We start from the raw sequence: 115,343 nt of genomic DNA on the forward strand, positions 1-115,343 counted from the left end.
TCACCCCATACACTGGGCGCTCCATCCATCGTATCGGGGTGCCCGGCGAACTTGGTTCGCTGGGGTGAATCGCGATGGGTGGGGCATCTCTTCCATATCCCAGTCGGTATTGGTAGAGAAGCAGATTTCTCCGCTCAGCTTTACCCCAGGCAGCAAAGCTGACTGGGGACCCCGATCGCTACGAAATGACAAAAAGATCGAGCTTCGCTCGAACTACACCTCCAGGGAAATGCTCTATCGTCCTCTCCTTACAGAGGCGTACGTCCTCCAGTCGCTCCGTAAACCTCACCAGACATATAGCTTGCGTCCTCTGATACCAGGAAAACGAATAGACGAGCCAGCTCTACCGGCTGCGCCGGGCGTTCGAATAAGGTATTGCCGCCGAAGTTCTTCACCTTCTCCGGACTCATCGTCGACGGAATCAATGGAGTCCATACCGGTCCGGGAGCGACCGCATTCACCCGCACACCATTTTTTGCCGCCAGCTTGGCCAGCCCTTTGGTGATATTCGCGATTGCAGCTTTGGTTGCGGCATAAGCAAGCAGTCCCTCGCTGGGTTCAAATGCCTGAATCGACGTCGTGTTCACGATGGATGACCCCGGCTTTAGCTTTGGCAAGGCTGCACGGGTCAAATAGAACAGGCCAAAGACGTTGGTTCGGAAGGTATGCTCAAACTCTTCCGGCGTTATTTCCTCTATCGACTCATGCGTCATCTGGTAAGCCGCGTTGTTGATGACGATGTCTAAACGCCCCAGCTTCTCGAATGCTGTCTCAACCAGCGATGCAGCATACTCCGGTGACCCGATATCGCCTGGCATTCGAATGGCGGTTCGACCGGCAGCCTCAATCATCGCCGCGGTCTCTTTCGCGTCCGCCTCTTCTTCCGGCAGATAGGACATCACGATGGATGCTCCCTCATGCGCGAATGCGATGGCGGTCGCGCGCCCAATACCGCTGTCCGCGCCGGTAATAATCGCGACCTTCTCCAGCAGTTTTCCAGTCCCTTTGTAGGAGCTTTCGCCGTGATCCGCAGGAGGATCGAGCTTCCGCACCGACCCGGGCGGGCCCTGCTGTTGTTCTGGAAAAGGCGGTTTCGGACCAAGATTGCGCGGATCATTTTCCTTTTCCTTCGTCATTGTTTGCCTCCATCGATATGGCCTTCGATCTCACATGGACGCAGAAAACTATTCACGGAGTTGGCACGATGGGATGCATTTCGCCAAAAAGAAAGATCGCGAGGCAACTCTCCCTAAATCAATACCGTCTGCTGTCCCGACTGGATTGATAAATCACTATAACGGACACGATTGGAGCAGCCTATGAAAGCCGTTATCTACCACGGCGTCGGCAACGTCGCTCTTGAAGATGTACCTGAACCAAAAATCCAGAAGCCCACGGATGCAATCGTCCGGGTTACCTCCAGCGCCATCTGCGGAACCGATCTCCATTTTGTGCGGGGCACCTTTCCTGGCATGAAAGAGGGCCGCATTCTGGGCCACGAAGCTGTTGGAATTGTCGAAGAGGTCGGCAAATCCGTCCGTAATCTTCGTAAGGGAGATCGAGTCGTTGTTCCTTCCACCGTTGGCTGCGGCAGTTGTGTCTATTGCCGCGCCGGATATCACTCACAGTGCAACGTCGCAAATCCCAACGGACCTTCCGCCGGAACAGTCTTCTTCGGAGGACCTGAGGCAGCCGGTGGATTGGATGGATTGCAGGCCGAGTTTGCGCGCATACCGTATGCCGGCGCGACTCTTGTGAGGCTTCCCGAAGAGATCACCGACGATCAGGCCGTACTGATGTCGGATATTCTTCCGACGTCCTACATGGCGGCCGTCATGGCCGAGATTACCCCATCCGACACGGTCGCCATCTTCGGCTGTGGCCCCGTCGGTCTCTTCGCTATCACCTATGCCCAGCATCTCGGGGCCGGCCGGGTCTTCGCCATTGATAATGTACCCTCGCGCCTGGAGATGGCACGCGAACGCGGCGCCGAGATCATTAACTTCGATCGGGAGGATCCCATCGCTGTGCTCAAGGACCTGACAGACGGCTCCGGTCCAGACAGAACGATCGATGCGGTCGGAGTGGACGCAGCTCCGGCGACGCGAGGGCCGGCATCCCGGAAAAACAACGTGCGGGAGCTGCAAAGCGAACTTCAGGCGACTACGCCACAGGGACTTCCGCAGGACGAAGCCTTTCAACCTGGCGGAGCGCCCTCTCAGGCTCTCAAATGGGCCATCGAATCGGTTGCAAAGGCGGGAACCGTTTCCGTTATCGGCGTCTATTCATCCGCAGTCCAGGGCTTCCCTATTGAACAAATCCTGGAGAAAAATCTGACTCTCCGTGCAGGAAACTGCAACCATCGGCGTTACATGCCGGACATGATTGAACTTGTTCGCAGCGGGGTGATTCGCCCAGAGCAGTTCCTCACCCAGAAAGCACCAATCCAGTCTGCTATCGACGCTTATCGTTCCTTTGTCCGCCATGAGCCGGGGTGGATCAAGGTCAAGCTCGAACCCTCGCTCAGCAAACAAAATGCGGCTTAGTCACCTTCACTGAAACCAAGGAGGATCTCCATGAAATTCTTTTCGGCAAACCTCGCCAATCTTCGCGAACTCTATATCAATCAACTTCAGATGTTGCTTTCCGCCGAGCGGCAGATCACAGAAGCGGTTCCCAAGATGATTGAGAAAGCCAGTGATCTTCAGCTCAAACAAGCCCTTCAATCTCACCTGCAGGAAACGGAGGTTCAGGTCACCCGTCTGGAGGAGATTCTGCAGCAGACAACCGGCGAAGTGGAGACAGTCAAATGCAAGGCTCTGGCGGCCTTAGTGGAAGAAGCGGAGGACATGATCAAAGACGCCTCGGACGAATCCGTCCGCGATGCCGCCATCATTGCAGCAGCCCAGCGCGTCGAACATTATGAAATTGCCACCTACGGCGCTGTTCGTCACTTCGCCCAGATTCTGGGCGAAAGCACTCCGGCACAACTCCTCGACCAAACCATCAAGGAAGAGGGACACGCCGATCATCTGCTGACCAGCATTGCCGATCGCGTCAATCCCTATGCCGAAAAAGCTGCATAGTTCCCCCTGCAGAACGGCCGGGCGCCCACTTCAGAGCGCCCGGCTTTTTTATCCACCAGAATTTCACTTCCCTCGGAAAGAGAATGACGACGACCGGCGTATCGTCGCCTTGGGTGTCGAAGAACAATCCGGCGATAGGTCCAGGTGACGCATATTGGCGTCATGCGCGGTTCAATCGCTATTGCCTACGGGCAACGTCGCCTAACGGTCATTGACCAGAAACAACCAGGAAGGGCTAGAATGTGACCCATGATTGAGGAGATGTGAAAACTATTTCGCACTCGAACAATCTGGTTACGACTGTTCCTCTGCTACCTCTCATCCTTGGCAAGCCCATTCGTAGCGGTTCTCCTATGCCGTTGAACTTCTTTTCGCTGCTTCTTTGTATTTGCAGGCAGCGCTCATCGAAAGAATCGAGGTGAAGCAGATGACGAATGAAAATCGTCCGCTTATCTTCGTTGTTGACGACGAACCAATGATCTCCAGGTCTCTTGCAACTATTCTCAAGCAGCAGGGCTTTTCCACCTGCGACTTCAACGATCCACGTCGCGCACTGGAAATGGCCCTGATCATGCCACCGGATCTCCTTCTCAGCGATGTGATGATGCCCTATCTCTCGGGCATAGAGCTCGCCATCGCGATGAAAAAGATCACTCCCTGCAAGGTGCTGCTCTTCTCTGGTCAAGCCGGCACCGTGGATCTCCTGGAGTCAGCTCGAAACCGGGGCTACGACTTCGAGCTGCTGCACAAACCAATCCACCCCGCGGAGCTGCTCCGCGAGATACGTCTCTCGCTGCCAGTAGAGGTTTGCAACTAGATCTCTATCGGCGATAGTGTCTCGCATCCATGACGGAAACGACGATGCCCCGCATCTGAGACTGCAGATGCGGGGCATCTCGTATTTACAGATAGATAAAACCCGCCATCTCCTCTTCTTGGACGATAGAACCATGCAGCAGTGGCTCTATTGCCAGTAGCGTATTCTGCAGCGCGTCGCAGCCTTCATAGGCACAGCTCATCGCCTGCGCCTTCTGGCGATAACTGCTCTCCGCCAGAACGGTGCGTACCGCATCGCGAATCTGCTCCGCGGTCGGTGTCCCTGTTTTCAGGTCGATGCCGCAGCCGCTCCAAGCTACCCGCGCCGAGACAAAGGGCTTATCCTCCGATGCTCCGGCGCTTACCAGAGGCACGCCCGCGCGCAAGGCCATCTGCACACCGTTGTAGCCTCCGTTGGTCACAAAGACGGCGGTCTTCGGCAAAATGGCAGCGTACGAAAGATAACTCTCCAGACGGGCATTCGCAGGCACGCGCACACCGCTGGCATCACCGCCGCCGGCCGTTGCTATTACCTGCACCGGCTCATGGGCGAGACCATCCAGGGCAGGCTGCAACAACTGGTTAAAGTCGTAGTTGGCAATCGTTCCCTGAGTTACGAAGACAACAGGCTTTGCCGGGTCAAGCGAGTCGATCCATGACGGAGTTTCGACGTCATCGTGTTTCGGAATCATCGGTCCAACAAAGACGACGTTCCCTGGCAGTTCCTTCGTCGGGAACTCAAAGGCCGAGGTGGTGAACTGCAGAAACAGATCCGGACGCGCATACAGCTCATCGAAGAGGAAGGTGTCCAGACGCCGGCCGCAGCAGGCTTCGATTCTGTCGCTCACATAATCGGTCGCAGGCTGCAGCGCCGCGGCGATCTGCGCGTTGTGCTCCGCATTGCGCAGCAGACCCTCGGGGGAGCTGTCCGGCCCGGTGAACGGCGAAACTTCCGGATTGCGACACATGAACGGCACAATGCCGCAGGAGACGACCGCCGGCCGCTCCGCCCGGGGCGCCATCACCAAGGGAAAGATTCCCATGAACAACAGGTCTGCCATGACGACGTCGACGTCCTCAGTATCGACCAGGTGCTTCAACGCAACGTACTGCTCGGGAATAGCGTCACCGAAGACGCGTTGCATGTCATAGGTAATCTGCGCCAGGCCGGGCTCGACGCTGCTGCGTTCCGGGAAGTAAATATCCTGATGGCGCATGTCATAGTTGGCGGCTCCGGTGAGTGGCACATAACCAAGACCGGCAGCCTCCACACGGTTCCGGTAGATCTCGCCGGTCAGTACGGTAATGCGATATCCATTCGCGGCCAGATGCTCGGCGACCGCCATCATGGGGTTGAAATGACCTGGGACGGGTGTAGCGGCAATCACAACGTGTTTCATCGAACAAAGAACTCCTGACAAGTAGAAATAGGGCGCAAACGCATGGCAGCCTGCACGTGGCAACATCACACGCGCATACTGCCTTGCAAGAGCGCCGGAAAACTGCAACCGAAAGGGGACGTAAGATCTTCTCGCGGGTCTCGAAGAAGCAGCACAGACAGACTGCCTTCCGACGGCGGAAGTACCTCCGGAATGAGCATACGCGCAAAGTATCTGAGTGGTTCCATGAAAATCGATCAAACTTTCAGAAAAACGGTTCTCGCTCCTCCATCACGTACCATGGTGGCGAATCATGTCCTCCAATAGCCATCCCATGCCGCGGCTCTATCAGCGGGTAGCAGAACAGATCTCCGCCTACATCCGCGAACATCGCCTTGAGCCGGGGCAGCGTCTCCCGTCGGAGAAAGATCTTGCCCGCCGCCTCCATGTCTCCCGGCCAACTATCCGGGAGGCAATGATAGCGCTGGAGATCGCCGGCCAGCTTGAGATCCGCGTTGGCTCCGGAGCCTATATCCGCCAGGCGCCACATCAGGTTCCGTTGCTGCTCGACGCCGGTCCGGGCCCCTTCGAGCTACTGCGGGCTCGTCTTTTGATCGAGGGCGAGATTGCCGCAGATGCCGCACTCAACGCCTCGGCCGAACAGCTCAAACAGATCGAGGCCACCATTCAGGAGATGAAGGCGCTCGATGCGGCCGGACAGAACGCCCAGATCACCGACCGCCACTTCCATGTCGCCATCGCCGAAGCAGCGCGCAACAACGTTCTCGCCAGTATTGTGGATAGCCTGTGGGCGGGCATCTTCTCGCCCATCTTCCACTCCCTCTCACATCTTGCCGGACTGCAGCATCATCAACGGATGACGCTGCGCGACCATCAGGCGATCTTCGCCGCCATCAAAGCGCGTGATCCGCAAGCGGCCCGCGCCGCCATGCGCAACCACCTTCGCCATGTGGAAGACATCCTCGCCGGTCAGCCGGAAAAGGCAACACGTCCTAAAAAATCGTCCCGAAAACCCAGATCTTCTCAACCTGTCTGACCAATTCTTGAAATTGGTCAGACAACTATGACATCCTTAAAATCATTGAGGCAGGCGCACCGCCGCCCCACAGGAGACGAAACAACCCATGCCGTGGTTTTCCATTGAGGGTGATGCCCTCACCGAAGCGCAGATCCAATCCGCCGTTGACCGCCTTCTCACCGAAGCCCGTACGCGCATCAACAAGGACCTGAAGCGCGTTCTGCTGCTTCCTCCGGATCTCACCCGCGCGCACTCCGGCGCCGGCAAGATCACGGAACTGCTCTACAAGGCGCTTCCCGACGCTCATGTGCTGGTGATTCCGACCCTCGGCCAGCATGTTCCTCATACAGAAGCCGAGAACAAGTGGATGTTCGGTGATATTCCGCACGAGCGCATTCTGCCTCATGACTGGCGCAATGGCGTCACACATATCGGCACCATCCCTGCCTCGCTGGTAAAGGAGACCACCCAGGGCGCCGCCGACTGGGAGATTCCCGTTGACCTGAACTCTGTGCTGATGGACCAGCAGTGGGACCTCATCATCAACATCGGCCACGTGGTGCCACACGAAGTGCTTGGCTTCGCCAACCACAACAAGAACTACTTCATCGGCCTTGGCGGTAAGGAAACCATCTGCGCTTCGCACATCGCGGCCGCCGTCTACGGCATTGAGAACAACCTGGGTTGCCTGATCACTCCACTGCGCGCCACCTATAACTGGGCGGAAGAGAACCTGCTGAAACATCTACCGGATGTCTATCTGCAGATCGTGATGCAGCGCGATGCGAACAACAAGCTGGTCACCAGCGGTATCTTCGTCGGCGACGATCTCGACACTTATCTGCAGGCCGCCCGCAAGAGCCGCGAGCAGAACATCACCGTTTTCGACAAGCCGATCAAGAAGGTCGTCGCCGTCATGCAGGCTGATGAGTTCCGCGCGACCTGGGTCGCCAACAAGGCTGTTTACCGCACCCGCATGGCGATCGCGGACGGTGGTGAGCTGCTGATCATCGCTCCTGGCGTTGAGCGCTTTGGCGAGCAGCCCGAGGTCGACGCCCTGATCCGCAAGTATGGTTATAAGGGAACACCGCGCACGCTCTCGCTTTACAAGACCGAAGCCGATATGCAGGAGATTCCGCACGGCGTGGCTCACCTGATCCATGGCTCCAGCGAAGACCGCTTCACCATCACCTACGCTCCCGGCCATCTCAGCAAAGAAGAGATCGAGCAGGTTGGCTACAACTACGCCGATTGTGCCGAGATGCAGAAGCGCTATGACCCTGCCATCATGAAGGAAGGCTGGAATACCATGCCCGACGGGGAAGAGGTCTTCTACATCAGCACACCCTCCGCGGGCCTGTGGGCAACCGCCGAGAAGCTGCATAATCCCAACCGGCTGGACTACGGCAAGAACCTGTAACGCAGTCACTGTATATGGACACACTCGCAGCAAAACGCGAAACCCTGCGCCGGGAGCTGGCCACGAGCGAACATCTCCTCGTGGCCTACTCCGGGGGCGTCGACTCCGCCTATCTGGCATGGGAGGCCTACCAGGTTCTCGGCGACCGCATGCAGGCCGTCATCGCGGACTCACCCAGCCTGCCGCGCAAGCATCTCTCAGCGGCGATCGACTTTGCAGAGCAGCACAGCATTCCTCTGCGTGTAATCAACACCCGCGAGATGGAGAAGCCGGACTACGTCCGCAACGACAGCCAGCGCTGCTTCCATTGCAAGGACGAGCTCTTCCATGCCATGGAAGAGCTTAGCCGGGAGCTTGGCATCGCCACCATCGCCTATGGCCGCAACCTCGATGACAACGGTGACTTCCGCCCGGGCCAGCGCGCTGCCGCAATGCACAGGGCAACGGCTCCGCTGGCGACCGCGCAACTCGGCAAGCAGGAGATTCGCACGTTGGCTCGCAACGCAAATCTCTCTGTATGGAATAAGCCTGCGTCAGCCTGCCTCTCGTCGCGGCTGGAGTATGGCCGTGAGGTCACGCCGCAGGCTCTGGCCCAGGTAGAAGCCGCAGAAGATGCGCTCAATGCCCTTGGCTTTTTGCAGGTTCGTGTACGGCATCACGGCACACTCGCCCGCATCGAGATCGCGCGTGAAGAACTTCCCCGCGCTTTGTCGATGGAAGCACTCGACAGCATCACCACCGCCGTCCGCACCGCCGGCTTCCAGTACGTGACGCTCGATACACAGGGCTATCGCAGCGGCAGCATGAATGCCATTCTTCCCATTGAGACTCTTACGGCGAACCTGACCGGCAATCGATAACGTCTTTGTTTACGATGCAGGTGCCCTATGCGCCGCAAATGTTAAGGCACCCTGGAAATACACATGCACCGCGAATCTCTGCTTCAACTTCTCGAACAGCTCCGCACCGGCGCCATCTCCTCCGAACAGGCCGCTGACACGCTGGCGCATCTTCCCTTCGAAGACACCGGCTTTGCCAAGATCGATCACCATCGCACCCTGCGCTCGGGCCTTCCCGAAGTGATCTATGCTGCCGGCAAGACTCCGGAACAGACGGCTGCAATCTTTCAGCGCATCGCCGCCTCGGGCGTGAATGTACTCGCGACCAAGGCAGACGCGACACATTTCGCCGCAGTGCAGACGCTGGTTCCGGCGGCCGAATATCACGCTCCCGCCCAGTGCATCACCCTGCGGCAGGCTCAGCAGCCACGGCATGACGGCACCATCGCTGTTGTCTGCGCCGGTACCAGCGATCTTCCGGTTGCGGAAGAGGCTGCCATCACCGCGGATCTCTTCGGCGGCAACGTTCTACGCATCACTGACGTCGGTGTCGCCGGCATCCACCGCCTGCTCGCGCAGCGTCCTCTGTTGCAGACAGCAGATGTAGTCATTGCCTGCGCCGGAATGGAAGGCGCCTTGCCCAGCGTTCTGGGCGGCATGGTGGGCGTGCCGGTTATCGCCGTTCCCACCAGCGTTGGTTATGGTGTTGCCTTTCATGGCATCACGGCTCTTCTCTCCATGTTGAACTCCTGCTCTCCGAACACGACCGTCGTCAACATCGATAACGGCTTCGGCGCTGCTTACACCGCGACCCTCATCTGCCGTGGACAGCAGAAATAGGTTGGCCCGCTTCGTCTGCGGGCCAGGTTGCAATCGATTGCCGGAAGAACGACCTTACGCTCGAAACAGCTCGGTAATATTTACCTGGCTCCACGGTGTTTTGGATGCATTCGCATAGATTGTCATGGAGACATTGTTCTCTCGACCGACATGCACCGATGAGTAGCCGCAAAAATCAGCGTACTCGTAGTGCCGAATAAATGGCTTCTCCTCTTTCAGGATCTGCTTTCTCAGTTCGAGCGTAGATGGCGTAAAGTCCGGCTCGAGTTCTACGAGTCTTTCCGAATACGCATCAAGGCCTTTTAGATGGCTTTTGACCGGCGCATCAAGGGAAGGAACCACACTGCCTAGACCGATCTGGACAAAGTTCCCCGAGGGAGTGTTACGCGTAACGATTGAGGTCTTATGCAGGTGGCCGCTCAGAACCACTGCTTTGTGTTCTCCCAGGAGATTCAGCAACTCCTCCCTCTCTGTAGCCTGGTTGGGATGAACATACACATGCCAATTGGAACGGGCATCATAAGGCACAACGGGAACATGAGTGCAGAAGAAGAGAACCTCTGACTTCTTATGTTCTTTGATCGCCTCTCGCAGCCACACCAGGCTCTCCTTTTCACTGAAGCAATCGAAGAGGATGAACCGGGCATTCTTATGCACGTACATATTGTTGGCAGTGGTCGCGGGACGATTGAGCTGGCGGCTCTGCCACGGGAGAACGATCTCCTGGTAGACCTCCTTGGCTCCCGTGCCGGTGATGTCATGGTTTCCCTTGATCGCCAGGAACGGCAGACCAAACTGCTGGCGATCCACCAGATCGATAAACTCGTTCACCTGGGTCGACGCCAACTCTTTCGAGCCGCAGAGGCCCTCGACAAAGTCTCCGATCTGTAGAAGAAAAGACGCATCCGTTTCTTTGGCGCATTCCCTGGAGACCTGCATCAGACTCGCCAGATTCTCCCTCGTGATCCGGGAGTAGTTTTCGATCTGATGGATGTCATTGGGGTACTTGTCTTTCAAATACCCCATGTCATGGTGCATCAGTTTGTCAAAGTGCAGGTCGCCCAGAAAGACAAAGCTGAACGCGTTGTCCGGCACTGCAGCGACACGCTTTGCCCATCCTGGTACAGGCAGCGTGGCGGTCGCCATCGAAAGATACTGCAAAAACCTTCTTCGGGTACTCCGTATTGACTGCATTTGAATCAATCCTTCTCATTGAGGTCCGTTCGTTATCGACGCCAGTCCTTAGAAGTCCAGGCGCACCGTGAACTGGGCAATGCGCATCTGCTTACTGATTCCGCTCACAATGCCGACGGTATTCGTGTTTGAGATGTTGGTGTCAGGATCTCCCCAATTCGGATGATTGAAGGCATTGAACAGCGACATCTCCGTTGAGAGCCGGCATGTTTCGCCTCCGAGTGCAAACGTCTTGCGCAAACTCATATCAGCCACGTTTGTACCCGGTCCGATAATGGTATTGCGGCCGGCATTGCCGAAACGCGGAAGGCCGGTAGCCGGATCAAGAAGCGGTGGCTGGGCAAAGGCTGCCGGGTTGAACCATTGGTTTCGGCTTCTCTGGCCGAACGGAAGATTCGGATTCACGCCGGGCACAACGTCCGGCCGGCTTGAGGAGAGACCGCCTTGCGACGTCATTGTTGCCGTGAGGTATCGTCCTGTCGTCCAGTGCCAGATTCCGCTGACAATCCATCCCCCTGTCACCGCATCAGCCCACGCCGGCATAGAACTACCGATTGCGCGGCCTCTGCCGATGGGCAGTTTATAGATGGCATTGACATTGATCGAGTGGCGACGGGCATAGTCGCTGTTCGCCCGGTCACGACCGGGGCTGAGGATGTCCAACGCTGCTGTCTGAACATTCGTTCCCACGTCGTCAATTGCCTTGGCTAACGTCCAGTTGGCCTGCAGATTCAGGTCTCGCGTGGCGCGTCTGCGGAATTCAAGGATCATCGCGTGATAGATGGAGTTACCGTCACTGTAGCGAACGGGAATCGACGATGTTCCGAAGTTTGTGGAGTACGGCTGCGTGATGACGCCATTCGAATTCACCTCTGCCTGGTTGACATTGTAGGAGCGGAAGAGATGGCTGCCTTTGTTGCCGACATAGGATGCCGTTACAACATTGTCGGCGCCCAGCTTCCGCTGTACGGTCAGATTCCATTGCTGGTTATTGGGCAACTGAAAATTTTTATTGATGCCAACCGGGCTAACACTGGGCTTACCGCCTGCGCCACCGTATGGGGCGTCCAAGGTCAGAGCAGCCTTTCCGCTGGTGATCTTCTGCGAGTAAGGAAAGAGTCCGGCGAACGGCGGGTTCACCAGCATCGTCTGCAGGAAGTACTGCACCGGGTAACGGGTATACACGATGCCATAGCCGCCATGAATGGAGTAAAGACCTTTGCCACTCGGGTCCCATGCAAAGCCGACCCGCGGCGCCCAGTTCTTTCCTCCGGTCGTCACGAGATTCTTCGCATTGAAGCCTACAGAACTGCCGCAGACCATCGGAAACACGAAGTTGCCATTTGCATCAGTCAGCTTGGCAACAACCGAAGGCAGGAAGGAGTCGCTGGGAAGCTTTCCGTTATCGCAGGCGACGACAAAGCCTCCGCCAGGAAGATCTCCATCGAACATGGCAAGCCTGTTCTTCACCTCGCTCGGGCTAGGCGAATACTCATAGCGCACACCAGCTTCCAGAACAAAGCGGGAGGTCAGGCGCCAACTATCCTGGCCGTAAGCAGCGTACTCGTTTTCCGTGAGCAGCGCCTTCGGCTTGATGGGCACTTGCTGAGACGACGAAGGCAAACCGATGAGAAAGTCGGCAAGTGAATAACCGGATGAATTTGCCGAGCTGGCAAAGCCGCTGAAGGTCAGCGCACCACGAGCATTGGTTTGCTGCAATACGTTGAAGTAGTCGCGACGGCCTTCAAACCCTGCCTTGAAGGTATGCCGCCCCTTTGTGACCAACAGCGAGTCTGCAATCGTAAAGATATTGGAGGTCATCGACAGGGCTGCTTCACCATAGCCATTTGTCGGGCCATACTTGATGGTCGTAAACGCATCGTTACCGGAGAAGGTGATGCGTGGCAGAGGCGGTATCGACAGATTCCCCTGCTCAAAACCCTGCATGCCAAGCGAACTGACTGTCGGCAGCGTGCCCGGAACATAGGTCACGATGTCGGAGTAGTTCATTCCGCCCAGGCGCAGCTCATTGATCATGTTGCGCCGAACAGGAGCAGTCCAGGTGACCTGACCGTTGCGGCTGTCTACCGGTTCACTCAAACCCACACCCGGTGTTCCTAACAGGTTCGGGGTAAAGCCACCGGTGTTGACGTAGCTGAAACGCACCATTAACGACTGGCTATGAGGCAGCATCTGATCGATGCGTGCGGTGTACTGGTCCATATTCGCCGACTCTGTGGGGAACTGGACGAGATTGTTAGCAAGACCCGGGAGATTGGGGCTGGGAAAGAACGTACGTAATGCCTGGGCAGTCTTGGTCATAAGCGAGCCGCCCTTATAGAGATCGAGCCGATTGCCAGGAATGGCCGGCCTGCTGGAGATAAATGGATCGCGCAACTGGATCTTTCTGCTGCTCAGAAGCGAGGAGAAGTCGCCGTTCCAGAAGTCTGCGGTTGGAACTGTATCGACGCGGGTCGCGGTGTCGGTCTGACGGCTGCCTTCGTAGTTGAAAAAGAAGAAGGTCTTATTGCGGCCGTCATAGTGCGGCAACCGCACTGGCCCGCCAATAGCGCCGCCAAATTGATTCCGCAGGAAGGTCTCATTGCCGGCAACTGTATCGAAGGGATTATTCGCCAGTAACTGATTTCCGCGATAGTACTCGTACAGCGCGCCGTGGAAGCCATTCGTTCCGCTCTTTGTGATGGAAGAGATGGCGGTCGCCGCGTGGCCGTACTCAGCCGTTGGAACACCCGAAACTACCTTGAACTCACCAATAGCATCTACCGCCAGGGGCAGCGCAGATTTTCCCTGGAACGGGTTGTTATTCGGAACGCCATCAATGATGTATTCGTTGGAAAATGCTCGATTGCCGTTCAAGGCGTAAGAGCCAAAATCAAGATTGACCGAGGTTGCCACGGTGTTGTCGGTCGCGCCTGCGGAGAGAAGCACCAACTGATTGAAGTCGCGTCCGTTCAGCGGCAAGGCATTGAGCTGTTCCTGAGTGACCACATTCTGAACGGAGATGTCCTGGGTTAACAACGGGACGGATGAGGTCGACACCGTCACAACCTCCGCAGAACTTCCTACCTTGAGGCGAAAGTCGCGCAATGCGCTGTCGTTCACGTCAAAGGAGAGCCCATGCAACGAGACACCTGCGAAGCCATCTTTGGCGACGGTGATGTCGTACTGACCCGGCTCAAGGGGAAACAGAACGTATTGCCCGTTGCGGTTAGTACGCGCACTCTGCGCTGCCCCGGTTCCCAGGTTGGTTGCCGTAACAACGGCATTGGTAACAATCGCACCGGAAGGGTCTGTAACCGTTCCCATCATGCGGGCGGCGACACTCTGCGCCACTGCGCTGCCGGCAAGGTAAAGCAACACGAGGAATAAGGCGGAGAACGGAACCCTCACAGGGCGTCGCGGCTTCTGGCGGAATATTGACTGCTGGGATGACATGATTTCTCCAGTTAGTTCAGTACGATCGGTTGATTTTTACGGCCTGGGTCTCTTGCTCAGGTGGCGAAGGTCTTACTTCTGTTGTGGATTCAGCAACACGGAAGCCTGTCACAGGGGAGATGGCAGCTTGATACCCGCACCTTAGCAAGCGGCATCTCCAGACCGCAGTCAATTCGCGGCAGCAGCTACGTTAAACGCCCGAAACCATATAGCAGATCAATGATTTACTTCGTTGTAACGGAGGACGTTAAACGTTTCCTGTCAGCCCGTATGAAGGGCGCAAGCGTTAATAACGCATTAATCTCGTCCGTTTACTTTCATGCATGATGTTTCCCACCGACGATGGTTACCGATAGTCCCCAGCTTGAAGAAGCGGCCCTCGAGGAGGATCCGAGGTGGAGACTTGTAGAACGGATCGTTGCGTCTTCATCCTTTGCGAAGTCTGATCGGCTGATTAGCTTTCTGCTCTACATCTGTGAGCGCTCGCTCACCGGACATAACGACGAGATCAATGAAGTCGGTATCGGCGCCCACCTCTTCAACCGTCCGAACTATGACCCCTCGATCGATGGACTGGTACGCTCCCATGCGAGCCGGCTGCGTCAGCGGCTGGAACAGTATTTCAATGAGGAAGGTGCGCAGGAATCTCTCCGGCTGACGATTCCGAAGGGCGGATACATTCCTGTCTTTCAGGAACAACAATTATCCCCGCCTTCTGCAGAGAACAATCCCACTAATATCCAGCAGGCAAACCACGAAGCTGTTGGGCCGAATCATGACCACCGCGCCGGGAAAAAGCCGAGAAGCCTCGCCATCTGGTTTCTCTCCACGGCTCTTCTACTGGCATGCGGTTTTATCGTCTATCTTCTGGCACATGCCCGTGCCGCGCATGTCGAGCCCCTTCCCGCACCTCAGCGGCACGCCTTCTGGAAGTTATTTCTAGGCGCCGATCAAAATACGATGATTGTTTGTTCCGACACGAGCCTTGCGACACTCGAGGACGTCACGGGACAAAAAGTCAGCCTTGCCGGCTACTTGAACGAAAACTACCGCATGCACCTGCCTCCCACTCAATCAACGCTTCCGGACGTTGTTCGAGATATTGGTACGCGCAGATATACGGCCATCGCCGATGTGGGAATCCTTACAAGGCTCTATCAGCTCGCTGGAGCGAACTCCAATCATCTTCAGTTTCGCTATGCGCGCGACGTCCGGCCGAACGACCTCAAAGAAGGCTCCATGATCCTGATCGGATCAACGTATAGCAATCCCTGGGTCGAGGTCTTCGACTCGAACATGAACTTCACCTTCCGGGACAACACCTCGCAGCGAGGCTCTTCCATCATCAACCGTTCTCCCCGGTCAGGAGAGCTTCGTCAGTACGATTTCAACAAGCTGGATGCCTCCCATACGGTCTACGGTGTTGTTGCCCTACGGCCCAACCTGAGAGGATCCGGTAAGGTTCTTCTACTTGAAGGAACCTCGATGGCCGGCACTGAGGCGGCAGCGGACTTTCTCTTCGACGATGCGCACCTGTTGCCATTTCTGGCGAAGATTCGTAACCGGGACGGATCGATTCCTTATTTTGAAGTTCTACTGCAGTCGAGCAGTATGAATGGCAGCGCCTCGCAGCTGGTGGTTCTGGCATACCGCACCTCTTCCAACTAGTACGGACAACTCTGTTGTCTCCTATCCGCGGTCGGAATGTGATTTTAGCCATCACGTGTGGTTTTCCCGCTATCGATCACCATCTGCGCTCCGGTTATATAGGAAAATTCATCGGACGCAAGCGCCAGGGCAAACGATGCGATCTCTTCGGGAGTCGCCATCCGTTTCATAGGAACATGAGATCTCGCCCACATGCCCGCAGCAGCATCGTCCAATGCGATCGCTACGACGGAGAAGCGTTCCGCCTACTCCGCGAGTAAGCGCGGACTCGTGGGCCTTGTTCAGTCCGCGGCACTTGACTGTGTAGAGCGCGGCATCCGCAACAACGCCCTCATTCCTGGAACCACCGATACCGCGTTGGTACGGCGAGTAGCTCACATGGAGAATGTCCGCGACGCAGAAAAAAGGCGGAAGCTATGGCGCAACACGCGCGTTGCCAGTGATCGGCTTCCGCCCGATGAACATCGAATGACCATGTTCCCAGGAGGGGAGCATCGGTGTACGCGGAGATCAGCCAAGCGGTCTTCAGCGCACTCCTGCTACTAGACTCGCGGCAATGAATGGTTCGCGCGGAGCGCGAATGCCCATATCTCGGCGTAGCCGAGATATGGGGCACCCGGCGCCCGGGCACCCTAGAGGAGCATCTGAACACCGCTACAGGCGGCAGAAAAAACTATTCCGAAGTTGTTACCAACCCTGACTACGAGCCCAGCTTCACGTTCATCTTGCGGGCGGTGTCACGCAGAATCTCGATCTCCCTCTCGCGGTAAGGATGACCATCAGGATAAAAGAGATCGTGGAACCAGACGGTAGGCTCACGCCCGACATATGGAACCTGCCAACTATCCCAGGGCAGGTTGGTCTGCATCTTGCCCTCAACCAGGCCCCAGTTGATCATGCCGACATGGTGCGCTGCCGCGATCGGCAGAATGGTGTCGATGGTGGAACCAGCGCCGCGAGCCATGTACTCCGTGCAGAGAAGGGGCCGGTGCAGCTTCTCCAAACCGGCAACTCTGCTCTCAAACTTTTCGGGCCAGGAGTAGTCATGGAACGAGATGATGTCGCTCTCTGTGAGCTGAATCTTTTCTGTAGCAGACCAGTTCGCCGGGTCATCCCACGCGTCGTGCGTCCAGACACCGCTTGTCAATGGCTGCTTTGGCCCCTGAGATCTGGCCCAGGCAAAGACCTGCGGCAGAAGAGCGTTCATCAACTGCGTCTTGTCTTTGAGATTATTCGCGTACCTGCCGCCGCCCGGATTGTCTGGCTCGTTCCAAACATCCCATGCCAGGATGCGATCGTCATTGGCAAACGCGCCCACGATTCCCTTCACATACGCCTCGAACCGGGGCTTATTTGCCGGATCGGCGAGCGCGATGCCAGGGCTTTGCACCCAGCCGGAATTATGAATTCCGGGGATGGGTGGATGCTGCGGTCCCAGCTTGGGATCTGGGTCCCAGCAAGAATCAAAGAGAACGAGCACCGGCTTAATATGATGCCTGGCTCCGATGGTGAGGAGATTATCGAGCCTCTGCTTGAAGCCTGCTGCGTCCTGCTGCCATAGAAGATCATGCAGGAAGATCCGCATCGTATTCATACCGGTCGATTCAGCCCAGCCGAACTCCTTGTCGATCTCGGCGGGGTTATATGTCTCACGCTGGAACATCTCCAGCTCATTGATCGCGTCGACAGGAAGAAAGTTACTTCCCACGGGCCAGGGGTTTGCCCGCATGTAGGCCCACGCCTGCTCTTCCGTCCAACGTTCGCGAGGGGAGTTCGCATGCAGGTACGTTGAACCGAAACAGAGCGCGAGCACAGCAGCCGCAAGAGATTTGCGAAGGATCACAATGATTTCCTTTCTCCGTATAGAGAAACCGATCGTAGCTTCCAGAAGACATCACCGGCAAACCGGAACGCTGCATCCATGGTTCGTCTCGTATCTTCAGGATTTCCGAGTCTTGGGCTTGCTCTTGCTCTCCAGGTTGAGCGCCACAGCAGCGAGGATGAGCTTCTTCAGGGCCGCCTCATTGATCTTGTCTCCTTCGTGGATATCGATGGCTCGCCTGACATTTCCATCAAGGCTGGAGTTGAACAGACCTGACGGATCATCCAGCGCAGCGCCCTTGGCAAAGGTCATCTTGACGATGTTTTTATAGGTCTCGCCGGTGCAGACAATACCGCCGTGAGACCAGACGGGAGTGCCTCTCCACTTCAGCTCTTCCACGATCTCCGGATCTGCCTTGTGAATAATCTCGCGCACCTTCGCGAGCGTCTTTCCACGCCAGTCACCAAGTTCCTTGATCTTCTCGTCGATAAGTGCAGCAGCAGATTCCACGGTGCCAGCTCCTTCCATTAGCGCATTTTCCCTGTTGCTGGGTACTCCGGAAGGGTGTGCAGCGGCGTTTTCATTGCGGAAAACGCCATAAATGCGGGATGCTCTGACTGCACCTACAGGGAAAATGCTCTACCGGCTTCAATTTCACTGCATCCGGAGCAAACCTGCAACATGGCAGCACACGATCGCAAAAAAAGGGGGCCGGGCGTGATGCCCAACCCCGCCAGGAAACCTATATCGATCTATTCCGGCTCTGCCTCAATATGCGATTGATGACGCGCCATCAGCGGCATGAGGAAGAGGATCGATAAGAGCGTCGTGACCATGCCGCCGACAACGACACGCGCCAGCGGCTGCTGAGCCTGAGCTCCAATCGCATTCATGACAGCGGCGGGCAACAAGCCAAGACCGGCTGCCATACACGCCATCACCACCGGGCGCAGCTCATCCAGACTGCCGTGCTTCAGGCCATGGTGAGGATCCTTCTCCTGTGCGCGGCGCAAGCCTGCCAGGAAGACGACGGCGCCCAGCGTGGTGACGCCGGTCAATGAGGTAAAGCCAACGGCCGCCGAGATACTGAAGGCCGTATGCGTCAGCATCAACGCCATGATGCCGCCGACGTAACTGAACGGAAGCACCGCCAGCACAATCAGAGCATCCAGCCAGGTCTGGAACTGCAGGTAGAGCAGCACCAGGACCACCAGCAGACTGACCGGAACAATCAGCACCAGGCGGCTTTGTTCCTTCTTCAGTGAGTCAAACTCGCCGGCCCAGGTGTATTCATAGCCCGGCGGAAGCGTGATCTTCTGCTTCAACTGCTGCTGCAGGTCCACAATGGTTGAGGCAAGGTCGCGCTCACGCACGCTGAACTTGATGGGGATGTATCGCCGCCCGCCTTCGCGATAGATGGTGAAGCTTCCCTGCCGTATTCCGATGTTCGCCACCTGTGCAAGCGGCACATGGTTTCCATCGGGAGTTGCCAGCATAATCTTCTCCACCGCATCGGGTGTCGAACGAAACTCCGCGGGATAACGGACCGTAAGGTCGAACCTGCGGTCTCCCTGGATCATCGTCGAAACCGGAGCTCCGCCCACGGCAGCCTGGATCGCGGCATTCACATCACCCGATGCCAGGCCATAACGGGCCGCCTTGGCGCGGTCCACTTCGATCACCAGGCTTGGCGCTCCGTTCACTTTGAAGATGCCGACATCCTGCACGCCGCGAACTCCGGTCATGACGCCCTGCACCTTCTCCGCGATCTCGGTCAGCGTTGCCAGGTCATCGCCGAAGATCTTCAGCGAGTTCTCACCCTTCACGCCGCTCATTGCCTCTTCTACGTTGTCCTGAATCGCCTGCGAGAAACCGAAGACCACACCTGGATACTTGCTGAGCTCGTGCTGCATCTGCTCGATCAGCTTGTCCTTCTCCCCGTGAACGTCCTTTGGCCACTCGCTCGCGGGCTTCAGGCTGACACCGAACTCCATATTGTTGAAGGTGGTCACGTCGGTACCGTCATCCGGACGCCCTACCTGACTGACGACCTGCGTCACCTCAGGGAACTTCCCGAGATCAGCACGCACCTGATCGGAGAGCTTCGTCGCCTGCTCAAAGGAGATGTCCTGCGGCAGAGTGCCGCGGATCCAGAGATTGCCTTCTTCCAGCGGAGGCATGAACTCGCCACCGACAAACACCAGGAAGCAGACCACCGCCGCCGCCAGTCCGAAGAAGGCAATCGCCCAGACCAGCTTCGCGTGCTCCAGCGTCCAATCGAAGGCACGGCCGTAGTACTTCTCCAGGAAGCGGTTCAGCCACGTGCCCTGGTGGCCCAGCTCTTCTTCGTCGTGCTCTTCCACCGAGTCCTTCACCGGAGCCGAGACAAAGCTCAGCACTGGTGCGAACACAAGAGCGAACAACAAAGCGCCCGTAAGCGCAAATCCGTAGGTCACGCTCATCGGCGCGAAGATCTTGCCCGGAACGCCCTGCATGGTAAACAGCGGAATGAACGCCACCAGGATGATGAGCGTCGAGAAGAGTACTGGCCTGGCTGCATCCTTCACACCAAGGACAATCATCTCCGCGCGTCCATGCCCAGGTTCACGCCGCGAGAAGCGGCGATAGATGCTCTCCAGCACGACGATCGATGCATCCACAAGGATGCCGAAGTCGATAGCGCCGATCGAGATCAGGTTGGCTGAACGTCCGGTAAGCGTCATCAGCGAGAACGCAAACAGCACAGCGAACGGAATCGTCGCCGCCGCAATCAGCGTAATGCGGAAGTCGCCCAACATCAGCAGCAGCACCAGCGTCACCAGGATCAAGCCGGTAATGATGACGTGCTTCACCGTCTCCGTCGTCAGCCCAATGAGCTTCGTGCGGTCATAGATGGTTTTGACCTGCATGCCCGGCGGCAGCAGGCCACCGGTATTCAGTTCGGCGAGCTTCTTCTTCAGGCCTTCCAGCGCCGGCAGGCTCTGCCCTTCCTTCTGCAACAGAACGATGCCTTCAACGATATCGCTCTGGTCGTTGCGGCCGATCTTGCCCAGGCGCGGCTGATAGCCTTCCTTCACATTGGCAACATCCCGCACCAGCACCGGCGTACCGTTCTTCTGCGCGATCACCACATTCCCGATGTCGGTCGTGTTCTTCAGCAGGCCCAGAGAACGCACATTCACGTTCTGGTCGCCGAGCGACAGATAGTTTCCGCCGGCGTTGGCGTTGCTGTTCTGTACTGCAGTAATCAGTTGCGACAGTGTTACACCGTAGCCGAGCAGCTTGTTGGGGTCGGGCTCGATCTGATACTGCCGCGTCGTACCGCCGAAGGTGGTGATGTCAATAATGCCCGGCACCTTCTTCAACTCGCGGCGTACCAGCCAGTCCTGCGTCGCCTTCAGCTCATTCAGGTCATATCCGGGACCCGCAAGCTGATAGCGATAGATCTCGCCGATGGGCGACCATGGTGACAGCTGCGGTTGCAATGCGTTGGGCAGCTGGATGGTCTGCAGACGATTCAGAATCTCCTGCTTGTCGCGGAAGTAGTCTGAATCGAAGCTGAAGTAAAGCTTCACATCGCTCAGGCCGAAGATACTGATTGACCGGATCTGCTCCAGGTGCGGTGTACCGTTCAGTGCTGTCTCGATCGGCGCGGTCACCTGCTGTTCCATCTCTTCGGCTGACCATGCCGGATTCTGCGTGATGACCTCCACCAGCGGTGGCGAAGGATCCGGATACGCTTCGATATCGAGTTGCAGAAACCCGAAGGTGCCCGCGACCAGCCCGGCCGCCAGCAGAATCAGCACAACCGCGCGATAGCGCAGCAGCGTCTTCAGAAAGGCTTCCATTGCTAGTCTCCTACCGGCGTACGCAGGAACGCCGCTCCCTGAGTCACGACCACATCGCCGTCGTTCAGGCCGCTGGCAATCTCGACCTTGTCTCCATGCGTCGCCCCTAACTTCACTGTGCGGGCGTCATACTTCTCGCCATTCTTCACATACACGCTGGCGATATCGCCGTCATGAATGACAGACGCCATCGGCACCAGGATCATCTGGCGCTGTCCCATGCCGATGCGGATGGAGCCGAACATCTGCGGCTTCAAGCGATGGCCCGGGTTGTTCAACACCACGCGCACCTTCAGCGCATGGGTCTGCGGATCGAAGACATCGCCGATATTGGCGACCGTGCCATGGAAGGTCTCGCCCGGATATGCCTGCAGCGTCACGTCCGCGGAGGAGTGCGACTTCACGACTGCCAGGTCATGCTCAAAGACATCGCCCACAACCCACACGGAATCGAGATTCGCTACCGTCGCGATGCCATTCGAGGTCTCCAGCGAACGCTGCATCTCACCCGTCGCTGTTCCAATCTCCAGCACCGATCCAGCAATTGGTGAAACCACGGCAGTGGTATCGGAGGTTCCGGTCTCGCTGAAGCCAAGCTCATGGATTCGCTGCCGCGCACGCTCCTGCTCGCTGTGTGCCGCATCGTCAGCAGCCTTCAGCTCATCGAAGTCAGCCTGGCTCAACACCTCGTGCGCCAGCAAGAGCTTGCCGCGCTCCAGAGCGCGATCAGCACGCAGTGCCTCGATCTTTGCTTTCTCAAAGTCGCTGCGCGCCGCGGCCACATCGCCGCTCTGCAGCATAGCCACGGTCTGCCCCTTGTGCACCTCCTGGCCTGGCTGTACTTGCAGGCTCAACAGGCGCCCGCTCAAGGGCGCATAGACGTGCACCATCTTGCTGGGGTCTACATCCACATGTGCGGGAATCTCCAACCCGTCGCTCACCGTCTGCTGATGAACAACCTCAGTCTTGAGATTGACCTTCGGCTTCGCCTCCGGCAGAGCTTTCTCATCACTCTTGCATCCGCTTAATACGCCAAGCGCTGCGCCCGTCATCACCAGCGTCATCACGCTTTTCTTCATGGCAGAATCTCCGTGTATGTCACATAACTCAGTTGGTGGATCGCAAGCTGCAACTGCGCATTCGCCGTCAGGCTCTGCAGGTTCACCGAGCGGTAGTCCTGCAATGCGCTCAGATAATCAAGCAGCGTTCCCTGTCCATTGCGATAGCTGAACTCCAGGTTGTCGCGTACCCGTCTGGCCTCGTCGAGATACTTATCGCGATAGCGTGCCGCCTGCGCCTGGGCCGTCTGATATGCCTGGTATGCCTGATCCACATCGGCGATGGCCTGATTGCGAGTGGCCGTCAGCGCCAGTTTGCTGGACTCAAGCTCGTACTTGGCGCGTTCTTTCTCGCCCTGGTTGCGATCGAAGAAGCGGAGCGGAATCTGCAGGCTGAAGCCTGCCGTATCGGCATGGCCGCTATGCTCGTACTCGCCACCCAATATCGGATCTGACGTCCCGTTGGCGTATGCCAGGCGAACGCTCGCTTGATTGACAGCGACCTGCTGCGACGCCGCCTTCACATCCGGGCGCGTGTCCAGCGCCTTCTGACGCAGATCGTCGAGCGTCAGCGCCGGAGCAGGAGTATCCAGCGAACCGGTCACGTCGAAGTCCGGCTTCGGGCGTTCAATGCCCATCAGGCTCTGCAACTGTGTCGAAGCCTGCTGTAACGCCAGTCGCGCATTGTCGGTATCACTCTCGAAGCCAGCAAGCTGCAGCTCGATGCGGGCAAAGTCGTTCCGGCTCATCTGTCCCGCATCCAGACGCACCTTCATCAGCTCGACCGTTCTGCGATAGCCGTTGAGATTGTCTTCACTGACGCGCAGCGCGTCCTTCGCAAACAGCATTCGCGTAAACGCCTGCTTGATGGCGAAGTCCATCTGCCGCTGCAGATCGACCCGCTGCGCATCGGTCAACGCTGTTGTCGCGCGCGCCAGATCAAGGCGGACGCCGCGCTTGTTGCCGCGCTCGAACAGCCGCTGCACACCTGCCGTATAAAAATCCGGTCCGTTCGGGTTATCAGGCCCCAGCGTCACCATCTGTCCACTACCCGTCAGCACCGGATTCTGTCGCAGACCCGCCGTAATCTCACCGGCCTTCACCGCTTCAACATGCTGCGCTGCCGACAGCAATGACGGATTCTGCTTATGCGCAAAATCCAACGCCTGCGGCAACGTCATCGGTGGCGAAGCACTCTGCTGCGCCCCGGCCCACGCTGCCTGCAGGAGAGGCAGCATCAGGCAATATGCCCAGCGCACCTTCATGGATGCACTCCTTCTCTATCTCGTAAAAATCTTATGGTTTTATAAAAGCCGCACAGACCTACGGCTCGACGCAGTTACAGAACTGCAACTGGCGGCGGACGAACGCCCAGCAGAAGTGCAAAATCTTCATTCAGGAACCGGCGCACGCGCGTGTCCGGACGAGCCAGTACCTGCAACCGGCGCAGCACAAACAGCAGTGCAATCGCCAGGCACAATATTTCCAGGCACAGCAGCTCAAATTCCAGCGTTACGGCCTCATAGTGGCGCCGTACTGTCAGATCCTCAGGCTCAGTCAACTTGCGAAGCACCTGCATATCGTCCGAGATGGAGATCACCGGTAACAGCAGGAAGGCCACCATCACGGTCGCCGTCAGAGCACGCCCCATAGGTGCGGTCAACTTACCGGTGAACACACCGATCCACACGCCGCTGACCATTGCAAACGCAATGGCGACCCATGCAAGGTTGAGGAAAGATTCCACTAAAGGCATTGTAGAGCAACTTCCGCAGGAAACGTGTCACTCACTGGAACACGCTTCTCCTCCATAAGACGCTTTCAGACCCGTTTCAGTACCGGCAATGTTGCGAGTACATTCATTTTGACCGGCGGCGAAAACAGATATCCCTGCGCCTCAGAACATCCATGCCGATCCAGGAAGCGGCGCTGTTCTTCGCGCTCCACTCCTTCAGCAACCGTGGGAATACCGAGATGTTCGCTCATGGCCAGCACGGCGCGTGTCAGGGCGCAATCCTTCTGACTCTCCGGGATATTCATGACGAAGCTGCGATCGATCTTCAAACGATCCACCGGAAAGCGTCGCAGATATCCGATGCTGGAGTAGCCCGTACCAAAATCATCCACGACGATCTTCACGCCCATCTCGCGCAAGGCATACATCTGTTGAATCGATCGTGGATCTTCGCGCAACAACGTGTTTTCGGTAATCTCGAACTCAACCTCGTCGAGATTGATGCCCGTCTCCCCCACGGCCGCTTCCACCACATCCAGCAATTGAGGATCAGCCAGTTGTGATGCAGTCACATTGACAGCCAGACGAAGACGCTCATGCCCTTCCAGAGTGGTCCATTGCCGACAGGCTTCACGGAAGACCCACCCACCGATCGCCGTCATCATGCCGGCATGCTCCGCAAGGGGGACAAATGTGCCAGGCATAATCAAACCACCATCCTCGGTACGCCAGCGTAACAGGGTCTCGGCGCCGGTCATGGCGCCGCTGTTCAAATGCACAATCGGCTGAAATTCGAGGTATAGACCGCCGGTGACCAGTACATTGCGCAGCTCGCGTTCCAACTCCGCCTGGCGCATCTCCGCCTCTTCCGCCGCGGAGTCATAGAGGAACAACCGCTCTCCCGTGGAGCGCCTGGCCATGCCCAGCGCCGCATCAGCGCGACGCATCAGATGCGTCACCGTTGGATTCGACTTCGGCAGCAGGCTCACTCCGATGCTCGCCGTCAGGCGCAGTTCGCCAGTTAACCCTACCGACACCGGCACCTTGAGGGTACGCAACAGGGCCTCGCCCACCTGGTTCACTTCTTCCCGGGTCGTCCGGCTCAGCAGAACCACCATCTCGTCCAGGCGGATACGCCCCGCAACGTGATCCGGCGGACAGACCTGACGCACCCGGCTCGCCAACTCATGGAGAAAGCCTTCCGCCTCACGTCCCGGGAGTGACGAACAGATTTCGTACAGGCGATGAATATCGATTAAAAACACGGCCACCTGCGCTCCGCTGGAGCGGCTTATATCGATCGCCTGCTGCACCCGCGCACGAAAGAGCTCGCGATCGCTCAACAGCGACTGCGAAGGAATGTCACAGATTCCCATAGTGATGGCTCTGAAAAGATTGCCACTTTATAGCAAGGTCGTGACAACCGCTCAAGTATTACCAAAATAACGCCTTAGGTAAGGTGCCATAAATACAACTTTTGGTTACTTTAGTGGAGGTAAACGGGATGTTTACCTGTTTTGGGAAATCAGATGTTGCCAGCCACCTGGGCGAAGACGCCGTTCATGGCCATTCTGAACCAGAGAAACCTTCTTCCCCTCTGTCACGATTCCGATCTTCGTGACCTCTACACCGCTGATTCTGCGCGGAACAGACCGTCTGCTGGTGAACAGCAACTCGTAGTCCTCGCCGCCATGGAGCGCCTGATCGAGTGTGCTGTGTGGAGCTAACGGTACCACATCCGCATGAATACGAGCCCCAACGCCCGAGGCCTCACAGAGATGGTGCAGATCGGTCGACAGGCCGTCGCTGACATCCATACATGCAGATGCCAGTCTTAGCAGACGGAGTCCCACGGCGATCCGCGGCTGCGGGAAGAGATGAGGATGCATGCCATCGGGCTTCGCCCGGCGAAACGCCTCCGGATTGGCAAGCAGGGCTTCGAATTCCGAGGCGGCCCCGCCCAGCCGTCCAGTGACGTAGATGCCGTCTCCCGGCCGTGCTCCACTCCTTAATAAGGCCTTCCCCCAGGGAACGGCCCCAACCACGATGATGTCCGCCACGGTGTGCTTGCCCGGAGCACCGGCAGTGTCGCCTCCAGCCAAAACGACACCGAACTGATCTGCAACCACATGCAGACCGCGCAGGAATTCCCGTGTTTTGGTTCGGTCCTCGGCCCATGCCGGCGAGAGAGCCAGGCTGAGGAATGCCGCCAGAGGACGGCCGCCCATCGCGGCGACGTCGCTGAGACCCCGTGCAAGGCAGCGATACCCGGCTGCAAACGGCGGGTGGAAGTCAGCGAAATGGACGTCTTCCAGGGAGAAATCGGTCGTAATGACCAGATCTTCCCCTTTCCGGGGACGTAGAACGGCCGCATCGTCGCCGATCCCAAATCGAACGAACTCACTGTTACGCAAGGACTTACGCCTGATTTCCCGGATAAGGTCAAGCTCCCCGTATGGCATATAAAAACCATATCCCCAAAGTTGCCATCACACACTCTGGACAATGGAGCATTTTCCCTATAGGAGTAACGTAGGCATTCCGCATCCATGGGCGTTTTCCGCAATGAAAACGCCGCTCACTCCTGGTCCGGGATACCCAGCAACAGGGAGAATGCTCTAAAATGAAACAAATCGCCCTGGAGACATCGGCAGACCCAAATGCGAATCGGCAATCTCGATTCGCCAAATGGCAATGCCGGGCCTCTGTGCCGCAGATACGCATTCGCGGCCGAAGACCGGGCATAAAGGCTGCGGGAGTCCATTGAAAAAGCGCTTTTACATCGTCTTCGTTTCGCGCGATGAGCAGGGAAATCTCAATAAGGTTCCCGTCCCTCTGCATTACGCCTATATCTTTGTCGCCGCCGCGGTGGTGGGTCTTTTTACCATTGTCGGCCTCGCGGGCTCCTACTCCCGCATGCTGATTAAGACGGCCCGCTTCAACCAGATGCGGCAGGATCGCGAATCGCTGCGGCAGGATTACGCCCGGCTGCAGAAGGCAAACCACGAGAAGGATGTTCAGGTCGCCTCGCTCGGCGCCCTGGCCAATGAGGTTTCTGCTCTGTACGGACTGACCGCCAGCAAGCTTGCCGGCGCTTCCTCGGCAAAGTTCCTCTCGTCCTCGTCCAAGAATGACCCCGCCCTGGCGCCTGTGGCTGACAACAGCTACTTCAAGTCGCTGGACACCTTCTACGCTCTGCGGAATTCGGCGACCTCCGGACTTACGGCACGCGTTCTCTCCCCGTCGTTGCAGTCTGCCCGGCTCGGCAGCTTGAACAGCCTCTCGGACTGGCAGGCCATCGCTGATGCGCCGTCGCTGTGGCCGGTGATGGGACCCATCACTTCGAGCTTCGGCCAGCGGGAAGATCCCATCCTGGGCAACGGAGAAGGTGAGTTCCATAAGGGCGTCGATATCTCGGCCCCATACGGCACCCCCATTCGCGCCACCGCTGACGGCACCGTTGAGTTTGCCGCCTTCGGCAACGGATACGGTCAAGAGATTGTTATTGACCATGGGCACGGACTGCAAACCGTCTACGCACATCTATCCGGCTTCAATGTCACTGCCGGCCAGCAGGTCACCCGCGGACAGATCATCGGCTATGCAGGCCGCACCGGCCGTTCGACCGGCTCTCACCTTCACTATGAGGTCCGCATCCGCAACACGCCGGTCAATCCGCACAAGTACCTGCGTGAGAGCTTCGCCGGTATGGTCAAGACAGCCGGCGACAGCTAGGCGGATCGATTGCTTTCATTGAAAGGCCCACGCCCAGTGCGTGGGCCTTTTACGTTGCGGCAATTCGAGCGCCTCCATTCAACGCAGTACACTAACAGGCACAGCACCAAAATTTGTTCCAGCAAGGATGTTTCGTGAAGACTCTCCGCCTGCTCGTGCCTGCTGTACTCGCCGTCTCTTCCGTCGTTCCGTCCCTCGCACAGACTGCGGGCCAGACCGGACCGATCGCGGAGAAATACAAGGCTGACGCCGACAAGATCATCGCTGCGGCGATGAAAGATACCGAAGGCTACGAGACATTGGCCTACCTGACCGACCACATCGGCAAGCGCCTTTCGGGTTCTGATTCTCTGCTGAAAGCGCTGAACTGGGGCGCGGAGACGATGAAGAAGGCCGGCTTCCAGAACGTCAGTATCCAGGAAGCGATGGTACCGCACTGGGTTCGCGGCCAGGAGGAAGCATCGATCGCTGCTCCCTTCTCGAAACCGCTGCATATGCTGGGCCTGGGTATGAGTGTGGGAACCCCGGCTGAGGGCATTACCGCTCCTATCATCTTTATTCCTGATCTGGCTGCCCTGGCGAACACCCCTGACGATCAGATCAAGGGCAAGATCGTAGTCTTCAATCCCGGCTGGCACGGCTATGGCATCGGTTCCCTGCACCGCACCACCGGTCCCTCGCGCGCTGCGGCTAAAGGAGCGGTGGCTGTTCTGGTGCGCTCTGCCACCGGCCTTGCCATGCAGACTCCGCACACCGGCACGCTGACCTACTTGCCCGGTATGCCGAAGGTTCCTGCTGCGGCGATTACAGTGGAAGACGCACTGCTGCTGGAGCGCCTCGCCAAAGAAGGCCCGGTCCAGGTCCATCTGAAGATGGAAGCTCACATGGAAGCCGATCAGAAAGCCGGAAACGTTGTGGGCGAGATCCCCGGAAGCGAGCATCCGGAGCAGGTGGTCGTGCTGGGCGGACACATCGATAGCTGGGACGTGGGTCAGGGCGCGATGGATGACGGCGGCGGCATCATCTCCTGCTTCGAGGCGGTCAATCTGATTCATAAGCTCGGCCTGAAGCCCAAGCGGACCATCCGCGTCGTCTTCTGGGTGAACGAGGAGAACGGCGGTGCCGGCGGCCGCGCCTATCGTGATGCCCTTGGAGACAAGGTCAGGAATCATGTCGCAGCTATCGAGTCCGACGGCGGTGTCGAGCGTCCCGTTGGCATTGGATACACCGTTATGGGCGGAGGTCCAGCTTCGGGATCGGCAGCTCGCCGCCAGGCTGGAGCAAGCGCTAATCCGGCAGCGGCAATGGCCGCAATGGCTGCCATGGGCGCCCCTCAGCGCGATCTGGATGAAAGCAAGCTGACGCCCGAGGAAAAGAAGTCCTGGGACACGATCAAGCAGATCGCCTCGCTGCTGCAGCCCATCGGTGCAGACTCAGTCTCACCGGCAGGCGGTGGATCGGACATCGGCCCTATCGTCGCTGCCGGCGTTCCTTCGCTCTCACCCCGTACGGTGGGTGAGCATTACTTCGACTGGCACCACACCGAAGCCGACACGCTGGACAAGGTCGATCCGGAAGAGTTTCGCAAGAACATCGCGCTGCTGGGCGTGCTCAGTTACGTGCTGGCGGATATGGACGGCCAGCTGGTCGGCCACACCTCGGCTGCTCCCGTGGAATAACGCTGTTTTCCAGTTCTGCGGATTAGAAAAGGCGCTCCTGCGGGAGCGCCTTTTCATTTGGGGACAAACCTTTGTCCGGAATTCAACACCATGAGACGCACAAGAAAGATAAAAGTCGCACTATCACTTGATTAAATTTCTTGACATATCGCCGGGGTGCTCGCAATCTGGTACCGGCTTTCCAGAAAAATTCAGCTTTGGTGCATGCTATTGAGTTCAATTTTTGTACACCAATATGTATACATTTTTCGGGGATGTCCGAACGCAATGAAGGCTGCCAGACACTCGATGAAGAAACGACTACATCGACTGCTGCGGCATACATAAACACGTACGGCGAGAGCCATGAGACTCCGCCGACTTTTTTTGTTTCGAGAGGTCCTATTGATGCGAAATACAGCCTCAACCCTCCGCCGCCTGGCGGTGGGTTTCTGCTTGTGCCTGTTCGCTCTGCTGGCGGTTCCTGCGGGTTTCGCGCAGGAGACCACAGCAGCGATTCAGGGTACAGTGACTGATCCGACCGGCGCGATCGTCGCAGATGCGATTGTCACAGCTACCGGCAATAATCTGCTTCAACCCGCCACTGTTAAAACCGATTCCCATGGTTATTACCGTCTGAGTGCACTTCCGCCTGGAACCTATACGGTTGCGGTAGAAGGTAGCGGTATGAAGGCTAAGGCAACGAACGTCGCCTTGAATGCTGGAGATCTACCAAACCTCAATCTCAAGATGACTGTCGGTGCGGAGACGATCATCGACGTGGCAGATAGCGTGGCCATGGTCGACACCACTCAGTCGAAGGTTGAAACCACCGTCACCAACGAAATCCTTCAATCGATCCCGAAGGGCCGTTCCTTTGCTTCTGTAATCCCGTTTGCTCCGGGCGCGCGCCAAGAGCCCCTTCAGAGCACCAGTTCTAACCGCAACGGAGGCTTCCAGATTGATGGCGCGTCTGACTCCGAAAATGTCTACTCATCCGACGGCGTGAATATCAGCTCCGTTAAGAGTGGCGGCGTTGGTACAAGCGTTCCGATGGAATTTGTGCAGGACGTTCAGGTCAAGAGCTCCAGCTTTGAAGCGGAGTACGGCGGCGCACTCGGTGGCGTCGTCAATGTAATTCAACCACGCGGCGGTTCGAATTGGCACGGATCCATCTTCGGTTACTACCGCTCAAGCGCACTGAATGCGAATGACCAATGCAATTTCCAGGGAGCCAACTACTACACCCTCTACAACACCGCATGCGGTCTTCGCGCGAATCCCGACCAACCGGTCAAAGGCCGCTTCGATGCTGGATATGAAAACTACATCGCGAAGCAAGACCACTATCGTTTAGTTGATCCCGGATTCACATTGAGCGGACCACTACTTAAAGATAAATTGGGCTTGTTTGTAAGCTACGTCCCGAACTTTACTCGCATTCGTCGTGACGCGAATTTTACAAGAACGAACCCCGGACCACGTACGTTTTATCAGAACACCGATACGCACTTTGCGATGGCACGCGTTGACTATAGCGCAACCAGCAAACTGCGCCTGTTTGCAAGCTGGACGAATGCACTTACCCGCTCCGTTGGTCAGCTTCCAAATCCTGAAAGCAAAATCGGGCAGACAAACTCTAGCTCTACGACAGATCCAACAACGTTTCGTCCTGATGCCGGCTGGATAGCACCAAGCGCGGTGTACAGTTTTGGAGCGGATTACACACTCAACTCCACCACGCTTGCTACGGTTCGCTACGGCTATTCATTCCAAAACAATGCAACCCGCGGAACATCGCAGGGTCTTCGTTATCTGTATAGCGGGACGGCAAGTGCAAGCAGCACCGTTCAGTCAAACACAGGAGAGGTCCTACCTGCCGCTTATTACAACCAGAACAACTACAACAACATCGGTCCTAACCAGCCAACACTTTATGACGCCTACAAGCGGAAGCAGTTTGGTGCGGATATCCAACACATCCAGAACGGCTGGGCCGGCACCCATACCTTCAAAGCGGGCTACTCGTGGATGCGGCAAGGGACAAACACTCGTCAGCTCTATGACTATGCTTACGTGACTGTCACCTACGGCGCCAACTACACGCTCAATACCAGCTCAACTGCCTGCGATGCAATTAAGGCAGGCAACCAGCAGGCATATCCTAACCAAACTGGAACTACCTACACTGGATGCCGTGGCAAATATGGATACTTCGTTGTCACAGACGGCAATAGCGTCCTGGGCCAAGCCTCTGGTGACAGCCAAGCTATCTATTTTCAAGACGCTTGGCAGGTCGGCCACTCCGGATTGACCATCAACGCAGGTGTCCGCTTCGATGAGGAGTACCTACCTCCTTACATCCCGTCCGCTCCGAGCATTAAGTTCGACTTCAACCAGAAAGTTGCTCCTCGTATCGGAGCGGCTTATGACGTCCTTCACAATGGCAAGCTCAAGGTCTACGGAAGCTACGGCAAGTTCTTTGACCTGATGAAGTTCGGCCTGCCGCAGGGTTCGTTCGGCGGCAACTACTGGCACACCTGCGCGTATACCCTCGATAATCCTAACTACAACCTCATTTTGCCCACCGCTCCGCTTGATGCTAATGGCGTTCGTCATAGCTGCCCGACGTCTGGATTAGCTCCGGGCGTAAATTCAAACGCTGCGAGTGATGCCACCGGAGCTGGTGGAAATCCAGGTCGGTTTATCGAAAACGTAGACTTCCGCGCCTTCAATAATTCGGCTGCTGATCCCGGCGTTGATCCAAACATCAAGCCGATGCAGCAGCATGAGTGGGTTGTGGGTACCGAATTCGCGATGACTCCGACCCTGACCTTCGCCGCACGCTATGCACGCAAACGTCTCGATTGGACCATCGAAGATATGGGTCTCAACGATAACTATGGCTTCTACATCGGCAATCCCGGAACGCCATATACCGATTTCGTGCACCGTTCTCTGCCGAACATCAATGCCAAAGCAATAGCCTTCAACCAACCGAATGCTGCTGCATTTTTGAATACGTCGGGCATCTGCCCAACCTGCCCTGCTCAACCGAAGGCTGTTCGCAACTACGATGGTTTTGAGGTCAGCGTTCAGAAGACGATGGGCAGCAAGTGGTTTGTGAAGGGTATTTATACCTACAGCCGCCTCTACGGCAACTACCCGGGTGAGACCAGCACCTTCGTTACCGACGGATCTGGTGGACGTCATTCACCCAGCAACAACCGCTCATTTGACGTGCCGACCATGCAGTTCGATGCTCATGGGCAGCCTCTCGGCGGTCCTCTACCGACTGATCGTCCGAATACCTTCCAGGCCTACGGTTCCTATCGTCAGAGCTGGCTCCTGGGAGATTCGCAGATTGGTCTCTCTCAATCGGCCTATCAAGGAACTCCAGTCTCAACAGCGGTCGGCACCATCGGTTCTACCTCGGCGGTCCAGTTTGTCGAGGGCCAGGGTAACTTCGTCAAAGTTCATACGGATAGCTCCGGGAACCTCGTCAGTGACGGAATTATCAACGGCTATAGGACTCCCGCCTTCACCCAAACGGATGCCAGCATTACCCACTACGTTCATATAAGCAAGGAACATGAAAACCGTAGGATCGGCGCTGAAATCAACTTTACCAACTTGCTCAACCAACATGCAGTCATGGCTTATGTTGAGGGTCTAACAAGCGCCGCGGTTAACTTAGGCGTGCCTGCGAGCTCGAATCCCAGCACCTTCGATTACCTTAAATATGAGACGGGTTGGGACTATATCGGTGCTGCAAACGGAAATGGCGCAGGTCTGCAGCAGACTCCAGCACAGGTCAACTTCTCTAACCAATACGGCAGACCGAATATCTTCCAGTCTGCTCGTCAGATCCGTATCAAGGTTGCTTACACCTTCTAACCCCTGGCCTGAGGATCAGGCTGAAAATGGGGAGCGCTTCGGCGCTCCCCATTTTGTTTTCTTCTTTTGCCTTCTCTACTCCGGTACGACCCGGCCTCGTTCGTCCTGCTTGAGGTAGGTCATCGGCAACTCATGGTCGTGCGGGAAGATCGTCAACCAGCGCTTCGGCAATGCCTGCGCGAAGTAGCGTTTGCGCTCTTCGATGGTACGGATCGGATCCAGGTCGAAGCCCATGGCCCAGCTCAGATCCAGGTGGTGACGGGTCGGGATCAGGTCGCTGACGAAGACGGCGTGCTCTCCCCTGCTCTCGATATGGACAGCCATCAACTGCTCTGTGTGGCCGGGATAGAGCTCAACCCAGATGCCATCGCAGATCTCCGGCGCGGTCATGCGTTCGTCGTCGATCAGCGTCATCTGGCCGGCCTGGATCAGCGGGTCGTAGTTCGCTGAGGCATAGCTGATGGCGTCGCGTTCATGCTGATGATGTCCGTGCAGCACCTCTCCACGGTGCGCGAAGTATCGTGCGTTTGGGAAGGTCGGCGTCACACTGCCGTCAGGGTGGAGCGTTGTATTCCAGCCGCAGTGATCCCAGTGCAGGTGAGTGTTGATGACGATATCGATCTCTTCCGGCGAGATACCCGCCGCGGCGAGCGACTCCGGCAGCAACTGCTGCGTCCCATAAATTTCGCGCAGCTTTGGTGAGAGCTTGTTGCCGAAGCCGGTCTCGATCAGCACATTATGTCTACCCGTCCGCACCAGCAGACAGTTCAGCCCGGTCGCAATGCGATTCTGCTCGTCGGACTGTATCTTCTTCGACCACAGCGTCTTCGGTACTACTCCGAACATGGCGCCACCGTCGAACAGAGCCCTACCGTCAGTACAGACAGTCAGGTGAAAATCGCCGAGGGCACGCTCGGCTCGAATCAATTCACTCATACCAACGCTCAATCTCCCTGCTTCTGTACGCTGCCGTCGATCTGCATCTCTACGACGCGGTGGTCCGCATTCACGGTCGCAACGCCGCGCAGCGGGTGCCGCATCCGTCCGTCCAAAAAAGTGGAGCTGTAGCGGAAGCGCAGGTCGTCAAACGTCACCTCGGTCTCGTCATCGCCTGGAGCCGCCGAGGCAGCATCCCGCGCCTGTTCTCTCACCATAGGCCAGCGGGCCCAGTCCAGATAGATCTCTCCCAGCCACGAACGCTTCGCAGCCAGCGTCGCCAGCGTTGTGGGCGGCTTGCGGATCAGATCGTTGCTGGGGTCGCTGGTCATCTCTTCCCGCAAGGTATCGATCACGCCCAGCCGAAAGTACTTCGGCGTCTCAATCACAACCTGCCATTTGAAGGGATTCACAGGATACGGGTTGGCTGCCACCCGCAGCACGGGCTCACCGGAGATCTCATTGGCCTCCGCCAGGCGCATCGCTTTGCCGTGCTCGAAGTCTCGCACCAGCCACAGGACGGCCGTGAAGACCAGAGCGGCAATCGCCAGGCCCTGCCCACGAAACGCCGAACGCCGCGCGCCAACCTCATTCGCCACCAGGCCGAAGATCGAAGGCAATAACAGTGCCCCCAATAGGAACAGCCACTGCAGCGGCTCCACGATAAATACAAGCGAGGCTTCATACCAGCGAGGATTCCAGGGAGCGAAAGGACGCACGCCATAGTTGTTGGTGTAATCCAGCAACAGGTGACTCAAAAGCGCAATCCAGGAAAACACAAAGAGCCGGCCCCAACGGACCGGCGCCGCCGGCGTGCTTCCCTTTGCCGACCGCCACCAGTGCACCAGCTTCACGATCCCAACGACGAAAGCAGCCTCCAGCGGCAGCGCCCAGAGGCTGTGCGTCCATCCGCGATGGTGCTGGAAGTAGGCCAACGGCCCGCCAAGGCGATAGACATAATCGATGTCCGGAAGCTCCGCGGCCAGGGTCATGGCCAGCGTGGCATAAGCGGCGTTGCGATTGAAACCGGCACGGCTCAACACCGCGCCCGTCATGAAGTGAGTGACTGGTTCCATTGCACCAGACTACAAGGTGATTGCAACCAGACTGGAGCATTTTCCCTGTAGGTATGGAGTAGGGCTTTCGCATCTATGGGCGTTTTCCGCAATGAAAACGCCGCCGCACGCCCCTTTCGGGATACCCAGCAACAGGGAAAATGCTCTACAAGGTGAGGTGAGAGGATAGAAACATGCACCCGCTTCCATCGACCCATGAAGAGATTGCGGCTTTCGTGTCGGCATTCGAAGCCGGGACTCTCCCGAAAGAACGTTGGACGCATGCCGCTCATATTCTGAGCGGTGCGTGGTATGTCCACGTACTCGGCCCTGAAGCGGCACTCACGGAGATGAGGCGGCATATCCGCGCCTATAACGAAGCTGTGGGCACGCAAAACACCGATAGCAGCGGGTATCACGAGACCATTACGGTCTTCTGGATCAGGATGCTGGAGCATTTTCACTGTTGCTGGGTATCCCGGAAAGAGCGTGCAGCGGCGTTTTCATTGCGGAAAACGCCCATAGATGTGGAAGCCCTGCACTACGCCTACAGTGAAAATGCTCTGGCAGCAGAACTCGCCCGATCTCCTGAGGTAACACGCGCGGCCTTTGTTACCGAGGCGGTCGAACACTTTGGTCCGCAACGCGATATTTTGACGCGTTACTACAGCTTCAACGTTGTGAAGTCGACCGAAGCCAGGCGCACGTGGATTGAGCCTGATTTGATGGCGATTGGAGCGAACGAATAGGTCGTATGGACAATTGAGATAGCCCATGCAGCGGGTGCCCCTGTGCATGGGCTGTCAGGGATGTATCGATATCCTCTACGGCAAGGCTGTTGCCAGGGAAGCCTTTGGCAGCCGTGATTTACCGGGCTTTTCCTTCGTCTTCGGCTCGGGCACGTAGTTCTTGTACACGCTGATGTGGAAGCAGGCCTGCTGGAACTCCTCTTCCACATCGATCTTGCCTTCCTGCACCAGGGGCAACAGATACGCACGCATCCATGCGATCTCAGTCATCGACAGACCATGCTTGGCCAGGTCAATGGCCTGCCCTGTCAGGTGGGGCGAGGCAGTATCTCCCTCCGCCGGAGCGGCGTTGCCATTGGTACGCAGCAGACGCTGCTGGAACTCCACGGTACGGACGGCTGAGTTCACCTGCAACGGACCGTGGAAGCGGTCATAGTGCGCGCGGCCAAGGTCATTCAAAAACTTCACCGCCCAAGGGCGGGCATACCGCCGGTCAGCGGACAGGCGATCATCCACCTGCATTGCCCTGTTATCCGGCAGAGCGACGAGCTGTTTGGCTTTGCGCAGACGCTCAAGATCCGCATCATCCTGCACGCGTTCCAGGCCGTAGCGGTCGGCGACGACATTCTGGCGCACCAGGATGGCGTGCGAACCCAGCAGCGGCGCGGGGACGACCAGACGTCCTCGCCGGAAGGTCAACTTCGGCTGGGGCAGCGATGCCGCCGGACTCTCCTCGACAAGCTCAGTACGCTTCACGGCCAGCACCGGCGGTGCGGGCAGCTCCGAAGCGGCTTTTTCTTCGATTGCAGGCTTCGCCAGGCGGGTGGATTCAGACTTCGCAGTGGTCAGTCTCGGACGTTCAGCAGGAATGGCCGCCGGCTCAGCGGGCTGCGACTCTTCCGCATCTTCGGTCTGCGAAACGTGCACCACCGGAGCGGGCGCCTCGGCTTTGGGAGGCAGGTGTGTGGTCTTTTCCGGCTCCGGAGTCTCCGTTTCCGCGGGCTGATGCTTCTGCTCCAGCGACTTTCGCTGCTCGGCTGCCTTCAGGAAATCTTCCGTTGTCGCCTTGTGTCCGTCATCCTTTGCCGGAGCGGCAGGCTGCTTCGCCGGGGTGGAAGCCGTTATCGCGACAGGTTTGTGGGAGGGGGCGGGCTTTGCAACCGGAGCCGGAGTTTCGTCCGCAACGACCTCATGGTGATCTCTCAGCCAGGCATGAACGCGTTCCGCCGCCGCGGCAGCAGCAGCGCGATTCCCGGCCTCGTCGACAGGAGAGTGGCCGGTGTGTGTCGCCGGGGCAACGGCCTTCGGTTTTGCAGTAGCGGATGCAGACGGACGGGTGGTCTGGCGTACTGCGGCAGATCCCGCAGCGGGCTTTTTTCCCGGCTTCCTACTCGTGGGCTGCGCCGGCAATTGACCGGCGACAACAGCCACGAGCAAAAACGCGCATCCAAGGCGACGCATACACAAAACAAAGAAGCCCGCGTCAGGGGCCAGAGCACTTTTAACCCTACCCCCGTCCCGGTAATGCAAAAAGTAACCAGAGGGATTCTGTGTAGGAATAAGTAAACACCGCCGCACGGAGAATTCGCCTTCCCTGGTGTCTCCGCTACGATGAAGAAGCATGCGCATTCGAGCATTTTCCCTGTTGCTGGGTGTTCCGCTCACCGTTGGCCTCAGCGGCTGCGAAAAACCAATGACTCCGGAAGACGTCACCTACAAAAACACCGGTGATTTCTATATCGACCGCGTGCAGCCCATCCTGCAGACCCGATGCTATCGCTGCCACGCCGGCCTGAACCGCGAGAGCGGCCTTCGGGTCGACAGCCGCGCTTACATGCTGAAAGGCGGCAAACACGGCACGGCGCTGGTACCCGGCGATCCGGAAAAGAGCCTGATGATCAAGCTGGTGCGGCACGAAGGCCCCAAGGACGACCCTATGCCTATGCCGAACCGCCGTGGCAAGCTTCCGGAACAAGAAATCCGCGATCTGGAACGCTGGGTCAAAGAAGGCGCTCCCGAATAGAGCGCTTCCCACCCATAGGCAAGGTGTTCCGGGGCAACAAAAGGGCTCCGCTGGAAACGAAAGGGCTCCGCTGGGGAGCCCCTTGTCAAAGATCAGATTTCTGGGATTACTGAATCTATGCCTGCGGGACCGGAGTCGGCTCGGCCGCGCCTTCCGGCTTGGGGGCGGCGGGCTTCTTGACCTCGGCCTTCTTGGTCGGAGCCAGAATGGCGTGCAGCGTAGTGCCTTCCATGCGCGGCATGAACTCGACCGTGCCGTTCTCGCCCACATCCTGAATCAGGCGGTGGATGATCTTGTAGCCAAGATCGCGGTGCGCCATCTGGCGGCCCTTGAAGCGCAGACTGGCCTTCACCTTGTCGCCATCCTGCAGGAAGCGGACAGCCTGGTTTTTCTTCGTCTGGTAGTCATGCTCGTCTACGGTGACGGAGAACTTCACTTCCTTGATGGTGATGACCTTCTGCTTCTTCTTCGCGGCGCGATCGCTCTTGTCCTTCTCGTAGAGAAACTTGCCGTAATCCTGAATACGGCACACCGGGGGAACGGCATTCGGCGAAATCTCCACCAGGTCCAGTCCGCGTTCGCGTGCGATCTTTAGGGCATCGAATGGCTGCATGATACCGACCTGCTCGCCATTCTCGTCAATCACACGCACCTCACGCGCGCGGATTCTTTCGTTGGTGCGGATGAAACTCTTTTGCGATCGCTTGTCGTTAAACGGTGGTGGAATAAGAAGCCTCCGGAATCTTTAGGTCTAGGAATTTGACGCGCCTGCAACGCCAAACGGCTCGGCACGCAGACGAAAGTATAGCAATTTCGCAGGATCATTGGCTGGATTCCTCCCTGCGATACGCGGAAAGACGCCCCTATGCCCCGAAACGGGCACAGTAGAGCGTCTCCCTGCTGCCAGATATTCCGGAAGGGGTGTGCGGCGGCATTTCATTCAGGAACGCCCATCGATGCGGAAGCCCTACACTACACCTACAGGGAAACTCTGTGGCCGATAAGCCAACCGAAGGGGGGTGCTTTCGCATCCCATCTCCCATCAGAACAACATTTTATGTTGCAATGTTGATTGCCCGGCATAGGGCATGTAAGGAGTTCTGCCTGAATGAAACGCCGCATTTTGCTCGTCGATGACGAAATTGCCGTCCTCCTCACCCTGAAAGCAGTTCTGGAAATCTCAGGCTTCGACGTCGACACCGCCACCTCCGGCCTGGAGGGTCGCCATAAACTCCGCGCCAAACAGTACGACATGGTCATCACGGACATGCGGATGGAACACGAACAGGCAGGCCGCGATGTGGTCGGCTTTGCCCGCGGACTGCCCAGTCCTCCGGCGATTGCTCTGCTGACCGCCTTCCCCGTCACCGATGATGACTGGCAACAAATGGGCGCCGACAAGATGTTGGTAAAACCCATGCAGACCCGCTCCCTGCTGGAACAGATTGAGGCGCTGCTCGATAAACATCTGGCACGCACCGGCCCCTCCGTGTCGTCCCCGGTGAAAGCAGGCAAGAAAACCGGCCAAAAGGCAGCCGCCAAAAGAGCAACAAAGAAAGCCGTGAAGAAAGCTGCAAAGAGGACAGTAAAAGCAGCCTTACCGGCAAAGAAGGTAACGAAGAAGTCAGGCGTAAAGAAGGCGGTCGCAAAACCAGCTAAAGTCGCGAAAAAGGTAGCCAGGAAAAAACCGGCGAAGAAGCGCTGACGCCATCAGCGAGAGGAAGGAGGGGGTTCCCTCCTTCTTGCTTTTCCATCACTGCGACATCTCGCGGCAGTCCGCGGCATACTCCCGAAGCCACACGGGCAGCGCATCGCCAACCTGCCTTCGGGATCTGTACCTCACACCCTGAATCGCACACCTCCGGACAACGCGTTAAACTGACCAGATGCGAACAGTCGTCTCAACCGTACTGTTAGTCGTGGCCATTCCATGTGTTTTGCTGGCAGGCATGTGGACATGGGCATATTTCTCGACACCTGCCGTGGTGACCCAGGCGTATAACCGCGAGCTTGCGCGGACCGCGCCAACCATACGCGCAGCACAGGTACCGGCAGCACTGCTGGAGCAGATCCGGAACGCGCGCCCCTTGCCTGAGGCGGTTGCGGAGGCCCTGTTCTTCTTCCCCGGCCAGTACCGCCCGAATCCGGTTCGCAATCTGCAACGCCGTGTCTTTGCCTCCGCGCTCGATCACCGCCTGAGTGCAGACGAGCAGCTGCAGCTCTACCTCAATCACGCCAACTTCGGCCCGCTGCATAGCGGTCCAACCCCGGATAAAGATATCGTCGGTTTCGCAGCTGCGGCCCAGGCTTATTTCGATAAACCGCTCACGAACCTGGCTCCGGAACAGTTGCAGGCTCTGCTCGACGCGCTGCAGCACAAATCCATACAATCTGCTTCATGAGTGCGGAGTTTACGTCGTTCGATCTTTCGACCATGACGCCCGGCGGTATCTATAAGCTGCTGGCGTCACTCGTCGTGCCTCGGCCCATCGCCTGGGTCGTTTCGCAGTCGACCACTGGCCATCTGAACGCAGCACCCTTCTCCTTCTTCAATCTGCTTGCTTCCGACCCGCCGGTTGTAGGTGTTGGCTTCGGCATGCACTCCTCCGGAGCGGACAAGGACACCTATACCAACATCATTGAGACCGAAGAATTCACGGTTCACATCGTGACCGAAGAGACTGCCGAGGCAATGAACATCACGGCGGTGGAAGCTCCTCACCATGTCAATGAGATTGAACTTGCCGGCCTGACCCTGGCTCCCAGCATGGCCGTAAAGACCCCGCGCATCCTGGAGTCCCCGGCTGCATTGGAGTGTCGTCTGCTGCAAACCATCCAGCCTGGCCGGACAAGCAAGATCATTCTTGGTGAAGTCGTCTACGCCCACGTCCTGACAAGCGCCTTCTCTGACCTGGAGAGGCTGAATATGGATGTCCACGCGATTCACCAGATCGGCCGCATGCAGGGAGGCCTGGGCGGCGGTTATACGCGCACGCGCGATACCTTCGATATCCCGCGTCCGGTGTGGAAAGAACGTTCCTAGGTTCTGTTGCTAGTTCCTGGTTGCTAGTTCCTGGTTGCTAGTTCCCGGTTAAGGTCTCTCGACAACCTTGGAATTGGGTGCCCCATCCATCGCAAACGGGGTCCCCAACGAACTTGGTTCGCTGGGGCGGGAAAGCGATGGCTGGGAGATTCGAGCGGAGCTCGAACCTGTCTTTGTCATTTCGTGGCAATCCAAGAAAACAGAGAAATCTGCTTCTTCCCCACTCTTCTGGCGACCAAGGAAGAAGCAATATGCTTCGCAAATTCCCACCATCGCTTTGCGATGGATGGGGCACCCCGGTGTATGGGCGGCCATCAAGTCTCCAACTGAGTTCTGAATTGGGAAGCGAAGCTGGTTTCCATGCCTGTTTTTTCGGGCGTTTCTGTTCTGTACCGCTACAGTACTGACAGCAACCATGCTTTCTCCCTCGCGTCCTGGCATCCGCACCAGCGGAATAACCTTTGCTGTGCTCACGACAGTGCTCCTGGCCGGATGCGGCAGTGGCGGTTCGCTGAGCCTGCTCTCTGGAACGACTTCATCCGGCTCCGGAACAACGGCATCGGGGTCGTCTTCTGGTACATCGAGCGGAACCGGTAGCTCGTCCTCGGGAAGTGGCAGTACAAGCTCTGGAAGTTCTTCAAGCTCCGGCAGCAGCTCTGGTTCAGGTACAGGGAGCTCATCTTCAGGCAGTGGCAGCACCGGTTCGGGAAGCTCTTCGGGTTCTGGCAGCAGCACAGGATCAGGAAGCGGAAGCTCCTCGTCCTCTGGCAGCAGCGTTCCCACCATCCTCCTCTCGCAGCCCTTCATAGGCCAAACTACCGGCCAGAACGTAACGTATGTCGCTACGGCTACTGCCAATGCTTGCAGCAAGGGCATCGCTTCGATGGGCGTTTACGTAGATGGCAAGTTCGTCTACGTCATTCAGGGTGGGTCTCTCAATACGACCCTGTCGTTTACTCCCGGCCCTCACGACACCGCGATAGAAGCGTCGGATCTTTGCGGCAGCTCGTCGAAGCTCTCGGTTCCCATCACAGTGACGCCTCAGACTCAGGTCTGGGTCAACTCCCCGAGCGCAGGTAAGTCGAGCACCCAGCCGGCCTTTGTAGCCTCCGCAACAACGACCTGTGCCTCCGGTATTGCAGCGATGGAGCTGTATGTCGACGACCAGCTAGTCGAGGCCGAACAAGGTAACACCCTCAACTACCAGGTGGCGCTGTCACCCGGCGCACACCATACTCTGGTGCAGTCCCGAGATAATTGCGGCAGCTCCGCCAAGACACCTATCGATCTTGTGGTTGTAGGAGCTTCGAATACCTTCACGAACCTGCAGGCAAGTCCCGCATGGAACATGTCAGGGCAGAAGGCCCCGTACTATGACAACTGCGTCGATCACACCGAGCCCGGCGCATGCGATGGAGTGACGTACTCTTATAACCGGAATATCGCGTCACCGTCGCTCACGGGTTCTGCGACACAGTTCAATCTTGGCGGTACTCTGCCCTACTCGGATGTGCTCTTCTGGAATCACCTCATCGGAGCGTTCTCTTCGCAGAACCTTCCGGACTACGACCATACGCTCATTACTACGACGAAGAACTTCACCTACGATGCCTACTTCTACGTCACCAGCTATGACGAGGTGCACACGCAGGCGCTCGAATTCGATATCAACTGGTTTCTCAACTCCACCGGCATGACGTGGGGAACCGAGTGCCGGCTTCGCGGCGGCCACGTGTGGGCGTTGTGGAACAACGTCGGCAAGCAGTGGGAGGTTACTGGCATCCCATGCACTCCGATAAAGGATGCATGGAATCACGTGACCATCAATGGAAAACGCAATGACGACAACACACTGACCTATCAGACCATCACGCTGAACGGAAAGTCGGTTGTATTGAATAAGACGATTGCTCCCTTCTGGGTGCCGGCCGACTGGTATGGAGTTACGGTGAATTACCAGATGGATGGCGATGAAAAACAGACCTCCATCAAGAGCTACGTCGACAAGTTCAGCTTTATGTTCTGGTAGACCCTGTAAGAGGGCTTGTCAAAAGTTCGTCATCCTGAACGAAAGTGAAGGATCTGCTTTTCTTGGGTCGGTAAAGGACGCTGCAGAGTTATAGAGCGGGCCTTCAGCCCTTTCACATCTTGTGGGCACCTAAACCTGGGGCGTTGCCCCAGGCTGGTATAGAGCGCGCCTTCATCGCTTACAGGCATAGCCCTTTTTGTCATTCCGGAGCGTTGCGGAGAAAATCTGCTTTTGATCATCTTCGCTGCCCGGGTGCCCCACCCTCGCAACGCTAGGGTGGGTTAGGAATACCCGCACCTCGACGCAATCGAATTTGTCGACACAATCAGCAACTACTCGACATTTCCCGTCAGATCCAAGCCAACGATCTGGCTGTTTGCGTCTAACGTGATCTCAAGGACAGTACCGTTCTGCCACTCCCAGTGCAGCAGCGTTGTCTGTGGGCGTTTTCCGGGGATGATGGTGACGCGAGAGCCGTATGCGGCAATCGCCTTCGATGCGGCATCGCCCATACCAACACCACGGAATGTCGCACAACTGCCAGGCTCGGGTTTACTGACCGCGGGCTGATCCTCCGGCCGGGTGACGGTCGCCGAGTAGGTCGTCCGCGGGCCGTTGGGGTTGGCGTACCTTGAGAGCACGCGCACATGGCAGGCCGGCGTATCCCACTCCACCGACTCGTCTCCGCCGCCCAAACCGTTGGCGTCGTTTTCCATCATCACGGCATTCTTGTGCAGATCAGCAGGCAATTTATACCGGCCCGCCTGGATATCAACGCCCGCAAGTCTGCGCTCCGCCAGCCCCGGGGTGGTGCTGGAGGCAGGTTTCTGCGCGAGGGCAGGGGTGACGTATAGCGGCAGCAACAGGGCGCCGAAGGTTCGCAAACCCACAGATTCTTTTACTCCTTCCTGGCAACCATATCGCAAGTGGAGTTGGATGCGGAATTTCGAGCGATACACTAAAGACAGGGATTCTCAGCTATGGTCTTCGTTCTGGATAACTACGACTCTTTCACCTACAACCTGGTGCAGTACATGGGCGAGCTGGGCGCGGAGCTGGTCATCCGCCGCAACGACGAGCTGTCGCCTGAGGAGATCGAAGCGCTGAAGCCTTCGCATATCGTCATCTCCCCCGGTCCCTGCACGCCGCAGGATGCGGGCGTCTCCATTGATCTGATCCGCCACTTTGCCGGGCCCGCCCGAAGTGCTGGTGTGCCGATCCTCGGCGTCTGTCTCGGCCATCAGGCCATCGGAGCAGCCTTTGGAGCCACCGTCACCCGCGCTGCCCGCCTGATGCACGGCAAAACCAGCGAGGTGGAGCACGATGGCAAAACCGTCTTTCACGGCATTCAGACGCCAATGACCTGCACCCGCTACCATTCACTGATCGTGACCGAGGAGTCGTTGCCGCCTGAGCTTGAAGTCTCCGCGCGCACGCAGGACCCGGCCGGAAGCACAGTGATGGGCCTGCGGCACAAGACTCTGCCGATTGAAGGCGTACAGTTTCATCCGGAGTCTGTTCTGACGGCAGACGGCAAAAAGCTGATCGCCAATTTTCTGAAGATGTAGATGAAAGATCCAGCACAGCACGGGTTGGGACCGGTCAAGCACGGCACATGTCTTGTCGCCGCCTTCGTGCTGCTGGCTGCCGTATCACCGGCACAACAGCCTATCGGCACCGTGGTCACCGAGAATGCATCTATCAGCGGTCTGGTCACGGTCTCAAACCAGAAGGCCACGATCGCCAATCAGGGATCCATCACTGCGGCGACCGATCGCACCGCAGAGCTGACACTGACCCGCGGCGGCGTGGTACGTGTGTGCTCTACTTCGTCCATCCACGTCTCGCAGGCGAACGCCACCGATCCTCCTCTGCTGCTCGCTCTGGATCGCGGAGCTTTGGAGGCCAGCTTCCCGGTAACCGCTTCCGACATGCTGATGACCCCCGACCTGCGTTTCCAGGCCAGCGCGGCCGGTGAGCTCAATCTCCATCTGCGGGTTACCCCGAATGGCGACACCTGCGTGGATAACCGCAGTAAAGCGGACGCTCCTCTGCTCCATGTCACCAGCGCCTTCGGCCCGGAAGGTTACTTCATCAAACCCGGACAACATCTGCTGTTTGTCGGCGGATCGCTGACACGAGTGATCGATACAGAGACTACCGCCTGCGGCTGCCCGCCGCCCCAGCCGGAGCCGGCGCCAGTTCCTGTCCAGGTTGCTGAGGGGAAGCCGGTCACGCCTACACAGGCAGCTGCCCAACATCCTTTCCCGGAAGCCCAGTCCGCCGGCTTGGCGCCTGGCCCCGTGACCGACCCGGTGCCCATTGGAGAAGTCCACACCCAGATCGCTACGACTCTCTCCGTGAATGGCAATGCGCCAAAGCCCATTCCACCACCTCCTCCCGCTCCGGAGCCCCAGCCACCCGCACAGCCGAAAAAGGCCGCCGAAAAGCCGGCGACGAAATCAAACGCCTTCCAGAAGATCGGACATTTTTTCAAACATATCTTCGGTGGCGGAAAACAGGTTGGAGTGTCGGGGAACTAGCCAATTGTTAACGCACGGGACTGTATCGGAATCCGATCGGTATTCAAAATCGATGGCTTCCTTATCCGCCCTAGCGTTGCGAGCGCTCACCCCGACGGCGGGGCACCCGATAAGGAAAGAATCGCCCTAACGATGAGCTTCGAAGAGCCAATGTAGCAACCACCCGAAGGGCGAATAGGGATTGTGTTCGCCGAAGTGGAATTCTCCGAGCGTCTCTTTTTCTCCAGGCCTCTCAAGCAACAGGAAGTGCGCGGAGTTCGCACCGGTGAGCCAGGAGCCGCGTGTGCGGAACTCCCGTTTTCCAGCATGGGTGCCGCGTCTTCTGCGAAACCCGGCTGCGAGCAGTGCCCTCTCCGCATCGAGAAGCGATCCTGGAAAGGTGAAGGTCCCAGCAGCGGTCTGACCGGCCTCAGTCTTCGAGTGGGTGATACGAAAGCAGAAATTGCCAAAACAATCCTGCCCATCATGCGTCACCGGCGGATGCCCGTTGCTCACCGTGACCGGGTGCAACCCACCATCGAGCTCGGCGTACAAACCACCCGGCAGGACGCGTAGACACGCTGCGAGGCTATGTCCTGCCGAGAGAATCTCTTGTGTGAAACGTGGCTTAGCCCGACGCGGCATGATCTCTCCTGAGGATGACATATCCTCCAGAGCTGCACTTTCCCCCCGGCCTGCGTCCAAGTAGACATAGGGTACGCCATCCAAGATGAGGGGCGTGCTATCTTCTGGCCAACGGGAGCTGGTATGCAGTTGCGGCGTATAACCCACGCGGGAATCGCACTGGTGCTGCTCGGCGTCGGGTATGCCCAGCGCGGTTTTCAGCATAACTTTCATGAGTATCCCTCTGTGGAGTATGGCCGGAATGTTCCTCTTCCCTCCGATTGGCAGAAACCGGGGGAGTGGACCTTCGCCCGCTTGATGTTTCCCGGAGGCCCACTTGACGGCTATCGCGGCCGCTTCGATGGGCCATGGCAGGAAGGGCTCTCCCTCTGGACGCAGGACTATCCCAAAGCCGATCGCGACTTTGCTGCCAGTCTCCGTCGCCTGACACGCGTCGATGCACGCAGTGTGGAACAGCCCGTAAATCTGGAAAACGGCGATGAGGTCTATGACTATCCCTGGGTCTATGCCGTGCAGGTCGGCGAGTGGGGACTTACTGAGAAACAAGGCGCCAAGCTGCGCGATTATCTGCTGCGCGGCGGCTTCTTCATGGCCGATGACTGTCACGGATCAGAAGAAGAAGCGTACTTCACCAGAACCATGAAGATGGTCTTTCCTGAACGCGACCTCGTCGATATTCCTGATAACGATCCCGCCTTTCACGTGCTCTTCGATCTGAACGACCGCATCCAGGTACCAGGAGCGGAGCACCTGAATACGGGCTACAAAAAAGATGGCCGTGTGGCGCACTGGAAGGGCATCTACGACGATAAAGGCAGGCTGATGGTGGCGTTCAGCCTCAACTCCGATATTGGCGACTCGTGGGAGTATTACGATTCGCCGTGGTATCCGCTGAAGTATTCTGAGATGGGCATCAAGCTCGGTGTGAACTACGTCATTTATGGGATGACGCACTAAAAATCTGCATCACATCCTGACGATCTTCTCGTAACAGAAAAATCGTAGTCCATGGCGAAAGCCGAGACCGATCTCGCCGGCGAAGGTGTAGCCGAGCTTTGGGAACAGCTTCTGCGTTGCGGCATTCTGCGAGTTGGTATCGACACGCAGGCGAGGGATTGCTCGCTCTCTGGCAATCGCTTCGGCCTGCTGCATCAGAGCCGTCGCGACTCCGCTGCCGCGAAACGCGGGATCGACCGCTAAACGATGCACCACAATTGCCGGATCTCCAATATCCCAGCCCACGTGAGCGTACTCGGGTTCCTGATCCATGGTGATAGCGGCAACACCGGCGATCTGTCCATCGATCTCGGCAATCCACAACTGGCTTAGCTGTATGTCGTTCCCGAAGACAGTGAGATTGGGATACTGATCGTCCCACTGAAGGTTCCCGCTCGCGCGCATCATGGGAACCACGCGGCGGACGAGTTGCATGATGTTGTCGAGGTCGTCGTTGGTGGCCAGTCGGAGGTGCATGGGACTGATTATCTCGTCTTCCAGGAGGCCGTGGACCTGGGGGTTCGAGCGAAGCGCGAACATCCCACCCATCGCTTTGCGATGGATGGGGCATCCAGTGTATGGGTTACTTCTTCTTCCTTCTTACGGCGCGGATGACGCCGCTGCGGCCGCCGCCGCAGAAGAACTGGTCACTGCCGTTCGACTCAAGGCCGGAGACGCCTGTGCCCTGCGGCATCTCGATCTGTTCCAGCACCTCTCCGGTCTTGGGATCGACGTGACGCAGCTCGCTCTCGTCGCCCTCCCAGGTGCCGTGCCACAGCTCTCCATCGACCCAGGTCACTCCGGTGACGAAGCGGTTGGATTCGATGACGCGAAGCACCTTGCCGGTCTCGGGATCGACCTGGTGGATCTTGCGGCTGCGGTATTGTCCTACCCAGAGCGAGCCCTCGGCCCAAGCCATGCCGGAGTCTCCACCAGCACCCGGAGCAGGTATGGTCGCGAGCACTTTCCCGGTGGTGGGGTCGATCTTGTGGATGCGGTCTTCGGCGATCTGGAAGAGATACTTGCCGTCGAAGGCGGTTCCGGCGTGTCCGGCGACGTCGAGGGTGCGCACCGTCTCTCCGCTGGATGGATCGATCGCATTGATGCTGCCGCCGGCGGCGAACCAGATGTTGCTGCCGTCGAAGGTCACTCCGTGGACTTGATCGACGCCCGGGAATGGGCCGTACTCCCGGACGATCTCTGCTTTGGTTCGGTTCATGGTTTGAATCCTAGTCACCAGGGATAGAAGTTGGGAGTAACAACGTCGTCGTGAATCCCGGCAAAGGCGGCGTCATCCAGCGGCGGGCGCGTCCATGTCCAAACCACTGTGTCTTGCCCGATGCCGCAAGTGAATCGAGCGCGCGCTGCACGGTGCGTTGGCTGGTTCCCATGGCCAGAGCCAGCGCGGAGCTGGACCACGATTCTCCGTCCGCCAGAAAGGCTAACACCGCGGCATGTTCTTCTTCGACCGGTCTGGCGAGCACGATAATTTCGCGCCTGGGTGAGGCCGTAAGGGCGAAGCCTTGCTTGGTCGCATGAATGCCGGCGATGGGACTAAGCATGCGGCGCAGCCTGCCGATCTCCACCCTCAGGCGGGCACGGTGCGACTCGTCGACGAACCTGGCTCCGAAGGCACGGGCCAGCAGCACATCGCGTGAGACATCGCCGGGCCACGCCTCTCCCAGAGCTTGCGCAAGCGCGAAGAGCACCGGCCGGCTGGTCAACGGGATGATGGTGCTGCCGCTGCGTACGGCGTAACGACAGGCGTCCACGACTACGGCCTTTGAAGCGAAGAGAGCCTCCACCTCTTCCAGCAGCAGCGGGCGCTCTTCGCCGCCGGAAATGCGGCGGGCGGCGGGTGTCTTCAGCGTGCTCCAGGCGTTTTCCACCTCGGCGAGCAGCATGGGATTGCGTGCCTCGCGAGCGGCCTTCTCCGCACGGGCGAGTGCGGTGCGAGCGGGCCTGGTCTGCAGGCGGCGGACTGCGATACCTGCGGCGGCCAGCTGGTGCACAGTTCGCAGGGCGGGCGGAAGAAGTTCAGGGTTGAGCGTGGAGAGCAGCTCCTCGGCGTTGTCGAGATGGCCGATCAGCAGCAGCCGGCGGACCTCGAGATAGCGCGCGTGGGCGGCGTTCAGGTGATCGCCGTGCGATTCCAGCACAGCCCGGGCGGCATCGAGCGTTTTTGCAGACCAGCCCAGGTCGCGTGAGGCCAGGGCGATCTCGGTCTCGGCGACAAGACAGCGGGCACGGGCAACAGCCTCCCTGGGACCGAAGGCGCGGGCAGCGTTGCGCAGCAACATCTTTGCCCGGGAGAGGTCACCGAGCTGAGCCATGGCGATACCCCGAAGGGCGAGGGCCGGCGGGTCGTCGCGGAGAGAGATGCGTTTCAGCGCCCCGAGCGGGTCACCGGCGGCGAGGGCACGCGCTGCGGCTGTGATCAATGAGTCCATCGGAATCCCGCCACAGTTGTCACTCCCACCCCGCGTTTGCCCTGCGCTAAATCTATCTCATCCTCGGTGCCGGATAGGCGCGCCGACGAGAGGGAGAAACCAATGCCGACATTAACGAAGCACAAGATAGGAACGCGGGAAGAGTGGCTGACGGAGCGGATCGCACTGCTGGAGGCCGAGAAGGCACTGACACAACGCAGCGATGAGCTGGCGCAGATGCGGCAAGAGCTGCCGTGGGTGCGCGTCGATAAGGAGTACCGGTTCGATACCGACGGCGGCACCGTCTCGCTGCCCGAGCTCTTTCAGGGGCGGTCGCAGCTCATGGTCTATCACTTCATGTTTGGGCCGAACTACGAAGCGGGCTGCCCCTCCTGCTCGATGATCGCGGACGGCTTCAATGGCTTCGTGCCGCACCTGGCGAACCACGATGTGACGTTGTGCGCCGTATCGCTGGCTCCCCTGGCGAAGCTGAATGCCTACAAGCAGCGGATGGGATGGAGCTTCCCGTGGGCCTCGTCGCACGACAGCAGCTTCAATCACGACTTCAACGTCTCCATCACGGAAGAGCAGCAGAGGCAGGGCGGCTTTGAATACAACTATCGCCGCAGCCGCCAGACGATGGATACGCTGCCGCCTCCGGTGGTGCAGTTCGCGACGATGTGCGGCACGGATGGACCGACGTATATCCGCGAGCGTCCGGGGATGAGCACCTTTGTGATGGAGGACGGTGTTGTGTATCACACCTACTCCACCTATGCCCGCGGTCTGGATGGTTTGTGGGGAGCGTATCAGTGGCTCGATCGCGCTCCGAAGGGACGGAATGAGAGTGGGATCTGGTGGAAGCGCCGGGATGAGTATGGGCGGGCTTGAGAAACCCAAACACTGGGTGCCCCATCCATTGCGTAGCAATGGGTGGGTTTCAGCCACAGACTTGAAATGAAAACCGGATCGAGCTTTCGCTTGATATCCCATATCTCGGCGTAGCCGAGATATGGGGCACTCTGAGTGGTGCGTATTGGATGTGAGGTAAAAGATGAATTGCTTACGGAGAAACGATCGGGCTTGCTGTCGTGTGGTCTCACAACCCGGCATGTTGCGGCGGTGGTGGAAGAACGCGGGCGCATCCGCCGGTTCCGGGGTGCTGCTGCTCCTGTTGCCGAAGTGTCCGTTCTGCATCGCCGCGTATCTTGCCGTATGGATGGGAGGCGGCGCGGCCATGTCGATTGCCACACAGGCGCGTCCGGTGCTGGAGCTGCTGTTTGCTGCTTCGCTGATCCTGCTGGCTGTACGCTTCTGGCGGCAGCCTCCCGGAGTAGTCTCCTGATCTACTTCTTGTCTTTATTCGGCGACCAATTGATGACGTGGTACTGAGCCGGAACCTTGCCGACGTTGCGGAACTGGTGCAGGCTGTTTGAGGCGTTGAAGATGATGTCGCCTTTGGTCACCTTGATCCATTTGCCGTCAGAGAGCGTCTCGCACTCGCCGCTGTCCATGATGATGAGCTCTTCGTTCACGTGACGATGTGCGGGGTGTGACGTCTGGCCCGGGTTCAGCGTGGTAATGTGCATCTCCAGTTGATCGACGGTCGCTGTCGGCTGCTTAACCACGGAGCGAACCTCGCCAGTGGCGTTCTTCGTTACCGGTAACTGGTCGAACTTGAAGACCGTGGGGCCGAGGATAGTGGTCTTATCGACCCCAACAGCCTCCGGATTGTTCTGCGCCAGGGCAGAGACTGCGGTCAGCAGAATTGCCGCCGCGATGCTGCGAATTTCAAGCTTCATCATGATGCTCCTTTTTGTGCCAGACCATCGTAGACCAGGAGGAAGATCGGTTGCGCTAAGGAGCGACACATATTTGGTGGTTCGATTCGACCCAGACACCTTTGTATCGGTGCGTGACGAATACCATATATTTCGTTCCCGATGACAGGTCATAAAACTCGCCTAGATCGATCTCGTCCATCGCGACTTTGTGAGGAGGGACAAACAGGGAGCCGCCGCCATGAATAACATACGCTCCACCCGGTGACCATCCCTTCGGGTAGATCCGGTGATCGGCCTCATCTGTAATCACGAGATAGGCCCCGAACGCCCCATACCGTAGACTCGGCCAGAAAAGAACTTCGTCCGTGTTATTGGAAATTGTGGTCCGTAGCCCTAAGGTCTGATGAACAGATGCCATATGCCTTCTGGTGCACTGTAAATCGATCGCTACCGGGGCCTGTTGCGCCTGGGTCCATGCGGACGTACTTAGCAGAACCGCCAGCATTCCATGCCAGACCCTCATCGTTTTGGCCCTCCGACCTTTCAGAGGTAAGACGAGGTGCATCGCAAAAGGCATCGGCATTTCTTCACCGAGGCCAGGTTTCAATCTACGGGCTTCCCTACCCCCGCTTGCCATGAATGAGATAATGAAGAGTGGCTCACAGATGCCGTTGCGTGGGTCAGGATATGGGGGCATTCGGAAGCTATGAGCAATCCACAGCATCCACTTCAGAAGATTCTGGAAAATCGGATCGCCATCATCGATGGAGCGATGGGTACCACAATTCGCACCTACGGGATGAAAGAAGCCGATATCCGTGGAGAGCGCTTCAAGAATGCCACCAAAGATCTGCTGAACAACGGCGACCTGTTCTCACTGACACAGCCGAAGATGATCGGCGACATTCACCGCCGCTTCCTCGAAGCCGGTGCGGACATCATTGAGACCAATACCTTTGGGGCCACCAGCATCGCGCAGAGCGAGTTCTTTGTTGATGATCCGCGTGAGCACGGCGGCCGCAAAGACCCGGAGTTCTATCAGAAGATTATCGACGATGCTTCGCTCAGCGCGCTTGCCTGGGAGATCAATGAGCAGTCGGCGCGGCAGTGCCGCGAGTGGGCCGACCGCGTCGGCAATGACACCGGCCGGCAGCGCTTTGTCGCCGGAGCCATCGGACCGCTGACCGTCTCGCTATCGAACTCGCCGGATGCGGACGATCCCGGCTTCCGTGTTGTGACCTTCGACCAGGTGAAGAAGGCTTACTCGGAAGAGGTGCGCGCCCTGATTGCCGGCGGAGTCGATCTGCTGCTGGTGGAGACCATCTTCGACTCACTGAATGCCAAGGCGGCACTGGTCGCCATTCAGGAGGTCTTTGAAGAGGACGGCAAGAAGCTGCCCATCATGATCTCGGCGGCGGTTGGCCGCGGCGGCGAGACGATGATCTCCGCGCAGACGGTTGAGGCCTTCTGGAATGCCGTGAAGCATGTGAAGCCGCTCTCGGTGGGCCTGAACTGCTCGCTTGGCCCAGACCTGATGTATCCGTTCCTGGAAGAGCTTTCCAGTAAGGCCGATGTCGCTATCTCGGCGTATCCGAATGCCGGTCTGCCGAATCCGCTTTCGCCCACGGGCTTCGATCTGGAGCCCGCCGATATGGGCCGTTATCTTGGCGACTTCGCTAAGGGTGGACTGATCAACATCGCCGGCGGATGCTGCGGCAATACGCCGGAGCACATCGCCGCCATCGCCAAGGCCCTGGCACACCAGGAACCCCGTAGGCTGGAACACCATCAGGAGCCGGAGGCTGTGGGAGCCCGGGGATGAGTATCGACACGACAGAATTTAGACCTCTTCGCCTCTCAGGATCGCAGCCCTTCACCCAACAGCCCGGCATTTTCATCATGATCGGCGAGCGCACCAACGTCGCCGGCTCGCCGAAGTTTGCCAAGCTGATCAAAGAGGGCAAGTACGAAGAGGCCGTCGGCGTCGCCCGCCAGCAGGTGGAGAACGGCGCCAATGTCATCGACATCTGCATGGACGAGGGCATGATCGACGGCGTCGCCGCCATGTCGCGCTTTCTGCAGTTGCTGGCCAGTGAACCCGAAGTTGCGAAGGTTCCGTTCATGGTGGACTCCTCCAAGTGGGAGGTCATCGTTGCCGGCCTGAAGTGCATGCAGGGCAAGGGCATCGTGAACTCCATCTCGCTGAAAGAGGGGGAGGAGAAGTTCCGCAAGAACGCCGCAACCGTGCTGCGCTATGGCGCAGCTGTCGTCGTGATGGCCTTTGATGAGCGGGGGCAGGCCGCTACCTACGAAGACAAGATCCGCATCTGCGAGCGTGCGTACCGCATCCTGGTAAACGAGGTCGGCTTCGCTCCTGAAGACATCATCTTCGATCCCAACATCCTGACGGTTGCCACCGGCATGGAGGAGCACAACAACTACGCGGTCGACTTCATCAACGCGACCCGCTGGATCAAGCAGAACCTGCCGCATGCCAAGGTAAGCGGCGGTGTCTCCAACATCTCATTCAGCTTCCGCGGCAACAACAAGGTCCGCGAGGCGATGCATGCTGCCTTCCTCTACCACGCCATTGCTGCCGGCATGGATATGGGCATCGTCAACGCCGGCATGCTTGAGGTGTACGAAGAGATTGAGCCGGAGCTGAAGGAGCTGGTTGAAGACGTCCTGCTGAATCGCAGGCCCGATGCCACGGAGCGGCTGGTGGAGTTCGGAGAGCAGTTGAAGGCCTCATCCACAGCTGAAGGCACGACGACCGAGAAGAAGACTGAAGAGTGGCGCAACGGCAGTGTCGAAGACCGGCTGGCGCATGCTCTGGTGAAAGGCATCGACACCTATATTGCTGTCGATACGGAAGAGGCACGTGCGAAGCTGGGCAGACCGCTGCTGGTGATTGAAGGTCCGCTGATGGCGGGCATGGGCATCGTTGGCGATCTGTTCGGCGCGGGCAAGATGTTTCTGCCGCAGGTGGTGAAGTCGGCTCGCGTGATGAAGAAGGCTGTCGCCTATCTGACGCCCTTCATGGAAGCCGAGAAGGAGGCGATGGCCGCTGCCGGCATTGAGGTAAAGACGCAGGGCAAGATTGTGCTGGCCACCGTCAAGGGCGACGTGCACGACATTGGCAAGAACATCGTCGGTGTGGTGCTGGCCTGCAACAACTACGAGGTTATCGATATGGGCGTGATGGTGCCCGCCGAAAAGATCCTCGAACGCGCCAAGGCCGAGAACGCTGACATCGTCGGCCTGAGCGGCCTGATTACTCCGTCGCTCGATGAGATGGTGCATGTCGCCCGCGAGATGGAGCGGCAGAACTTCCGGATTCCGCTGCTGATCGGCGGTGCAACCACCAGCCGTGCGCATACGGCGATCAAGATCGCTCCACACTACAGCGAGCCGGTAGTACATGTTCTGGACGCAAGCCGTGCTGTGCCGGTCACTACGAGCCTGTTGAGCGAAGAGAGCCGGCAGAGCTTCATCGACCAGCACCGCGCCGAGTATGAGGGCGTACGTAAGGCTCACGCTGCTCCGAAGCTGAAGGCTGTTCCGATTGATGAGGCGCGCGCGCGGCGTACACCGATCGAGTGGCGCGCGGAGGATATCTCGAAGCCGTCGTTTACCGGTGTTCGTGTGCTGGATAACTTCCCGCTGGAAACGCTGCGTGAGTTTATCGACTGGTCGCCGTTCTTCCATGCCTGGGGGTTGAAGGGGATCTATCCTCGCATTCTGGATGATGAAAAACAAGGAGCTCAAGCCCGGCAAATCTTCACCGAAGGCAATGCCCTGCTGGACAAGATCATTGAGGGTAAGCTGATTACGGCACGGGCGGTGTATGGCTTCTGGCCTGCCAACGCTGTCGGAGACGATGTTGAGCTGTATACCGATGAGACGCGCTCTACAGCTCTGGATCGCTTCCACTTCCTGCGCCAGCAGGTGAACCGCGAAGGCAAGGAGCCGTGCCGCTGCCTGTCAGACTTTGTTGCTCCGAAGGAAACGGAACTGCAGGACCACGTCGGCGCCTTTGCTGTCACCAGCGGCATTGGCCTGCGCGAGCTCTGCGACCGCTTCCGCGCAGAGCATGACGACTACAGCGCCATCATGGCGGAGGCTCTGGCCGATCGCTTGGCCGAGGCCTTTGCCGAGTGCCTGCACAAGCGTGTGCGTGCGGAGTGGGGTTATGGCTGCGAAGAGAATCTCACCAATGAAGAGCTGATCCAGGAAGAGTATCGCGGTATCCGTCCGGCTCCGGGATATCCCGCAAGTCCTGACCATACGGAGAAAGGCACGATCTGGAAGCTGCTGGATGTACAGGCGAAGACGGGCATCATGATCACGGAGTCGTACGCGATGTGGCCGGGTTCGAGCATCAGCGGCATTTATTTCGGGCATCCGGAGTCGCGGTATTTCAGTGTCGGTAAGATCGATCGCGATCAGACGCAGGATTACAGCCAGCGTAAGGGATGGACGCTGAGTGAAGTCGAGCGGTGGTTGGGGCCGAATCTGAACTACGATCCTGAGGGTTAGTGAGCTACACGAATTGGTGCCCCATCGATTGCGTAGCGATGGGTGGGATGTTCGAGCCGAGCTCGAATATGTTTTGACATTGGGGAAGTGAGAGAAGCAGATTTCTCCGCTACTCCTCACCCCAGGCAGCAAGCTGGCTGGAGACCCCGACGAAATGACAAACAAAAAAGACGGTTCGAGCTTCGCTCGAATCTCCCGCATCCCGGCATCGCCGAGATATGGGGCACCCGGTGTATGGGTATCAATCAGCCACACGAAAGTGTGGCTTCTTTTATGCCTCTCCGTGGGTGTACATGCGTCTGTTACCAGCGTTGAATGAAATCCGACCACGTACGTCCCTGAACAGTCAAACACCTCCAACCCGCTAACCAGAAATGGAGACGACCATGAAGACCATCACCGTGAAAGACGGCACCACAATCTACTTCAAAGACTGGGGCTCAGGACAACCGGTTGTGTTTTCGCACGGCTGGCCGTTGAACGCAGATGCGTGGGATGCGCAGATGCTCTTCCTCGGCGAGCGCGGATATCGCGTCATTGCGCATGACCGCCGCAGCCATGGACGGTCAGACCAGACGTGGGACGGCAACGAGATGGATACGTATGCCGACGATCTGGCGGCGCTGTTCGACGCGCTCGATCTGAAGAACGCCGTGCTTGTGGGCCACTCCACCGGCGGCGGTGAGGTGGCACGCTATTTGGGACGCCACGGCACCAGCCGCGTTGCTAAGGCGGTACTGATCGGCGCTGTTCCTCCGGTAATGCTGAAGAGCGAGAAGAATCCAGGCGGGCTGCCGGTCGATGCCTTCGATGCAATCCGCAACGGAGTGGTGAACGACCGCTCGCAGTACTACATGGATCTGACGCTTCCCTTCTATGGCTACAACCGTCCTGGTGCCGCAGTCTCAGAAGGTGTGCGCAAGAACTTCTGGTATCAGGGCATGCAGGGCGGCATCAAGGGGCAGTACGACTGCATCAAGGCCTTCTCTGAGACGGACTTTACCGAAGACCTGAAGAAGATCGACATTCCCACCCTGGTGATGCACGGCGATGATGACCAGATCGTTCCTTACCTTGACGCCGGTGTGCTGACAGCGAAGCTGGTGAAGAACAGCCAGTTGAAGATCTACCCGGGATACCCGCACGGCATGGCGCAGATTCATACCGACCAGATCAATGCGGATTTGCTGACGTTTATCCAGAGCTGAAGAGAAATTGAATCATGGAATGAATTGAATGATTGAAGATGGCCCATGTTCCTGGAGCATGGGCCATTTCTACGCGCCTTCGGCTACACTACGCGCACGATGGCTACACGGCTTACACTCGATCTCGACACGCTGCGCACCCTCACCATTGCAAACGACCTTGGCAGTCTGGCGCTGGCGGCAGAACGTCTGGGGCGCACGCCCTCGGCAGTAAGTCTGCAGATGAAGCGGCTGCAGGAGGAGCTGGGAGCTCCCGTCTTTCGGAAACGTGGCCGCGGTCTTGCCCTGACCGAAGAGGGAGTGGTGGCGCTCGCTTATGCACGCCGCATGCTGTCGCTCAACGACGAACTGCTGGATACGATGCAGGGCGCCAACATTGCCGGACACATTCGCATCGGCTGCACACAGGACTTTGTCGCGGCGCTGCCTTCCGCGCTGTCACACTTTGCCCTGCTGTATCCGCGTATGCAGGTCGAACTGCGCATCGAAGGCAACGCAGCGCTGGCCGATGCGGTAGAGGCAGCGCAGCTCGACCTTGCCGTGGTGATCGGACATGAGGCACGCGCGGCCGCCGAGGCCATCGGACAGCTTGAGATCGTCTGGATTGCTGCTTCCAACTTTGTGCCTCCCCAGCATCATCCTCTGCCGCTGGCTGCGCTTGGGCCACAGTGCGCCTTCCGCCGCCGCGCCATCGAACATCTGGAGACGGCCACAACGCCATATCGCGTCGCCGCCAGTAGTCCCAGCCTTGAAGGCCTGTGGGCTGCGCTGCTTGCAGGTCTCGGCATTACGGCGCGCACTGGGCTACGCCTTCCTGAGGGCCTGATCGCGGCAACGTCGCTCTTCGGCTTGCCTGCGCTCGGCGCACTGCCGGTTACGGTTCATCGCAATCCGCATTCCATGGGTGTTGCGGCCGATCGCATGAAGATCCTGCTGACGGAAGCTGTGCAGGCAGCGCTGGCCTCACAGACACAGACCGCGAAGAAGCATAAGCTGCGCTTACGTGTTGGGTGAAAACAATCAAATTGTTCTTGCAGTGGCGCGTTGTTAGAGTTGCCCCATGAAACGGCATCTGCTCCTGCTCACTGCACTTCTGCTTGCCCCGCTCTCAGGCATGGCACAGACATCTTCGATCGTAGGCACATGGATCCTCACCGCTGCGGATAAGCTAATGCCGGATGGGACGAGAGTCTCCGATTACGGGCCGGATCCCCATGGCCTGGTGATCTTTACCGCCGATGGACATTACTCCGTCCAGATCTATCGCAATGACCGTGTGAAGTTTGCCTCGGGCGACAGACTGAAAGGCACGCCGGAGGAGTATCGCGCGATTGCAACTGAGATGAGTGTTCACTTCGGCACCTATACCGTCGATACAGCAAAGCACACCATCAGCTTCCACATCGATCGTGCCTCGGTTCCGAACCAGGATGACACGACGCAGGTGCGGGCTTATGAGCTGCAGGGAGATGTTCTCTCGTGGAAGGTCGCGGCACGGCCGGATGGATCGATTCCGATTACGGTGTTGAAGCGGGTGAAATGAAGGGGTGTGGCTAATCTATTTGCCTGCCTAGGATTGGGTGGGAGGGGCGCGCTTCAGCCCGCCCATATGTAGCGTGTAAGAGATTGGGCTTTAGCTCCGGCCTTTCTTCATCTGCAAGAAAAGGCCCAGGGCTAAACCCTCATTCGTTTTTTGTGCGTATCTCAGCGGGCTGAAGCCCGCTGCTCCCACCAGATCGCGCTTCCCGCGAATCTCCCACTCACGTTCCGCATCACCACCCAGCGAACAAGTTCGTCGAGGCCGCACCTCTGCGCTTCTCCCAAAAGAAATTTCCTGCCTGCCTTGACACTCGCATCCATTACTCACACAATGTAGTACTAACAATGCTTGGAGAGTTTGAGTACCTGATCATTACGGCGGCAGCGGGGCTTGGCGAGCGGGCGTATGGCGCTACCATCCGCGAAGAGATTGAGGCCAGCGGCCGAAGCTGTTCGATTGGTGCGCTGTACACCACCATCGATCGGCTGGAGGCGAAAGGTCTGCTGAAGACCTGGATGAGCGATGCCACACCCGAACGCGGTGGCCGCGCCAAGCGCATGGTAAGCATTACACCCAGCGGTGTGAACGCGGCGAAAGAGTTCTATGAGACGGTGATGCGGATCAGCCGCGGAGCCTCATGGGTGGCAAACCAGAGCAGGAGTGTTCTATGACAGGCTGGACCATGGTGGAAGTCATCGCTTCACGTCTTCTGGAACGCAATGAGTGTGAGGCAGTGCTTGGCGATCTGGCGGAGACACGTGAAAGCACATGGTCAGCCATGCTGGATGTGATGGGTCTTGCGATTCGCCGTCACGCAACGCCGTGGCGCAATCTGGCGCCGTGGGTTGCTGCCTTCGGCCTGGCGCTGCCGTGCAGCCTGCTGTTGATGGGGCTGTCGGTCTCAATCAGCGCGACCTATCAACGGCTGTTCAATACCACGGTTCTGAAGAACACGGGCCTCGCACTTGGACCAGGCGTCGCCCTTTTGATCTGGAATGTAATTCTGCTGATCGGCTGGTCGTGGACCGGCGGCTTCGTGATGGGATCCATTTCACGCAAGACCGTTCGCATCAGTGTGCTGATGTCTTCGCTTCCCTGCGTCTTCTGCATGGCGCGTTTTCATGTGGAGTCACTCTCACGTTTCTGCCTACTGCTCTTTCTTCTTCCCGCAGCGTGGGGAGTCTATCGAGGTTTGCGGCTCACACGCATTTACTTTCCTGCGGCGCTGGTGCTTGCAGTCGGTATCACGCTACTGACGATTCCCATGTGGCGCAGTCCCGGCGCATGGCTTCCTAACTGGGCGCTGAGCTGGCCGGCGTGGTACCTGGCGCTGACTGCGTGGAGAAGCTCCAGGCACTCAGAGAGCGCACGGCCGCTGGCCACCTGACACACACTGGTATCAGGCCGCGTCCTGCGGCTGCACCCGCCGTCGCTGCGAACCGGTACGGAATTCCCTACGTTAAAATTCGCGATTTTTCTAAAAGCGCGGAACCAACGTCCCCAATGGAACGTATCAGCGGGCGTACGTCGCAATACCGCGCGGCAGTCTTAGCTCGAAATCAGGATCTATAGGCTTCACACCTTATCTCTGAGGAGCACTCCCATGTCGACTGCTCGCATAGCCCCTTGCGTCTTAAAGCATTTTCCCTGTAGGTACAGAGTAGGGCGTCCGCATCCATGGGCGTTTTCCGCAATGAAAACGCCGCTGCACGCCTTTTCCGGGATACCCAGCAACAGGAAAAATGCGATAAAACGCCTGGCGATGATCTGGCTCATCGTTGCGGCACTTCCTCTGCTCTTCTTTGATAGCGCTATCGCGTACGCACGTCCCGCGATGCAAGCGAGCCTCAGTACAGAACGTACCGCCAAACCTGTACCGGCGACGACGCAGCAGATGTATCGCAAGCTGATTCAGCAAGCCGAACAGCGAAATGATCCACCTGCGCGACAAGGCTATCTATGGGCGGTACTGGCCGCGTCCTATCACGACATCGGCGATATTGCCGGTTCACAACATGCCTATGAACGCGCATTGCCCTTGCTGGCACAATCGCCGCAGTCACGCGACAACTATGCCACAGCCCTCGATAATCTTGGGAGTATCTATCTCGAGCTCGGCAATATTGCCGACGCAGAGAAGGTGAGGACACAGGCCTTTCATCTTCGCGAAGAGATGGGCAATCCCATTGACCTTGCCCGTGGCCACGAACATCTCGCCGAGGTGCTGCTGGCGCGCCATCGTTTCAAAGAGGCAGAGCAGCATGCTCGTGCCGCCTACGACACGCTCTCTGTCAATCCGGAGCCCGATGATATGGATGCTCCTACGGCCGAGCACCCGCAGTACACGGCGAGGCACGGCAACACCATGCTCGCCGCATTGATCACGCTGGTCTTTGCAAAATGCAACCAATCGGAGCTCCAGGAGTGTCTGCAGGCAGCAAAGCAAGCCGACGAAGTTGCAAGGAAGGAGTTCCCTTCCGGATCGCTGGAACAGGCACACGCCGCTATGGCGTTAGGCTTTGCGCAGTGGAAGACAGGAGATGTCTCCACCGCTGATCAGACCTTGCGTAGCGGCATGGCCATGATGAAGTCAAGGCTCGGCGAAGGCCATCCGCTCGTACTTGATTCGATGTATGAATACCGGGAGTTCCTGCAGGCACAGCACCGCAAGGCGGACCTCTCATCGCTCGATCATCAGATCAGGGATGCGAAAGAACATCGTCCGGCGGCGGCGTGCGCGAATTGCACGATTAGTGTGTTTGCATTGCGGTAGGGAGAGATTCGAGCGAAGTTCATGAGAATTAGTGACCAAGCTTCGGTGCCTCAGCGGCTAAGCCGCGTGTTCTTCGCCTCTGTACGGGACGGCTCTAAGCCGCTGAGGGCATGTCAGCGGCAAGATCGGAGTGCTACGCGCGATACTGTTCTTCGCTGAAAGCGAAGAATGGTACCAAGCAGGTCGTTCGCTAAACACCCCATCCAGCAAGCTGGCTGGGAGGCTCCGTATGCTCAGGATGACAGGCCTGGAAGAATATGGGCTGTCGAGTTGCCGCCGCTCTGCCCCAAACAAAAAATAGCCGTGCCGCTTTCGCGGCACGGCACAGGGGGCGTGTACAACGTCTTAGAAGTTGATACGGGCAGCGAGCTGCAGCAGCCTGGGCTCGTTTACCTGGGTTGTGATCTGTCCCTGTTGCGCCGAGCCGATGGAGGTATTCGGCGCGCCGAACTGGACACGGTTGAACAGGTTGAACGACTCGACACGAAGCTGCAGGATCACTTGCTCGGAGATGTGCGTGTCCTTGAACAAAGCGAGATCGAAGTTCGCTATGCCTGGAGCACGCAGTGTGTTATCGGTACGGGATTCGTTGCCGAACTTGAAGTTGCCCGGAGCAACGAAGCATGAGGTATTGAAGTATCCGCTGTTGGAGAACTTATCTCCCAACCGCGACTGCACACTGCCTCCAATGGTCTTAGTGCAACCCTGGACCACATTCGGACGTGTCGTACCGCCAAGCGAGTAGGTGCTGACGGTGTTTGAGGCCATGGTGACGCCCAGGGGATATCCCTTCTGGAAGGTGGTGACGCCGTTGAAGCCCCAGCCGGAGACCAGTTTGTCCATCACGCCACTGACGCCGGCGGCAAAGTGCTGCCCGTAGCCGAATGGCAGTGAGTAGACGTAGCTGACGGTGAGACGCTGGCGCGAATCATAGCCGGAGAGCGCGTACTCTCCACCCAGGTCGTTGTTGTTTTGATAACCGGGAGCTCCGGTTGCCTCGAGCCACGAGGTGAGCGACTCGGCATTTGCCAGCAGCTTCGAGAAGGTATACGAGCCGAGCAGCACGCCGCCCGAGGTAAACCTCTTCTCCATCTTCATCTGCAGCGCGTTGTAGTTGCTGACGCCTACATAGTTACCCGTATTAGAGATGGCGCCGTATTGAGGGAACGGACGATAGAGCTGCGTGGAGTTGATGGTTGCATACTGCTGCGACCCCTGATTGAACAACGATCGGTTAAACGGATTCGCAACGGTTTTGGTGAGGAAGCAGGCGCTCGACAGGTTCGCGGTTGAACCCACGCAGTTGGGATCGCTTGCGGCCTGGTTCAGATACGAGGCTGCGACCTGGTTGATGCTGTGGCTGATCGGCAGGTGAGATCCGTGCAGACCTGCATAAGCCGCTTCCAGGGCAACACCGAGCGGAAGTTGGCGTTGGATGGCGAAGTTCCACTGGTAGGTGGCGCCGTTCTCTTCATACTTCTGCAGCGCATTGGCGGAGCCGCCAAGCAGCAGGTTCTGGTAATTAGCGCCCCGGCCGGGAGCGGGCGTAATGCCGCTGGGCAATGGGTTATCCAGCGTAGCGTTTGGAGTCTTGCCGGAGTCGAGCGTCGTTACAGGGTTATTGGTGATGTATGAGAGAGGCGACTGTACCGGCGATTCCGGGAACTGCAGGATTGCCGGAATCACGAACTTGCCCCACCCGGCGCGAATGACCGTCTTGTCATCAGGTCTCCATGCCAGGCCGAGCCGTCCCGAAAAGTTGGTGAAGTGCTCGTCGCGCGTCCCCTGTCCTGGAGAAACCAGATCATAGGCGCCAGTAATTGCACGGCCGTTGATCGTGATAGCACCGAGAACTGGATTTACCTCGTTGGGATTGAAGGTGGCGATCAGGTTGTTGGTTTCGCGGAAGGTTCCCGGAATCTCATAGCGCAGACCGACATTCAGAGTCAGCTTCGGCGTCAGGTTCCAGTTGTCCTGCACGTAGTAGCCCTGGTAGTAGATGGTGCTGAAGGTCGGCGGAGCGATCTGCACAACACTGGCAGAGGATGCCTGATCAACCATGTAACCCATCAAGAAGGAGGCGAAGGGATGTCCGCCTGCCGCGTTGTTTGCGAACGATGACATGAAGGGATTGAACTGGAACGATCCACCCGGGCTGTTGTTCTGGAAGTACTTCATCTCCATGCGGCGCAGATCGACACCGGCCTTGATGGTGTGGGCTCTGATGGTCTTCGTAATGGTCGGAGCAATGACGTAATTGTTATTGACCGAGAAGATGTAACCGGTGCCGATCCCGTTGACCGTCGGGTTGGACAGAGCAATCGCTGGAACAGTGGTCGAGCTCGGCACGTTGTTCAGACCGGAGATGGTTCCCATATACGACGGGAAGCCGAGTTTGGTTTCGTCATATCCCAACGTTCCGGGCGTACGGACGTAGTTCCAACGAGTGAAGGAGAGCCGCAGATCGCCCACCAGGGTCGGACTGAACATATAGGAGTCACCGATGACCGTTTGATAGGTCTTGAACGACTCGGGCGAGATGGGGTCACCGGAACGAAGCCCGTTCTTGTACGGCTCCGATGCGGCGTTGCTTGAGTTCCACTGCGTATAACGGCCGAAGAGATTCTGCTTATCGCTGATCTTGAAATCGACGCGGCCGTTGTACTGATCGTTCGTGCCGCCGGAGCCGGCATAGGCTACAAAGTTATTGGTCACTCCGGAACGTGTGGGCTGCGCGTAGTACGGGAAGGCGAGTAGGTTGGTGGCCACCTTGCTCCAGCGAGCCTGCGGAATGACGTTGTTCGCGTACGGCGTGCGCGGTCCGGTATAGCCGGCACACCCCTGGCCAGCCGATGCAGTACCACCGCATGGATCATAGATCTGTCCGGCGGTGGCTACGGAAGCGGGGCTGCCCGCTGCGTTGGCGCAATAACCGGTTGCGGAGTTGATGGTGCACAGCTCACTAAAATCGCCGGCGCGCATCTTCACTGTCGGCACAGTGTAGTTATAGAGACGCTTCTGCGCCTGCCGGTAACCCTGATAATCGAAGAAGCCGAAGACCCTATCTCTGAAGATCGGGAAGCCGACATTCCCACCGAACTGGTTCTGGTGGTAGGGGTTCTTGCCAAGGACGTTTGCCGGAACATCGGTATGCTTTGCGAAGTACGGGGTCGAGTTAAAGATCGTATTGCGGACGTACTCGTATACGGTTCCGTGGATCTTATTCGAACCTGACTTGCTGGCGATGTTGATAACGCCGCCGGTGTACATGCCGTACTCGGCCGTGTTGTTGCTGGTCTGAACGCGAAATTCCTGGACAGCGTCCTGCGACGGCACAAGAATCGTGGCGTTGCCATAGGAGACGTTCACCGGCGCGCCATCGTAGAGCGTGGAACTCTGATTGGCGCTGCCACCGCCGATCTGATAGTTACCGGCAGCGAATACGTTCTGGCCGGTCAGATTGCCCGATGAGCTGCCCTGCGGAACCACTCCGGGAACAAGGCCGACCAGTGCGAGAACGTTTCTTCCATTCAGCGGTATGTCGGTCACGGCTTTGCCCTGAACGACCTGACCAAGAGAGGCATTCTCCGATTGAATGATCGGCGCCTGCGAGGTGATGGTAACCTCTTCCGTTGTTTCACCAATCGCGAGCTCTACATTTTCACGAGTTGCCAGAGCGACCTGCACCTCAACAGGGTTGTGGGTGTAGCGTTTGAAACCGCTCCTCTCAACCGTGAGGGTGTACTCACCGGGAATCAAAGATAGGAACTGGAAGTCGCCGTTATCAGCGGTGGTAATGACCTTCTTGTCTCCAGTTGCATTGTTTGTCAGTGTTACCTGGGCGCCCGGCATTACCGATCCACTCGTGTCAGTGACCGTACCCACCACAGACCCGGCAGCGCTCTGTGCCCATGCGTGAGGAGCAATCCCCACCAGACACAGAAGGAGCATGCACAGGAGTGCTAATTTGATACCTTTCATTGCGTTCCTCCCAAATGGCCGTATCCGTTGCGGCCCCGGTTTGTTTTTTTCAACTGCCTGCGACAAAGCGCCGGCTGCTTAATTGCTCTTGCGGCTTCGCACCAGAAAATGAATCAATGATTCCGATCGCCGGTTATTGGCTGCCGGTCTTCTTCTGCTGTCTTGTGCTCCAGAAGATGTAAGTGCCACTCTTCGTGGAGGTGACAAGATCGATGTTTCCGTCCCCTTTCAGGTCGACCGCCAGAACATCCGATCCTCCACCGGAGAGGTTATGAACCAGCTCCGGCTCAAAGCGCGCGCCACCGGGGCTCTTCTTGTCGCGGACGGTGCGATACACGTACAGCACCGGAGGACCGTAGGGATCTGGATCGTAGTAGTCATCCAGATGGGACCAGTAGCGCTTGGCCACGACGAAGTCAGGGATGCCGTCTCCATCCACATCCGCGATCGTGGAAGCATGCGGCTCGGTGAAGACCACGCCGCCTGCACTCTCCGATGGAAGATGTCCCATGACCTGATGCGGGATAAAGGTGATCTCGCCGGAGGCGGACCGCTTCTGCTCGAACCAACTGATGCCCCATCCATGCGCCTGCATGGAGGTGATGACATCGGGGAGTCCGTCACCGTTGATGTCGTAGACACCGATCTTCGCGCCGCCGGCGGAGGTGCGTCCCCACTTCCCGAAAGGAGCGGGATGATAGGTCCACTTCGTTTCGGCGTCGTTCTGGGCAGGCTGTTCCCACCAACCGTACGCGCCGACGATGTCGATACGCCCATCGCCATTGACATCACCGGCGCCGACGCCATGCGCGGGCCAGGGACCATGCTCGCTGACCTTATGAACGATCCACTTGCCGGTAGGGTTCGAGGGGTCCGGCTTGGCGTAGCACATGTAGCCGCCGCCCATGTACACCAGCTCCGGCTTGCCATCCTTGTCGACATCGGCCAGCACCGTCTCTTCGCTGTCGATAGGAGCGACGACGGTGAACTTCTCCCAGCGCCGTGACTCTCCCTTTGGATTGACGTAGAGCACGGCTCCTGTCTGACCGCCACCCGCGTGGCTGGTAGTAATCACGTCAGGCCATCCGTCACCGGTGAAGTCTGCGGCGTGCTGCACCCAGTCCTCCATCGAGTAGTTGGTAGAGGCGTTCACGACCTGCGCGGGATAGATCTCGCGCGACTGAGTAAAGTCAGGCCCGAAGTAGATAAAAGGGCCGGAGACGATATCGAGCTTGCCGTCATGATTGAAATCGGCAGCCGCAGCCGACCAGCCGTAATAGAACTCGTTGATCCGCTGCATACGAAAGTTAGGGCTGACCTGCTCTCTGGGCAGAGTCTTGATCGCAATGTCCTTGTAGGCGATGGCGCGGAAGTGAACGGTCCCACTCCCGACGTAGAGCGCGAACGGACCATAGCCACTCATGTTTTCGGTCGCAACACTTACGGCATCTCCACCGTCGTTGAAGAATGCCCGCAGAATATCGGCATCGAGAAGCACCTCTACGTCGTTCCACTCACCGGCGCGTAAACCATGAACCGGACGCTGCAGAGGCGCCGTTACCCCCGCTGGCATCGGCACAGGCTCAGGAGGATTGAAACGACGGGCAGGTGTGCCAGGAGCGGGCGCAGGAGGCGCAAAGCGAATCTGGCCTCCGGCAAAGCGAAGCTGGGTATGGTCCGCCAGCTTGCCGGACTCATCGAAGGTGGCATGGTAGCCGGCCAGCTCCTGCGGCCGGATCGAGAGCAGATCTCCGCTCATACCGCTTGCGCTTTTGGCTGTGCGCATCATGATGCCCGCATTGCATTCGCCTTCGCAGCGGAACTGCAGATAAACGGCACTGTCCTGTGCAGGCTTGTTGAAGACCAGCAGCCCGCTGCCGGTACCGGTGATCTCGCCATTCGAGGCGGACCACTGCGCGCCGCCCACCTGCTGCCATCCAGACAGAGACGAGCCCGTAAAGATGCCATCAGGAGCAAAGCTTGGGGACTGCGCGACAAGCCCGGCAGACATGCTTACGGACAATGCGGAAGCTGCTAACAGGTACGACCGTCTCATTTATGTCGAGCCTCGAAGAATGTTGGCTGCTGTCGCATAAGCTGCAATTTAGATTGCGTATTATGCAAAAGCCATTTTTGAAACGGAGCCATCCTAGCACCGGGATGTGGCATTGTCGAGAGGCGAATTCATGCATTTTTTGCGGCTTGGAATTTCGCAAAAGAGCACGCCAGCGCGTGTATGCAGGGCGATGCCGTGGCGGTATGCGTGACAACGCACGACTTCTGCGAGTCATCGTTGGCTTGATTCCTTGACCTTAGTTGGGTGGGAGCAGCGGGCTTCAGCCCGCTGATAATGCACAAAACAGAATGGGCTTTAGCCCCGGGCCCTCTGCTGAAATTTGGAACCAAGCCCAGGGCTAAAAGCCCAATTTCTGATGACCCCGTAAACCGTGGGCTGAAGCCCACGGCTCCCACCGATTCGAGCTGCGCTCGAATAATTCATTCCAGCGAACAAGTTCGCTGGGGACCCCGAACCTTCAGGACGGCAACGTTACGACAAAAACTTCTGAGACCGCACACTAACCTGCATCTGGAAAGTCGACGTCTTCAAAGAAGGCATAGTTCTTGAGACTTGCCGGTGGAGCAAAGAAACACGCGACCTTCATCTCCACATCGGATAGGTTCTGCAGCATGTGGATCTCGCCCTGAGGAAAGAGAACGGCGGAGCCGGTCTGCACCTCCGCAACCTCGCCATTGACCAGCACGCGGCCGTGGCCGCTCAGGATGTAGATCACCTCTTCGCCATCGGGATGCGAGTGGGCGGGGCGTACCTTTTCTCCGGGAGCTACGCGGATGACCGCCATCGAACAGTACTTCGCGTCGCTGTTCTTTGGCGTGACCACCCAGCGCAGGTTTCTGCCGGGTAGATCGAGCTCTTCGACCGCGCTCTCATGAATTACTTTGACTGCCATAAGTCTCCCTTAGTCCCCCGCAACGGCCTGCTGTACCGCCGACGCGATCTTTGCAGGCGTCAGACCGAAGACCTCAACTAGCTCTTCATAAGTGGCGGAGTGGATGAACTGTTTGTTGCCGTCTGCATCCAGCGTGTTCACCGTGAAGACACGGTTGAGCGAATCGAGCCTGGCGGAATCGCGATGGCGATACAGCACTTTGAGGAAGTTCTGCCAGAGATATCCGTTGTTCTGTTCGGCGAAGAAGATGGGAAGGCCGGTCTCATACAACCGCAACAAGAGCTCGTCATCGACCGATGGCATATCCACAACCATCACATTCACACCCGCCTTCTCGCACAGATCAGCGGCTCCAAGAGCCTCATGCACTCCCCTGCCGGCGCTGATCACGATGGCGCGGTCACTTTCACTCTGCCGCAGAACGTAGCCCTTGCTGTACTCGAACTCGTAGTCACCGTCATAGAGCACTGCCGAGGGCGTACGCATCACCCTCACATACACCAGGCCCTTATTCCCTTCCATCACCCACTTCATGATTGAAAGCAGCTGCTGCGGACAGGAGACATCGATGATCTTCAGATGCGCGACCGCGTCGAAGGTCGTGGCGTCATCGTTGCCCATGTGGGTGGCGCCGTTGGTGCGGGTCTCAAAGTTAGCGGCGGTGGCCAGGAAGGTGATGTCGAGGCCGTGCCCCTCGCTCAGCCAGCCGTCCGCGGCCTCCATCGTCTCCAGACGTTCCTGGTGCCCGACTGCAATCCGGCGAAGCACCTGCCAGTTGAAGAATGGGCAGAAGGTGCTGCACCAGGCGTTATAGCCCAGCGCTCCGAATGCCTCGGACATCAGCATCATGTTCGCTTCGGCGACACCGGCGTTGAGAGCACGCGCCTGGTCAACTGCGGCGATACCGCTCTCCAGACCACTGGTCGAAGCCAGGTCGGAGTCAATCGACACGACACGTGGATCGCGGGCAAAGACCTTCATCCCCGCTGTCACCACTTCAGCGGCGCTGTAGCTCTTGTTACGGTCGAGCTTGGGAAGCGCGGCAGCGTCGTAGCGGATCTGCTTATCGCGCGGCGGAACTCGTTTTGTCAGAACCGGACTCATCACTTGCCCGAGGAAACCGACGCTGTCGTCGACTGCAAGATTCATGCCGGCAGCAGCCTGCAACAGCAGCTCGTGGACGGAGTCGTTTCCGGGAAGGCTGTCGAGCAGATCACGGAACTCGGCTGCCCGCGCCGCACGCTGCTTCTGCTGCATCTCCACTTCCTGCGCAAACAGGGCGTCGGGCACTGTGACCTTGTGCTTGTTCAGGAAGTCGGAGAACGCTCCAAAGCCTTTCTTGGAGTTGCAGACGATCACGGTCGGCCTTCCATTCCGCGGACCGTAGCGGAAGGCAGTCAATGCATCGAAGACTCCGTCAAAGCCGGTGGCGTCCACATTGAAGGCATTCCATCCGAACGACCGGAAGACATCGGCGAGCGGGGGCATGGGATAGAGCATGCGGTCATGAATATCGAGCTGGCCGTGGTTACGATCGACCAGAACACACAGATTCTCGAGGTTATGCTGCGAGGCATACATGATGACCTCCCAGCAGGAGCCCTCCTGCAGCTCTCCATCACCCACCATGCAGTAGGAATCGAAGCGCGGGCTGCGTTTGCCGGCAACAGCGAAGCCCTCCGCAACACCAATTCCCTGCCCCATGGGGCCAGTAGCAATATGGACTCCGGGCAGGACCGGGCCAGGGTGGCCGTTCAGCAGGCTGCTGTGTGAGCGGGAGTTCTTCAGCACGTCGGCGGAGAAGTAACCCAACTCCGCATAGATCGAGGCCATTGCCGCGACAGCATGTCCCTTGCTGAGGGTGAAGATGTCCTGTCCACGACGCGTGGGATCTTCGATGTCAAGGCGCAGAAACCCGCCGTAGAAGAGGGTCACCATGGGCAGAATAGCCGAGAAAGCGCCGCCAGAGTGCAGCCCCTTATCCACTGCATCGCGGCTCTGTTCCAGCGTAAGGATGCGGATGTCGGAGTCCTTAATGGCAAGCAGCTTCAGTATGCCCTCGCGATATACCGACTCGCGGTGCAGCGAGAGATCTCCTGAGACAGATCTGGAGACAGCAGTCGACAGTACAGGCATGCTCATCGCCGGGTCCTTCCATGCAAGAGTATTTGCATAATACGCAATATTAATTGCGTTATGTGGAGCAAAGTATATGGAGTGGTTCCTGCTATCGTCAAGCAGTCCGTAGTACCTGCAAAACGGAGACAATCGATCTATGCGCGTTGTGATCATCGGCGGTTCCGGCCACATTGGCAGCTATCTGACACCCAGGCTCGTACGCGCGGGACACGAGGTTTTCTGTGTCACCCGTGGCGTGAAGTCTCCCTATCGGCCCGATCAGGCGTGGAAGTACGTCCAGCACGTCGTGCTGGACCGTGATGCGGAGGAGGCTGCCGGCAACTTCGGCGAGCGCATCGTGGCGCTGAATGCGCAGGCCGTGATCGACTTGACCTGCTACACACCGGAGAGTGCCGCTCAGCTCGCCGAGGCGCTGTTGGGCCGGTTGGAGCACTTTCTGCACTGTGGCACCATCTGGATTCACGGCCATAGCTGCCAGGTGCCGACGGCCGAAGATGCTCCACGATCGCCATTTGGCGAATATGGCATCCGGAAAGCTGCCATCGAAGACTATCTGCTGCGGCTGGCACGAACCAAAGGCTTCCCCGCAACGCTGCTGCATCCCGGTCACCTGGTCGGCACCGGTTGGAATCCCATCAATCCGCAGGGCAACTTCAACCCAGATGTCTTCACCACGCTTGCACGGGGCGGTGCACTGCCTTTGCCGAACCTGGGCCTGGAGACCGTGCACCATGTACATGCTGACGATGTGGCGCAGGCATTTGTACAGGCGTTGGCGCACCGAAGCGTTGCGCTGGGAGAGAGTTTCCATGTGGTCTCTGCTGCAGCTTTGACCTTGCGAGGCTTCGCTGAGGGAATGTATCGCTGGTTCGGCCAGGAGCCGCGGCTGGAGTTCTATTCCTGGGAGACGTGGACGACGATGGTCAGCGAGAAAGATGCGCGCGCAACGTGGGATCACATCGCGCATTCTCCGAACTGCAGTATCGAAAAGGCGAAGACACTGCTCGGCTATCAGCCCCGTTACACCTCCTTCGAGGCAGTGCAGGAGGCAGTGACAGATATGCAGCGGCGCACAGTAATTGAATGATAGAAGAATTGAATGATTGAATAAGGGGTCCGAGCTTCGCTCGAATCTCATAACCGGCACATCAGTGTAGAAGGAAAATCAATTCAGTTCGCGCTATGCGCGAATGCCTTGCTTAAGGGGACGGCTTTCAGCCGTCCCGTACTGAGCCCAGAAGAGATGCGGCTTTAGCCGCTGAGGTCAGCTTGTCCATTTCTATCGAGTGTTCTCGGAACAAGCGAGAAACCCCGTACCTCAGCGGCTAAAGCCGCTGTTTTCGTGGAACCTGTACGGGACGGCTGAAGCCGTCCCCTTAAGCAAGGCATTCGCACCTTCGGTGCGAAGCGGATGCGCTGTGCACGAGCAAGGCCTTGTTCAATCCTTCAATCATTCCATCATTCACTTATTCAATCATTCAATTCCGTTCCATTATTCCAGTGCACCATGGGAAGTCCCGCAACCGGGCTTTGGAAGTACGGGATATTGTGTGCCCGCAGTGAACCGATATAGACGGTCTTCAGATCTGGACCGCCGAAGGTGACGCTGGCCATCCATGGAGCGATACCTCGGCCCGTGGCGAAGAGAACATCCTCTGTCACAGCGCCGGCCCGGAACTGGTCTTCGAGCGCCTTTACTTTGACCGGATCTCCCTCATCCAGCAGGACACGCAGATCGCCCTGCGGCGTAAGCACAAAGAGCTTGTCCGAGTAGACACAGGTGCCCCAAAGATTGCCGATGCTGTCAAAGGCAATGCCATCCGGCCAGGCGCCGGTCCCGAGGCTGCTGGGGCCGAAGATCTCGCGCTCGCCCAGCGTGCCGTCGTCGTGAACGCGAAGACGGCTGATGCAGCCACCCGTCGTCTCGACGACATACATATACTCTTCCTTCGCATCCATACGGATCTCGTTGGTGAAGTGGAAGCCCTCGGCCATGATGCGGAACTTGCCATCGATGTAGCGGGCGATGTAGCCATCGGGAAGATCGGGACGCAATGCGTGCATCCAGTTCTTGATCCTGGTGGAAACCGTGATCCAGATACGGCCCTTCGAGTCCCGCAGAACGAAATTGACCTTGCCGATTGCTTCTCCCTCGATGCTGTCGGCCAGCACTTTGGATTCTCCCGTGCGGGTCATAATCTCCAGGCGGTCGGTGCCGAAGTTCGAGATCAGGATGTCGCCGTTCTCGGCGAAGGCAAGACCGTTCGGCAGCGTTCCGGTCAGGTAGCGGGTCGCTTCGCTGTCGGCTTTCGCGAAGTACGATGAGATCTTTTGGGTAATGATCTGCTGACTGCCGTCATGCCGCAGACGAACAACACCCCCGCGCGAATCGGCCGACCACAGTGTCCCATCCTTCTCCGCCAGGATGCACTCCGGACGTTGCAGGCCTTCCCCGATGTACTGCAGCTTCGATGTATCGATCCCGAAATCCAGGATTGGATTCATTCTTCCTCCGTTGCTTATAACGCAATCAATATTGCGATATATACAGCAACCAAAGCAAGGCCGGAGCCACAGATTCCATGAAAAACGCGCCCTGCGACAGGGCGCGTTCGTGAATCAAAGATACCGAAGATCTATTCCTCCTCGTCGGAGGTCTCCTCGGTGATGCTGAGCCGTTCGCCGATCTTCTTCGCACACTGCACTACGCGTTTGGAGTGGGCGGCATAGTGCTCTTTCAGGAAGCGGGTTGCGGGCGCGGAGATGCCGATGGAACCGACGATGGATCCATCGTGCAGGCGGATAGGAGCAGCGATGCAGCGCATGCCTTCCATGTACTCGGCCTCGTCTGTCGCATATCCCCGCTGCCGGATCGACTGGCACTCCTTCAGCAACGCCGGAAACGAGGTGATGGTTGTCTTTGTGAACTTCTGCAGCGATGAGCCGAAGGTATCCTTTAACTCTTCATCATCGAAGTCCGCGAGAAGCGCCTTTCCGTGGGCGGTAGCATGCAGGGGAACCAGTTCACCGGTCTGTCCGGCGACGGCGATCACGCGGCGGGCGTGGACTGAATCAATGAAGAGCGCGTTCTTTCCTTCGCGAACGGCGAGGTGGGCGGTCTCATTCAGACCGCCGGCCAGGTCCTTGAGCTCCTGATGGGCCACGCGGACGAGCATCTTGCTCCAGTCATACTGGCGCGAGAGCGTCCAGATCGCGGAGCCAAGGATGTAGTCTTTTCGGCCCGCGGGCGTGGAGAGGAAGCCGCGGCGTCTGAGGGTTTGCGCCAGCCGGAATGCACTGCTACGGTCAACATCGAGCAACTCTGCGAGCTCGCCCAGATTTACCGGGTGTTTTGACATTGCCACGGCCTGCAGGATCGTCAGGCCGCGGTCGAGACTTTGAATGAATGGGACCTGTGCGGCTTTTTTCGCCATGTACCTACTGTACTCAAACCCTGAATCCAACTCCTATCGACTTCAGGTAGTCCCTGCTTTGCTGGGCCAGGGTAGCGGAAGGGGTCGAGGAGGGATTCTTAAAATCGTTATCTAACTCGACCATTACCATACCACTAATCTTTCTGCCGTCCATCAGCTTCAGGATGGCGGGCACATCGACCTTCCCCCGGCCGAGCGGGCAGTAGCCCAGCAGGTGGTCGTCGTTCCCGTCAAAGTCCTTCAGATGCATGTGCTGCACGATGGGGAGGAAGTCCTTGACGACCTTCACGGCGTCCTGGCCTCCCTTGGTCAACTGGCCCACATCGGGGCCGAATTTCAGGTGGCGGGTATCCACGGCCTCCAGCACGGCGTAGGTCTCGTCCCGGGACTCGATGCAGGTTCCGGTGTGCTGATGCAGGACCGGAGTGAGCCCCTCTTGCTCGACCGTCTTTGCCAGTTCGTTGAGCATGCTGACGATATCGCTCTTGGTGGCGGCAAAGTCGTAGGTATCCCGCTTCACCGGGTTGGGGCCGACGACGAAGATGCGGCCTCCACACTCCTTAATAAGACCGCACCACTCCTTCGCCTTTGTGAGCTGCTCTTCTTTCCGCGATGGGTCCGTCAGGTTCACGGTGCAATAGCCGGAGATCAGCGGAAGGTTTTTTGCCTTCAGCACTGGCGCCAGACCGCCCCGGGCCTTCCATTTCGACAACACATCACCAAATGTCTCAAAGCCGTAGAATCCCAACGAGGAGACGGAGTCAACGGCTTGCTCGATCTGGTCGTTCCTCCAGGTGATGCCTGTGTATCCCACATGGATCTGCAGCTTTTTGGCCGGTGCGGCAAAAACGGGTGGACACACGGCGGCAGCCGTGATGCCGGCTGCTCCAAACAACAGCTCACGGCGGGTAAAAGGGCGAGTCATGCAGGCCTCCCTGGCGAAGCTTTCGATTGCACATCACGCAATTTTATTTGCGCGGAACGCAACTACTCTGCCCTGCCGGAGATATGCCTGTCAAGGATTCCCTGGCCGGATAGATACGCGGCATGAAGTCTGCGTGAAGAAAATCGGTGCAAAATTTAGGCTTTGCGATATTGCACTATACGCAATATACTTCTCTCGTTACGCAACCGAATCAAAGCGATCGAAAGCGGATCCAAGGATGAAGTGCTGTAACTCTGCGGAAGGAGCCGCCTTGCCAGATTATTCAAGCTTTCAACTGACGGACAAAATCGCCGTTGTGACGGGCGCCTCTCAGGGAATTGGCCGGGCGATCGCGATCGGCCTTGCGCAGGCCGGCGCACACCTTGTACTGGCCAAGTATCCCGGCCCCCGCATGGAAGAGATCGAAGCGGTCAAACGTGAGATCGAAGGCCTGGGAAGAAGGGCGGAGATCGTCATCACCGACGTCAACAAGGTCGCGGACTGCGAGGCCCTCATTCAAAAGACCGTGGACCACTTTGGGCGTGTCGACATCCTGGTAAACAATGCAAGTTGGACCGGGACGGGCGACGCCGTGGATGTCACAGAAGAGGAGTACGACAAGACCTTCGACGCCACCGTCAAAAGCCTCTTCTTTGCGTCGCAGGCGGCGGGCAGGGTGATGCTGCAGCAGCCGGAAGGTGGGCGCATCATCCATATCGGTTCCAACTTCGGTGAGATTGCCTTCAAGAAACGCGCGGTCTATGCCGCGGCAAAGGCTGCGGTCCACCACATGGCCAAGGCGCTCTCACTGGAATGGGCCGGCAAGGGAGTGCTAGTGAACACCGTCGCACCCTGTATTACGGAGACCGAGTCGCGGAAGAACATCCTCGAGCGCCCTGGATATAAGGAGTGGGCGACGCAGGAGATGATTCCCCGCGGACGCTGGAACCAGCCGGAAGACCTCGTCGGCGCTGTACTCTTCCTCTCCAGCCCTTTTGCCGACATGATCGTCGGCCACACCTTGATGGTCGATGGCGGATGGACCATTCACTGAAACACAACCAGCAGATATCCCAGGCAGTAGAAGATTGGGAAGGGTCACTCATTATGAAGCTGCAAAAGAAGATCGCGATCGTTACCGGAGCGGGCCAGGGGATTGGACGCGGTATCGCAGAAACATTCGCCCGAGAAGGCGCTGATGTGGTCATCAATGATCTGCACATTGATTCGCGGACCGAAGAGGTGAAGCGATATGTCGAGTCCCAGGGGCGCCGATGCATCGTGGTCGCCGGCGATGTCTCGCAGCGCTGTCACGTGGAACGCCTCTTCGATGACACCTGGGCACAGCTCGGCCCTGCGGACATCCTGGTGAACAATGCGGGGATTGAGACTATTGTTCCCTTCACCGAACTCACCGACGAACAGTGGGATGCGGTGACGCAAACCAATCTGAAGAGCGAATGGATGTGCGCCCAGACGTTCTGCAAACGCCTGATCGCTGAAGGCCGCAAGGGCGCCATCATCAACATTGGTTCTATCCAGGCCGCGCGTGTACTGCCGGGACGTACGCACTACGCGCCCAGCAAGTTGGCGGTGGAGGCGCTGACCCGCAACATCTCCGCGGAGATGGGCGCTCACGGTATTCGGGTGAACTGTATCCATCCGGGATTGATTGATACACCGATGATTCGCTGGGTCTTGGAGAGTCCGGAGATTCTGCCGCAGGTGGTGGCACAGATCTCTCTTGGACGTCCAGGCAAACCCTGCGAGATCGGCTCCGTCGCGGCATTTCTGGCGTCGGATGAAGCAGCCTATGTCACCGGCCAGTCGCTGTATGTCGATGGCGGCTGGGTCGGCAAGTAAAGCTGCATCTATATCCTTTCGCCATTTTGCAGCGTTCGGGAGCCCCAGCGAACCTATTCGCTGGGGCGATGAGTGAAGGACCTGCTTTTTCAAAGCTTCGGATGCCACAGCTCTTCATGATTGATATCGGATCTTTAGATTCACCACGCCAAGGTGTATCGATAGGTTCGCCTTTTACTGAAGAATTATGGAGCGGGCCTTCAGCCCTTGGATTTCAATATGCCCGAAACCTGGGGCGTTGCCCCAGGCTGATATAGGACGCGCCTTCAGCGCTATTGCCGCATGCTCCACCTCTCCACCCTTCTTCCCATAGAAATCCGAGTGGTGTATTATTTCCTTCCAATAGAAGTTCGAGGGGAGAAGGGCTATGCCGGGAAAGACCCAACCACAGAGTGAGATGCTGAAGGGCACGTTGGACATGATGATCCTGCGGACACTTGTCAGCGGTGACGCCCATGGGCACACCATCGCGAAGGTCATTGAGCACACCTCGGAGAATCTTCTGGAGGTGGAGCAGGGCTCTCTCTATCCGGCGCTGCATCGGCTCGAAGACCGGAAATGGGTCTCGTCCTACTGGGGCGCGAGCGAAAACAATCGCAAAGCAAAGTTCTACCGGCTGACAGCGGAAGGCCGTAAGCAACTGGCTCGCGAGACCAGCCGCTGGCGCCAGATGACGCGAGCGATCGGTCTCGTGATGGGTGAAGAGGGAGGCGCGCAATGAGCTGGCTGAGATTCCTTCGCCGTAAACGCAAGGATGCCGAGTTGCAAGCCGAGATCGAGACCTATCTATCGGAAGAGATTGCCGGCAACCTGGCGCGGGGCATGTCCGAGGAGGAGGCACGCCGGCGGGCGCGGGTGAAGCTCGGCAACTCGCAGCAGGTGCGCGAGTCGCTATGGGTGCAGAACTCTCCCATGCCATTGACCAATCTCGGTCGCGACTTAAAGTACGCCTTCCGCACGCTGCGCCGCACGCCCGGATTCTCCGTCATTGCGGTTGCGGTCATGACCTTGTGCATGGGAGCCGCCATATCGCTTTTCACGATTGTGCGCTCGGTGCTGCTGAGGCCACTTCCTTTCAAGGACCCTGGCCGGCTGGTGGTTGTCTATGAACACCGCCGAGGAAACGCGCCGGCTAACAGCTACACGCAGGTTGCGCCTGCGGACTTTTACGATTGGCGAGCCAAAACTCATGGCTTTGAAGATATGGCCATCATTCGTTATGCCGGGTACAACCTGACTGGCGAACGGAATGAGCTGCCGGAGTCAGTCCGCGCCGCCGCAGGCTCATGGAACCTGTTTCAGCTTCTGGGAGTGACGCCGGCGTTTGGCCGAGCCTTCAGTGAGCCGGAGGACCGGCCGGGCAGTACCGCCGTCATGCTAAGCTGGAGCGTCTTTCAACGGCGCTTTGCCGGTGATCCCGCTATCGTCGGTCATCAGATTCATCTCGATGGCCGTCCCTTCACGGTAATTGGAGTGCTGCCTTCCTGGTTTGCCTATCCCGATGCCGGTATCCAGTTATGGCGTCCCTATCAAGCGGACGCCACGCCGGAGTTCTTACAGCATCACGATTTCCATCAGAGCCAGGTCATCGCGCGGCTGCGCCCCAGTGTAAGCCTTGCGAGCGCCCTGGAAGAGGTTGGTGCAGTTCAGTATCAGCTCCATCTGCAATATCCGCATGACCCCGTGGCGGAAGATGTCACTTCAGGTTCGCTCAACGAGGACCTTGCCGGAAATGTGAAGAAGCCTCTCAACCTGATGATGAGTGCTGTCGGCTGCATGCTGTTGATCGGCTGCCTCAACGTCTCCAATCTGCTGGTTGCGCGAGGTGCGGCACGGCAAAAAGAAGTGGCCATCCGCAGTGCTCTCGGAGCAAGGCGAGCCACGTTAATACGCGAGCAGTTGGCCGAGAGCGTGCTGATCTGCGGGGCCGGGTGCGTGGGTGGTATTTCCCTATCGGTACTTTCCACACGGTTGCTTGCGCAAGCGTGGAAAGATCTGCCTACCGCACAAGACATCTATATCGACGGACCTGTGATCGCATTTGCGAGCATTCTGATGATCACGGCGGCGCTGGTCGCCGGCCTGCTGCCCGCACTCTCGACAACGGGCAAGGCGATGATGAATGCTCTGCACGCCTCCGCGCGCACCGGAGCCGGCAGTGTTTCGCGTACAGTGCTGCGGAAGATATTGCTCACGGCTGAGATCGGAATCACGGTCGTCCTGCTGGTCTCCGCCGGCCTGCTGCTCAAAAGCTTTCTGCGGCTGCGTTCCGAGGATGTGGGCTGCATCACTCAAAATATGCTCACGCTGCAGTACAACCTTCCGGGGAAGAAATACGATACGCCGGAGAAACAAAACGCCTTCAATGAAGCGCTGTTGGAACGCGTGAGAAATATGCCGGGCGTACGCGGCGCCGCACTGGGAAACACCGTTCCGGGAGCGGGCTACTGGGGAGACTTTGTATTCACAGTGCAGGAGCACCCGCCGCGCAAGGCCGGCGAAGAACGGCCGGAGGGGCTGATGCGCTGGGCCGATCCAGGTTACTTCAACGCCCTTGGCATTCCGCTCGTGAGTGGCCGGTTCTTCACGAATGATGAACGCGGTACTCGCGCGTACAAGGTGATCGTGAACCGCCAGCTTGTACGAAAATACTTCGGCGAAGAGGATCCCATCGGCAAACATCTGAACGTTCCGGCGTATCCTCATGCCGGAACGCCCGGTATCGCCGATTACGAGATCGTTGGCGTTGTCGGCGATACGTTGTATCAGGTTGGAAAAGACCCGAAGGCAGCCCTGTACTTCCCGATGCTCGCAGGCACCAGCTCCCAGACGCTCGCGGTGCATACAGCATCCGCCCCGCTATCGTTCTCGGTTCCAGTACAAAGGCAGATTGCATCTCTCGACCCGGAGCTTCCGGTTTCGCGTGTGCGCACCATGGACGAGGTCATCGGTGCGTCGTTGGTGAACGCAAGCCTTAGCGCAAGACTGGTGCTTGCCTTCGCCATTCTCTCGTTACTTCTGGCTGCGGTGGGGCTATATGGAGTGCTGTCGTACCTGGCCGCACAGCGGACCACGGAACTCGGTATCCGCATGGCACTCGGCGCGCAACGCGATCAGCTTTTGCGATTGATGCTCGGCGATGGCATGCGTCCGGCGCTGCTCGGGTTAGGACTTGGCCTGGCGGTAAGCGTCGTAGCGACACGCCTCTTTCAATCGATGCTCTTCGGAACGAAGCCTTTGGATCCCGTGGTTCTCTCCTGCGTGGTTGGCACCTTGTTTGCGGTCGCCATTCTGGCCTGTCTCATTCCCGCATGGCGAGCTTCCCGGTTAGATCCAATGCAGGCGCTCCGGACCGATTAGAGCATTATCTCCTGGTCACAGGCAGAGCGAAGACGTAGTAGCCCTGCGTTGTCTTTCCTCCTGCAGGCTCGGCGCTTCCCTGGTTAGGCTCCGAAGGCTGCTGATCGCCTACGGGTATCCGTTCGGGGTTAGGACGAGCGCTGATCGCAATATATTCCCTGCCGGCAACCTCGTAGACCGTGGGAATACCCTCCGGGCCTGCAGGCACAGAGAGCTCGCCGAGCTGCTTGCCTGTGTCCTTGTCGTAGAAGTGCAGCTTACCGTCAGACTTGGTCGGCACGATGATCAGACCGCCTGCGGTGACCGTAGCTCCTCCGCGAGGCCAGAAGCTGCCGGTGCCGGTGATGCCTTTCTCGGCCAGCGCAGTCACGTCTCCGATGGGAATCTTCCATTTGATCTCGCCCTTGTTCATGTCGTAAGCCGTCAACGATGACCATGGCGGACTGATGGCCGGCAAGCCATCAGAAGAGTTCATGTAGCCGTAGCCGGTCCAGTACCGCATTCCTCCGGGGCCTAGCTTGCCGGTGGTCGCCGGCGGAGGAGCCATGAGCCGGGCCAGCACGTCTGGGGCGATCTTCGCCTTCTCAGGCGACTTCAGATAAGCGATCAGACGATCGATGTCGTTGTCGTCGAGATCGGTCAAGGCCGGCATCGGAGGCAGCCCCGTCTTAACCGCAGTGCGCACACGATCCGCTCCCGCGCGCTGGATCACGCCATCGAGCGAAGGAATCGCGGGCGGCTGTCCTTTGCGGTCTTCGCCATGGCAGGCACGGCAGTTCTGCAGATACGTCACCATACCGGCGTTCTCCGGCGGACCGGTCACAACGCGCTTCGGCGGCTTGGCCTCCAGATGCAGCAACGACGGAGCATCCTTCGACATGACGTAGAAGGTGGCGGTCGAGGCATCTACCGCTCCCGATCCCCAGTTGGCGCCGCCATTGTTCCCAGGCGTCTCCATCGTGGTGCCCAGGGTCGGTGGAGTATAGATACCCTCCTGGCGCGCCTCCGCGACCTGCTTACGGATCGCTTCCCGCTCCTTCGAGTCGGCGATGTAGGGGTTCACCATCTCTGGAGTGAACGCCTGCCGTGCGAATGGAGGAACATGTGTGGGAATGGGCTGAGTCGGCCAGGACTCCTCTCCCGGCACGTCAGACTTAGGCACAGGCCGCTCTTCAATCGGCCAGATCGGCCTACCGTTGGTTCGATCGAGAACGTAAACGAATCCGTTCTTGCCGGCCTGCACGACGACGTCCACACTCTTGCCATCGTGTTGGATGGTCAACAGCTTCGGCCCCGTCATCAGGTCGTAGTCCCAGAGATCGTGGTGCGTCGTCTGAAAGTGCCAGAGATATTTGCCGGTGCGTACATCGAGTGCCAGGATGCAGTCGGAGAAGAGGTTTGCACCCTTGCGGTCGGCGCCGTAGAAATCGTACGTCGGCGAGCCCAATGGGAAGTACGCAATTCCGCGTTTCTCGTCGATGGAGAACTCGCCCCAGTTATTCACGCCGCCAACGTACTTGTATGCATCCTTTGGCCAGGTGTCGTAGCCCATCTCGCCGGGATGCGGAACGGTGTGGAACTGCCATAGGAGCTTTCCGGTGACGACGTCGAAGGCGCGAAGATCGCCCGGCGGCGACTCGTACTCCTCCCCTGTCGCGGAGCCGGTGATGTAGAGGTTCTCAAAGACGCGTCCGGGCGTTCCGGACTCGATCTGGCGGATCGACTTCGGGTCGCGGCCCAGACCTTCGCGCAGATCCACAGCCCCGTTCTTCCCAAACATCGCGATCTCCTTACCGGTGCGTGTATCCAGCTCATGGATCTCGTTGTTCATGTGGAAGATCAGGCGCCGGTCTGAGCGGTCTTTGCTCTCCCAGTACGCCATGCCGCGATGCGAGATCAATCGCGGGTTATTGGTGTGATAGCACCAGATCTCGCTGCCGTTCGTAGCATCCAGTGCGGCAATGTCGTTGTCTTTCCCGTAGACAAACATCACGCCGTCTACCACCAGCGGATTGGAGCCATACCGGAAGCCGTTGTTCCCGGAGGGATAAAACCACACCTGCTGCAACTGCCCTACATTCGAACGATTGATCTGCTTCAGGCTGGAATACTGCGCATCGGCGTTGGAGCCGCCATAGGCGAGCCATGAGCTGGAAGCCGCAGATTGAGCCGGGCCGGAGGCAGTCGCCGCCTCAACCGCAGAGGTTGAGAGGCGTCCATACAGAAACCCAGCGCCTGCAACCAATACTCCGAAAACGGCGACATACTTTTCTTTCGGCAGAAATTGCATCGACATGCCTTCTTGTTACAGCTACAGACACATGGGAGGTGCGGACACCGCCGAAACGGCCGCCGCACTCGCGGGACGATTACGGATCTAATTTATTGCGTATTATGCAATTTATATTGCTTATTACGAGGTCGAATACTAGCAATCTGGCGTCAGAATCGTCAAGGAAAGAATCTGTCTTGCTTGCGTTCGCGGTAAGTGGCATTGCACCATGAGGATCGAGATCGATGGAGTACAACTTGACTGGGAAGCCACTGCAAGGAAGAACGGCACTAATCACTGGAGGGTCGCGCGGGATTGGCCGGGCCATTGGCCTGCGACTTGCGGAGGCAGGATGCGCTGTGGCGATTAACTACCTGCACGCAAAGGACGAAGCCGAGGAGGCAGTAAGCCTGATTACGGAACAGGGCGGAAGCGCCGTTGCCGTGCGGGCCGACGTCTCGCGGGAAGGCGAAGTGCAGCACCTGGTCTCGGCCAGCGAGGATGCTTTGGGGCCGATCGATATCCTGGTCAACAACGCGGGCATCCTGCATCGCGTACCTCTCCAGGAGCTGGACCTTGCGGAATGGAATTACACGATCCAGGTAAACCTCACCTCTTCGTTCCTGATGTCTCAGATGGTGCTTGGAGGTATGAGGAAGCGCAAGTGGGGACGCCTGATCTTCCTGTCGTCGATTGCGGCGCAGACCGGTGGCGTGGTCGGCCCGCACTATGCCGCCAGCAAAGCCGGCATGCTAGGACTGATGCACAGCTATGCCAGCCTGCTGGTGAAAGAAGGCATTACCTCGAATGCCATTGCGCCGGCTCTGATCGATACCGACATGATCCGCAAAGGGACCGCCGTCCAGCCGGACCTGATTCCTATGGGCCGCTTCGGCACCTCAGACGAGATTGCGCAGGCGGCCCTCTTCCTCGCCACCACCGAGTACATCACCGGCCAGACCATTAACCTCAACGGCGGCTGGTATCCCAGCTAGGTATTGCTACCATGGCCTATGAGCGAGACGGTAGTTCACTATCAGGGCGGCCTGCGCTGCCGGGCAGAACACGCGGAGTCCGGCACCGTCGTCATCACCGATGCGCCGAAGGACAACCACGGCAAGGGTGAGAGCTTCTCTCCCAGCGAGATGCTGGCCGTCTCCCTGGGAAGCTGTATTTTGAGCATCATGGCCATCGCCGCCCAGTCAATGGATCTCGATATTGCGGGCGCCACAGCCACAGTCGAAAAGGAGATGGCGAACGCTCCCCGGCGATTCTCGAGACTCGCCGTAACCGTGCATGTCCCCTATGCCCTCAACGAGGAGCAGGTCAGAAGGCTGGAGCGCGCCGCGCACGCCTGCCCGGTACACAACATCCTGAAACCTGAGATCGATGCCAGGATTACCTTCCGCTGGGGATAGCCTGCCCCCGGAAACCGACGTAACTGAAGCTTTTCATTGAGATAAGTCTCCACTGGCGTGAACTGGCAATCTGGCCGGAAGAAGACCATGGAATTTCTGATCGAGATGGAGTACTATCTCTGGTCTAAGAAAGTCTGTTTGCTTTCACGGGACTAAAGGTCACTGCGTCCCCAACCCAAGTAATCCATGATGGAAAGACGGGTGCAGCCATGATTCAACCATCGCTTTCTGCCGATAACCGTGTTTCTCCGGAGACGACGGCCTTCCTCAAAGAGCCACCTTCTCAAGAGCCGCCAGTCCCGTGCCGTTTCGGGCCTCGGAGAGTCCCTGTCGAGGAGTATGTGTTCTGGCATAGGCATCGCCTGGAAACGGTTCCGCCGCCCGACAAACGGGCAGCGTAAACGAGGTTCCGCATCGTAAGACTTCCCTTGTCGCTTTAGCGAATTTTCCCTGTTGCTGGGTATTCCGGAAGGGGCGTGAAGCGGCGTTTTCATTGCAGAAACGCCCATAGATACGGAAGTCCCGCTTTAGCGCGTCCGGAACGGTGATGCAGGCAGGCCTGCGCCGTTATAGAGACTGCATCTTGGGTTATCCAGCCAAGCATAACGCGCCTGCACCGGATGTGGGACATCAGAGGAACGAAGGATTAGCGTACCGTTCTCGATCGATGCCGTTGCCGCGTGAAAGACCTTGTCTGCGCCTGCAAGCTCAAAGGAAGATGCGTTTGCATCCTTGAGCAGGAGTCCCTCTCCGTGCTCGAACCATATCCTCACCTGATCGCCGGCAATGATGGAGTTACGATAGATCGGCCCTGAGGGCTCGATCTCCTCGCCATAAGCGACCTTGCGGGCTGCGCGCGACAGCCGATCCGCAACATCCTGCTTGTTGCGCGGATGAACATTGGCCGCCTCGCCGATATCGGCGGTCACGGCCATCCCCGTGTTCTTCAGCGTCAGTGTCTGCATCTGCGCCTCGCGGATCTCAGCCCACTTATTCGTCGGCGACGATGCCTTGACGTTCGCGATCTGCACAAAGAGAAATGGAAAATCCCCCTGTTTCCACTGCGCTCGCCAGTCTTCGATCATCGCCCGGAAGAGGGGAGCGTAATAAGCGTAGTTCCACTCCGCGGTATTTGCTTCGCCCTGATACCAGAGGACGCCTTTGATCGGAAGCGGCGTCAGTGGAGCGATCATGGCGTTGAAGAGGTAGGCAGGATGCCAGGCATTGAGGTCGCGCGGAGCGGGCACCGGCTTCTGCCCTGCCGCCGCATTCTTTTGCGATTGCGTAAACCGGAGCTCCTCCTCGGTGCGGCCATCCAGAATCCTCGCCCAGGCGGCAAAGACAGGCGCCAATTCCGGAGTAGCAGTAAGCGCACGCATGCTGGTCCAGGCCTCGGCGGGGGTTCCTCCCCAGGACGATTCGATGATCCCCACCGGCACATGTTGGCTGTCTTCAATCCTGCGGGCGAAGAGATACGCCACTGCCGAGAAGTTCAGGAGATTGTTCGCATCCGCCTTCGCCCAGGAGGCGCCCGCCTTCAGATTCGCAAGTGGAAACTCCGAATAGGCATGACCGACGTTGACGATGCGAATGTCGTACTCACCCGCCTTCCTGAGCTCAGCCTCTGCATTCGCTACGGTCTTCATGCCGAACTCCATGTTCGACTGGCCGGAGGCCACCCAGATATCGCCGATCATCACGTCCTGAAGACGAACCTCATTCCTGCCGCGCACCACGACTTCAAAAGGACCGCCGGCTTGTCGGGAGGGAAGATAGACGCTCCATCGCCCCAGGTCGTCCGCTACCGCGTCGGCGGAGGCATCCTGCAGTTGCGCATGGATCTGCTCGCCCGGGTCGGCCATTCCCCAGAGATGAATCGGAAGGTCACGCTGCAGCACCATGTGGTCGCTGAAGAGACGGGCAAGCTCGACCTCGGCGGGGCATTGCGGAACAACGGCACAGGCAGCCAAAACGGCCATCCCGGCGAACAGGGTTTTCTTTTTCGCGGAGGGAAAATACCTACGCGCTGCAGGTCTCATGAGCGTCGTCCCCTTGTGAGATCTTCGGCAAATTAATCGGTTAACTAAAGTCATGTCAAGATGTATTACCTATAAAACACAGTTTTTGCATATACACGAACTCCTCGACAAAACCCGGGTGAATCCCCTAATGTTGTTCCGTCTAGCGGAGGCCATATTTCCTGTTGCGAACGGTCGCCGGCATTCCACAACAAGGCTCAACCATGAGGATGATACCTATGAACTCTTTTGTCCTGCGCCTGGCGCTTGGCGCGTGTGTTCTCTCTTCCGTATCCGCATACGGCCAACTGGAAGGGCACACGATCGAATCGTCCGCCACTCCCCATTCCGTACCTGCCATCCAGGACAAGGAGACTCCGGCACAACATGATGCCCGCATGGCGTGGTGGCGTGAAGCAAGGTTCGGCATGTTCATCCATTGGGGACTGTATGCCGTTCCCGCGGGTGAGTGGCATGGTCAGCGCACCACTCACATTGGGGAATGGATCATGAACGATCTCTCCATCCCGGTCGCTGACTATAAACAGTTCGCGACCAACTTCAATCCCACCGGCTTCTCCGCCCATGACATCGTCGCACTGGCCAAGGATGCGGGCATGAAGTACATCGTGATTACCTCGAAGCATCACGATGGATTTGCGATGTTCGACTCCAAAACCGACCCATTCAACATCGTCGCCGCTACTCCGTTCAAGAAGGACCCTCTTCGCGAGCTCGCCGAAGAGTGCCATAAGGCAGGCATCCACCTCGGCTTCTACTATTCGCAGGCGCAGGACTGGACCGCTCCCGGTGGCGCGGCGGCGGTTCGCGGAAACCATAACAAGGAGACCGGTCACTGGGATGCGGCGCAGGATGGCAGCTTTGACGACTACCTGAAGAACAAGGCGATCCCTCAGATCAAAGAGCTGCTCTCGAACTACAAGACCGCTCCCGACATCATCTGGTTTGATACGCCGACCAGCAAGATGACCCCGGAGCGCGCTGCTGAAGTCGTAAAAGTACTGAACCAGTATCCCAAGCTGATCTGGAACAACCGCCTGGGCGGTGGATACAAGGGCGACACCGAGACTCCGGAGCAGTACATCCCGGCACAGGGGTATCCCGGCCGTGACTGGGAGTCGTGCATGACCATCAACGACACCTGGGGCTACAAGTCGTTCGATACTAACTTCAAGTCGACCGAGACGCTGTTGCACAACCTGATCGATATCACCAGCAAGGGTGGCAACTACCTGCTGAACATTGGACCGGATGCCCAGGGCAAGGTTCCTGAGCCCGAGGTCGAGCGCCTGCATGCCATGGGCAAGTGGCTGGCCGTCAATGGCGAGGCGATCTATGGAGCTAAGGCGACGCTTTTCGGACCGGAGGCAGGATCGTTTGCTCCGGCGGAAGGCAATGCCAAGCCGAAGTTTGTTCCCGCGTGGGAGTGGCGCTCGACCACCAAGGCCAACCGCATCTACATCCATCTCTTCGCCTGGCCCAAGGGCAGCTTCCACGTAGAAAAGGTTCCGCGTACGGTCACCAAGGCATACCTGTTGGCAGACCCGGGCCACAAGGCGCTGAAGTTTACGCAGAAAGAGGGAGTGCTCGATGTCTCCCTGCCGGAGAAGGCGCTTGATCCTATTGCGACGGTGCTGGTTCTGGAATCGAAGTAAGCAGTACGATGGCGCCGGAGGACCACTCCGGCACCATTTCGTCGAAGGGCCGAAAGCCTTCTACTTTTATGCCTTATCAGGGAGCTCGCTGTTCCCACCACGTGAGAACCGATAAACCAACTGCCCTAAGCCCCACAGAAAAATACCAAAGATCTCAATCCAAAACCAATGACCGAAACGCCTCGTGTCAGGAAACAGATCATGCCGAAACAAGAACGCAACCATAACGATCAGAGATCCTATTGCCGATAATCGTTTCCACCCCGTCCTTTCGGCAAATGATCTCCGCAGCAAGGCCGCTCCTGTTCGTAAACATTACGATGCGTTCTTAAAGGACGTTCACAAATAGTGGGTTTGTGGCTTCTGAACAGTTATTTCCCCTATCTTACTCAGGTTTGATCTTATTTTGCCGATGCAAATCAAGCGGGTACTGCTATGCCCAGCGACCAGTCTCGACGACTCAACAAACCGATTCAGGAACAGATCGACTACTTGCGGTCGCACAGACTCGCGCGCATGCGCTTTGTTCCGGAACTGGAAACACGGTTCGAGAAGAATGTCTCTCAGATGCGCTCCCGCCGTCTGTCGTATGCCATGCTTCTGATGGCGCTGCTCAATGCATTTCTGTTTCTGGATGACCTTCGGTCCATCCCCAGCCGCATTCGTACCTCCGGCTATCTTCGTCTGCTTCTCTTCCCGCTTCTTGCAGCGGCGGCTTCCTTGTTTCTGCGGCTCAATCCGCGCCGCCTCGTCCGCGGCATCACCGTGATTGCAGTAGCGGGTGTAGCGGCAGGGAGCTTCTTTTATCTCTATTCCGGTCCGGGAGAGACGCTGCTCGCCCACATGCAGGCAAGTCTGATGTTGCTGCTGCTCATCACCAATATCGTGATGCGCCTGCGCTGGAGCTATGCCCTGTTCTGTTCCGTGGCATACATCGTCACTTCCATCGTATTTCTTCGTATCAACTGGACCGCATCGTTCTTTGGAACCCTGGGGCTGGGCAGTATCTCCGCCTGTTGCGCCGGCATGATGTTGCTTGCCAACTACAGCCTGGAACGGGATGAACGCCTTTCCTATCTTCTTCAGCAGAGTAATGACCTGAAGAACACCGAGCTCAACCAACTGAATCTTGAGCTGGGACAATTGAATCGCGAGTTGGAGGTGCTGTCGCATCTGGACAGCCTGACGCAACTGGCCAACCGTGCGGCCTTTGACCGCCGCCTGCCAGAGCTGTGGCAGAGCTCGGCAGAGTCCGGACAACCACTATCGGCGGTGATGATCGACATCGATCATTTCAAACTGGTGAATGACACCCAGGGACACCTCTACGGCGATGCGGTGATTCGCCGCGTCGCCGCACTGGTGCAGCAGTCCATGCGTGGCCACGGCGACTTCGCCGCGCGTTACGGCGGCGAAGAGTTTGTGCTCCTGCTGCCCGGCGCCGATCTGATGACGGCGCTCTCTGTTGCGGAACGTGCCCGCATGATGGTGCACACCGCCGGAGCACCCGCCCCGAAACAGCCTGTCGCCCGGCCCGAGATCGGTTTGTGGACAACCGTGAGCTGTGGCGTGGCCACGGCTCTCCGGATGCCGGACACTGATTTCGTTCGCCTGCTGCACGCGGCCGATACTGCTCTATACCGCGCCAAAGCGGAAGGCCGGAATCGTGTATGCGCGGCAGCTTTGTTGGTCTAAATCAGGCTCAGAAGCAGAACTATTCGACCGCGCTTTCATCTCCAACTCTCTACGGTTTCCATCGGCCTTTTCCGAGCGAAAACAAAAGATAGTCGGTCGCAGCATCTGCCAAATCAGAGAATTGTCTGGTGCATTGGTATCCCTTCCCCAAGGAGTACCAGCCGACAGTGAAGCCGTCATTGTTCTCCGTTATGAATGAGGACGGACTAAACCGTTTGTCGCAAGACTCAAGGAGCAGATCGTTGGCGACTTCGGGGTGCAGACGGAAGTAAGCTGCAATGCCGGCCGGGGGGAGAGCAGAAATTGCTAAGGCTGACTCAAGCCGAATGTTCCTGGTGTGGAAATCGTTCGGATATGATTCGTCCCTCCACTCTTCACGTTGATCCGACATGGCATAATTGTCGCTCCGAACGAAGTCGAGAAATACAGCTTTTATCCAACGGGGCACTCTCCTATCCCCTGAAGTAGGGCGGGACACCTCCCCCGAAAGTAGCTGTGACACTGCTTTCCTCTCTGCCATCCTCAAAGCATCGGGACTGATACGGACCTGCAAGAACGATCCCCCTGGAGGATTTCCGTGACCACATCGACGTTGGCCCCTTTACAGCACAAAACCACTGCTCAGCAGAGAGCGACCCCGAAACTGCCGCAGGCTTCTTCCTCGCAGAGAACGATCGCGCAGCAGACAACCATCGACTCGGAAGAGCTCGTCGAGCTAAGCCGCAACGGAGATCTCTCGGCCTGGAGCGAGCTGATGAAGCGGCACAAAGGGATGGCATACAAAGCGGCAGTACGTATCCTGAAGAACTCTGAGGATGCTGAAGACGCCGTGCAGGACGCCATGCTCCGGGCCTTTCGCAAGCTTTCCACCTTCCGTGGTGAAGCCAGCTTCGCGACCTGGATCACACGCATCTCGATCAACTCCGCTCTGATGCAGCTCAGGAAAAAGAGACGCCACCCCACCCTCGCCCTGGAGGACCTGCTTGGCAATGAATCCAACCAACCGGTCCTGCACCTGGTAGCCAACTGCCCGACACCGGAAGAACATTATTTCGATCGGGAGGCGCGGAAGCGACTGCACAAAGCGATCGGCCAGCTCCCCATGATCCTCCAGGGCGTCGCCAAGGACAGAATTGTGAAGGAGCTTCCGGTCGAAGAACTGGCCGTCAAGCATGGCCTGTCGAACGCCGCCGCAAAGTCCCGCCTGATGCGCGCCCGCCGCATGATTGCTCATCGCCTGGCGCCAGTGGCCAGAGTCGAGCCTCAGGTCTATTGCTAAGCATGCTGAGAAAGGTGCCTTGCTTTTAAGCTCGAATTCGAGAATAATTTTCCTCGAAAGCGAGATAAAGTATGGCAACCGCCACAGCACTCGTTCTTCCCAGAATCGCGGGCTATGATTTTGACTCCGGCGCCGATCTCGGCAATCCATCTGAGCGTGCGGAGCTCTCCTCCGCGGCGATCAAGGCTTTTCTCAATCTCCGCAAAAAGTGGGATCTGAACGAGGAACAGTCGCGCGCTCTGCTGGGTGGAGTTGCCTCTTCCACCTTCCATGCCTGGAAGACCAACCCCAGGCGGACGCTCGACCAGGACACGCTCACCCGTATCTCGCTGTTGATTGGCATCTACAAAGCGCTCCACATCTACTTCGGCAAGCCGTGGGCAGATCGCTGGATCACGCTTGAAAATCGCGGATCGCTCTTCTCCGGCCGGACCCCGCTGGCCTATATGATCCAGCGCGGCATGCCCGGCATGCTGGACGTCCGTCGCATGCTCGACGCCTGGCGAGGCGGGCAGTGACCCCACCCCTCCGGCGGATCAACCAGAACGGCATGCATCGCTTGATCCCCTCCCGCTATAGCGACAGCGGCACCGTGCTCGGCGATCTTGCGGACGACGACGCGATGCTCGAAAAGCTCATCCGGCTCGACGGCGCCACGAATGATCGCATTCAGGGCGAACAATCCGGTCTTATCGGCATCAGCACCTATGAGCTCGTCTACGGCATCCCAAATGCCCATATCATCCGCGCCGCCTACCTTCATCCAAGTCCGACAGGATCGAGGTTTAACGACTCGACCCGCGGAGCCTGGTATGCCGCGGATAAGGTCGAAACCTCACTGGACGAGGTGGGCCATCACAAGGCGAAACGTCTGGCGGAGATCGTAGTTCCGGAGTCAGCCGATGGTGTGCCGCCCTATGAATCGTCCACCTATGACGATTGGCTCGCGGACTTTCACGCCGACTTTCACGCACTGGAGCCTGCGGCCGACCATAAGGATTGCCTCGCCGCTGAGCCTGTTCCAGAGTGCTATGCGGAATCACAGAAACTCGCAGTGCGACTTCTGAAGATGCAATCAAACGGTATTTATTACCCAAGCGTCAGACGCAAAGGTGGACGATGCCTGGCATGTTTCCGGCCGGCGCTTGTGTACCAGCCGCGACGGGATAAGCGCTATGAGATCTCGTTCCGCTGGGAGCGCCGGCGATATAAACGCGAAGTCCACGAAGTACCCATTGAATAGAGGCCTGAGTCGTTTCGACAAATTAGGTTGATCTGCACAGCCCAGAACATGGCTGACCCGGGTGGGAGACGCGGGGTTCAGCCCGCGTTTGTTGGCTCCCACCCCATTCGAGCTTTGCTCGAATGGTTCACCCCAGCGAACCAAAGGCCAAAACTAGACAGCCGCTACAACAGTCCTTCGCAGTCCATCACACCGTACGTGATGGACTGCGGATGGCCCGCTACTGCTCCACCGGCTCGAAAGCATTTCCCCTGTTGCTGGGTATCCCGGAAGGAGCGTGCAGCGGCGTTTTCATTGCGGAAAACGCCCATAGATGCGATGCGCTGGACTACACCTACAGGGAAAATGCTCTAGTCGCCAGCCTGGCTGAGACTGGCTGGAGCTGCCGATACGTCCAGTTCAATCTCTTCGTCCGGCAGAGCGAAAAAGGTCCGCGAGATCGCTCCGCCCAGAATCGCTCCGACGATAGGAGCCACCCAGAAGAGCCATAACTGACCGAGAGCCCAGCCTCCGACAAAGATCGCCGGGCCGGTGCTGCGCACGGGATTGACTGAGGTGTTGGTCACCGGAATGCTGATCAGATGGATCAGCGTCAGGCAGAGACCAATGGCGATCGGTGCAAGGCCCTTCGGCGCGCGTTCATCGGTAGAGCCCAGAATCACCAGCAGGAAGAAGGCCGTAAGCACCACTTCTGCAATCAGGCAGGCCAGCAGCGAGTAACCGCCCGGAGAGTGATCAGCATAACCATTCGACGCGAAGCCGCCAGCTAGGCTGAATCCCGGCTTGCCGCTGGCGATTAAGTAGAGCGTGCCCGAGGCAGCAATGGCGCCGAAAACCTGCGCGATGACATAGGCCGGAAGCTCGGAGATCTTGAAGCGGCCGCCAACAACCAATCCCACCGAAACCGCGGGATTAAGGTGACAGCCGGAGATATGACCGATGGCGAAGGCCATAGTGAGGACGGTTAATCCGAAGGCAAGAGCTACGCCAACGAAGCCAATGCCGAGAGACGGGAAAGCCGCAGCCAATACAGCGCTGCCGCACCCTCCGAAAACCAGCCAGAACGTTCCAAAAAACTCAGCAAGAGCTCGCTTGGTCAGGGGCACACCCATGAATCCCTCCACAGTACGGCAGCATGAGATCTACGGCGGGATCATCCTACCACGCGAGAAAAAACAGGAGATTTTTATTTGGTTGCTTCCTGGATGGGAGCAGCGGGCGTGACCCTAAATTCTCTTACTTCCGCTCCCTCCACGGCGTTCGGCGAATGGCGCGAATGTCTTGCTTAAGGGGACGGCTTGAAGCCGTGCCCTTAAGCAAGACAAAAGCTAAAACAAACAAATCGCAGAATCGAGATTTAGCGAAGTACTCCTACTGCACATGCTCTTTCACCCAATCCTGAATCTCCTTTTTCAGAATGATGTGTTCGCCCAGCCGGCGATAGCTTTCAAACTGCGACTCGCTAAAGAACTGATCGAGAGTCGTATCAAAGGGAAAGGCCGGATGCACACGGTGGTAGTTCAGGATGTCCGCCGGCTCATCACCCGTGAGAGTGCTCTTCAGATAGAGCAGCTTTCCGGAGGGCTCGCCCCTCTTGTCTTCGGGATAGTAGATATCTGCCTCCAACGCGTGAAACAGATTGCCTGGAAAATGTTTGAACTTGAGCAGACCTTCCGCCCCCGAAGGCTGGTGCTGGTCCGGAGGTGAGGGGGCGGTAGCATCGACAGTAGGCTCGACGATCTCAACCTGCAGCGGTTTACTCTCGTTTGGTTTTGCCGGCGCTTTATCGGCGGCTGCGCGTTCTCCTTCGGGCGCCGGATAATCCACCGTATTGGTGATGCGGATCTCGATGCCGAAGTCCAGGCGTACCTTGCGAATCGCCATGCCAATACCTTCAAACCGTAGTGCACCATCCGCCTCTGCATCGCAGACAATCACGGTCCGGCAGCGCCGGCGCAGCAACTCATAAAGCCCCATGTTCTCGAAGTGGCCACCGTCGGAGAGATACACATATCCTGCGGTATCGTTCGTCACTCCCCAAAGCTCTTTGACCAGTTGCGCCAGTCCATTACGCGGATAATCGGGAATTCCAGAGCGGCGCGGGTTCCTGATCCACCAGCCCAGGCGAACGTTGAAGACCGTCATCAGGAAGGCCATCGCTTTGCTGGAATGGAAGCCCATGTTGGGCGAAGCCGCTGCTCCGGAGATAGCGACGGCGCTTGCAACCGTAATGCCCTTGCCCCATTTGATGTGAGCGATGGTGGGGACAAAGCCGTTATATTGCAGCTTCTCGTCAGTACCGTCAGTCCAACCGGTCGAGTATCCGGAGTAGAGCGGCGTGATCGCAAAGCTGGCCGCCTTCCGCTCTTGATACGCCAGGTCGCGCCCGGTGGTGAGATTGAGGGCGGTACAGAAGATGGGGAATGGCCCCTGATAGGAGCCGGGCTGATTGTTGAGATCTACCCAGGAAGAAGGCACCAGATCTCTGACCCGCAGCCGGCCGTCTTCGACATCGAAACCCGTAAATCGATTCGGAACGCGGTTTGGGTTCGACGCTCCGGCATAGCAGCGCGCCAGGCGGTCACGGTAGAACGCGTTCATCGAGAACTCATTGATGTCGATGCGGCTGCTGAAGAAGAATGCTGTCGCCACCATCGCCAGAAGCAGCCATGCCCACCGGGAGGTCACCTCCATCACCACCTTTTGATCGCCACCTTCAAGTAACCAACTGATCAGCGTGGCCAACAGAATGAACAGGCCGGCAATGAAGATAGGCGGGGCGATTTTGACGACCAGCTCAGCGGGATTCCAGCTACCGCCCTGACCTGGAGCATCAGGATCGTCATTGGGCTTACCGCTCGTCAAACGGCTCTTGCCCAGCAGAACGCCCGAGATTGTACTGACAACCCATGTGCTCCAGACTGCATACTTCACAATCACCTGCTGTGCAATCAGTTCCGATACATAGCGTCCGAGCAACGAAACGCCAAACAAGGCGAACCATACCACGCCATATTGCACCGAGACGGCGCGCAGCCGTGCGACCCACTCCCGCTGCGCGCTGCCGAAGAGCGTGCCCATCAGACCGGTGCAGAGCTCCAGCGAGATGAAAGGAACCGCCAACAGCAACGAAGGAAGAACGGCGATGCCCAGCGAGGCAATCAGTTTCTGATGCACGAGGAAGGTTCCCACAAAGAACAGATACCCAATGCCGTAAAGCAGCACGATGCAGAAGATACCGCCAAAGAGTGGAAACAGAAGGGAGAGGGCCTTCCACCGAGCCGTGGCCGATTCCTTGTGCGCAGTCCAGATAGCTAAGCAGAAGAGGATGCACAACACCGGAAAGACGTCGTAGAGCCAGATCAAAGGAGACTCGTCCATCCGCGATGCCTCCGGCGTAATGAGGTGGCGATCCACGTACGCCTGATGGGTCGCCTCACACGGAATCCATTTAGCCTTGAGCACCGCTGGGACACTGCACTTGGGTTTGTAGTCAGACCAGGCGCGGGCAAGGCGCAGATCATTCTGTGATGGAGCAGGTTTGCAGCTATCCCCGCGGTCTTTACAGATGGTCCACTCGGCCTTGGTCGTATCGGAGTTCGTCTGGACGATCACCCGGTCTGAGGGCGACTGCGGTCTCGGCCACTGCGCATAAGCGCGATTGGCCCGCCTGCTGAACTGTGATCCGCCTGGCACCGAAAGCTTGTACACCACGGGTGCAACACAGACTGCGAGCAACAGCCAGCTAGTCACAATCGCATGCACGTGCCATGGGTGCGTGCGGTCACCGCAACAAGCCTTCCGCGTCTTCTTATCGGCCTCTGTAACGGCATCGCAGAACCGCGGGAAGGCATACCAGAGCACTCCGGCCGCCCAAAGTGCGGCGCCCGCAAGAAGCGCAAAGATCAGCACACGGACCGTGAGGCTGCCTACACTGCCGACACCAAGGTTGCGCACCACCCACTCCGTCACTGCGACATGGGGCAAGAGCAGAAGCACCATGATGGCGGAGATCAGAATCACGAGGTTGAGCAGCATGTTGCGAACCCAAACGGTAAAGATGGTCCACACATCGGCTCCGAAGAGACTGACGGAAGGCGATAGATAGTTCGAGTAACGGCGCAGCCAGCGGATAGGCTCCGGCGGAATCACGCGTCCGGAGCCCACGGCAGGAATGGGAACCATCTTCTGCTGCACACTTCCGAGTCCCTCGCGTTTGATCCACGACGCCAGAAACTGATGAATATAGCCGCCGCCGGAGACGCTGGAGAGGTAGGCAATCTCTCCCAGCTTCTGCAGTTGCGCCAGCCCCTGGAGAACGCCGAGATTGAACGTCGCACTGCGAATGCCTCCGCCCGAGAGACATACCCCGACGTCGCGCACCGTCTTCGCACGTTCGTACACATCGGTCGTCGTGTCCGCTTGATCAATCAGGCGTTTGCCTGGATCCTTTGGATCGAGCCGGGCCTTGAACTCCTGCTCGAGCAGCCATTTTCCGGGCGTGTATTGCGTGAGCAGAGCGATCCTCGATTGCAGATCGGGGTGACACTGGAAGTTGCGGATCAGTGCAGCTTCATCCAGGAACTCCCCGCGAAGGGCGTCTTCCGTGCCGGCATAGGTACCGCTTTCGAGAAGCTGGACGATCTCAGGGCAGCACGGGTGTTTGGCGTCTCCACAACACATCGCAATCGCGGTCTGCGCAAGCCGTTTGCGGTATTGCTGATCGGAATCGAGGGAAGGTGCATTCGGCTGGGAAGAATACGAATCTGACATGATGCTCTCTCTTGGACAAATAAGGACGACGACACAGCTCAAGGCTGCCGGGAATACAAGAGATCAGGGAGAAAGGGGAGGGCCCGTAGCGAAGCTGCCACAACACGGCGGCAACTTATATAGGTCTGTTTTGAACTCCACCCACTATGGCCCACCGGTCCGGCCTCGTCAAGTATTCACATAGCGCATGAAGACGAAGCCGGACGCGATGCTACACTGTCCGCGTTCACGGTATTCATCTGTTTGTAGCGGCCCGCTTGTATAGATGTGTCTGCCTGTCTTGAGGAGGAGTTGATGGCAGTCGTTACCGCAACCAAAGGTTCATTCTCTGTCAAAGCCTATATCGGCGATTCGAAAACTCTGCTGGCCTTTAACTTTGCAAGTGCCGCCGATGCCAAAAATCTGGCCGGTTTCAGCATCTACTGCCAGCCGCCCAGTGGCGCGAAGCCGTATTACCTCTCCAACAACCTGCGCTTCGCACTTCCTGCCAATCACGCGCAGGTTGCCAGTGAGCCCCCTACCTCGACAGCCAACGCTCCCGTCCAGAAGTACCGCTGGGTAGCGTTCCCTGGACTGATGCATGGCGGCACCCAACCTCCGGCGGGCGACTACCTTTATACGGTCACGCCCAGGTTCTTCGATGGCAACGGAACGATGCTTCCCATCGACTCCAGCCGTGCGGCCACGGTTAAGGTGCCCGTCGGCCCCTTCGCCAAAGGTGCGCTGACGATTGGTTTCACACGCGGCTACATGCAATCGCAGGCGTATGCCCACCACTTCGGTACAGCCACACGCATCGAACCCGCAAATCGCGGCCTGCAGTACAACACCTCCGCGCAGGCCGGAACCAATGCGCAGGGCACACCCTGCACCTATAACGACATCTATGCCTGGATGGGAGCCTCGGCCCGCAAGCTGGTCTTTGATCTGTTAAGCGATGTGGAAAATGATGACTCACTCACGCTCGATGTCTTTGCCTACGACCTCGATGAACCGGACATCGTCACCATCTTTCTGAAGCTGGCTGCCCAGGGTAAGGTCCGCATGATTCTGGACGATGCGACTCTGCACATTCAGCACACGGATTCGAAGACGCACAAGACGATCACGCCGCTGGAGGTGCCCTTCGCGCAACAGTTCCAGGCGATGGCCAAGGCGCCGGCGGCTCTGGTGCGCGGATGCTTCGATCGCTACTCGCACGACAAGATCTTCATCCTCTCGAAGAACGGCAGCCCGATTCGGGTGTTAACCGGCTCGACGAACTTCTCGGTCACCGGACTCTACGTCAACGCCAACCACGTGCTGGTCTTTGACGACCCAGGTGTGGCTCAGCATTACTCAGATGTCTTCGAGCAAAGCTGGACGCTGCTGCAGCAGTATCCGAATCAGTCGCAGGCTGCTGCTTCGACCTTTGCCGCCACGCCATTGGCAGAGCAGCCGTTTACTCCCACCGGCCGGCGTGTACCGCAGATGAGCGTCACCTTCTCGCCACATACGCTCGACACCACCCAGAGCCTGCTGAGCGCCATCTCTGACCGCATCACCAGCGAAGCGCAGGCAGACAAAGGAAACGTCATCTTCGCGGTGATGCAATTGACCGGCAGCAACACCCCGGTCTACAACACGCTGGACGCCATCCACAACACAAGCACGCTCTACAGCTACGGCATCTCCGATGCCCCCGAGGGCACGTACCTTTACAAACCGGGTTCTCCGAACGGTGTTCTGGTTACGGGCAGGCCAGGTAAGACAACGCTACCGCCTCCCTTCGACCAGGTGCCGACACCACCGGGACACGAGGTCCACGACAAGTTCGTTGTTTGCGGACTGAACGGAGACGATCCGGTGGTTTACTGCGGATCTTCCAATCTGGCCACAGGAGGCGAGCAGCAGAACGGCGACAACCTGCTGCAGATTCACGACGCCGATGTAGCCACTGCCTTTGCGATCGAGGCGCTGCTGCTGGTGGACCACTATAGCTTCCTCAATCGCTACGCCAATCCCAAGAAGCCGCACGCGGCGATGAAGACGACGATCAAAGCTGCCACGAAGAAAGCTGCAAAGAAGACGTCTAAGAAAGCTACCGTGAAAAAAACTGCGGTAAAGACGACAGCGAAGAAAGTGGCGAAGAAGGCCATCAAGAAAGCTGCAAAGAAAACAACCAGGAATGCTTCGGAGAAGACCCTAAAGTAGGTTGATAACCGGAAGGAGACCCGTATGGCACCGCGCAAACCGAAGACCGCCGCACCAGTATCGACGCCTCAACCCCAACCGCTGCTTGCGGCGCAGCCGCAATCTGCTCAAGCGGCAGCGGCGCAGAAGGGATTATTTCTCTACACCGATGATTCCTGGTCGCAGGACTACTTCAATAAGAACGACCTGCATTTTATTGAGCGGGAGTTGTTTGGGTAGAGCAAGCCGCAGAGCGCGGCTTACCCTACTCAATAGCGGGGACGTTCGCGCATGGAAGACGCAGTTCAGACAATGGTTGCAGGTTGACCGGTTCCGGGAAACGATCACGATCCATAAACATTAAGCCCGCTCTATCGATCCTCCTATAGAGCGGGCCTTCAGCCCTTCTCCTCATTTCTTATCTCAAACCTGGGCCTGCAGCCCAGGCTGGTATAGAGCGCGCCTTCAGCACTTTGAAGTCATAAAGGCCGTATCACCTCTCCTGCATGATGCGGTCGCGGCTCTCGCGCTTCGCTCGGTTCGACCATCCCAGACGCAGGCCGAGGTAGCCCGCAGCTAACAGAGCTGCGAAGAGCATGGCGATCAGGCGGTTGTAGTAGACCAAACTTGCGAGGCAGATGCCTGCTGCGATCAGAGTCCAGATGGGCAGCAGCGGGTAGAGCGGAGCGCGGAAGGGGCGTGCCATCGCAGGCTCGCTCTTTCGCAGGCGGAAGAGGGCGAGCATGCTGACGATGTACATCACCAGCGCTCCCAGCACCGACATGGTGACGATGTTGGCGGTCAGCGGCTGCCCGCCGAACTGGATCCAGTTGTCACTATAGATCGCCGCGATACCAACAACTCCGCCGGCGAGAATAGCGATATGCGGTGTGCGGAAGCGTGGATGGATCTTGCCGAGAAACGCCGGGAGATAGCCGGCTCGGGCCAGGGCGAAGATCTGGCGGGAGTAGCCGAAGACGATACCGTGCAGAGAAGCCACCAGACCGAAGAGCCCGAGCCAGACCAGCATGTGCAACCATCCGCTGCTGCCGCCGACGACGATCTTCATCGCCTGCGGTAGCGGATCATTGATATTGGCCAGCACGGTCCAGTCGCCGACTCCACCGGCGAAGACCATTACGCCTAAGGCAAGGATCAGAAGCGTGACGATGCCGCCGATGTAAGCGATGGGAATGGAGCGTGCCGGTCGCTTTACCTCTTCTGCCGCCATTGCTACACCTTCAATGGCAAGGAAGAACCAGATAGCGAACGGCACTGCGGCAAACATGCCGACGACCGTATGTGGTGTGAGGTGATCGTGACCGGCCCAGCCATGGGCGAGGAAGTTCGTCAGGTGGAAGCCGGGAGCAACCACAGCCATGAAGACCAGCAGCTCTATGATGGCGAGCACCGTCACCATCAGCTCAAAGCTGGCAGCGACGTGGACGCCGAGGATATTGATCGCCATGAAGAGCAGGTAGGCGAGTACAGCGGCGTGCTTGGGAGCGAGGCCGGGGAACTGCACATGAAGATAGGCTCCAATGGCCAGCGCGATGGCAGGCGGAGCGAAGACGAACTCCACCAGCGTGGCTGCAGCGGCGATGTAACCACCGGTGTCTCCGAAGGCGCGTTGTGCATAGGCAAATGGACCGCCGGCGTGTGGGATCGCCGTGGTGAGCTCGGTGAAGCTAAAGATGAAGGCTGCATACATGGTCGCGACCAGGACGGTGACCAGAAGAAAGCCAAGTGTACCGGCGCTGGCCCAGCCGTAGCTCCAGCCGAAGTATTCGCCGGAGATGACGAGGCCGACAGCAATTCCCCAGAGCTGCCAGGTGTTGAGCGTGGCTTTCAGATGCGAGTGATCTTCCAAGGTCGCCTCGTTGCGATGCGTATGATGTTTGAGCTTATCTGATTTGTCATCCCGTAGGTGTGAGTTGATTTCGGTATCTAATTGTTTTGGAAGAGGTTAAATAGCCACATTACGACTGTGCAGATACTGTGCAGGACATTTGTGCAGGTTTGGCTAATTTTTTAGTCCAAGAGCGATGTGGCGATGTGTATGTGCAACCGTAGAGCGAGGGCTGGAGAGCCGCATTCCAATGAAGCGAGCCTTCATTTCTTCGCCAACTGTTCCAGTGAGTCGCATTTGTCATTAGAAGGTAGCAGCGCATCGCCCAGCGATGCATCGGCTTTCTTACCTTCTCAACAGCAGTGGATCTGATTGATGACTGCCATAGCTGATTTTGCGACTGAGAATAAGCTTGTGCGATAGCCATGGGACTAGGGCCAACCACTTTTCCGTAGATGCGGCAACATGAACGGCGGGGGCGGAGATTCGTCCCGTGGGAATACCCGCGGAAGTTCCTGCTCTGGCTCTCATGGAATCTGGATCAATGCGGCGTCCCGAAGGAAGGATTAACGATGCTGATCAGAGGGGGCAAAAAGCATTTCCTTAGGATTGGCGGGATTGATCCTAACGACAACCGCTCGGTTTTCTGAGAAATTCAGAGCATAACTCTTGGCTGATCTACGCAGAAAGAACGGCACGTCGTCCTCTCCCTGCTGTGAGCCTCCATTGGCAACAATCTGATAGTGGACCTTCACGCTTGGACATCCTATGTCCGGGTCTATGACTGTCGAGTCCAAGACAGTGGCTGTGCTGCGGTTCCATCGCAAGCTCTTGAGGAACCGTATAGCGCGTAACACACTCTTGAAGAGAAACATCAGAGCAATATCGAGTACGAAGCCACCCATTCGATCAGCCCTCCTTATACCCTAAAACGTAGGTGGAAGATATGGTTGTAGACTCGGCGTGGAGTAAGCCGCACATGCTGCGTGGACTCCGACCTGTACGCCTGTTGAAACGGCAGCCACCGGAGCGACGACATCCGCCACCGCGTAGTGCATGATATCTGCCACTAAACCGCTCCCCAAGGCGGTGATGACCTGCGTGCTGTTATTTTCTAGATATCTGAGGCCCGTATAAGCACCATATTTCAGAGCACTTCCACCAACATCTCCTATGGCCGAATGGAGTCGCTCAGGTCCAAGGAGCGGGGATGCCAAGCTGAAGAAGTTTACAACCTTACCTACACTTGTCTGGTTGAATTTGTTTAGGCATGTGTTGTAAGCCTGCTTATTGAAGCCATTACTTGGGGCACCTCCGGTACCCATTCCATTTCCTCCGAGTGCGGTCGCACCTCCAAACCACATGCCACCTGTATCCGGAAGCGTATCCGGAGGTGCAGCCAGAGGACTATCCGTCGACGGATCCATATCGTAGGAAAATGTGCACTGTACCTCATAAGTAACAGGCCCAGGTGAGTTCGGATTTGGGCTAAAGCCAACTGGTTCACATCTCCAGGAAGTTTTCAACCCCAATGGGTCAACTGCTGCGAGGGGGTTGTTCCGTACATAGCTGTAACGATTGAAGCTCTGGGGATCGAAGATGTTGTAGCTGCCATCGTAGGGATCTGGACTCATCCAGCGCCCGTAGGAAGGAGCGTATTCGCGAAACACAGCATGTTCCAATGTGAAATTTCCCTGTCCCAAGTCATGATCGGTACCAGCAAAGTGAGGAAGGTTGGTATCTGCAGACGGTGTCGTATAGTTGTCCCCGAATTCAGCCGATTGGAATTGAGCTTCGGCGCCCGTTCCGGAATTGTTGGTCCGCACCCGCTCCGTGCCCACAAGATCCTGATGTTGATAGTGAATATGACCGTCCATCGCGAGCCAATACGCTATCGGGGAATCGCCTGCATAGTATTGCGACAGAGCGGTGGTGCCGTTATCGTACCAAATCGTAGCTAGTCGGGAGAACAGATCGAACCCGCACCGATAGATCCCCCTTACGTCCGCAAACTTTACCCGCTGATTGAATGCATCGTAGATGTACGATGCGGTTGCTCCGCCATCAACCGATAGCAGTTTTCCGTCATCATCATATTGATAGCTATGATTTGGGTCTTGGGTGAGATTTCCGGCAGCATCATAGACATAGCCGGAACTATTGATCTGATTGTTGGCAGTGTTGAAACTCAAAGCCGTGGTCAAACCACCGTTGTAAGAGGTCTGCTGCCAGCGATTGCCATAACGATCATAGGAATAGTCGGAGATGGATGTCCCTGACGAACTGCTGTGTTTCAAGCGTCCAAACTCATCATACGTGTAGTCGAGACAGTTGCCTTCGATGGTGTCGCATCTCCAATTTACTTGTGCCCCAACTGGGCCAGAGGAAAATCCATACAGCTCGCTGCTCCCTCCTGCGCAGTCAACGGAATAACTTCCAGCGCAGATGTATGTGCCGCTCACCCGGCCGCTTGATTCGAAGTGGTTGTTTCCCTTCAAACCATTGCCAAAATCGAACGTCGAAATTCCAAACGGATTTGCAGTAGCAGCGCTATAGATCAGGTCAGCATGCGTGGAGTCGTTCTGCCCCCCATTGACCGAAGTCAACTGGCCTGCGAGATTGTAGCCGTAGCGCACCGGGAAATAGCCGACTGAAGTTGTGTATGATTCCTGGGTCAGTCGCGACGCGAGGTCATACGAATAAGCCCGCCACACGTCGTGCGCTGAATTACCACACCAGTCAGGCAGGCATTGCCCGATGATACTTATACGGCTGGCGGAATCGTAGAGGAATTCGCTCTCCATCCATATCGCGCCGATGGAAGCATGTGCATTCGTCAACGTCCCTTTCGACGAACCTAGGTTCGTTCCGCCCCATCCTGTCGCTTGATCATAGCTATAGATCTTAGTGGGGGTCTTTCCGTCATCATAGATGAGCGAATTCAGGCGCCCTTGTGCGTCGTACTGCATCGTCGCCGTGGTCTTCACATTTGGATCCGTTTGATTCGCACGAGGGCGGGTACGAGTCACCGCTAAACCAGTTGAATTGTAGGAATAGCTGTAATCAGTGACTCCGCGCTCTGGTTCTTCCGTATGAATCACGCGGCCGGCGGCGTCGGTTTGGAAGACGCGTGTCTGGCTGCCCTGTGTGATCGTCTCTTTGTGGTTGACATCGTCATAGTCGTAGTGCGTGTTATAGCCTGTTCCCGCGATGTCGGTTGGACAGGCGGAGGGTGCGCCTGAGTTCGGGAAGGTTGTTCCGGTGAGTTCGCAGACCTCCTTAACACGCCCGATGAGATCGTATTGCGTGATGGTCCCTTTTCCGGGATTGAGTTGTCTTTGAACTGCGCGCGACCAGTAAGTATTTGATACCGAAGAACCATCCGCCCGAGAAGTGTGAGAACACGACCGAGGCCATCGTACGTGTAGCCGGTGCTGTTGGAGGTGCACTGCGAGCTTCCAGCATCGGAGGAGGAAGAGTAGGGCGCGCTCGTAGACTGCAGGTGGCCAGTGGCGTCGTAGCAGGAATCAGTCAGATACCAGTTTGACGAAGTACTGCTCACAGCGTTACGTACCGGTCGTCCGTAGCTGTCAAAGAAGGTCTCCTGCGTGGACCAGTCTGAACTGTTGAGCTTTGTTTGTACCGTAATTTTTCCTGGCGTATAGGTGTATAGAACCTCACCACCGCCTGGAGTCGTCACGTCCTTTGGACGCATCAGCGCGTCATATTGAACTATTTCCGTCGTCTGCCCGGAGTTGTACCCCGTAGACGTGAGCTGGGCAGCCGAAGATGCGTCGTAGGTGCTCGAAGTCGAAAGTGAGCTGACAGCCGAGTTGCCGGACGTCTGTGTACTCGTCCCAGTCACGAAAGCTTGGGTCGTGTCATAGGAGTAGTCCGTCTCCAGGCCATTGAAGGTAGTGGTTTTGCGAGCACCCGTGTCGTAATTGGTGTAGCTGGTATTGATGTAGGTTGAACCACCTGCCCATACGGAGGAGGATGTGAGATTTCCCGGAGTTGATTCTGCTGTCCCGCGCTGCGGGAGTCCAGATGTAGGGGTAGCCGACGTCTCGTCGTAGTGATAATCAGTTTCGGACAAGATGTTGCTTCCAGAAGAACTTGCTGCCCTTGTCATTCGGTTAGCCGATCCGTAACTGTAATTCCAGGTTTCTAGCATAACGCTGGGCGTGGCTGGGTCGAAACTAAACCAACTGGCGAGACTTACACTATCTGAACCATAGTTATAGTGCACGGAGACTTGGGAACCGCCGTTGTAGGACGTTGTCGTTACGCGCCGAAGCAATGGATTCCGGCTTGGCCCACCCAAAGAGAAACTTGTACTCATTTCCATCAAAGGTGTCGCCGAATTACTCGATCCGTCCCAGATGCGCCGCCGGGTTTCATATGGAAGATTGCCCTGGATATTCGCCGAGAACTCAAAGGAGCGGAGCTTATTGGCTTCGTCGACAACATCTGTGCTTGAAGTACCGGCTCCAGTTATAGCTCGCGTGAAAGTCTTCGATCCGGACGTGGTGGTTCTGGTGAGGACCACCGGATTGCCATCAGAGGAGATGCCGGTCCCATTGCAGCCGCCAGTGTAGGAGTAACTTATTGTTCCGCCGGTGGGCAGCGTGACGGACTTCAAGCGACCTGTCACCGCTCCTCCAACACCTGTTGTGTCTTCGTATTGAAAGGAGTACTTGTCGGCGGAAGAATCTGGATATTCAACGGTGTCAACAAGGTCAACGGTTGTCGGGCCATATTCACTGATTCCCGAACATTGGAAGTTCGTCTGAATGGTATAGGTGCGGTACGTGACCTTTACACTCGCGGACGTCGCGCTATTGGCCTGGCGGGTTATGGGGTAGGTGAAGTAACGAGGGCTTCCCGCATTGCCGCTTCCTGAAATGGTCAACGCTGTGACACCAAGGGTGTCAATGAATGTTCCGTCTCCATTCACCGAGATCGTATTGCCGTTGCTGTCCGTGATTGAACCCGAACCGCTCGCGCTCATCGGAACGTCGATCGTGGTTCCGGTGGGGGTATGAATCACGAAAGTATTGTCGATGGAGTATCCGGATCCATCGGTCGCCGTTCCGTCACCATCAACAATAGAGGCCGCGCCACCGCTGCACTGCTTCAGCTCGTAGTTAAATGGGTGAACGATGCCCTCCGGCTGGTGGTAAGCAAGATTCGTATAGTACGTTCCCGGATAGGTGCCTCCACCATATAAATCGCAGGACGCCGTCGAGGTTGAGTACGAGAGAAAACCGATGAAGCCGTCACCGACATTGCCGTGGAATCCCCATTGCTGGTCCGGCAGCCAGGCATTTCCCTGCGGAGACCAGATCAGACCGTCGTATGTGAGGGAATAGTTAAATGCAAGGCCGCGTCCCGGACGACTGACAATGGGAAGCTCGAAGTGGGTATTAAGATTGCCGATATTGACGGTGTCAAACCCCTTGCTGTCATAGGCGCCAAAGGGGTAGAGACCAACGCCAGTGTTTTGAGCAAATACCGATGTAACAAGGCAGAGGAACAGCGCAAGGCGAACGACGATCTTCATTTTTCTGGAGCAACCCTTCTTCGATTGCACACAGAGGAGGAGAAAAAGAGAAAAATCTTTCTTTTTGTAGCTGTAGAGCAAGCATCATCGCCGTTTGCTCACTTGTCAAGCATCCTTTTATGAAGACAACGGACGACGTCATTCCCAAGTCACCATCGGTGAAGAGTATGGATACTCGAATTCGTCGATACGCTCTAGCGGCTTTCAGAGGTGTAGCACACAGCACAAGTCGATTGACTTAGGGCAACCAACCGCCGCAAGTGGCCGGAAGAGGGTTCGGGAGAAACCCGCAGGGTGTCTTCCGGCTGCCGAAAAGGAAGCACGGGAGCGCTTTCGTCTCCCGTGCTTCGGTAGATTTGTGGTTTCCCTATAGACAGCTACCCAAGAATGCATTTGTCGGTGAAGACGGCGGCGAAGCCCTGGAAACGGAGATTGCTATCCCACGCGTGAGCAAAGCGAAGATGCTGCTCGTGCAACGCGGTGAGGCATAGGTAGTGATCGCGGACGATATTGCGGCTCCACTGCTCGATGCCGAGATAGTCCTGGCGGTAGTAGTACGGATCGAGGTTAGGACCGCCCACGAAGCCGATTTCGAAGCACATCTCCGGATCGCGCATCGAGTCCCCGTTTTGTTGACCATAATGAGCGACGGAGAGAGCCGGAAGCCCAAGAGGACCGGATTCATCTAGCCCTTCGATGACCAGCTCCAGATAGGGAGGATTCTCGATTTTGAGGTAGAGGCTGGGGCGCCAGCCGCCAGCCTTCTGAAGGATCTCGAGTATGGATTTCATGCCGCCACCGCCGTGAGTTCCGCTTCGGTGGCTGTTTCTTCTTCGTCTTCTGCCGGTGGTTCCAATGCTGCCAGAATCACGCTGGCCGTCTGCTGGATGACTTCCAGACTCTCCGCTAGCAGAGAAGCGTTGCCGTGATAGAGATGGATATAGTCAGCGGAAGCCGTACCTGTCTTCAGGCCAAGGGCTTTGCCGACCACGAACGCCACCGCTTCGGCCTCGGTTTCGCGTACTGCCTTCGTCGTTGCTGTGCGCCGCTCTGCTTTATGTAGCAGTTCATGCGCCGTTTCATGAATGAGCGTCGAGAACTCCTCGGCCTTTGACTGCCCCGGAAGGATGGCAATTCGTCCGCCGTAACTCACGCCAAGGGCGGGTGCAATCCCCTCGTTGTAGACAAGCTGAATGCCGCGTGAGCGGACAAAGGCAGCCAACCGGTCGATGTTCTCGCCAACGTCACCGGAGACACGTTCCATCTCGGGAAGGTCTACGCCTTCCGTCTGCGAGATATCGAAGACATAAGCGTTACGGAAACCCACCAGTACGCGGGTGTTCTGCGTGGTGATATCTTTCTCGGCCTCGTCATCCTTCTTGCGGCGGACGCCGACAATAGGAGCGAGAATCCGGATGCCCTTTTGTCCAGCCGTCACGGAACGTCCGAGGTTCTTCCATGTCCAGAATCCGGCAACACGGGTTGCTGTAGGCATCTGACGGGCGATCTCCAGCACGTTGCCAAAGCTGTAGTTGTGAAAACGGCTCATGGCGGTGAGGTAGTTGGTGAGGGCATCGGAGTGTCCGGCCTCTAACTGCTCAATCAGCAGCTTGATGTTGGCGGCGATGAGTTCCTGTTTCTGGGCAGGCTTCTTGCTGTCGATGGTGTTTGCGGTCTTCATTGTGTTTGCTCCTTTGGCTTTTGCACGTCCGCGTTGAAACGCGGCATGTACATGCCGAACGCCTCCTGGCGAAGGCGGGGCGGCAAAGCACAAGGGAGGGGTATCTCCCACCCGGAGCAAAGCGGAGGGCGGAAGCGCAGCGACGGTCTGCACAAGCGAAGCGCGGAAGACTGTTGGGAAACCCTTGTGCTGCGCCAGGGCAGCGCCCTCAGGGAAGGTTTGGTTTCCGTGTTCGTGCGTGTCAGCGCACAGGATTTATAGGGGCGGGCGTTGCGGGGCAGGAACAGGCCCCGCAGAGGTGGAAGCGGAGAACGCGCAGGCGGTCGAAGCGGGGAGGAAACCTCCTCCGCAAGAGCACGCAATCCCAGTGAACCGTACCGTTGCTAGGGTGGCGTTCGCGTCGACAGCGCGCGCAATTCCACGTCGATGCCGAGATTTAAAAGGCTCTCCAAGCAGAGATTGCATCATCAGACGCATCTGATCTCTTGCGGAATTCGGGCTTTCAGCTTTTCTCTTGCGGAATTCGGGCTTTCAGCTTTGCCTGGATGTCGGACCCTTTCTGTCTCCATCCCATTTGAGACAGGCAAAGTCTTCAGCCATTGGGGAGTTTGTAGGCAGATCGAATGTGGTCGAACCGTTGAACTCGACAACGACTCGACGCGGGCTCAGCCGAAGGGCTAGTTGAAATTGGGATTCAGAGGGGTGAACCTTGATTGAGAGCGTTTCAGTCTTTCCGAGTTTTCAGCGACGTCACCGTTCCGCACCACTGCTGAAGGAACGCGAGGAATATCTGACCCATTTGCTGCGGATTGGCCGAGATGCGAATCATGTTCGATCTGTCGCAGCTTACCTGATCCACATCGTCCACATCATGGAACTTACCAATTTGCGCCCCGTCAAACTCGCCGAGATTGAAGAAGCTGGGGCGCGCTGGGCCAGCGACAGAGGACCTGAACGGAGAGGCCACCGCCCAGAAACTTCTCCGAGGATTTTTACAAAGATTGCTCGGCAATGGATGCTCTTTAAAGGGTTCCTGGCGATTCCGGCCAAGTCATCGGGGCACTTCGATTCGCATCTCGCCGAATTCAGAAATGCACTTCAATTACGTGGACTGGCTTCTATCACTATAAAAACCTACGTACAACGAACGCAGATTTTCCTGCGATGGGCGTCGGAGCGCTTCAGAGACCTTCCATCCGTTTCTTTGAGAGACGTAGATGACTTTCTGGCTAGCAACCATAAGGCAGGATGGCGTCTCTCGACGCTGACAAGTCACTGCATCTCACTACGCGCCTTTTTTATCTTCGCCGAAGAGAGAGGTTTGTGCTCCCCAAGAATCTGGCGGGGTATTGTGGGCCCACCGATCCCTCAATACGTGGAAGTTCCCAAGGGCCCGAGTTGGGCGAACGTCCGCCGGCTCATTCGCTCAATCAAGGGGAGAACTTCCGCAGAATTGCGTTCACGGGCCCTGCTGCTTTTGTATTCGATTTACGGGCTCCGTGCCAGCGAAGTGGCGCGGTTACGCATAGGTGACTTCGATTGGCGGAATGAGACTTTCTGTGTTCACCGAGCCAAACGCGGCGGCATCCAACAATTCCCGATCCAGTATGAGGTTGGCGAAGCCATCCTCGACTATCTTCAACATGGGCGGCCGCAATGTGCCTGCAGATTTATTTTTCTCACATTGTTGCCCCCGTATCGCCCCTTGACGAGTGGAGCAATGTGGGACATCGTCAGCAAGCGGATCAAGAACCTAGGCATCCAGGCGGAACATCGCGGGCCTCATTCGCTCCGCCATGCATGCGCGACCTATCTACTAAAGAGAGGTAGCTCACTGAAGGAGATCGCTGATTTTCTTGGCCATCGAACTACCAAATCCGTGGCGATTTATGCGAAATACGACCAACGATCCTTACGCAAAGTGGCAGCCTTTAGTCTGGCAGGGATACTGTGAACTTTATTGAGGCCTTGGGCACTTATATAGATCGAAAGCGCTCAGAAGGGCTTTCCTATGGCTGGTCCGCTTGGTATCTTGTCGCCCTAGGTAAGCAGGTTGGAGATGTTCCCCTCCAATGCATCACCGTCCACGAAGTGATGGAGTTTCTGAATACCCCCAAGACTTCTGCAGGGACTTGGGACGCAAAGTATCGGCTGCTTCGACGGTTCTTCGATTACTGGCTCGCCCGCAGTGAGATCAGTGCCCCTCCGATGCCGGTCAAGAAAATAATCAAGCAGAAACCATTTAGCCCATATATCTACACTCAATCGGAAATCCGTGCCCTGTTGAAGACGACGCGAGGATGTCAGAAGGCCGCCCGATGTTGCATAGACCCCATCACGCTTCGCACCGTCTTGATCTTTATCTATGGAACAGGAGCTCTCATTGGGGAGGCCGTTCGGCTACTAGGCGAGGATATTGACTTTAAGAAGGGGGTAATCACGATCCGTCATGATCGCTTCAATCGCGTGCGGGCTATTCCGATCGGTCCGCATCTAAAGACCGTACTGGGAAAATATTCGGCCTCAAAGCGACGAAGAGGCGCAACCAACAAGCACTTTTTCCTGAACATGAGAGGGGAAGCCCTTAGCATTGCTACCGTCGAGCGTTCATTCAAGAGGCTGCGCCGAATTGCAGGGATTTGTCGGCGCGACGATGCTAGTTATCAACCGCGCATCTATGATTTGCGGCACACCTTCGCGGTACATCGGATTGCTGCGTGGATGAAGCATGGCGCTGACCTGAATCGCATGCTGCCGGCGCTCTCGGTCTATATGGGACTAGTGGGCCTCAGAACAACCGAAAAGTACTTGTCGCTCACACCGGAACGCTTTCATGCTCAGCTCATCAAGCTGAGTCCACAGCGTGGCATAAAGAGATGGCGCGATGACCCCGCGCTCATGAAATTCCTATCTCAATTGTCAGATGACTCCGGCCATAATCGCAGCCTCAATGCAGGTGCTTCTACCGCAAGTGACAAAGATCGCCTCTCCGGCGAGACGAAGCGCTCGAAGCAGCGAATGAGGAGGAAGAATGTTTGAGCAGATTTATCGAAGGCCCAGAGTCATTGAAAGGCATCGCCAGGCGCCGTTGCGCTTGGCGCGGGAGCAATATCTGAGGCATATGCTCGAAAAGGGTTACACCCACCGAGCATTGACCACCTCAGCAGCCTACATGCTCCAGCTTGTCCGCATTCTCGGACTGCATGAGCTTCGTGTGGTTTACGAAGATGAGATTAAACACGCTGCGGAAGTCTGGGCTGAATATCAGGGCCCATTTCGACATCCTGGACACTGCAACCATCGGTCCCCGCGATCTTTTATCAAGTTCGTCCGCGCGTGGCTTCGGTTCCATGGCAAATTGGCCCTTCCATCTGTTCCTCCCTTCCTCGAACAAACGCAAGCATTCTCGCACTCGCTACAAGTCAACTATGGTCTCGCCGAAGCAACCGTTCGGGGCTATTCCAATCGGGCTCAGGCATTCTTGACGTGGTTGGCAGCGCAGGGTGGAGACTTAGAAGCGGTGTCTGTGGCCGATATTGACAAGTTCATCCTTGCAAAGCGTGTTGAAGGATGGACCCCCCGAGGTATCGGCAACCAATGTCAGGCATTGCGAAGTTTCTTCCGTTTTGCCGAGACGCGCGGCTGGTCCGCACCGAATCTCGCGTTAGCCATCCGAATTCCGCGTATCCCGAAAGACAAACCGTATCCCGTTGGGCCCACTTGGCCGCAAGTTCGACAAATCATAAAGCTAGCAGAAGGATGCGAACCTGAGCATCTTCGAGCCAAGGCTCTTCTGCTGCTGTTCACCGTTTATGGGCTCCGCAGCGGCGAGGTCATTCACCTGCGTCTGGAGGACTTTGATTGGCGGAGCGAAGTATTCACAGTTCGGCGCTCCAAGCACGCCGGCACGCAACAATATCCGATTCAGTACGAAGTGGGAGAGGCGATTCTGAAATACCTTCAATATGCCCGACCACAAGTCGAGAACCGGCACGTCTTCCTTGGAGAACGACGCCCTTGGGGACCGCTTCTGCATACTACTGTTTGGAGGACCGTGGCGAAGCGGTTGCGGATACTTGGAATAGAGCTCGATCATCGTGGCCCTCACGCTTTACGTCACGCATGTGCAACCCGGCTGCTCAAGAAGGGCTCGTCCCTTAAAGAAATTGCTGACTTCCTAGGACATCGCGACACAAGATCTGTTGGCATCTATGCGAAATGCGATATCGCTGCTCTTCGGAAGGTTGCCGCATTCCGCCTTGCTGGGTTGCAATGAAACTCCAAGAGGGAATCAAAACCTATATCGAAGCCAGGCAAGCCGAAGGTACGCCCTGGGAGAAAGGCGCGCAGAGCCTGCGTTCCCTCTACCGTCACATTGGTGATGTGCCCTTGGCTCGAATCTGTGTCAACGATGTTGCTCCCTTTCTCGATGGCCCTATGACCGCCGCAGCTACCTGGTACAACAAGTATTGCGTACTGCGCCAGTTCTTCTGTTACTGGAAAGTACGCAATGAGATTTATGGGTTGCCGCTGCCTCCATCAAGGCGTTTTCCAGTACAGACGTTTGTCCCCCATGTCTTCTCGCGGACTGAACTACACCGACTGTTGATAGCGGCGGGATTCACTCAACGAGGAATGAACTCCGCAATCGGCGCTCACACCTTTCGCACCTTGCTTCTGTTTCTCTATGGAACCGGCGCGGGGCTCAGCGAAGCGGTTCAACTGGAACGCCGTGATGTGGACTTTCGCAGGAGGCGAGTCACCCTCCGCAGTAGCTTATGCCGTCGCGTGCGAGAGATTCCGATCGGTCCCGATCTCTATGACATTCTGCTGAGATACCGTCGAACGCATCACCTAAAGAATGCGATGAGAGCCCCGCAATTCTTTTTGACTAAAGATGGATCCCAGATTAAAGCGGGCACGGCGAACAAGACTTTCCGAAGGGTGCGCAAGAAGGCCGGCATTGCTCGTTGCGATGGAGCACAATACCAGCCACGAATACAGGACCTGCGATACACATTTGCTGTCCATAGGTTGACAGCATGGTTTAGACACGGAGCGGACATGGGGCGAATGATCCCTGCGCTTTCCGCTTACCTAGGGCAAAGCGACCTGAGCGTGGCGGAACGTTATCTACGTTTGACCCCAGAACGGTTTCGGGCTCAACTCAACAAGCTCAGTCCCAAACAAGGCAAGAGGAGATGGCGGGACGACGCCGCATTGATGAAGTTTCTTGACAGCCTGTGATGGGAGAGGACAGGTCTCTAAAGATTGCGCGCGTCTAGAGTTGGCCCCACATTTTTCTTGATCAGTTCAGGCCCGGCGGACAATTCCTCTAGGCCAGCTCGTCGCAGCGTTACTTTAAAGGTAAGAAATACCGATACGATCTCGTCGTGGCGGGGATCGTCGTCGAGCCCATCCCCTAGCCCGGACCAATAGGCCTTGTCGACATCAGAAAGACATGGCAAGACACACTCCAATATTTCTTCGCTGGAAGGGCCCTCAAACAGTTCGCTCAAATGCTCGCCCGTGATCCCTGAAAGGTCTGTTTCCAATGCCATGCGAGCGATACGTCGCAGCGTTGGCGGGGACGATGCAATTGCCTGTAGGAGAATTTTCTGCCTCATCGTGAATTCAGCCATCTCCTTCGGTTGAATTTGGATATCGAAGTCAGCGAAGAAGCGAAACGCTATCGGATCGGGAAAATGTGGTAAGGAAATCTCCATAAGGGGTCCTCAAAGACATCGCTGTATTCAGTACCACTCGGTATTAACCCGGTACGCCGTTCACCGGTCATCATCTCTTAACGGAACTTTCAGATGCAGATTTAAGGGTGATTAGGCTGTATCTGCAAGTCGGCCATCAGCAGGGGTTTGCCGGTAGGCTTGGTACTACCTCCTAGTGGCTCTGCCGTTACAAAAACTTTATTCAGATGGGCCAGGGTCTTCGTGTCGTTGAAACGCAGCACCCATCTTTTCTTCGTATCCTCCTGATAGAACAGGCCTAGGCTGACATTTTGCTGTTCGTCCACATTTCCCCAAGCCTGGAAAGCGACCGTTCGTTTGAGCCCTGGCTGTTTGTCCAAGTCGTACCCATAGAAAACTAGGGATTTATCTTTCGTATAGAAGATGCGTCCGAAAGGTCTGGAAGTCTTTCCGGTCTGCGTGACGTCCAAAATGTCGGCAATGTAAAGGTCCCGCGCGCCAATTAACTCGCGGATATCGCGATCACGCGCCAGCAGCTCTCTATCAAAAGCCAACGTCCTCTCCTTCTCTTCCAGCACCCCGGAAAGCTCATTGAGCCGGGCTTCGAGAATGGTGAGCCGTAATTGGTACTGTCTAGACTCGTTCGCGGTTGATGTGGTTTTTTCCCGGAGAGACTCTACTTGTTGAAGTGCGGCTGCGAGTTGCCGGTCCATTGCGTCTCTTTCGCCGCTGATTCTCTGTCTTTCCTTTTGCTCAACCTGCAGATGTTCGCGAATTTTAGTTAGGTGTCTATTCGCCTGATTACCCTCTTTGGTGGCATTGTCCAAGGCGGCACGCAGATCGGTGATCTCTTTCTGCGCCGTCTGAAGTTGAGGTCTTAGGTCCGGAGGAGTCGGTCTGATCACGGGAGACGCATCCTGCCGCACCGTCGCGACGTTCGTAGGAAACGTCGACGGGTGCTTCTCTGCCGCGAAATGAAATCCGAGCCATCCTATGCCCGCGATCCCAGCGGCGATCGCCAAAGACGACACCATCTTGAAGTATCTGGGAGGGACTCTCTTTGTTGAAGAAGATTGACACGTATCCAATGCACCCATCAATCGCTTTTCCGCAGCACTGAGCGCCTCAGACCATTCGCTCTCGTCCTCCGCAGCGGCCGCAGCCATCGCGGGTACAACCTCGTCTGCGATTTGCCGATATTCGGCAAAAAGCTCTTGGCAGGACTCACAATAGGCGAGGTGCACCTGTAATAGCGCCCACTCTTCCTCGGTAAGTTCACCAGACGGATAGAGGGCACAGAGGCCAACGAACTCGTCATGCCATTGGGTGTTCATCGGCTCTGCTCTCCGATGTGGCTATTGTCTACCAGTTCTCTCACTTTGCGGCGGCTTCCCTCGAAATATGTGATTGCGCAATCGTTGAATGCCCCGGTAATAGAGACTCCGAACATTGCCGTAATTTTGGCCAATATTCTCCGCGATCTCTCGGAACGAGTAGCCTTCAAAGAAATGAAGCTCTATCACCCGTACCTGTTCTGCAGTCAATTCGTCACGCAGTTTAGTCAATA

91 protein-coding genes (1 of these 91 only partly in view) are annotated in these 115,343 nt (G+C 57.5%); 49 read left to right on the forward strand and 42 right to left on the reverse strand.

Annotated features, from left to right (window positions below):
* Positions 1-248: 248 nt before the first annotated feature.
* Positions 249-1,136 (reverse strand): SDR family oxidoreductase, encoded by an 888-nt coding sequence (locus OHL21_RS13260; protein WP_263417758.1) that lies wholly within the window; start codon positions 1,134-1,136, stop codon positions 249-251.
* A gap of 183 nt (positions 1,137-1,319) precedes the next feature.
* Here OHL21_RS13260 and OHL21_RS13265 point away from each other — a divergent pair, with 183 nt between their 5' ends.
* From OHL21_RS13265 to OHL21_RS13275, 3 genes are all read left to right on the forward strand, one after another.
* Entirely contained in the window at positions 1,320-2,546 is a 1,227-nt protein-coding gene (locus tag OHL21_RS13265; protein ID WP_263417759.1) for a zinc-dependent alcohol dehydrogenase, read from the forward strand.
* A gap of 30 nt (positions 2,547-2,576) precedes the next feature.
* A complete protein-coding gene (locus OHL21_RS13270) occupies positions 2,577-3,086 on the forward strand; it encodes a ferritin-like domain-containing protein (protein ID WP_263417760.1) in 510 nt (169 codons plus the stop codon).
* A 427-nt stretch (positions 3,087-3,513) separates the two neighbouring features.
* On the forward strand, positions 3,514-3,903 hold the full coding sequence (locus tag OHL21_RS13275; RefSeq protein ID WP_263417761.1) for a response regulator: 390 nt from the start codon (positions 3,514-3,516) through the stop codon (positions 3,901-3,903).
* Positions 3,904-3,988: 85 nt separating this feature from the next.
* On the opposite strand, the gene OHL21_RS13280 is transcribed toward OHL21_RS13275, so the two are convergent.
* Positions 3,989-5,302 carry a glycosyltransferase gene (locus tag OHL21_RS13280; RefSeq protein ID WP_263417762.1) on the reverse strand — a complete coding sequence of 438 codons (1,314 nt, stop codon included), beginning with the start codon at positions 5,300-5,302 and terminating at the stop codon, positions 3,989-3,991.
* A 292-nt stretch (positions 5,303-5,594) separates the two neighbouring features.
* Here OHL21_RS13280 and OHL21_RS13285 point away from each other — a divergent pair, with 292 nt between their 5' ends.
* The 4 genes from OHL21_RS13285 to larB all read left to right on the forward strand — a co-directional run bounded on the left by OHL21_RS13285 (position 5,595) and on the right by larB (position 9,419).
* Complete coding sequence (locus OHL21_RS13285) at positions 5,595-6,338, forward strand: FadR/GntR family transcriptional regulator (RefSeq protein ID WP_263417763.1); 744 nt, start codon at positions 5,595-5,597, stop codon at positions 6,336-6,338.
* An 88-nt stretch (positions 6,339-6,426) separates the two neighbouring features.
* Positions 6,427-7,740 carry a lactate racemase domain-containing protein gene (locus OHL21_RS13290; RefSeq protein ID WP_263417764.1) on the forward strand — a complete coding sequence of 438 codons (1,314 nt, stop codon included), beginning with the start codon at positions 6,427-6,429 and terminating at the stop codon, positions 7,738-7,740.
* Between the two features lie 14 nt (positions 7,741-7,754).
* Positions 7,755-8,600: an ATP-dependent sacrificial sulfur transferase LarE gene (larE, locus tag OHL21_RS13295; RefSeq protein WP_263417765.1), complete on the forward strand. Its 846-nt coding sequence runs from the start codon at positions 7,755-7,757 to the stop codon at positions 8,598-8,600.
* A 63-nt stretch (positions 8,601-8,663) separates the two neighbouring features.
* Positions 8,664-9,419 carry a nickel pincer cofactor biosynthesis protein LarB gene (gene larB / locus OHL21_RS13300; RefSeq protein ID WP_263417766.1) on the forward strand — a complete coding sequence of 252 codons (756 nt, stop codon included), beginning with the start codon at positions 8,664-8,666 and terminating at the stop codon, positions 9,417-9,419.
* Between the two features lie 54 nt (positions 9,420-9,473).
* Here larB and OHL21_RS13305 read toward each other — a convergent pair whose 3' ends face one another.
* Together OHL21_RS13305 and OHL21_RS13310 are read right to left on the reverse strand one after the other, a co-directional pair.
* Entirely contained in the window at positions 9,474-10,565 is a 1,092-nt protein-coding gene (locus OHL21_RS13305; protein ID WP_263417767.1) for a metallophosphoesterase family protein, read from the reverse strand.
* A gap of 96 nt (positions 10,566-10,661) precedes the next feature.
* Positions 10,662-14,069 (reverse strand): TonB-dependent receptor, encoded by a 3,408-nt coding sequence (locus OHL21_RS13310; protein ID WP_263417768.1) that lies wholly within the window; start codon positions 14,067-14,069, stop codon positions 10,662-10,664.
* Positions 14,070-14,411: 342 nt separating this feature from the next.
* Here OHL21_RS13310 and OHL21_RS13315 point away from each other — a divergent pair, with 342 nt between their 5' ends.
* Positions 14,412-15,737 carry a hypothetical protein gene (locus OHL21_RS13315; protein ID WP_263417769.1) on the forward strand — a complete coding sequence of 442 codons (1,326 nt, stop codon included), beginning with the start codon at positions 14,412-14,414 and terminating at the stop codon, positions 15,735-15,737.
* A gap of 44 nt (positions 15,738-15,781) precedes the next feature.
* Here OHL21_RS13315 and OHL21_RS13320 read toward each other — a convergent pair whose 3' ends face one another.
* Positions 15,782-15,931, reverse strand: coding sequence for an SDR family oxidoreductase (locus tag OHL21_RS13320; RefSeq protein ID WP_263417770.1), 150 nt, complete (start codon positions 15,929-15,931; stop codon positions 15,782-15,784).
* Between OHL21_RS13320 and OHL21_RS24480 the strand changes: the two genes are divergently transcribed.
* A complete protein-coding gene (locus OHL21_RS24480) occupies positions 15,930-16,283 on the forward strand; it encodes an SDR family oxidoreductase (RefSeq protein WP_399258380.1) in 354 nt (117 codons plus the stop codon). The genes OHL21_RS13320 and OHL21_RS24480 overlap by 2 nt on opposite strands.
* Positions 16,284-16,437: 154 nt before the next feature.
* On the opposite strand, the gene OHL21_RS13325 is transcribed toward OHL21_RS24480, so the two are convergent.
* From OHL21_RS13325 to thiL, 8 genes are all read right to left on the reverse strand, one after another.
* Positions 16,438-17,580, reverse strand: a complete 1,143-nt coding sequence (locus tag OHL21_RS13325) for a cellulase family glycosylhydrolase (protein WP_263417771.1) — start codon at positions 17,578-17,580, stop codon at positions 16,438-16,440.
* A gap of 96 nt (positions 17,581-17,676) precedes the next feature.
* Positions 17,677-18,087 (reverse strand): DUF1801 domain-containing protein, encoded by a 411-nt coding sequence (locus OHL21_RS13330; protein ID WP_263417772.1) that lies wholly within the window; start codon positions 18,085-18,087, stop codon positions 17,677-17,679.
* A gap of 224 nt (positions 18,088-18,311) precedes the next feature.
* Complete coding sequence (locus OHL21_RS13335) at positions 18,312-21,407, reverse strand: efflux RND transporter permease subunit (RefSeq protein WP_263417773.1); 3,096 nt, start codon at positions 21,405-21,407, stop codon at positions 18,312-18,314.
* A 2-nt stretch (positions 21,408-21,409) separates the two neighbouring features.
* Positions 21,410-22,486, reverse strand: a complete 1,077-nt coding sequence (locus OHL21_RS13340; protein WP_263417774.1) for an efflux RND transporter periplasmic adaptor subunit — start codon at positions 22,484-22,486, stop codon at positions 21,410-21,412.
* Positions 22,483-23,730 (reverse strand): TolC family protein, encoded by a 1,248-nt coding sequence (locus tag OHL21_RS13345; RefSeq protein ID WP_263417775.1) that lies wholly within the window; start codon positions 23,728-23,730, stop codon positions 22,483-22,485. The genes OHL21_RS13340 and OHL21_RS13345 overlap by 4 nt, the downstream gene beginning before the upstream one ends.
* A gap of 74 nt (positions 23,731-23,804) precedes the next feature.
* Positions 23,805-24,221, reverse strand: a complete 417-nt coding sequence (locus OHL21_RS13350) for a hypothetical protein (RefSeq protein WP_263417776.1) — start codon at positions 24,219-24,221, stop codon at positions 23,805-23,807.
* A gap of 65 nt (positions 24,222-24,286) precedes the next feature.
* Complete coding sequence (locus OHL21_RS13355) at positions 24,287-25,576, reverse strand: putative bifunctional diguanylate cyclase/phosphodiesterase (protein ID WP_263417777.1); 1,290 nt, start codon at positions 25,574-25,576, stop codon at positions 24,287-24,289.
* A gap of 132 nt (positions 25,577-25,708) precedes the next feature.
* Positions 25,709-26,662: a thiamine-phosphate kinase gene (thiL, locus tag OHL21_RS13360; protein WP_263417778.1), complete on the reverse strand. Its 954-nt coding sequence runs from the start codon at positions 26,660-26,662 to the stop codon at positions 25,709-25,711.
* 301 nt (positions 26,663-26,963) lie between these two features.
* Between thiL and OHL21_RS13365 the strand changes: the two genes are divergently transcribed.
* From OHL21_RS13365 to OHL21_RS13375, 3 genes are all read left to right on the forward strand, one after another.
* Positions 26,964-27,935 (forward strand): M23 family metallopeptidase, encoded by a 972-nt coding sequence (locus tag OHL21_RS13365; protein ID WP_263417779.1) that lies wholly within the window; start codon positions 26,964-26,966, stop codon positions 27,933-27,935.
* Positions 27,936-28,069: 134 nt separating this feature from the next.
* Complete coding sequence (locus OHL21_RS13370) at positions 28,070-29,614, forward strand: M20/M25/M40 family metallo-hydrolase (protein ID WP_263417780.1); 1,545 nt, start codon at positions 28,070-28,072, stop codon at positions 29,612-29,614.
* Positions 29,615-30,001: 387 nt separating this feature from the next.
* Positions 30,002-33,490, forward strand: coding sequence for a TonB-dependent receptor (locus tag OHL21_RS13375; protein WP_263417781.1), 3,489 nt, complete (start codon positions 30,002-30,004; stop codon positions 33,488-33,490).
* A gap of 75 nt (positions 33,491-33,565) precedes the next feature.
* On the opposite strand, the gene OHL21_RS13380 is transcribed toward OHL21_RS13375, so the two are convergent.
* The gene (locus OHL21_RS13380; RefSeq protein WP_263417782.1) at positions 33,566-34,426 is read right to left on the reverse strand and encodes an MBL fold metallo-hydrolase; all 861 of its coding nucleotides are present in this window, start codon (positions 34,424-34,426) and stop codon (positions 33,566-33,568) included.
* 8 nt (positions 34,427-34,434) lie between these two features.
* Positions 34,435-35,502 (reverse strand): metal-dependent hydrolase, encoded by a 1,068-nt coding sequence (locus OHL21_RS13385; protein ID WP_263417783.1) that lies wholly within the window; start codon positions 35,500-35,502, stop codon positions 34,435-34,437.
* A gap of 173 nt (positions 35,503-35,675) precedes the next feature.
* Here OHL21_RS13385 and OHL21_RS13390 point away from each other — a divergent pair, with 173 nt between their 5' ends.
* Entirely contained in the window at positions 35,676-36,230 is a 555-nt protein-coding gene (locus OHL21_RS13390; RefSeq protein ID WP_263417784.1) for a hypothetical protein, read from the forward strand.
* A gap of 75 nt (positions 36,231-36,305) precedes the next feature.
* Here OHL21_RS13390 and OHL21_RS13395 read toward each other — a convergent pair whose 3' ends face one another.
* Positions 36,306-37,661 (reverse strand): DUF5715 family protein, encoded by a 1,356-nt coding sequence (locus tag OHL21_RS13395; RefSeq protein ID WP_263417785.1) that lies wholly within the window; start codon positions 37,659-37,661, stop codon positions 36,306-36,308.
* A gap of 190 nt (positions 37,662-37,851) precedes the next feature.
* Here OHL21_RS13395 and OHL21_RS13400 point away from each other — a divergent pair, with 190 nt between their 5' ends.
* The gene (locus OHL21_RS13400; RefSeq protein WP_263417786.1) at positions 37,852-38,253 is read left to right on the forward strand and encodes a c-type cytochrome domain-containing protein; all 402 of its coding nucleotides are present in this window, start codon (positions 37,852-37,854) and stop codon (positions 38,251-38,253) included.
* A 115-nt stretch (positions 38,254-38,368) separates the two neighbouring features.
* Here the strand turns inward: OHL21_RS13400 and infC are convergent, their stop codons facing one another.
* Positions 38,369-38,980 carry a translation initiation factor IF-3 gene (gene infC, locus OHL21_RS13405; protein ID WP_317889984.1) on the reverse strand — a complete coding sequence of 204 codons (612 nt, stop codon included), beginning with the start codon at positions 38,978-38,980 and terminating at the stop codon, positions 38,369-38,371.
* Positions 38,981-39,361: 381 nt separating this feature from the next.
* Here infC and OHL21_RS13410 point away from each other — a divergent pair, with 381 nt between their 5' ends.
* The 4 genes from OHL21_RS13410 to OHL21_RS13425 all read left to right on the forward strand — a co-directional run bounded on the left by OHL21_RS13410 (position 39,362) and on the right by OHL21_RS13425 (position 43,325).
* The gene (locus OHL21_RS13410; protein ID WP_263417787.1) at positions 39,362-39,958 is read left to right on the forward strand and encodes a response regulator; all 597 of its coding nucleotides are present in this window, start codon (positions 39,362-39,364) and stop codon (positions 39,956-39,958) included.
* Positions 39,959-40,139: 181 nt separating this feature from the next.
* On the forward strand, positions 40,140-40,655 hold the full coding sequence (locus OHL21_RS13415; RefSeq protein WP_263417788.1) for a transglycosylase domain-containing protein: 516 nt from the start codon (positions 40,140-40,142) through the stop codon (positions 40,653-40,655).
* Positions 40,652-41,296 (forward strand): flavin reductase family protein, encoded by a 645-nt coding sequence (locus OHL21_RS13420; RefSeq protein WP_263417789.1) that lies wholly within the window; start codon positions 40,652-40,654, stop codon positions 41,294-41,296. Before OHL21_RS13415 ends, OHL21_RS13420 begins: the two co-directional genes overlap by 4 nt.
* Before the next feature lie 415 nt (positions 41,297-41,711).
* Positions 41,712-43,325 carry a hypothetical protein gene (locus tag OHL21_RS13425; protein ID WP_263417790.1) on the forward strand — a complete coding sequence of 538 codons (1,614 nt, stop codon included), beginning with the start codon at positions 41,712-41,714 and terminating at the stop codon, positions 43,323-43,325.
* Positions 43,326-43,657: 332 nt separating this feature from the next.
* Here the strand turns inward: OHL21_RS13425 and OHL21_RS13430 are convergent, their stop codons facing one another.
* Positions 43,658-44,215: a hypothetical protein gene (locus OHL21_RS13430; protein WP_263417791.1), complete on the reverse strand. Its 558-nt coding sequence runs from the start codon at positions 44,213-44,215 to the stop codon at positions 43,658-43,660.
* Positions 44,216-44,305: 90 nt separating this feature from the next.
* On the opposite strand from OHL21_RS13430, the gene OHL21_RS13435 reads away from it, so the two are divergent.
* Together OHL21_RS13435 and OHL21_RS13440 are read left to right on the forward strand one after the other, a co-directional pair.
* Positions 44,306-44,893, forward strand: a complete 588-nt coding sequence (locus tag OHL21_RS13435) for an anthranilate synthase component II (protein WP_263417792.1) — start codon at positions 44,306-44,308, stop codon at positions 44,891-44,893.
* A complete protein-coding gene (locus tag OHL21_RS13440; protein WP_263417793.1) occupies positions 44,894-45,868 on the forward strand; it encodes a nuclease in 975 nt (324 codons plus the stop codon).
* 126 nt (positions 45,869-45,994) lie between these two features.
* Here OHL21_RS13440 and OHL21_RS13445 read toward each other — a convergent pair whose 3' ends face one another.
* Positions 45,995-46,492: a hypothetical protein gene (locus OHL21_RS13445; RefSeq protein WP_263417794.1), complete on the reverse strand. Its 498-nt coding sequence runs from the start codon at positions 46,490-46,492 to the stop codon at positions 45,995-45,997.
* A 123-nt stretch (positions 46,493-46,615) separates the two neighbouring features.
* Here OHL21_RS13445 and OHL21_RS13450 point away from each other — a divergent pair, with 123 nt between their 5' ends.
* Positions 46,616-47,449 (forward strand): DUF4159 domain-containing protein, encoded by an 834-nt coding sequence (locus OHL21_RS13450; protein ID WP_263417795.1) that lies wholly within the window; start codon positions 46,616-46,618, stop codon positions 47,447-47,449.
* 9 nt (positions 47,450-47,458) lie between these two features.
* On the opposite strand, the gene OHL21_RS13455 is transcribed toward OHL21_RS13450, so the two are convergent.
* From OHL21_RS13455 to OHL21_RS13465, 3 genes are all read right to left on the reverse strand, one after another.
* Positions 47,459-47,965 (reverse strand): GNAT family N-acetyltransferase, encoded by a 507-nt coding sequence (locus OHL21_RS13455; protein WP_263417796.1) that lies wholly within the window; start codon positions 47,963-47,965, stop codon positions 47,459-47,461.
* A gap of 106 nt (positions 47,966-48,071) precedes the next feature.
* Positions 48,072-48,707 carry a Vgb family protein gene (locus OHL21_RS13460; RefSeq protein WP_263417797.1) on the reverse strand — a complete coding sequence of 212 codons (636 nt, stop codon included), beginning with the start codon at positions 48,705-48,707 and terminating at the stop codon, positions 48,072-48,074.
* Between the two features lie 10 nt (positions 48,708-48,717).
* Complete coding sequence (locus OHL21_RS13465) at positions 48,718-49,938, reverse strand: helix-turn-helix domain-containing protein (protein ID WP_263417798.1); 1,221 nt, start codon at positions 49,936-49,938, stop codon at positions 48,718-48,720.
* A 102-nt stretch (positions 49,939-50,040) separates the two neighbouring features.
* Between OHL21_RS13465 and OHL21_RS13470 the strand changes: the two genes are divergently transcribed.
* Both OHL21_RS13470 and OHL21_RS13475 read left to right on the forward strand, forming a co-directional pair.
* Positions 50,041-50,808, forward strand: coding sequence for a DUF899 domain-containing protein (locus tag OHL21_RS13470; protein ID WP_263417799.1), 768 nt, complete (start codon positions 50,041-50,043; stop codon positions 50,806-50,808).
* Between the two features lie 202 nt (positions 50,809-51,010).
* Entirely contained in the window at positions 51,011-51,262 is a 252-nt protein-coding gene (locus OHL21_RS13475) for a hypothetical protein (RefSeq protein ID WP_263417800.1), read from the forward strand.
* A gap of 1 nt (position 51,263) precedes the next feature.
* Here the strand turns inward: OHL21_RS13475 and OHL21_RS13480 are convergent, their stop codons facing one another.
* Entirely contained in the window at positions 51,264-51,722 is a 459-nt protein-coding gene (locus OHL21_RS13480; protein WP_263417801.1) for a cupin domain-containing protein, read from the reverse strand.
* 685 nt (positions 51,723-52,407) lie between these two features.
* Between OHL21_RS13480 and OHL21_RS13485 the strand changes: the two genes are divergently transcribed.
* The 8 genes from OHL21_RS13485 to OHL21_RS13520 all read left to right on the forward strand — a co-directional run bounded on the left by OHL21_RS13485 (position 52,408) and on the right by OHL21_RS13520 (position 61,761).
* Positions 52,408-53,523 carry a homocysteine S-methyltransferase family protein gene (locus tag OHL21_RS13485; protein WP_263417802.1) on the forward strand — a complete coding sequence of 372 codons (1,116 nt, stop codon included), beginning with the start codon at positions 52,408-52,410 and terminating at the stop codon, positions 53,521-53,523.
* Positions 53,520-56,240 (forward strand): methionine synthase, encoded by a 2,721-nt coding sequence (gene metH, locus OHL21_RS13490; RefSeq protein ID WP_263417803.1) that lies wholly within the window; start codon positions 53,520-53,522, stop codon positions 56,238-56,240. Before OHL21_RS13485 ends, metH begins: the two co-directional genes overlap by 4 nt.
* A gap of 386 nt (positions 56,241-56,626) precedes the next feature.
* Positions 56,627-57,448, forward strand: a complete 822-nt coding sequence (locus OHL21_RS13495; RefSeq protein ID WP_263417804.1) for an alpha/beta fold hydrolase — start codon at positions 56,627-56,629, stop codon at positions 57,446-57,448.
* 45 nt (positions 57,449-57,493) lie between these two features.
* Positions 57,494-58,462 carry a LysR substrate-binding domain-containing protein gene (locus OHL21_RS13500; protein WP_263417805.1) on the forward strand — a complete coding sequence of 323 codons (969 nt, stop codon included), beginning with the start codon at positions 57,494-57,496 and terminating at the stop codon, positions 58,460-58,462.
* A gap of 46 nt (positions 58,463-58,508) precedes the next feature.
* Positions 58,509-58,991, forward strand: coding sequence for a lipocalin-like domain-containing protein (locus OHL21_RS13505; protein WP_263417806.1), 483 nt, complete (start codon positions 58,509-58,511; stop codon positions 58,989-58,991).
* A gap of 341 nt (positions 58,992-59,332) precedes the next feature.
* Positions 59,333-59,659, forward strand: a complete 327-nt coding sequence (locus tag OHL21_RS13510) for a PadR family transcriptional regulator (RefSeq protein ID WP_263417807.1) — start codon at positions 59,333-59,335, stop codon at positions 59,657-59,659.
* Positions 59,656-60,375, forward strand: a complete 720-nt coding sequence (locus tag OHL21_RS13515; RefSeq protein ID WP_263417808.1) for a hypothetical protein — start codon at positions 59,656-59,658, stop codon at positions 60,373-60,375. The genes OHL21_RS13510 and OHL21_RS13515 overlap by 4 nt, the downstream gene beginning before the upstream one ends.
* A 375-nt stretch (positions 60,376-60,750) precedes the next feature.
* Positions 60,751-61,761, forward strand: coding sequence for a tetratricopeptide repeat protein (locus OHL21_RS13520; RefSeq protein ID WP_263417809.1), 1,011 nt, complete (start codon positions 60,751-60,753; stop codon positions 61,759-61,761).
* Between the two features lie 345 nt (positions 61,762-62,106).
* Here OHL21_RS13520 and OHL21_RS13525 read toward each other — a convergent pair whose 3' ends face one another.
* The 4 genes from OHL21_RS13525 to OHL21_RS13540 form a co-directional block, all read right to left on the reverse strand.
* Positions 62,107-65,742: a TonB-dependent receptor gene (locus tag OHL21_RS13525; protein ID WP_263417810.1), complete on the reverse strand. Its 3,636-nt coding sequence runs from the start codon at positions 65,740-65,742 to the stop codon at positions 62,107-62,109.
* A 133-nt stretch (positions 65,743-65,875) separates the two neighbouring features.
* Positions 65,876-67,798 carry an FG-GAP-like repeat-containing protein gene (locus tag OHL21_RS13530; protein ID WP_263417811.1) on the reverse strand — a complete coding sequence of 641 codons (1,923 nt, stop codon included), beginning with the start codon at positions 67,796-67,798 and terminating at the stop codon, positions 65,876-65,878.
* Between the two features lie 520 nt (positions 67,799-68,318).
* The gene (locus OHL21_RS13535; protein WP_263417812.1) at positions 68,319-68,711 is read right to left on the reverse strand and encodes a cupin domain-containing protein; all 393 of its coding nucleotides are present in this window, start codon (positions 68,709-68,711) and stop codon (positions 68,319-68,321) included.
* A gap of 9 nt (positions 68,712-68,720) precedes the next feature.
* Positions 68,721-70,853, reverse strand: a complete 2,133-nt coding sequence (locus tag OHL21_RS13540) for a transketolase C-terminal domain-containing protein (protein WP_263417813.1) — start codon at positions 70,851-70,853, stop codon at positions 68,721-68,723.
* Between the two features lie 133 nt (positions 70,854-70,986).
* Between OHL21_RS13540 and OHL21_RS13545 the strand changes: the two genes are divergently transcribed.
* Positions 70,987-71,937, forward strand: a complete 951-nt coding sequence (locus OHL21_RS13545; protein WP_263417814.1) for an NAD-dependent epimerase/dehydratase family protein — start codon at positions 70,987-70,989, stop codon at positions 71,935-71,937.
* Between the two features lie 383 nt (positions 71,938-72,320).
* Here the strand turns inward: OHL21_RS13545 and OHL21_RS13550 are convergent, their stop codons facing one another.
* From OHL21_RS13550 to OHL21_RS13560, 3 genes are all read right to left on the reverse strand, one after another.
* Positions 72,321-73,355 (reverse strand): SMP-30/gluconolactonase/LRE family protein, encoded by a 1,035-nt coding sequence (locus OHL21_RS13550; protein ID WP_263417815.1) that lies wholly within the window; start codon positions 73,353-73,355, stop codon positions 72,321-72,323.
* A 131-nt stretch (positions 73,356-73,486) separates the two neighbouring features.
* On the reverse strand, positions 73,487-74,284 hold the full coding sequence (locus tag OHL21_RS13555; protein ID WP_263417816.1) for an IclR family transcriptional regulator: 798 nt from the start codon (positions 74,282-74,284) through the stop codon (positions 73,487-73,489).
* Positions 74,285-74,297: 13 nt separating this feature from the next.
* Positions 74,298-75,209, reverse strand: coding sequence for a sugar phosphate isomerase/epimerase family protein (locus tag OHL21_RS13560; protein WP_263417817.1), 912 nt, complete (start codon positions 75,207-75,209; stop codon positions 74,298-74,300).
* A gap of 271 nt (positions 75,210-75,480) precedes the next feature.
* Here OHL21_RS13560 and OHL21_RS13565 point away from each other — a divergent pair, with 271 nt between their 5' ends.
* The 4 genes from OHL21_RS13565 (at position 75,481) to OHL21_RS13580 (ending at position 80,432) form a co-directional block, all read left to right on the forward strand.
* A complete protein-coding gene (locus OHL21_RS13565; RefSeq protein ID WP_263417818.1) occupies positions 75,481-76,263 on the forward strand; it encodes an SDR family NAD(P)-dependent oxidoreductase in 783 nt (260 codons plus the stop codon).
* Between the two features lie 53 nt (positions 76,264-76,316).
* Positions 76,317-77,072, forward strand: coding sequence for an SDR family NAD(P)-dependent oxidoreductase (locus tag OHL21_RS13570; protein WP_263417819.1), 756 nt, complete (start codon positions 76,317-76,319; stop codon positions 77,070-77,072).
* A 367-nt stretch (positions 77,073-77,439) separates the two neighbouring features.
* A complete protein-coding gene (locus OHL21_RS13575; RefSeq protein ID WP_263417820.1) occupies positions 77,440-77,793 on the forward strand; it encodes a PadR family transcriptional regulator in 354 nt (117 codons plus the stop codon).
* Positions 77,790-80,432 (forward strand): ABC transporter permease, encoded by a 2,643-nt coding sequence (locus OHL21_RS13580; protein ID WP_263417821.1) that lies wholly within the window; start codon positions 77,790-77,792, stop codon positions 80,430-80,432. Before OHL21_RS13575 ends, OHL21_RS13580 begins: the two co-directional genes overlap by 4 nt.
* Positions 80,433-80,436: 4 nt before the next feature.
* On the opposite strand, the gene OHL21_RS13585 is transcribed toward OHL21_RS13580, so the two are convergent.
* On the reverse strand, positions 80,437-82,728 hold the full coding sequence (locus OHL21_RS13585; RefSeq protein WP_263417822.1) for an outer membrane protein assembly factor BamB family protein: 2,292 nt from the start codon (positions 82,726-82,728) through the stop codon (positions 80,437-80,439).
* A 221-nt stretch (positions 82,729-82,949) separates the two neighbouring features.
* On the opposite strand from OHL21_RS13585, the gene OHL21_RS13590 reads away from it, so the two are divergent.
* On the forward strand, positions 82,950-83,699 hold the full coding sequence (locus tag OHL21_RS13590) for an SDR family NAD(P)-dependent oxidoreductase (protein WP_263417823.1): 750 nt from the start codon (positions 82,950-82,952) through the stop codon (positions 83,697-83,699).
* Between the two features lie 18 nt (positions 83,700-83,717).
* Positions 83,718-84,122 (forward strand): OsmC family protein, encoded by a 405-nt coding sequence (locus OHL21_RS13595; protein WP_263417824.1) that lies wholly within the window; start codon positions 83,718-83,720, stop codon positions 84,120-84,122.
* Positions 84,123-84,649: 527 nt separating this feature from the next.
* Here OHL21_RS13595 and OHL21_RS13600 read toward each other — a convergent pair.
* Positions 84,650-86,101 (reverse strand): sialate O-acetylesterase, encoded by a 1,452-nt coding sequence (locus OHL21_RS13600; RefSeq protein WP_263417825.1) that lies wholly within the window; start codon positions 86,099-86,101, stop codon positions 84,650-84,652.
* Between the two features lie 278 nt (positions 86,102-86,379).
* Between OHL21_RS13600 and OHL21_RS13605 the strand changes: the two genes are divergently transcribed.
* The 5 genes from OHL21_RS13605 to OHL21_RS13625 all read left to right on the forward strand — a co-directional run bounded on the left by OHL21_RS13605 (position 86,380) and on the right by OHL21_RS13625 (position 92,033).
* On the forward strand, positions 86,380-87,816 hold the full coding sequence (locus tag OHL21_RS13605; protein WP_263417826.1) for an alpha-L-fucosidase: 1,437 nt from the start codon (positions 86,380-86,382) through the stop codon (positions 87,814-87,816).
* A gap of 492 nt (positions 87,817-88,308) precedes the next feature.
* A complete protein-coding gene (locus OHL21_RS13610; RefSeq protein ID WP_263417827.1) occupies positions 88,309-89,511 on the forward strand; it encodes a GGDEF domain-containing protein in 1,203 nt (400 codons plus the stop codon).
* 577 nt (positions 89,512-90,088) lie between these two features.
* Positions 90,089-90,790 (forward strand): sigma-70 family RNA polymerase sigma factor, encoded by a 702-nt coding sequence (locus tag OHL21_RS13615; protein ID WP_263417828.1) that lies wholly within the window; start codon positions 90,089-90,091, stop codon positions 90,788-90,790.
* A 71-nt stretch (positions 90,791-90,861) separates the two neighbouring features.
* Entirely contained in the window at positions 90,862-91,308 is a 447-nt protein-coding gene (locus OHL21_RS13620; RefSeq protein WP_263417829.1) for an MbcA/ParS/Xre antitoxin family protein, read from the forward strand.
* Complete coding sequence (locus tag OHL21_RS13625; protein WP_263417830.1) at positions 91,305-92,033, forward strand: RES family NAD+ phosphorylase; 729 nt, start codon at positions 91,305-91,307, stop codon at positions 92,031-92,033. Before OHL21_RS13620 ends, OHL21_RS13625 begins: the two co-directional genes overlap by 4 nt.
* A gap of 350 nt (positions 92,034-92,383) precedes the next feature.
* Here OHL21_RS13625 and aqpZ read toward each other — a convergent pair whose 3' ends face one another.
* Both aqpZ and OHL21_RS13635 read right to left on the reverse strand, forming a co-directional pair.
* The gene (gene aqpZ / locus OHL21_RS13630; protein ID WP_263417831.1) at positions 92,384-93,145 is read right to left on the reverse strand and encodes an aquaporin Z; all 762 of its coding nucleotides are present in this window, start codon (positions 93,143-93,145) and stop codon (positions 92,384-92,386) included.
* Between the two features lie 259 nt (positions 93,146-93,404).
* Positions 93,405-96,806, reverse strand: coding sequence for a voltage-gated chloride channel family protein (locus tag OHL21_RS13635; RefSeq protein ID WP_263417832.1), 3,402 nt, complete (start codon positions 96,804-96,806; stop codon positions 93,405-93,407).
* Positions 96,807-97,100: 294 nt separating this feature from the next.
* Between OHL21_RS13635 and OHL21_RS13640 the strand changes: the two genes are divergently transcribed.
* Complete coding sequence (locus OHL21_RS13640) at positions 97,101-98,999, forward strand: phospholipase D-like domain-containing protein (protein ID WP_263417833.1); 1,899 nt, start codon at positions 97,101-97,103, stop codon at positions 98,997-98,999.
* Positions 99,000-99,023: 24 nt separating this feature from the next.
* On the forward strand, positions 99,024-99,218 hold the full coding sequence (locus OHL21_RS13645) for a hypothetical protein (RefSeq protein ID WP_263417834.1): 195 nt from the start codon (positions 99,024-99,026) through the stop codon (positions 99,216-99,218).
* Between the two features lie 253 nt (positions 99,219-99,471).
* Here OHL21_RS13645 and eat read toward each other — a convergent pair whose 3' ends face one another.
* The 5 genes from eat to OHL21_RS13670 form a co-directional block, all read right to left on the reverse strand.
* Positions 99,472-100,848, reverse strand: coding sequence for an ethanolamine permease (gene eat / locus OHL21_RS13650; protein WP_263417835.1), 1,377 nt, complete (start codon positions 100,846-100,848; stop codon positions 99,472-99,474).
* Between the two features lie 905 nt (positions 100,849-101,753).
* Positions 101,754-103,814 carry an RHS repeat domain-containing protein gene (locus OHL21_RS13655; protein WP_263417836.1) on the reverse strand — a complete coding sequence of 687 codons (2,061 nt, stop codon included), beginning with the start codon at positions 103,812-103,814 and terminating at the stop codon, positions 101,754-101,756.
* Between the two features lie 110 nt (positions 103,815-103,924).
* A complete protein-coding gene (locus OHL21_RS13660; RefSeq protein ID WP_263417837.1) occupies positions 103,925-106,390 on the reverse strand; it encodes an RHS repeat domain-containing protein in 2,466 nt (821 codons plus the stop codon).
* Between the two features lie 377 nt (positions 106,391-106,767).
* Positions 106,768-107,181, reverse strand: a complete 414-nt coding sequence (locus OHL21_RS13665) for a DUF6908 domain-containing protein (protein WP_263417838.1) — start codon at positions 107,179-107,181, stop codon at positions 106,768-106,770.
* Complete coding sequence (locus OHL21_RS13670) at positions 107,178-108,071, reverse strand: ArdC family protein (RefSeq protein ID WP_263417839.1); 894 nt, start codon at positions 108,069-108,071, stop codon at positions 107,178-107,180. Before OHL21_RS13670 ends, OHL21_RS13665 begins: the two co-directional genes overlap by 4 nt.
* Positions 108,072-108,780: 709 nt before the next feature.
* On the opposite strand from OHL21_RS13670, the gene OHL21_RS13675 reads away from it, so the two are divergent.
* Genes OHL21_RS13675 through OHL21_RS13690 form a run of 4 tightly spaced genes read left to right on the forward strand, consistent with a single transcriptional unit; the run spans position 108,781 to position 113,318 of the window.
* Complete coding sequence (locus tag OHL21_RS13675; protein ID WP_263417840.1) at positions 108,781-110,025, forward strand: site-specific integrase; 1,245 nt, start codon at positions 108,781-108,783, stop codon at positions 110,023-110,025.
* Positions 110,022-111,110, forward strand: a complete 1,089-nt coding sequence (locus OHL21_RS13680; protein WP_263417841.1) for a tyrosine-type recombinase/integrase — start codon at positions 110,022-110,024, stop codon at positions 111,108-111,110. The genes OHL21_RS13675 and OHL21_RS13680 overlap by 4 nt, the downstream gene beginning before the upstream one ends.
* Positions 111,103-112,347 (forward strand): site-specific integrase, encoded by a 1,245-nt coding sequence (locus tag OHL21_RS13685; protein ID WP_263417842.1) that lies wholly within the window; start codon positions 111,103-111,105, stop codon positions 112,345-112,347. The genes OHL21_RS13680 and OHL21_RS13685 overlap by 8 nt, the downstream gene beginning before the upstream one ends.
* A complete protein-coding gene (locus tag OHL21_RS13690; protein WP_263417843.1) occupies positions 112,344-113,318 on the forward strand; it encodes a tyrosine-type recombinase/integrase in 975 nt (324 codons plus the stop codon). Before OHL21_RS13685 ends, OHL21_RS13690 begins: the two co-directional genes overlap by 4 nt.
* A 17-nt stretch (positions 113,319-113,335) precedes the next feature.
* Here the strand turns inward: OHL21_RS13690 and OHL21_RS13695 are convergent, their stop codons facing one another.
* From OHL21_RS13695 to OHL21_RS13705, 3 genes are all read right to left on the reverse strand, one after another.
* Positions 113,336-113,797: a hypothetical protein gene (locus tag OHL21_RS13695; RefSeq protein WP_263417844.1), complete on the reverse strand. Its 462-nt coding sequence runs from the start codon at positions 113,795-113,797 to the stop codon at positions 113,336-113,338.
* 101 nt (positions 113,798-113,898) lie between these two features.
* Complete coding sequence (locus OHL21_RS13700) at positions 113,899-115,110, reverse strand: anti-sigma factor (RefSeq protein ID WP_263417845.1); 1,212 nt, start codon at positions 115,108-115,110, stop codon at positions 113,899-113,901.
* 21 nt (positions 115,111-115,131) lie between these two features.
* A protein-coding gene (locus OHL21_RS13705) for an RNA polymerase sigma factor (protein ID WP_263417846.1) crosses the window boundary here: on the reverse strand, positions 115,132-115,343 show its 3' end. 496 nt of this gene lie beyond the right edge of the window; the window shows 212 of its 708 coding nt (coding positions 497-708); its start codon lies off the right edge, out of view; its stop codon occupies positions 115,132-115,134.

The sequence above is a fragment of the Terriglobus albidus genome (genome assembly GCF_025685425.1).
Classification (GTDB): Bacteria; Acidobacteriota; Terriglobia; order Terriglobales; family Acidobacteriaceae; genus Terriglobus; species Terriglobus albidus.

Excerpts from the sequence above, each read along its gene's own strand:
- OHL21_RS13260 (WP_263417758.1), bottom strand. The coding sequence starts at position 1,136 with ATGACGAAGGAAAAGGAAAATGATCCGCGCAATCTTGGTCCGAAACCG.
- OHL21_RS13265 (WP_263417759.1), top strand. The coding sequence starts at position 1,320 with ATGAAAGCCGTTATCTACCACGGCGTCGGCAACGTCGCTCTTGAAGAT.
- OHL21_RS13270 (WP_263417760.1), top strand. The coding sequence starts at position 2,577 with ATGAAATTCTTTTCGGCAAACCTCGCCAATCTTCGCGAACTCTATATC.
- OHL21_RS13275 (WP_263417761.1), top strand. The coding sequence starts at position 3,514 with ATGACGAATGAAAATCGTCCGCTTATCTTCGTTGTTGACGACGAACCA.
- OHL21_RS13280 (WP_263417762.1), bottom strand. The coding sequence starts at position 5,302 with ATGAAACACGTTGTGATTGCCGCTACACCCGTCCCAGGTCATTTCAAC.
- OHL21_RS13285 (WP_263417763.1), top strand. The coding sequence starts at position 5,595 with ATGTCCTCCAATAGCCATCCCATGCCGCGGCTCTATCAGCGGGTAGCA.
- OHL21_RS13290 (WP_263417764.1), top strand. The coding sequence starts at position 6,427 with ATGCCGTGGTTTTCCATTGAGGGTGATGCCCTCACCGAAGCGCAGATC.
- larE (WP_263417765.1), top strand. The coding sequence starts at position 7,755 with ATGGACACACTCGCAGCAAAACGCGAAACCCTGCGCCGGGAGCTGGCC.
- larB (WP_263417766.1), top strand. The coding sequence starts at position 8,664 with ATGCACCGCGAATCTCTGCTTCAACTTCTCGAACAGCTCCGCACCGGC.
- OHL21_RS13305 (WP_263417767.1), bottom strand. The coding sequence starts at position 10,565 with ATGGCGACCGCCACGCTGCCTGTACCAGGATGGGCAAAGCGTGTCGCT.
- OHL21_RS13310 (WP_263417768.1), bottom strand. The coding sequence starts at position 14,069 with ATGTCATCCCAGCAGTCAATATTCCGCCAGAAGCCGCGACGCCCTGTG.
- OHL21_RS13315 (WP_263417769.1), top strand. The coding sequence starts at position 14,412 with ATGGTTACCGATAGTCCCCAGCTTGAAGAAGCGGCCCTCGAGGAGGAT.
- OHL21_RS24480 (WP_399258380.1), top strand. The coding sequence starts at position 15,930 with ATGCCCGCAGCAGCATCGTCCAATGCGATCGCTACGACGGAGAAGCGT.
- OHL21_RS13320 (WP_263417770.1), bottom strand. The coding sequence starts at position 15,931 with ATGTGGGCGAGATCTCATGTTCCTATGAAACGGATGGCGACTCCCGAA.
- OHL21_RS13330 (WP_263417772.1), bottom strand. The coding sequence starts at position 18,087 with ATGGAAGGAGCTGGCACCGTGGAATCTGCTGCTGCACTTATCGACGAG.
- OHL21_RS13335 (WP_263417773.1), bottom strand. The coding sequence starts at position 21,407 with ATGGAAGCCTTTCTGAAGACGCTGCTGCGCTATCGCGCGGTTGTGCTG.
- OHL21_RS13340 (WP_263417774.1), bottom strand. The coding sequence starts at position 22,486 with ATGAAGAAAAGCGTGATGACGCTGGTGATGACGGGCGCAGCGCTTGGC.
- OHL21_RS13345 (WP_263417775.1), bottom strand. The coding sequence starts at position 23,730 with ATGAAGGTGCGCTGGGCATATTGCCTGATGCTGCCTCTCCTGCAGGCA.
- OHL21_RS13350 (WP_263417776.1), bottom strand. The coding sequence starts at position 24,221 with ATGCCTTTAGTGGAATCTTTCCTCAACCTTGCATGGGTCGCCATTGCG.
- OHL21_RS13355 (WP_263417777.1), bottom strand. The coding sequence starts at position 25,576 with ATGGGAATCTGTGACATTCCTTCGCAGTCGCTGTTGAGCGATCGCGAG.
- thiL (WP_263417778.1), bottom strand. The coding sequence starts at position 26,662 with ATGCCATACGGGGAGCTTGACCTTATCCGGGAAATCAGGCGTAAGTCC.
- OHL21_RS13375 (WP_263417781.1), top strand. The coding sequence starts at position 30,002 with ATGCGAAATACAGCCTCAACCCTCCGCCGCCTGGCGGTGGGTTTCTGC.
- OHL21_RS13380 (WP_263417782.1), bottom strand. The coding sequence starts at position 34,426 with ATGAGTGAATTGATTCGAGCCGAGCGTGCCCTCGGCGATTTTCACCTG.
- OHL21_RS13385 (WP_263417783.1), bottom strand. The coding sequence starts at position 35,502 with ATGGAACCAGTCACTCACTTCATGACGGGCGCGGTGTTGAGCCGTGCC.
- OHL21_RS13390 (WP_263417784.1), top strand. The coding sequence starts at position 35,676 with ATGCACCCGCTTCCATCGACCCATGAAGAGATTGCGGCTTTCGTGTCG.
- OHL21_RS13400 (WP_263417786.1), top strand. The coding sequence starts at position 37,852 with ATGCGCATTCGAGCATTTTCCCTGTTGCTGGGTGTTCCGCTCACCGTT.
- OHL21_RS13410 (WP_263417787.1), top strand. The coding sequence starts at position 39,362 with ATGAAACGCCGCATTTTGCTCGTCGATGACGAAATTGCCGTCCTCCTC.
- OHL21_RS13415 (WP_263417788.1), top strand. The coding sequence starts at position 40,140 with ATGCGAACAGTCGTCTCAACCGTACTGTTAGTCGTGGCCATTCCATGT.
- OHL21_RS13420 (WP_263417789.1), top strand. The coding sequence starts at position 40,652 with ATGAGTGCGGAGTTTACGTCGTTCGATCTTTCGACCATGACGCCCGGC.
- OHL21_RS13425 (WP_263417790.1), top strand. The coding sequence starts at position 41,712 with ATGCTTTCTCCCTCGCGTCCTGGCATCCGCACCAGCGGAATAACCTTT.
- OHL21_RS13435 (WP_263417792.1), top strand. The coding sequence starts at position 44,306 with ATGGTCTTCGTTCTGGATAACTACGACTCTTTCACCTACAACCTGGTG.
- OHL21_RS13440 (WP_263417793.1), top strand. The coding sequence starts at position 44,894 with ATGAAAGATCCAGCACAGCACGGGTTGGGACCGGTCAAGCACGGCACA.
- OHL21_RS13445 (WP_263417794.1), bottom strand. The coding sequence starts at position 46,492 with ATGCCGCGTCGGGCTAAGCCACGTTTCACACAAGAGATTCTCTCGGCA.
- OHL21_RS13450 (WP_263417795.1), top strand. The coding sequence starts at position 46,616 with ATGCAGTTGCGGCGTATAACCCACGCGGGAATCGCACTGGTGCTGCTC.
- OHL21_RS13455 (WP_263417796.1), bottom strand. The coding sequence starts at position 47,965 with ATGCACCTCCGACTGGCCACCAACGACGACCTCGACAACATCATGCAA.
- OHL21_RS13460 (WP_263417797.1), bottom strand. The coding sequence starts at position 48,707 with ATGAACCGAACCAAAGCAGAGATCGTCCGGGAGTACGGCCCATTCCCG.
- OHL21_RS13465 (WP_263417798.1), bottom strand. The coding sequence starts at position 49,938 with ATGGACTCATTGATCACAGCCGCAGCGCGTGCCCTCGCCGCCGGTGAC.
- OHL21_RS13470 (WP_263417799.1), top strand. The coding sequence starts at position 50,041 with ATGCCGACATTAACGAAGCACAAGATAGGAACGCGGGAAGAGTGGCTG.
- OHL21_RS13480 (WP_263417801.1), bottom strand. The coding sequence starts at position 51,722 with ATGATGAAGCTTGAAATTCGCAGCATCGCGGCGGCAATTCTGCTGACC.
- OHL21_RS13485 (WP_263417802.1), top strand. The coding sequence starts at position 52,408 with ATGAGCAATCCACAGCATCCACTTCAGAAGATTCTGGAAAATCGGATC.
- metH (WP_263417803.1), top strand. The coding sequence starts at position 53,520 with ATGAGTATCGACACGACAGAATTTAGACCTCTTCGCCTCTCAGGATCG.
- OHL21_RS13495 (WP_263417804.1), top strand. The coding sequence starts at position 56,627 with ATGAAGACCATCACCGTGAAAGACGGCACCACAATCTACTTCAAAGAC.
- OHL21_RS13500 (WP_263417805.1), top strand. The coding sequence starts at position 57,494 with ATGTTCCTGGAGCATGGGCCATTTCTACGCGCCTTCGGCTACACTACG.
- OHL21_RS13505 (WP_263417806.1), top strand. The coding sequence starts at position 58,509 with ATGAAACGGCATCTGCTCCTGCTCACTGCACTTCTGCTTGCCCCGCTC.
- OHL21_RS13510 (WP_263417807.1), top strand. The coding sequence starts at position 59,333 with ATGCTTGGAGAGTTTGAGTACCTGATCATTACGGCGGCAGCGGGGCTT.
- OHL21_RS13515 (WP_263417808.1), top strand. The coding sequence starts at position 59,656 with ATGACAGGCTGGACCATGGTGGAAGTCATCGCTTCACGTCTTCTGGAA.
- OHL21_RS13520 (WP_263417809.1), top strand. The coding sequence starts at position 60,751 with ATGATCTGGCTCATCGTTGCGGCACTTCCTCTGCTCTTCTTTGATAGC.
- OHL21_RS13525 (WP_263417810.1), bottom strand. The coding sequence starts at position 65,742 with ATGAAAGGTATCAAATTAGCACTCCTGTGCATGCTCCTTCTGTGTCTG.
- OHL21_RS13530 (WP_263417811.1), bottom strand. The coding sequence starts at position 67,798 with ATGAGACGGTCGTACCTGTTAGCAGCTTCCGCATTGTCCGTAAGCATG.
- OHL21_RS13535 (WP_263417812.1), bottom strand. The coding sequence starts at position 68,711 with ATGGCAGTCAAAGTAATTCATGAGAGCGCGGTCGAAGAGCTCGATCTA.
- OHL21_RS13540 (WP_263417813.1), bottom strand. The coding sequence starts at position 70,853 with ATGAGCATGCCTGTACTGTCGACTGCTGTCTCCAGATCTGTCTCAGGA.
- OHL21_RS13545 (WP_263417814.1), top strand. The coding sequence starts at position 70,987 with ATGCGCGTTGTGATCATCGGCGGTTCCGGCCACATTGGCAGCTATCTG.
- OHL21_RS13550 (WP_263417815.1), bottom strand. The coding sequence starts at position 73,355 with ATGAATCCAATCCTGGATTTCGGGATCGATACATCGAAGCTGCAGTAC.
- OHL21_RS13555 (WP_263417816.1), bottom strand. The coding sequence starts at position 74,284 with ATGGCGAAAAAAGCCGCACAGGTCCCATTCATTCAAAGTCTCGACCGC.
- OHL21_RS13560 (WP_263417817.1), bottom strand. The coding sequence starts at position 75,209 with ATGACTCGCCCTTTTACCCGCCGTGAGCTGTTGTTTGGAGCAGCCGGC.
- OHL21_RS13570 (WP_263417819.1), top strand. The coding sequence starts at position 76,317 with ATGAAGCTGCAAAAGAAGATCGCGATCGTTACCGGAGCGGGCCAGGGG.
- OHL21_RS13575 (WP_263417820.1), top strand. The coding sequence starts at position 77,440 with ATGCCGGGAAAGACCCAACCACAGAGTGAGATGCTGAAGGGCACGTTG.
- OHL21_RS13580 (WP_263417821.1), top strand. The coding sequence starts at position 77,790 with ATGAGCTGGCTGAGATTCCTTCGCCGTAAACGCAAGGATGCCGAGTTG.
- OHL21_RS13585 (WP_263417822.1), bottom strand. The coding sequence starts at position 82,728 with ATGTCGATGCAATTTCTGCCGAAAGAAAAGTATGTCGCCGTTTTCGGA.
- OHL21_RS13590 (WP_263417823.1), top strand. The coding sequence starts at position 82,950 with ATGGAGTACAACTTGACTGGGAAGCCACTGCAAGGAAGAACGGCACTA.
- OHL21_RS13595 (WP_263417824.1), top strand. The coding sequence starts at position 83,718 with ATGAGCGAGACGGTAGTTCACTATCAGGGCGGCCTGCGCTGCCGGGCA.
- OHL21_RS13600 (WP_263417825.1), bottom strand. The coding sequence starts at position 86,101 with ATGGCCGTTTTGGCTGCCTGTGCCGTTGTTCCGCAATGCCCCGCCGAG.
- OHL21_RS13605 (WP_263417826.1), top strand. The coding sequence starts at position 86,380 with ATGAACTCTTTTGTCCTGCGCCTGGCGCTTGGCGCGTGTGTTCTCTCT.
- OHL21_RS13620 (WP_263417829.1), top strand. The coding sequence starts at position 90,862 with ATGGCAACCGCCACAGCACTCGTTCTTCCCAGAATCGCGGGCTATGAT.
- aqpZ (WP_263417831.1), bottom strand. The coding sequence starts at position 93,145 with ATGGGTGTGCCCCTGACCAAGCGAGCTCTTGCTGAGTTTTTTGGAACG.
- OHL21_RS13635 (WP_263417832.1), bottom strand. The coding sequence starts at position 96,806 with ATGTCAGATTCGTATTCTTCCCAGCCGAATGCACCTTCCCTCGATTCC.
- OHL21_RS13640 (WP_263417833.1), top strand. The coding sequence starts at position 97,101 with ATGGCAGTCGTTACCGCAACCAAAGGTTCATTCTCTGTCAAAGCCTAT.
- OHL21_RS13645 (WP_263417834.1), top strand. The coding sequence starts at position 99,024 with ATGGCACCGCGCAAACCGAAGACCGCCGCACCAGTATCGACGCCTCAA.
- OHL21_RS13660 (WP_263417837.1), bottom strand. The coding sequence starts at position 106,390 with ATGAAGATCGTCGTTCGCCTTGCGCTGTTCCTCTGCCTTGTTACATCG.
- OHL21_RS13665 (WP_263417838.1), bottom strand. The coding sequence starts at position 107,181 with ATGAAATCCATACTCGAGATCCTTCAGAAGGCTGGCGGCTGGCGCCCC.
- OHL21_RS13670 (WP_263417839.1), bottom strand. The coding sequence starts at position 108,071 with ATGAAGACCGCAAACACCATCGACAGCAAGAAGCCTGCCCAGAAACAG.
- OHL21_RS13685 (WP_263417842.1), top strand. The coding sequence starts at position 111,103 with ATGTTTGAGCAGATTTATCGAAGGCCCAGAGTCATTGAAAGGCATCGC.
- OHL21_RS13690 (WP_263417843.1), top strand. The coding sequence starts at position 112,344 with ATGAAACTCCAAGAGGGAATCAAAACCTATATCGAAGCCAGGCAAGCC.
- OHL21_RS13695 (WP_263417844.1), bottom strand. The coding sequence starts at position 113,797 with ATGGAGATTTCCTTACCACATTTTCCCGATCCGATAGCGTTTCGCTTC.
- OHL21_RS13700 (WP_263417845.1), bottom strand. The coding sequence starts at position 115,110 with ATGAACACCCAATGGCATGACGAGTTCGTTGGCCTCTGTGCCCTCTAT.